The organism is Pseudomonas sp. N40(2020) (genome assembly GCF_014472415.1).
Classification (GTDB): Bacteria; Pseudomonadota; Gammaproteobacteria; order Pseudomonadales; family Pseudomonadaceae; genus Aquipseudomonas.
This window is the reverse complement of the sequence record NZ_JACSZV010000007.1, coordinates 57,672-173,014: the sequence shown is the minus strand read 5'-3', so window position 1 is coordinate 173,014 and position 115,343 is coordinate 57,672. Positions and strand designations below refer to the sequence as shown.

At 59.6% G+C, this 115,343-nt stretch carries 91 protein-coding genes, 2 tRNA genes and 1 riboswitch (2 of these 94 cut by a window edge); of the genes, 64 read left to right on the top strand and 29 right to left on the bottom strand.

Annotated features, from left to right (window positions below):
• On the top strand, positions 1-119 hold the 3' portion of the coding sequence (locus IAI51_RS07865; protein ID WP_187677944.1) for a hypothetical protein. Its footprint begins 202 nt before the window's first position; 119 of the gene's 321 nt are visible here — the last part of the coding sequence; its start codon lies beyond the left edge, outside the window; the stop codon is at positions 117-119.
• 107 nt (positions 120-226) lie between these two features.
• On the opposite strand, the gene IAI51_RS07860 is transcribed toward IAI51_RS07865, so the two are convergent.
• Positions 227-640, bottom strand: a complete 414-nt coding sequence (locus tag IAI51_RS07860; RefSeq protein WP_187677943.1) for a hypothetical protein — start codon at positions 638-640, stop codon at positions 227-229.
• A gap of 329 nt (positions 641-969) precedes the next feature.
• Here IAI51_RS07860 and IAI51_RS07855 point away from each other — a divergent pair, with 329 nt between their 5' ends.
• On the top strand, positions 970-1,809 hold the full coding sequence (locus IAI51_RS07855) for a 23S rRNA (adenine(2030)-N(6))-methyltransferase RlmJ (RefSeq protein WP_150593982.1): 840 nt from the start codon (positions 970-972) through the stop codon (positions 1,807-1,809).
• Between the two features lie 130 nt (positions 1,810-1,939).
• Here IAI51_RS07855 and msrA read toward each other — a convergent pair whose 3' ends face one another.
• From msrA to aceE, 5 genes are all read right to left on the bottom strand, one after another.
• Positions 1,940-2,605 (bottom strand): peptide-methionine (S)-S-oxide reductase MsrA, encoded by a 666-nt coding sequence (gene msrA, locus IAI51_RS07850; RefSeq protein WP_095187387.1) that lies wholly within the window; start codon positions 2,603-2,605, stop codon positions 1,940-1,942.
• Between the two features lie 109 nt (positions 2,606-2,714).
• Complete coding sequence (locus tag IAI51_RS07845; protein ID WP_187677942.1) at positions 2,715-5,411, bottom strand: GGDEF and EAL domain-containing protein; 2,697 nt, start codon at positions 5,409-5,411, stop codon at positions 2,715-2,717.
• A gap of 253 nt (positions 5,412-5,664) precedes the next feature.
• Positions 5,665-7,062, bottom strand: a complete 1,398-nt coding sequence (locus IAI51_RS07840) for an alkaline phosphatase D family protein (RefSeq protein ID WP_187677941.1) — start codon at positions 7,060-7,062, stop codon at positions 5,665-5,667.
• A gap of 279 nt (positions 7,063-7,341) precedes the next feature.
• The gene (gene aceF, locus IAI51_RS07835; protein WP_187677940.1) at positions 7,342-9,303 is read right to left on the bottom strand and encodes a dihydrolipoyllysine-residue acetyltransferase; all 1,962 of its coding nucleotides are present in this window, start codon (positions 9,301-9,303) and stop codon (positions 7,342-7,344) included.
• Between the two features lie 11 nt (positions 9,304-9,314).
• A complete protein-coding gene (aceE, locus tag IAI51_RS07830; protein WP_187677939.1) occupies positions 9,315-11,960 on the bottom strand; it encodes a pyruvate dehydrogenase (acetyl-transferring), homodimeric type in 2,646 nt (881 codons plus the stop codon).
• Between the two features lie 384 nt (positions 11,961-12,344).
• Here aceE and glnE point away from each other — a divergent pair, with 384 nt between their 5' ends.
• The 12 genes from glnE (at position 12,345) to IAI51_RS07770 (ending at position 27,237) form a co-directional block, all read left to right on the top strand.
• On the top strand, positions 12,345-15,284 hold the full coding sequence (gene glnE / locus IAI51_RS07825) for a bifunctional [glutamate--ammonia ligase]-adenylyl-L-tyrosine phosphorylase/[glutamate--ammonia-ligase] adenylyltransferase (RefSeq protein ID WP_187677938.1): 2,940 nt from the start codon (positions 12,345-12,347) through the stop codon (positions 15,282-15,284).
• 171 nt (positions 15,285-15,455) lie between these two features.
• Positions 15,456-16,490: a lipopolysaccharide heptosyltransferase II gene (gene waaF, locus IAI51_RS07820; RefSeq protein WP_187677937.1), complete on the top strand. Its 1,035-nt coding sequence runs from the start codon at positions 15,456-15,458 to the stop codon at positions 16,488-16,490.
• A 1-nt stretch (position 16,491) separates the two neighbouring features.
• A complete protein-coding gene (waaC, locus tag IAI51_RS07815) occupies positions 16,492-17,553 on the top strand; it encodes a lipopolysaccharide heptosyltransferase I (RefSeq protein ID WP_187677936.1) in 1,062 nt (353 codons plus the stop codon).
• Positions 17,553-18,674 carry a glycosyltransferase family 4 protein gene (locus IAI51_RS07810; protein WP_187677935.1) on the top strand — a complete coding sequence of 374 codons (1,122 nt, stop codon included), beginning with the start codon at positions 17,553-17,555 and terminating at the stop codon, positions 18,672-18,674. Before waaC ends, IAI51_RS07810 begins: the two co-directional genes overlap by 1 nt.
• Positions 18,675-19,481: a lipopolysaccharide core heptose(I) kinase RfaP gene (rfaP, locus tag IAI51_RS07805; protein WP_187677934.1), complete on the top strand. Its 807-nt coding sequence runs from the start codon at positions 18,675-18,677 to the stop codon at positions 19,479-19,481.
• Positions 19,481-20,215, top strand: coding sequence for a lipopolysaccharide kinase InaA family protein (locus IAI51_RS07800; protein WP_187677933.1), 735 nt, complete (start codon positions 19,481-19,483; stop codon positions 20,213-20,215). The genes rfaP and IAI51_RS07800 overlap by 1 nt, the downstream gene beginning before the upstream one ends.
• Positions 20,212-20,964 carry a lipopolysaccharide kinase InaA family protein gene (locus tag IAI51_RS07795; protein WP_187677932.1) on the top strand — a complete coding sequence of 251 codons (753 nt, stop codon included), beginning with the start codon at positions 20,212-20,214 and terminating at the stop codon, positions 20,962-20,964. Before IAI51_RS07800 ends, IAI51_RS07795 begins: the two co-directional genes overlap by 4 nt.
• Positions 20,964-22,415: a lipopolysaccharide kinase InaA family protein gene (locus tag IAI51_RS07790; RefSeq protein WP_187677931.1), complete on the top strand. Its 1,452-nt coding sequence runs from the start codon at positions 20,964-20,966 to the stop codon at positions 22,413-22,415. Before IAI51_RS07795 ends, IAI51_RS07790 begins: the two co-directional genes overlap by 1 nt.
• A gap of 143 nt (positions 22,416-22,558) precedes the next feature.
• On the top strand, positions 22,559-22,894 hold the full coding sequence (locus IAI51_RS07785) for a YceK/YidQ family lipoprotein (protein ID WP_187677930.1): 336 nt from the start codon (positions 22,559-22,561) through the stop codon (positions 22,892-22,894).
• A gap of 172 nt (positions 22,895-23,066) precedes the next feature.
• On the top strand, positions 23,067-24,821 hold the full coding sequence (locus IAI51_RS07780; RefSeq protein ID WP_187677929.1) for a carbamoyltransferase: 1,755 nt from the start codon (positions 23,067-23,069) through the stop codon (positions 24,819-24,821).
• Positions 24,814-25,722, top strand: coding sequence for a glycosyltransferase family 2 protein (locus IAI51_RS07775; protein ID WP_187677928.1), 909 nt, complete (start codon positions 24,814-24,816; stop codon positions 25,720-25,722). The genes IAI51_RS07780 and IAI51_RS07775 overlap by 8 nt, the downstream gene beginning before the upstream one ends.
• Before the next feature lie 54 nt (positions 25,723-25,776).
• The gene (locus IAI51_RS07770) at positions 25,777-27,237 is read left to right on the top strand and encodes a hypothetical protein (RefSeq protein ID WP_187677927.1); all 1,461 of its coding nucleotides are present in this window, start codon (positions 25,777-25,779) and stop codon (positions 27,235-27,237) included.
• Between the two features lie 3 nt (positions 27,238-27,240).
• Here IAI51_RS07770 and IAI51_RS07765 read toward each other — a convergent pair whose 3' ends face one another.
• The gene (locus tag IAI51_RS07765) at positions 27,241-27,894 is read right to left on the bottom strand and encodes a toluene tolerance protein (RefSeq protein WP_187677926.1); all 654 of its coding nucleotides are present in this window, start codon (positions 27,892-27,894) and stop codon (positions 27,241-27,243) included.
• A 125-nt stretch (positions 27,895-28,019) separates the two neighbouring features.
• On the opposite strand from IAI51_RS07765, the gene msbA reads away from it, so the two are divergent.
• From msbA to IAI51_RS07730, 7 genes are all read left to right on the top strand, one after another.
• The gene (msbA, locus tag IAI51_RS07760; RefSeq protein ID WP_187677925.1) at positions 28,020-29,840 is read left to right on the top strand and encodes a lipid A export permease/ATP-binding protein MsbA; all 1,821 of its coding nucleotides are present in this window, start codon (positions 28,020-28,022) and stop codon (positions 29,838-29,840) included.
• Positions 29,834-30,730: a GNAT family N-acetyltransferase gene (locus IAI51_RS07755; protein WP_187677924.1), complete on the top strand. Its 897-nt coding sequence runs from the start codon at positions 29,834-29,836 to the stop codon at positions 30,728-30,730. The genes msbA and IAI51_RS07755 overlap by 7 nt, the downstream gene beginning before the upstream one ends.
• Before the next feature lie 4 nt (positions 30,731-30,734).
• Positions 30,735-32,135, top strand: coding sequence for a PIG-L deacetylase family protein (locus IAI51_RS07750; RefSeq protein ID WP_187677923.1), 1,401 nt, complete (start codon positions 30,735-30,737; stop codon positions 32,133-32,135).
• 64 nt (positions 32,136-32,199) lie between these two features.
• Complete coding sequence (hldE, locus tag IAI51_RS07745; protein WP_187677922.1) at positions 32,200-33,621, top strand: bifunctional D-glycero-beta-D-manno-heptose-7-phosphate kinase/D-glycero-beta-D-manno-heptose 1-phosphate adenylyltransferase HldE; 1,422 nt, start codon at positions 32,200-32,202, stop codon at positions 33,619-33,621.
• A 130-nt stretch (positions 33,622-33,751) separates the two neighbouring features.
• Entirely contained in the window at positions 33,752-34,726 is a 975-nt protein-coding gene (locus IAI51_RS07740; RefSeq protein WP_187677921.1) for a glycosyltransferase, read from the top strand.
• A complete protein-coding gene (locus tag IAI51_RS07735) occupies positions 34,727-35,413 on the top strand; it encodes a hypothetical protein (RefSeq protein ID WP_187677920.1) in 687 nt (228 codons plus the stop codon).
• Positions 35,414-35,427: 14 nt separating this feature from the next.
• Positions 35,428-36,228, top strand: a complete 801-nt coding sequence (locus IAI51_RS07730) for a hypothetical protein (protein ID WP_187677919.1) — start codon at positions 35,428-35,430, stop codon at positions 36,226-36,228.
• Between the two features lie 4 nt (positions 36,229-36,232).
• On the opposite strand, the gene IAI51_RS07725 is transcribed toward IAI51_RS07730, so the two are convergent.
• The 4 genes from IAI51_RS07725 to IAI51_RS07710 form a co-directional block, all read right to left on the bottom strand.
• Positions 36,233-37,198 carry a metal ABC transporter ATPase gene (locus IAI51_RS07725; RefSeq protein ID WP_187677918.1) on the bottom strand — a complete coding sequence of 322 codons (966 nt, stop codon included), beginning with the start codon at positions 37,196-37,198 and terminating at the stop codon, positions 36,233-36,235.
• A gap of 31 nt (positions 37,199-37,229) precedes the next feature.
• Positions 37,230-38,042, bottom strand: coding sequence for an aldo/keto reductase (locus IAI51_RS07720; RefSeq protein WP_187677917.1), 813 nt, complete (start codon positions 38,040-38,042; stop codon positions 37,230-37,232).
• On the bottom strand, positions 38,039-39,214 hold the full coding sequence (locus tag IAI51_RS07715; protein ID WP_187677916.1) for an NAD(P)/FAD-dependent oxidoreductase: 1,176 nt from the start codon (positions 39,212-39,214) through the stop codon (positions 38,039-38,041). Before IAI51_RS07715 ends, IAI51_RS07720 begins: the two co-directional genes overlap by 4 nt.
• A 114-nt stretch (positions 39,215-39,328) precedes the next feature.
• On the bottom strand, positions 39,329-39,661 hold the full coding sequence (locus IAI51_RS07710) for a DMT family transporter (RefSeq protein ID WP_187677915.1): 333 nt from the start codon (positions 39,659-39,661) through the stop codon (positions 39,329-39,331).
• A gap of 109 nt (positions 39,662-39,770) precedes the next feature.
• On the opposite strand from IAI51_RS07710, the gene IAI51_RS07705 reads away from it, so the two are divergent.
• Together IAI51_RS07705 and waaA are read left to right on the top strand one after the other, a co-directional pair.
• Positions 39,771-40,667 carry a LysR family transcriptional regulator gene (locus tag IAI51_RS07705; RefSeq protein ID WP_187677914.1) on the top strand — a complete coding sequence of 299 codons (897 nt, stop codon included), beginning with the start codon at positions 39,771-39,773 and terminating at the stop codon, positions 40,665-40,667.
• An 11-nt stretch (positions 40,668-40,678) separates the two neighbouring features.
• Positions 40,679-41,953 (top strand): lipid IV(A) 3-deoxy-D-manno-octulosonic acid transferase, encoded by a 1,275-nt coding sequence (waaA, locus tag IAI51_RS07700; RefSeq protein ID WP_187677913.1) that lies wholly within the window; start codon positions 40,679-40,681, stop codon positions 41,951-41,953.
• 94 nt (positions 41,954-42,047) lie between these two features.
• Here the strand turns inward: waaA and IAI51_RS07695 are convergent, their stop codons facing one another.
• Positions 42,048-43,481 (bottom strand): TolC family outer membrane protein, encoded by a 1,434-nt coding sequence (locus tag IAI51_RS07695; protein WP_187677912.1) that lies wholly within the window; start codon positions 43,479-43,481, stop codon positions 42,048-42,050.
• 206 nt (positions 43,482-43,687) lie between these two features.
• Positions 43,688-43,793: riboswitch (TPP riboswitch) on the top strand.
• A gap of 146 nt (positions 43,794-43,939) precedes the next feature.
• On the opposite strand from IAI51_RS07695, the gene thiC reads away from it, so the two are divergent.
• Together thiC and cytX are read left to right on the top strand one after the other, a co-directional pair.
• Positions 43,940-45,829 carry a phosphomethylpyrimidine synthase ThiC gene (gene thiC, locus IAI51_RS07690; RefSeq protein ID WP_187677911.1) on the top strand — a complete coding sequence of 630 codons (1,890 nt, stop codon included), beginning with the start codon at positions 43,940-43,942 and terminating at the stop codon, positions 45,827-45,829.
• A 150-nt stretch (positions 45,830-45,979) separates the two neighbouring features.
• The gene (gene cytX / locus IAI51_RS07685; protein WP_187677910.1) at positions 45,980-47,272 is read left to right on the top strand and encodes a putative hydroxymethylpyrimidine transporter CytX; all 1,293 of its coding nucleotides are present in this window, start codon (positions 45,980-45,982) and stop codon (positions 47,270-47,272) included.
• On the opposite strand, the gene IAI51_RS07680 is transcribed toward cytX, so the two are convergent.
• A complete protein-coding gene (locus tag IAI51_RS07680) occupies positions 47,241-47,987 on the bottom strand; it encodes an RsiV family protein (RefSeq protein ID WP_187677909.1) in 747 nt (248 codons plus the stop codon). The two genes, cytX and IAI51_RS07680, sit on opposite strands and share 32 nt — an antisense overlap.
• Positions 47,988-48,214: 227 nt before the next feature.
• On the opposite strand from IAI51_RS07680, the gene IAI51_RS07675 reads away from it, so the two are divergent.
• The 9 genes from IAI51_RS07675 (at position 48,215) to IAI51_RS07635 (ending at position 57,669) form a co-directional block, all read left to right on the top strand.
• A complete protein-coding gene (locus IAI51_RS07675) occupies positions 48,215-48,832 on the top strand; it encodes an NUDIX domain-containing protein (RefSeq protein ID WP_187677908.1) in 618 nt (205 codons plus the stop codon).
• A complete protein-coding gene (locus IAI51_RS07670) occupies positions 48,823-49,275 on the top strand; it encodes a DUF1249 domain-containing protein (protein WP_187677907.1) in 453 nt (150 codons plus the stop codon). Before IAI51_RS07675 ends, IAI51_RS07670 begins: the two co-directional genes overlap by 10 nt.
• A gap of 99 nt (positions 49,276-49,374) precedes the next feature.
• Positions 49,375-50,190, top strand: coding sequence for a 3',5'-cyclic-AMP phosphodiesterase (cpdA, locus tag IAI51_RS07665; RefSeq protein ID WP_187677906.1), 816 nt, complete (start codon positions 49,375-49,377; stop codon positions 50,188-50,190).
• 242 nt (positions 50,191-50,432) lie between these two features.
• Complete coding sequence (locus IAI51_RS07660) at positions 50,433-51,041, top strand: YqiA/YcfP family alpha/beta fold hydrolase (protein WP_187677905.1); 609 nt, start codon at positions 50,433-50,435, stop codon at positions 51,039-51,041.
• A 41-nt stretch (positions 51,042-51,082) separates the two neighbouring features.
• Positions 51,083-52,990 carry a DNA topoisomerase IV subunit B gene (gene parE, locus IAI51_RS07655; protein ID WP_187677904.1) on the top strand — a complete coding sequence of 636 codons (1,908 nt, stop codon included), beginning with the start codon at positions 51,083-51,085 and terminating at the stop codon, positions 52,988-52,990.
• On the top strand, positions 52,990-53,979 hold the full coding sequence (locus IAI51_RS07650) for an esterase-like activity of phytase family protein (RefSeq protein ID WP_187677903.1): 990 nt from the start codon (positions 52,990-52,992) through the stop codon (positions 53,977-53,979). Before parE ends, IAI51_RS07650 begins: the two co-directional genes overlap by 1 nt.
• A complete protein-coding gene (locus tag IAI51_RS07645) occupies positions 53,976-54,500 on the top strand; it encodes a TIGR02281 family clan AA aspartic protease (RefSeq protein ID WP_103304644.1) in 525 nt (174 codons plus the stop codon). Before IAI51_RS07650 ends, IAI51_RS07645 begins: the two co-directional genes overlap by 4 nt.
• 7 nt (positions 54,501-54,507) lie before the next feature.
• Positions 54,508-56,772 carry a DNA topoisomerase IV subunit A gene (gene parC, locus IAI51_RS07640; protein WP_187677902.1) on the top strand — a complete coding sequence of 755 codons (2,265 nt, stop codon included), beginning with the start codon at positions 54,508-54,510 and terminating at the stop codon, positions 56,770-56,772.
• A 186-nt stretch (positions 56,773-56,958) separates the two neighbouring features.
• Complete coding sequence (locus tag IAI51_RS07635) at positions 56,959-57,669, top strand: membrane integrity-associated transporter subunit PqiC (protein ID WP_187677901.1); 711 nt, start codon at positions 56,959-56,961, stop codon at positions 57,667-57,669.
• Between the two features lie 233 nt (positions 57,670-57,902).
• Here the strand turns inward: IAI51_RS07635 and IAI51_RS07630 are convergent, their stop codons facing one another.
• Positions 57,903-59,408 carry an AhpA/YtjB family protein gene (locus tag IAI51_RS07630; protein WP_187677900.1) on the bottom strand — a complete coding sequence of 502 codons (1,506 nt, stop codon included), beginning with the start codon at positions 59,406-59,408 and terminating at the stop codon, positions 57,903-57,905.
• 134 nt (positions 59,409-59,542) lie between these two features.
• Here IAI51_RS07630 and serB point away from each other — a divergent pair, with 134 nt between their 5' ends.
• On the top strand, positions 59,543-60,757 hold the full coding sequence (gene serB, locus IAI51_RS07625) for a phosphoserine phosphatase SerB (RefSeq protein ID WP_007967407.1): 1,215 nt from the start codon (positions 59,543-59,545) through the stop codon (positions 60,755-60,757).
• A 104-nt stretch (positions 60,758-60,861) separates the two neighbouring features.
• Here serB and IAI51_RS07620 read toward each other — a convergent pair whose 3' ends face one another.
• From IAI51_RS07620 to IAI51_RS07605, 4 genes are all read right to left on the bottom strand, one after another.
• The gene (locus IAI51_RS07620) at positions 60,862-62,616 is read right to left on the bottom strand and encodes a molecular chaperone (RefSeq protein ID WP_187677899.1); all 1,755 of its coding nucleotides are present in this window, start codon (positions 62,614-62,616) and stop codon (positions 60,862-60,864) included.
• Between the two features lie 65 nt (positions 62,617-62,681).
• Positions 62,682-63,542 (bottom strand): archaetidylserine decarboxylase, encoded by an 861-nt coding sequence (asd, locus tag IAI51_RS07615; protein WP_187677898.1) that lies wholly within the window; start codon positions 63,540-63,542, stop codon positions 62,682-62,684.
• An 18-nt stretch (positions 63,543-63,560) separates the two neighbouring features.
• Positions 63,561-64,376: a thiosulfate sulfurtransferase gene (gene rhdA / locus IAI51_RS07610; RefSeq protein WP_187677897.1), complete on the bottom strand. Its 816-nt coding sequence runs from the start codon at positions 64,374-64,376 to the stop codon at positions 63,561-63,563.
• 42 nt (positions 64,377-64,418) lie between these two features.
• Positions 64,419-65,957, bottom strand: a complete 1,539-nt coding sequence (locus IAI51_RS07605; protein WP_187677896.1) for an HDOD domain-containing protein — start codon at positions 65,955-65,957, stop codon at positions 64,419-64,421.
• Between the two features lie 166 nt (positions 65,958-66,123).
• Between IAI51_RS07605 and motA the strand changes: the two genes are divergently transcribed.
• The 8 genes from motA (at position 66,124) to IAI51_RS07560 (ending at position 77,119) form a co-directional block, all read left to right on the top strand.
• Positions 66,124-66,975, top strand: a complete 852-nt coding sequence (gene motA, locus IAI51_RS07600; RefSeq protein ID WP_187677895.1) for a flagellar motor stator protein MotA — start codon at positions 66,124-66,126, stop codon at positions 66,973-66,975.
• Between the two features lie 3 nt (positions 66,976-66,978).
• Entirely contained in the window at positions 66,979-68,046 is a 1,068-nt protein-coding gene (gene motB, locus IAI51_RS07595; protein ID WP_187677894.1) for a flagellar motor protein MotB, read from the top strand.
• A 90-nt stretch (positions 68,047-68,136) separates the two neighbouring features.
• Positions 68,137-69,270: a sterol desaturase family protein gene (locus IAI51_RS07590; protein WP_187677893.1), complete on the top strand. Its 1,134-nt coding sequence runs from the start codon at positions 68,137-68,139 to the stop codon at positions 69,268-69,270.
• A gap of 213 nt (positions 69,271-69,483) precedes the next feature.
• Positions 69,484-71,505, top strand: coding sequence for a type VI secretion system tip protein TssI/VgrG (gene tssI / locus IAI51_RS07585; RefSeq protein ID WP_187677892.1), 2,022 nt, complete (start codon positions 69,484-69,486; stop codon positions 71,503-71,505).
• Positions 71,502-72,335, top strand: coding sequence for a DUF4123 domain-containing protein (locus IAI51_RS07580; protein ID WP_187677891.1), 834 nt, complete (start codon positions 71,502-71,504; stop codon positions 72,333-72,335). Before tssI ends, IAI51_RS07580 begins: the two co-directional genes overlap by 4 nt.
• Positions 72,332-75,604 (top strand): toxin VasX, encoded by a 3,273-nt coding sequence (locus tag IAI51_RS07575; RefSeq protein ID WP_262410312.1) that lies wholly within the window; start codon positions 72,332-72,334, stop codon positions 75,602-75,604. Before IAI51_RS07580 ends, IAI51_RS07575 begins: the two co-directional genes overlap by 4 nt.
• Positions 75,601-76,518 (top strand): hypothetical protein, encoded by a 918-nt coding sequence (locus IAI51_RS07565; protein WP_187677890.1) that lies wholly within the window; start codon positions 75,601-75,603, stop codon positions 76,516-76,518. Before IAI51_RS07575 ends, IAI51_RS07565 begins: the two co-directional genes overlap by 4 nt.
• A gap of 325 nt (positions 76,519-76,843) precedes the next feature.
• The gene (locus IAI51_RS07560; protein ID WP_187677889.1) at positions 76,844-77,119 is read left to right on the top strand and encodes a hypothetical protein; all 276 of its coding nucleotides are present in this window, start codon (positions 76,844-76,846) and stop codon (positions 77,117-77,119) included.
• A 41-nt stretch (positions 77,120-77,160) separates the two neighbouring features.
• On the opposite strand, the gene IAI51_RS07555 is transcribed toward IAI51_RS07560, so the two are convergent.
• The 4 genes from IAI51_RS07555 to rsgA all read right to left on the bottom strand — a co-directional run bounded on the left by IAI51_RS07555 (position 77,161) and on the right by rsgA (position 80,259).
• The gene (locus IAI51_RS07555) at positions 77,161-77,646 is read right to left on the bottom strand and encodes a toll/interleukin-1 receptor domain-containing protein (protein ID WP_187677888.1); all 486 of its coding nucleotides are present in this window, start codon (positions 77,644-77,646) and stop codon (positions 77,161-77,163) included.
• Positions 77,646-78,605 (bottom strand): caspase domain-containing protein, encoded by a 960-nt coding sequence (locus IAI51_RS07550; protein WP_187677887.1) that lies wholly within the window; start codon positions 78,603-78,605, stop codon positions 77,646-77,648. The genes IAI51_RS07555 and IAI51_RS07550 overlap by 1 nt, the downstream gene beginning before the upstream one ends.
• Before the next feature lie 2 nt (positions 78,606-78,607).
• Positions 78,608-79,015: a TIR domain-containing protein gene (locus IAI51_RS07545; RefSeq protein WP_187677886.1), complete on the bottom strand. Its 408-nt coding sequence runs from the start codon at positions 79,013-79,015 to the stop codon at positions 78,608-78,610.
• Between the two features lie 212 nt (positions 79,016-79,227).
• Positions 79,228-80,259: a small ribosomal subunit biogenesis GTPase RsgA gene (gene rsgA / locus IAI51_RS07540; RefSeq protein ID WP_187677885.1), complete on the bottom strand. Its 1,032-nt coding sequence runs from the start codon at positions 80,257-80,259 to the stop codon at positions 79,228-79,230.
• Between the two features lie 107 nt (positions 80,260-80,366).
• On the opposite strand from rsgA, the gene orn reads away from it, so the two are divergent.
• Both orn and IAI51_RS07530 read left to right on the top strand, forming a co-directional pair.
• Positions 80,367-80,909, top strand: a complete 543-nt coding sequence (gene orn / locus IAI51_RS07535; RefSeq protein ID WP_187677884.1) for an oligoribonuclease — start codon at positions 80,367-80,369, stop codon at positions 80,907-80,909.
• Between the two features lie 96 nt (positions 80,910-81,005).
• Positions 81,006-81,617 (top strand): trimeric intracellular cation channel family protein, encoded by a 612-nt coding sequence (locus IAI51_RS07530; protein ID WP_095120635.1) that lies wholly within the window; start codon positions 81,006-81,008, stop codon positions 81,615-81,617.
• Here IAI51_RS07530 and queG read toward each other — a convergent pair.
• A complete protein-coding gene (queG, locus tag IAI51_RS07525; RefSeq protein ID WP_187677883.1) occupies positions 81,599-82,678 on the bottom strand; it encodes a tRNA epoxyqueuosine(34) reductase QueG in 1,080 nt (359 codons plus the stop codon). The genes IAI51_RS07530 and queG overlap by 19 nt on opposite strands.
• 63 nt (positions 82,679-82,741) lie before the next feature.
• On the opposite strand from queG, the gene IAI51_RS07520 reads away from it, so the two are divergent.
• The 12 genes from IAI51_RS07520 to IAI51_RS07465 all read left to right on the top strand — a co-directional run bounded on the left by IAI51_RS07520 (position 82,742) and on the right by IAI51_RS07465 (position 97,742).
• On the top strand, positions 82,742-84,241 hold the full coding sequence (locus tag IAI51_RS07520) for an NAD(P)H-hydrate dehydratase (RefSeq protein WP_187677882.1): 1,500 nt from the start codon (positions 82,742-82,744) through the stop codon (positions 84,239-84,241).
• Positions 84,229-84,699, top strand: a complete 471-nt coding sequence (tsaE, locus tag IAI51_RS07515; protein ID WP_016985707.1) for a tRNA (adenosine(37)-N6)-threonylcarbamoyltransferase complex ATPase subunit type 1 TsaE — start codon at positions 84,229-84,231, stop codon at positions 84,697-84,699. Before IAI51_RS07520 ends, tsaE begins: the two co-directional genes overlap by 13 nt.
• Before the next feature lie 57 nt (positions 84,700-84,756).
• The gene (locus tag IAI51_RS07510; protein ID WP_401271274.1) at positions 84,757-86,130 is read left to right on the top strand and encodes an N-acetylmuramoyl-L-alanine amidase; all 1,374 of its coding nucleotides are present in this window, start codon (positions 84,757-84,759) and stop codon (positions 86,128-86,130) included.
• 5 nt (positions 86,131-86,135) lie between these two features.
• Entirely contained in the window at positions 86,136-88,037 is a 1,902-nt protein-coding gene (mutL, locus tag IAI51_RS07505) for a DNA mismatch repair endonuclease MutL (protein ID WP_187677953.1), read from the top strand.
• Positions 88,037-89,008: a tRNA (adenosine(37)-N6)-dimethylallyltransferase MiaA gene (miaA, locus tag IAI51_RS07500; protein WP_187677880.1), complete on the top strand. Its 972-nt coding sequence runs from the start codon at positions 88,037-88,039 to the stop codon at positions 89,006-89,008. The genes mutL and miaA overlap by 1 nt, the downstream gene beginning before the upstream one ends.
• A 95-nt stretch (positions 89,009-89,103) precedes the next feature.
• Positions 89,104-89,370, top strand: coding sequence for an RNA chaperone Hfq (gene hfq / locus IAI51_RS07495; RefSeq protein WP_095109354.1), 267 nt, complete (start codon positions 89,104-89,106; stop codon positions 89,368-89,370).
• A 12-nt stretch (positions 89,371-89,382) separates the two neighbouring features.
• Positions 89,383-90,684 carry a ribosome rescue GTPase HflX gene (hflX, locus tag IAI51_RS07490; RefSeq protein ID WP_095187332.1) on the top strand — a complete coding sequence of 434 codons (1,302 nt, stop codon included), beginning with the start codon at positions 89,383-89,385 and terminating at the stop codon, positions 90,682-90,684.
• A 96-nt stretch (positions 90,685-90,780) separates the two neighbouring features.
• Positions 90,781-91,953, top strand: a complete 1,173-nt coding sequence (hflK, locus tag IAI51_RS07485; protein ID WP_187677879.1) for an FtsH protease activity modulator HflK — start codon at positions 90,781-90,783, stop codon at positions 91,951-91,953.
• On the top strand, positions 91,953-92,822 hold the full coding sequence (hflC, locus tag IAI51_RS07480) for a protease modulator HflC (protein WP_123448397.1): 870 nt from the start codon (positions 91,953-91,955) through the stop codon (positions 92,820-92,822). The genes hflK and hflC overlap by 1 nt, the downstream gene beginning before the upstream one ends.
• A 314-nt stretch (positions 92,823-93,136) precedes the next feature.
• Positions 93,137-94,324, top strand: a complete 1,188-nt coding sequence (locus tag IAI51_RS07475; RefSeq protein ID WP_187677878.1) for an ATP phosphoribosyltransferase regulatory subunit — start codon at positions 93,137-93,139, stop codon at positions 94,322-94,324.
• Between the two features lie 54 nt (positions 94,325-94,378).
• The gene (locus IAI51_RS07470; protein WP_187677877.1) at positions 94,379-95,668 is read left to right on the top strand and encodes an adenylosuccinate synthase; all 1,290 of its coding nucleotides are present in this window, start codon (positions 94,379-94,381) and stop codon (positions 95,666-95,668) included.
• A 139-nt stretch (positions 95,669-95,807) separates the two neighbouring features.
• Positions 95,808-97,742 carry a methyl-accepting chemotaxis protein gene (locus IAI51_RS07465; protein ID WP_187677876.1) on the top strand — a complete coding sequence of 645 codons (1,935 nt, stop codon included), beginning with the start codon at positions 95,808-95,810 and terminating at the stop codon, positions 97,740-97,742.
• A gap of 88 nt (positions 97,743-97,830) precedes the next feature.
• Here IAI51_RS07465 and IAI51_RS07460 read toward each other — a convergent pair whose 3' ends face one another.
• The 4 genes from IAI51_RS07460 to IAI51_RS07445 all read right to left on the bottom strand — a co-directional run bounded on the left by IAI51_RS07460 (position 97,831) and on the right by IAI51_RS07445 (position 100,956).
• Positions 97,831-99,396 carry an ABC transporter permease gene (locus tag IAI51_RS07460; protein WP_187677875.1) on the bottom strand — a complete coding sequence of 522 codons (1,566 nt, stop codon included), beginning with the start codon at positions 99,394-99,396 and terminating at the stop codon, positions 97,831-97,833.
• Positions 99,396-100,406 (bottom strand): iron ABC transporter substrate-binding protein, encoded by a 1,011-nt coding sequence (locus IAI51_RS07455; RefSeq protein WP_187677874.1) that lies wholly within the window; start codon positions 100,404-100,406, stop codon positions 99,396-99,398. The genes IAI51_RS07460 and IAI51_RS07455 overlap by 1 nt, the downstream gene beginning before the upstream one ends.
• Before the next feature lie 195 nt (positions 100,407-100,601).
• Positions 100,602-100,688: transfer RNA gene (locus tag IAI51_RS07450), tRNA-Leu, on the bottom strand.
• Between the two features lie 181 nt (positions 100,689-100,869).
• Positions 100,870-100,956 (bottom strand) — tRNA-Leu (locus IAI51_RS07445).
• A gap of 225 nt (positions 100,957-101,181) precedes the next feature.
• On the opposite strand from IAI51_RS07445, the gene rnr reads away from it, so the two are divergent.
• The 7 genes from rnr (at position 101,182) to dnaB (ending at position 108,480) form a co-directional block, all read left to right on the top strand.
• Positions 101,182-103,812 (top strand): ribonuclease R, encoded by a 2,631-nt coding sequence (rnr, locus tag IAI51_RS07440; RefSeq protein ID WP_187677873.1) that lies wholly within the window; start codon positions 101,182-101,184, stop codon positions 103,810-103,812.
• On the top strand, positions 103,809-104,576 hold the full coding sequence (gene rlmB, locus IAI51_RS07435; protein ID WP_042557396.1) for a 23S rRNA (guanosine(2251)-2'-O)-methyltransferase RlmB: 768 nt from the start codon (positions 103,809-103,811) through the stop codon (positions 104,574-104,576). Before rnr ends, rlmB begins: the two co-directional genes overlap by 4 nt.
• Positions 104,577-104,883: 307 nt before the next feature.
• Entirely contained in the window at positions 104,884-105,306 is a 423-nt protein-coding gene (gene rpsF, locus IAI51_RS07430; RefSeq protein ID WP_095187325.1) for a 30S ribosomal protein S6, read from the top strand.
• Positions 105,307-105,334: 28 nt separating this feature from the next.
• On the top strand, positions 105,335-105,565 hold the full coding sequence (gene rpsR, locus IAI51_RS07425) for a 30S ribosomal protein S18 (protein ID WP_002551829.1): 231 nt from the start codon (positions 105,335-105,337) through the stop codon (positions 105,563-105,565).
• A 36-nt stretch (positions 105,566-105,601) separates the two neighbouring features.
• Positions 105,602-106,495, top strand: a complete 894-nt coding sequence (locus IAI51_RS07420) for a hypothetical protein (RefSeq protein ID WP_187677872.1) — start codon at positions 105,602-105,604, stop codon at positions 106,493-106,495.
• 19 nt (positions 106,496-106,514) lie between these two features.
• On the top strand, positions 106,515-106,961 hold the full coding sequence (rplI, locus tag IAI51_RS07415) for a 50S ribosomal protein L9 (protein WP_187677871.1): 447 nt from the start codon (positions 106,515-106,517) through the stop codon (positions 106,959-106,961).
• A 121-nt stretch (positions 106,962-107,082) separates the two neighbouring features.
• Positions 107,083-108,480, top strand: a complete 1,398-nt coding sequence (gene dnaB / locus IAI51_RS07410) for a replicative DNA helicase (protein ID WP_187677870.1) — start codon at positions 107,083-107,085, stop codon at positions 108,478-108,480.
• Positions 108,481-108,523: 43 nt separating this feature from the next.
• Here the strand turns inward: dnaB and IAI51_RS07405 are convergent, their stop codons facing one another.
• Entirely contained in the window at positions 108,524-112,570 is a 4,047-nt protein-coding gene (locus IAI51_RS07405) for an NEL-type E3 ubiquitin ligase domain-containing protein (RefSeq protein WP_262410311.1), read from the bottom strand.
• Positions 112,571-113,018: 448 nt separating this feature from the next.
• Positions 113,019-115,343, bottom strand: the 3' portion of a protein-coding gene (locus IAI51_RS07400) for a hypothetical protein (RefSeq protein WP_316249755.1). 93 nt of this gene lie beyond the right edge of the window; only the last 2,325 of its 2,418 coding nucleotides appear in the window; its start codon lies off the right edge, out of view; its stop codon occupies positions 113,019-113,021.

The following is a 115,343-nucleotide window of genomic DNA, read 5'->3' as shown; positions in this document are numbered from 1 at the left end:
CGATCGAGTGCGACTCGATGATCCTCAGCGACTTCGCCCAGCTCTGCGTGATTCCGTTACGTGATGGCTGTGATGTACTCGATGTCATCGGCAAGCGGTTGCGCGCGATGCCTTCCTGAGTTTCCAGAAGCAAAATCAAAAGATCGCAGCCTTCGGCAGCTCCTACACGGGATCACCTGTGAGAGCTGCCGAAGGCTGCGATCTTTTGACGTTGAGGGTGCGGCAGTCAGTCTGCAATGTACCGATCCTGAGTCTTGATAAAACTGTCGAAAGCCTCTGAGTTATAGACTTCCAGGCAAGCATAAAAAACTACATTGCTGTTCGAGTGCTTGCTGATCGACGGTGTCTGCTCATAGGCCGCATACACATAGTTTCTGGTTTCTTTATATGGATCGTGCAGCACTTGCAGCGTGTCTTCATTTTGCAGGACGGAGTGCATGCCTTTGCCCATGAACGAGTAAGCACCAGCGGACAGACCGATGTCTTTTTCCAATGCTGAATTTTCTTTGAATGGCTTCAGGATGCAGTGACTCAAACCGTAGTTCTTGAGCATTAGGCGAGCCTGGTCAGCATTTTTTTCGTCACTGAGGGCCAGGGATGAGGCAGTAAGAGACAGTAAAGAAATAATGAAATGACGCATGGTTTTTTGACGTCCTGTCGGTCATGTCGGGCAAGTGTAACTCCATCAATCCATGCCCTCACCCTAGCCCTCTCCCAAAGGGCGAGGGGACTGACCGAGGTGTCTGGGCGATATACGCCGACTTGCGACTGCTGCGGTGATCTTCGATTGGCCAAGCCTGAGATCACGTTGATCTTTCAGGTCGATGTAACCCGCAAGATCACCACCGTCAGTCCCCTCTCCCAGCGGGAGAGGGCTAGGGTGAGGGGAAGGCTTTTGCCCGCTCGGCCGCCAACCCCTGACTTGCCGCCCGGTAAAAGGTAAACTTCGCGGCCTTCGCAGGAGCAATCATGAATTATCGTCACGCCTTCCATGCCGGCAATCACGCCGATGTGTTCAAACACCTGACCTTGACCCGCCTCATCGCCCTGATGTCGCGCAAGGAGCAGCCGTTTGCCTATCTCGACAGCCACGCCGGCATCGGACTGTACGACTTGCAGGGCGATCAGGCCAACCGTACCGGCGAGTACCTGGAAGGCATCGCGCGCTTGTGGGATCAGCCGGACCTGCCGGCGCTGACCGCCGACTACATGAAGGTGCTGCACGAGATGAACCCGGATGGCCAGTTGCGCTATTACCCGGGCTCGCCGGAGCTGGCGCGGCGCCTGACCCGGCCGCAGGATCGGGTGATGCTCAACGAGAAGCACCCGGAAGACGGCGTGCTGCTCAAGGACAACATGGCCGGTGATCGTCGGGTGAAGGTTCATCTGGGCGAGGGCTGGCATGTGGCGCGGGCAATGCTGCCGGTGCAGGAGAAGCGTGCGGTGATGTTGATTGATCCGCCGTTCGAACAGCTCGATGAGATGCAGCGGTGTGCGGCGTCGATGAAAGAGGCCATTGGCCGGATGCGTCAAACCGTGGCGGCGATCTGGTATCCGGTGAAGGATCAGCGTGCGCTGCGTCGTTTCTATCAGGATCTGGCCGGTACCGGTGCGCCGAAGTTGTTGCGCGTGGAGTTGCTGGTGCATCCGCTGGATACGCCGAACAGCTTGAACGGCTCCGGGATGGCGATTGCCAATCCGCCGTGGGGGCTGGAGGAAGAATTGCGTGAGCTGCTGCCGTGGTTGTCCAAGAAGCTTGGGCAGACTCAGGGTGGGTGGCAGATGGATTGGTTGATTGCCGAGAGCTGATCAACGGCAAGATCAAAAGATCGCAGCCTGCGGCAGCTCCTACAGAGGTTCAGTGTCGTTCACAAATGCGTGGACGATAACGGAACCTCTCTAGGAACTGCCGAAGGCTGCGATCTTTTGCTTTCAGGCTTTAATTACCCGCCAGGCTCGGTGGCATGCACACGCCGGTGCCGCCGATTCCGCAGTAGCCTTCAGGGTTTTTCGCCAGGTATTGCTGGTGATACGCCTCGGCGAAGTACACGGTTGGCGCCTGTTCGATCTCGGTGCTGATTTCACCCAGACCCGCCTTCGACAGTTCAGCCTGATAGGTCGCCTTGCTCTTCAGCGCTGCGTCCAGATGTTCCGGGCTGGTCGCATAGATCACCGAGCGGTACTGCGTGCCGATATCGTTGCCCTGCCGCATGCCCTGCGTCGGGTTGTGCAGTTCCCAGAACATCGCCAGCAGCTCTTCGTAGCTGACCTTGTCCTTGTCATACACCACCAGCACCACTTCGGCGTGACCGGTCAGGCCCGAGCAGACTTCTTCGTAGGTCGGGTTCGGTGTGAAGCCGCCGGCGTAACCGACCACGGTGCTGACCACGCCTTCACGTTGCCAGAAGCGACGTTCTGCGCCCCAGAAGCAGCCCAGACCGAAAATCGCAAAATCGACGTCCTGGAAAAACGGGCCAAGCAGCGGTGTTTCTTCGAAGACGAAGTGCTTTTCAGGCAGGGTCATCGCGGTTTCGCGGCCGGGCAGAGCTTGTTCTTTAGTCGGGAGCACGTTTTTGTTCACCAGAATTTCCGAGCGCAGAACCATGATCGTTCCTCTCAGTCAGGATGGGATGTAAAAAGTCAGACCGCCAGTGTGCCCAATGATGCCCAGTTAATCACTAGTCAAAATGTGCGGGTTTCTCACGGGGGAGGGGTTACAGGCAGAGCGGGCCGCGCGGATAGCGCTTGAGTGCCTGGATCAGTTCGGCACCCGGGATCGGCCGGTCGAACAGGTAGCCCTGGCCGACGTCGCAGCGGTGGCGACGCAGGAACGCCAGTTGCTCGGCGGTCTCGATGCCTTCTGCCACAACTTTGAGTTTCAGGTTGTGGGCCATGGCGATCACGGCGGAGGTGATTTCCATGTCGTCCTGGTTGTCGGGGATTTCGTGGATGAAGCTGCGATCGATCTTGATGATGTCGATCGGGAATTTCTTCAGGTAGCTGAGCGACGAGTAACCGGTGCCGAAGTCGTCCATGGCCAGGGTCAGGCCCAGACGCTTGAGCTGGTCGAGTTGCAAGTGCGTGTCTTCGGTGGCTTCCAGCAGTAGGCCTTCGGTCAGCTCAAGCTCCAGCAGATTGGCCGGCAGCGCTTCTTCCTTGAGGATGTTGGCGATGGAGGCGACCAGATCCGGGTCGGAGAACTGCTTGGGCGAGAGGTTGATCGCCACTTGCAGGTTGCCCAGGCCGGCGGCGGTCAACGCCTTGCTCATGCGGCAAGCCTGTCGCGCGATCCACTTGCCGATCGGGATGATCAGGCCGGTCTCTTCAGCAACGCTGATGAACTGATCGGGGCGGATCATGCCGCGTTCCGGGTGGTTCCAGCGCAGCAACGCTTCCATGCCCAGCAGGCGACCGCTGCGCAGGCACAGCTTGGGCTGGTAGAACACGTCCAGCTCGTTCTGGGTCAGGGCGCGGCGCAGGTTGTTCTCGACGAACAGTTTGTAACTGGCCTCGGCGTTCAACGCTTCGGTGAAGACTTGCACCTGATGTTTGCCGTTGGCCTTGGCCTTGTGCAGCGCCAAACCGGCGTTACGCATCAGGGTCTGCGGATCGCGACCGTGCAGCGGCGCACAGGCCAGGCCTACGGAGCCGGTGACGCTGATCAACTGGTTGTCGACGAACATCGGCTTGTCGAGGGTCATCAGCAATTGGCTGGCGATCTGCTGGCCGGCTTCAAGGTCGGTGTTGTCGAGCAACACGGCGAATTCGTTACTGGCGAAGCGGGCGAGGCTGCCGCTCGGGCTCAGGCTGTTGCGCAAGCGCCGGGCGAGGCTGATCAGCAGTTTGTCGCCGGTCTGGTGGCCGAGACTGTCGTTGATCCGCTTGAAATTGTCGATGTCGACCAGCAACAGGCTGATCGGCGTATCGCTATCCCGGGCAAAGCGTTCGTCCAGATTGCGGATAAACGCCGGGCGGTTGCCGAGGTTGGTCAGGTTGTCGGTGTAGGCCAGACGCTCGATGCGCTGCTGCGCCAGTTTGGTCTGGGTGATGTCTTCGTAGATGCCGATGTAATGCGTCAGCTCGCGGTTGTCGCCGTAAACCTTGGAGATCGATAACTGGCCCCAGTACGGTTCGAGGTTCTTGCGGCGGCTCTTGAATTCGCCCTGCCAACTGTTGCTCTTGGCCAGCGCCGAGGGTGCGTCGAACAGCAGTTCGCTGAGGTTTTCCAGGGCCGGCAGTTCCGACAGGCGCTGGCCGTGGACTTCTTCGGTGGTGTACTGGGTAATCGCGGTGAAGCTTGGGTTGACGTATTCGACAACGCCATCGCAGTTGACCAGCAAAAAGGCGTTGGCGCTTTGCTCGACCGCCCGCTGGAACAGGTGCAGGGCGCTGGTGGCGGTGCGGCGGTTGTGGTTGTTGATGACCTGGGCGAACTGGTCGGCCAGCTCACCGGCAAAGGCGATTTCATCGGACTGCCAGGCGCGGGTCACACCGGTCTGTTCCAGGCACAACACGCCGACCACTTGGCCATCGACGCGAATACTGGCGTCGAGCATGGCATTGACGTCGCGCGGGCGCAGGGCTTCGGCCATCTCCCGGGTGCGCGGGTCACGCATCGCGTTGTGCGCGTCGATGGCGCGGCTGCTGTGCAGGGCTTCCATGTAATCGGGGAAGCTGCTGATGTCGATCACGTCCGGCAGGATGTATTCCTGAGTGGCGCGGTGGTAAGCCGAGATTGGCAGCAGTTGCTGACCTTCAAGGTTCCACAGGCTGGCGCAGTCGATTTCGTAGATATCGCAGGCGCAGCGGGTGATCAGTTCGGCGGCTTCTTGCAACGAGTTTTGGGTGCTGTAGCGCTGGCGGGCGAGCAGCAGAATCAGATCTTGCTGGGCGCGTACGCGTTCGAGGTGCTGCAGTTGTTCCTGCTGGGCGCGCTGGTTCAGTTCAAGGGCGATTTGCAGGCGGGAGTTCTGGGTTTCGAGGTCGACGGAGGGCAGCAGCGGCGCTTCGTCGAATACGTCATCGACCGCCAGCAGATAACCACGCAGCAGATGACGATTGTGCTGTTTATAGGCTTCGCCCAGTTCAAGGATGCTCAGCGCACCCGCAGCGGTGTGCAGGGTGTAGCGCACCAGGTAATGCGGACTTTTGGCGAGTTGCTGCTGGATCGCATCATGCTGCTGATAGCGTGCTTCCGGCTCCATCAGGCTGGCATAAGGTGAGCCGACCAGCGCACACAGCTCAACGGCGGGTTGGCCGAACTGGCGTTCGCAATTGGGATCAAGAAACAGCATTGCCCAACTGGCTTCATTCAAGCGCTCGAAACGCAGCATGCCGAGCCGCGAGGGCACAGGCAACTGCGTCACTACCTCGGCCACCATACGGCTGGCGGCATCGGGCTGGCTCTTCATGAAGGGAACTCGCTTGGAAATATGCTGAACGCGCCGGGCTCTCGCCCTCTTTACTGTTGCCTGCGGCAAGGTTGCATCATTGCGGCACTGACTGACAAGAGTGATGAAGGCCAAGTGCTATAAGAATGTGTCGGCTGCATCGGGTATTTCTCCAGCGCCTGATGGAAAAGAGCAAAAGATCGCAGCCTGCGGCAGCGCCTGGAGTGGAACGCGTTCCGTGTAAACGCTGCCGCAGGCTGCGATCTTTTAAGGTTTAACGTAGTTTTATGACGATCGACTGCAGCTTTTTGCCATTGCGATCATGGTAATTGACCAAAATCTGATCAGCCTCGACCACCACGTGGGCAAAATTGTCCTCACTCACCACTTGGCTGGTCAGCTCATGTCGGTAATCGCCCGCAGCCGTGTGCACCAGTGGCTGATCGAGAATGAACGTGGAGGCCTTGGCATACGGCAACAGTTTGCTGTTGCACAGCGGCGAAGAAACGATGGTGTGGACTTCGAAGTCCGGGTCTTCGCTGTGGGTCAGGCGCGCGGTCAGCGAGCCGTGCACGTCGCCGGAGATGAACACGACATTCTTGATCTGCCGAGCGCGGATGGTTTCCAGCAGGCGCAGCCGTTGTTCCGGGAAGGCTTTCCAGGCGTCATCGCCATGCAGTTTGCGATCCGGGTAGAACATCACGCTGGTGACCACGAACTTGACCCGCGCGGGGCTGTTGATCAGCCATTTGAGCAGCGCTTGTTCCTGAGCCTCATCGAGGATGCGTCGATCATCGGCCGACAAGTTACGGCGGGTGCGACTGTCGGTTACGAACCATTCGATATCGCCGTCGCTGAACTGATACCAGTAATGCTCAAGTACCGAGCGATCAATCTGACCGTTAGTTGTGAGTGGATGTACCGGGCTGTGACTGGCTTGATACAACTCATAGGCGGCCATGGCATTGCGGTATAGGTTGTCGTCGGACTTGCTGGCATTGGCAGGCCAGTTATCTTCGATTTCATGATCATCAAGAATCATGTAAGTAGAGGTGCCGGACATCAGTCGTTTAATGTTGGGCTGGGAGAAGGCTGCGCGATATTTTTCAAGTATGTCTTTATATTCGCGATCCGGTGCAATCAGGTTCATGTCATCGGCATAGATTTGATCGCCGGTCATTAACGTTGCACTGATCGGCGGTTGTGCACCTTCAATCAATTGATTGATGGAGGCGAAGATCCGGTCGCCGAGTTGCGGCAGCGAAGCAATGCCTGCGGTCATGCGCAAGTAGCGGCAAGAGCCGACGATGTAGGCCCGCGCCTGCAAGGCTTTGCTGGAGCGGGTGCGGAACCGGTAGATCTCCCTGGGCCACTGCAGCGGTAGCTCCGCGACACTGTCCTGGGTGTGAACCGGACTCATCGGGCTGAACCAGCCTGCCTGATACTCGTATTCGGTATCGCCGCTCAAGTTGTTGAGTGCGAAAACTTCTGACATATCACGAAGTTCGCTAAGTTTGGCAAAGAGTGCGGGTGACCATTGTTGTGCTCCGGAGGCGCGATAACGTATTGCGCCAAACACAGTGGCGTTGTTTTGTCGGTCGCCGCGAATGAATATGCGTGTGTGGTTAGTTGTGGTGTGGCCAATAATAGGGCCGATAGTAGGTCTTAACATGTCGAATCCATTCGAATGATTGCTGAATAAATATGAATGTGTGCAAGTTGCAGTTTTACAACTATTGCGTGCCAAGGTTAGTTGCGCGGGAGATAAAAAAAATCGGCGTGAAGCCGACTTGGGTTGTGGCTGATATCAGCAAAACCTGTAGGAAAAAAACAAGCGTGGTTTTTTTCAGGCAAAAAAAGCCCCGTCAATTGACGGGGTTGAGGTACGAGCGTGTGGCGCTCGAAAACGTGGAGCACAAGCGACCCTCCGTTACCGGAGGGCCGCTTGGGATTACAGCAGGATGGTGCGGATGTCCGCCAGCAGGCTGCCCAGACGCTGGGTGAAGCGTGCGGCAGCAGCGCCGTTGATCACACGGTGATCGTAGGACAGCGACAGCGGCAGCATCAGTTTCGGCTGGAAGGCTTTGCCGTCCCAGACTGGCTGGATGGTTGCCTTGGAAACACCAAGGATCGCCACTTCCGGCGCGTTGACGATCGGCGTGAAGCCGGTGCCGCCAATGTGGCCGAGGCTGGAAATGGTGAAGCAGGCGCCTTGCATGTCGTCAGCGGTGAGCTTCTTGTCGCGGGCTTTGGCAGCCAGCGCAGTGGCTTCGGCTGCCAGTTGCAACAGGCTCTTCTGGTCGACGTTCTTGATGACCGGTACCAGCAGGCCATCCGGAGTGTCGACGGCGAAGCCGATGTTCACGTATTTCTTGCGGATGATCGCTTTGCCGCTTGGCGCCAGCGAACTGTTGAAGTCCGGCAGCTCCTTGAGCATGTGTGCGCAAGATTTGAGCAGCAGCGGCAGGATGGTCAGCTTGACGCCGGCCTTCTCTGCAACGGCTTTCTGCGCAACACGGAACGCTTCCAGCTCGGTGATATCAGCCGAGTCGAACTGAGTCACGTGCGGGATGTTCAGCCAGCTGCGGTGCAGGCTCGACGCGCCGATCTGCATCAGGCGAGTCATCGGCACTTCTTCGATTTCGCCGAAACGGCTGAAGTCGACGACCGGAATCGGCGGGATGCCCGCGCCACCGGTTGCGCCAGCAGCAGCGGCCGGTGCTTCCTTGGCCTTCTGCATCATCGCTTTGACGTAAACCTGCACGTCTTCTTTCAGAATGCGACCGTGTGGACCGCTGGCGCCGACAGCGTTCAGCTCAACGCCGAACTCACGGGCCAGTTGACGCACGGCAGGGCCGGCGTGAACTTTCGCGCCAGGCTTGGCTGGAGCGGCGGCCGGAGCGGCAGCAGCAGGTGCAGCGGCAGCCGGAGCAGCAGCGGCTGGCGCTGGAGCACTTGGCGCAGCGGCAGCTGGAGCCGGGGCAGCAGCAGGGGCCGCGCCTTTGACTTTCAGCTTGAGGATCAGGTCGCCGGTGCCGACTTCATCGTCCAGCTTGATGGAAACGCTTTCCACCACGCCGGCGGCAGGCGATGGAATTTCCATGCTGGCCTTGTCGGATTCCAGGGTGATCAGCGACTGGTCGGCTTCGACGGTGTCGCCAGCCTTGACCAGCACTTCGATGATCTTGGCCTTGCCGGCCGAACCGATGTCCGGAACGTGAATGTCCTGAACGCTGTCAGCCACCGGTGCAGCCGGGGCTGCTGCAGGAGCAGGCGCAGCAGCAGCGGCTGGCGCAGCAGCCTGAGCCGGAGCGGCCGCAGCAGGGGCCGCAGCACCCGCTACTTCCAGATCCAGAATCAGGTCGCCAGTGCCGACTTCGTCGTTGAGCTTGACGCTGATGGCTTTGACCACGCCAGCGGCAGGCGACGGGATTTCCATGCTGGCCTTGTCGGATTCCAGGGTGATCAACGATTGATCAGCCTCGACGGTGTCGCCGACCTTGACCTGGATCTCGATGATCTGAGCCTTGCCCGACGAACCGATGTCCGGCACGTGCACTTGCTGAACCGAAGCGGCAGCAGGTGCAGCGGCAGGCGCTGCAGCAGCAGGAGCGGCAGCCGGTTTGGCCTCAGCTTTTGCAGCAGGTGCAGCGGCAGCCGCAGGGGCCGCTTCAGCAGCACCCTCGACTTCCAGTTCCAGCAGTTCGTCGCCTTCTTTCAGACGATCGCCCAGCTTCACTTTCAGGCTTTTGATGACGCCGGCTTTCGGGGCCGGCACTTCCATGCTGGCCTTGTCCGATTCCAGGGTCAGGATGCTCTGGTCGGCTTCGATACGGTCGCCGACCTTCACAAACAGTTCAATTACTTCACCTTCACCGCTGCCGATGTCAGGTACGCGAATGAGTTCGCTCACAGGGTTTCTCCTCAGCAGTCCAGTGGGTTGCGTTTTTCCGGGTCGATGCCGAACTTGGTGATGGCTTCAGCCACGACCTTAGGTTCGATATCACCACGGTCAGCCAGTGCTTCCAGGGCTGCCAACACCACGAAATGACGGTCGACTTCGAAGAAATGACGCAGTTTCTTGCGGCTGTCGCTACGGCCGAAACCGTCGGTACCCAGGACTTTGAATTCCTTGGACGGTACCCACTGGCGGATCTGCTCAGCGAACAGCTTCATGTAGTCGGTGGACGCGATGACCGGACCTTTACGGCCGCTCAGGCATTCTTCGACGTAGCTCTGCTTAGGCTTCTGGCCTGGTTTCAGGCGGTTGCTACGCTCTACGGCCAGGCCGTCGCGACGCAGTTCGTTGAAGCTGGTGACGCTCCACACGTCGGCGCCAACGTTGAACTCTTCACGCAGGATCTTCGCCGCTTCACGCACTTCGCGCAGGATGGTGCCGGAGCCCATCAGCTGTACGTGGTGGGCCGCATCGCGGGTGTCTTCTTCGAGCAGGTACATGCCTTTCTTGATGCCTTCTTCGGCACCGGCCGGCATGGCTGGCTGCTGGTACGACTCGTTCATCACGGTGATGTAGTAGAAGATGTCCTGTTGCTCTTCGGTCATCTTCTTCATGCCGTCCTGAATGATCACCGCCAGCTCGTAGCCGTAGGTTGGATCGTAGGTGCGGCAGTTCGGGATGGTGGCAGCCAACAGATGGCTGTGACCGTCTTCGTGCTGCAGGCCTTCACCGTTCAGGGTGGTACGGCCGGCGGTGCCGCCGATCAGGAAACCACGGGTGCGGCTGTCGCCAGCGGCCCAGGCCAGGTCGCCAATACGCTGGAAACCGAACATCGAGTAGAAGATGTAGAACGGCAGCATCGGCTGGTTGTGGCTGGAATACGCAGTACCGGCAGCGATGAAGGAGCTCATGGCGCCCGCTTCGTTGATGCCTTCTTCAAGGATCTGACCTTTCTGGTCTTCTTTGTAGAACATCACCTGGTCTTTATCGACTGGCTCGTAGAGTTGGCCGACGGACGAGTAGATGCCCAACTGACGGAACATGCCTTCCATACCGAAGGTACGGGCTTCGTCCGGGATGATCGGAACGATGCGCGGGCCGATTTCCTTGTCCTTAACCAGTTGCGCGAGGATCCGCACGAAGGCCATGGTGGTGGAAATTTCACGATCGCCCGAACCATCGAGGATGGCCTTGAGGGTGTCCAGATCCGGCGTCGGCACGCTGAAGCTCTGCGCGCGGCGCTGAGGTACGAAACCGCCCAGTGCAGTGCGGCGCTCGCTCAGGTAGCGGGCTTCGGCGCTGTTTGGCTCTGGCTTGAAGAACGGCAGGTTCTCCAGCTCTTCGTCTTTTACCGGAATGTCGAAGCGATCGCGGAACAGCTTCAGGCTTTCAACATCAACTTTCTTGGTGTTGTGCGCGGTGTTCTTCGCTTCGCCGGCACCAGTGCCATAACCCTTGATGGTCTTGGCCAGGATGACGGTAGGTTGTTCTTTGTGGTTGACCGCTTCGTGGTACGCCGCATAGACCTTGTACGGGTCGTGGCCGCCACGGTTGAGTTTCCAGATCTCGTCGTCGGACAGGTCTGCAACCATTGCCTTGAGTTCAGGCGTGTTGAAGAAGTGCTCGCGAACGAACGCGCCGTCTTTGGCTTTGTAGTTCTGGTACTCGCCGTCGATGACTTCGTCCATGCGACGTTGCAGGATGCCGTCGACGTCCTTGGCCAGCAGTGGGTCCCAGAAACGGCCCCAGATGACTTTGGTCACGTTCCACTGAGCGCCGCGGAACACGCCTTCGAGTTCCTGGATGATCTTGCCGTTACCGCGAACCGGGCCGTCGAGGCGCTGCAGGTTGCAGTTGATGACGAAGATCAGGTTGTCCAGCTTCTCGCGGCCGGCCAGGGAGATTGCGCCCAGGGATTCCGGCTCGTCGCACTCGCCGTCGCCCAGGAAGCACCAGACTTTCTGTTTGCCCGGCTGGATGAAACCGCGGTGTTCCAGGTACTTCATGAAGCGTGCCTGGTAGATCGCCTGGATCGGGCCCAGACCCATGGATACGGTCGGGAACTGCCAGAAGTCAGGCATCAGCCAAGGGTGCGGGTAGGACGACAGGCCCTGACCGTCGACTTCCTGGCGGAAGTTGTTCATCTGGTCTTCGGTGATGCGGCCTTCCATGAACGCACGGGCGTAAACGCCTGGCGAGGTGTGGCCCTGGAAGTAGATCAGGTCGCCGCCGTGTTCGTCGGTCGGGGCCTGGAAGAAGTAGTTGAAGCCGATGTCATACAGGGTCGCACTGGAAGCGAAGCTGGAGATGTGACCACCCAGGTCAGAATCTTTCAGGTTCGTACGCATTACCATGGCCATCGCGTTCCAGCGTACCAACGAGCGAATGCGGCGTTCCATGAACAGGTCGCCAGGCATGCTTGCTTCGTGGGTAACAGGGATGGTGTTGCGGTAAGGCGTGGTGATGGCGTAAGGGAGTTGCGAGCCGCTGCGGGTCGCGAGTTCACCCATACGGGTCATCAGATAGTGAGCACGGTCTTCGCCTTCTTTGTCGAGAACCGATTCCAGGGCGTCCAGCCATTCCTGGGTTTCGACGGGATCGAGGTCTTGCATGGCTTGCTCCAGGGCGGAAAGGCTTCCAGAATCGGTTGCCTGAGTTTGCGACTGGCCTTGTGGGCAGACGATTTAAAATTCTTGGATTGCCGACAGGTTGTTCCGGCGGCGTGTAGTTTTACTACAAATCTTCCGGCATTTCAGCCTTTCGAATGTATAGACGAGTAGTAAAACTACAGATGAAAGGCTTGTGGCCTCTGACTGCGTTGTGAGAATAATCGTTAAGGTTGGTCGATTGCCATCCGAAAAAGGTGAAAGTTTGATGCTGGGTGCCAAAGAAGAAGAAATTTCAGCTATTTATAACTTTTGTTCGACAGTCCATCGGGTAGCGGGTTTTCATCATTCACTACAAGCGGCCGTTTACACGCCGATCAAGGATAGACCATGACCCTGCCCGTGCTTGCCGAACTGCCTGCCATTCTCCTGCCGTTGGTCAGCCGATCCGAGCAGTCGTTCCGTACGGCCGTCGCCTCGCTTGATGACGATCACGGCTTCGCGACCTGGACACCTGAGCGCTGGGCGCAATTTGCCCGGGTCACCGCCGCCAGCGAGTTTGTCATTGAACAGAGCGTTCGTGACCCTTTGATGTTGCTGTCGCTGGTGCAGTCCGGCGAACTCGACCGCGCCTTTGCCCCCGGTGAACTGTGCGCACAAATTGCCGCCGCCGCGAATGCCGCGCAGACCGAAGATGAACTCGGTCGCGCGTTGCGCCGCCAACGCGCCCGCCATCAGGTGCGAATCATCTGGCGTGACCTGACTCGCCAGGCCGATCTGGTGCAGACCTGCCGCGACCTCTCGGATATGGCTGACGCCAGCATCGACCAGGCCTATCAGTGGTTGTACAGCCGCCACTGTCAGCAATTCGGCACGCCGACTGGCCGCCGCAGTGGGTTGCCGCAGCAAATGGTCATCCTCGGCATGGGCAAGCTCGGCGCGATCGAGCTGAACCTGTCCTCGGACATCGACCTGATTTTCGCTTACCCCGAAGGGGGCGAAACCGTTGGCGTGAAACGCGCGCTGGATAATCAGGAATTCTTCATCCGCCTCGGCCAGCGCCTGATCAAGGCGCTGGACCCGATGACCGTCGACGGTTTTGTCTTTCGCGTCGACATGCGCCTGCGTCCATACGGTTCTTCCGGCGCGCTGGTGCTGAGCTTCAATGCGCTGGAGCAGTATTACCAGGATCAGGGCAGAGACTGGGAACGCTACGCGATGATCAAGGCGCGGGTGGTGGCTGGCGATCAAGTGGCTGGCGCGCAGTTGCTCGACATGCTGCGGCCGTTTGTTTACCGGCGTTATCTGGACTTCTCGGCGATCGAAGCGCTGCGCACCATGAAGCAGTTGATCCAGCAGGAAGTGCGGCGCAAGGGTATGGCCGACAACATCAAGCTCGGCTCTGGCGGTATCCGCGAAGTCGAGTTCATCGCCCAGGCGTTTCAGTTGATTCACGGCGGGCGCGACCTGAGCCTGCAACAGCGTCCTCTATTAAAGGTGTTGAGCACGCTGGAAGGGCAGGGTTATCTGCCGCCAGCGGTGATCAGCGAGTTGCGCGAAGGCTACGAGTTTCTGCGTTACACCGAGCACGCGATTCAAGCTATTGCTGACCGCCAGACCCAGATGCTGCCGGATGGCGCGCAGGATCAGGCGCGCATTGCCTTCATGCTCGGTTTCGCCGACTGGGACGCCTTCCACGAAAAACTGATGTTCTGGCGCGGCCGCGTAGCCTGGCACTTCGCACAAGTGATCGCCGATCCCGATGAGGAAGAAGGCGCCGAAAGCGAAGTGGTTGTGGGCGGTGAATGGCTGCCGTTGTGGGAAGAAGCGCAGGACGAGGAGGCTGCGTGCCGTCAGTTAGAAGAGGGCGGTTTTGCCGATGCGACCAAAGCTTTAAAGGCATTGGCCGGTCTGCGCGGCAGTCCGCAACTGCGTGCGATGCAGCGTTTGGGGCGCGAGCGCCTCGATGCCTTTATTCCGCGTCTGATCGCCCAGGCTGTGGAGCATGACAACCCGGATCTGGTCCTTGAGCGAGTGCTGCCGCTGGTTGAAGCGGTTGCTCGGCGTTCGGCTTATTTAGTCTTGCTGACGGAGAATCCCGGTGCATTACGGCGTTTGCTGACGTTGTGTGCGGCGAGCCCTTGGATTGCCGAGCAGATCACCCGTTTCCCGCTGCTGCTTGATGAATTGCTCAACGAGGGCCGACTGTTCAAGCCGCCATTGGCGCCAGAACTGGCCGCCGAATTGCGCGAACGCCTTACGCGGATTCCTGAAGACGACCTCGAACAACAGATGGAAGCCCTGCGCCATTTCAAACTGGCGCATCGCTTGCGCGTCGCCGCCTCGGAAATCGCCGGTAGCCTGCCGCTGATGAAGGTCAGTGATTACCTGACGTGGCTGGCCGAGGCTATCCTCGAGCAAGTGTTGGCCCTGGCTTGGCGCCAGACCGTGGCCAAGTACGGCACGCCGCTGCGCACTGACGGCAGCTTGTGCGATCCCGGCTTCATCATTGTCGGTTACGGCAAGGTCGGTGGTATCGAGTTGGGGCACGGTTCGGATCTGGATCTGGTGTTCATCCACGACGGCGATCCGCAGGCGGAAACTGATGGACCTAAGCCGATTGATGGTGCGCAGTTCTTCACGCGTCTCGGGCAGCGGATCATTCACTTGCTGACGGCGCAGACCAACTCTGGCCAGCTCTATGAAGTGGATATGCGTCTGCGCCCGTCCGGCGCATCCGGGCTGTTGGTGAGTTCGCTGGGGGCTTTTGAGCGCTATCAGGAAAATGAAGCCTGGACCTGGGAGCATCAGGCTCTGGTGCGCGCGCGGGTGCTGGTTGGTAGTCAGGATGTCGGGCAGGCATTCGAGAAAGTCCGCGCGCAAGTGCTGGGCAAGGCGCGGGATCTGCCCAAGTTGCAACAGGAAGTCAGCGAGATGCGCGCGAAGATGCGCGACAACCTCGGCAGCAAGAGCACCGCGGCCGGTACGGCGGCGAATGCCTTCGAGGCCTCGGCGCCGTTCGACCTCAAGCAGGACGCCGGAGGTATCGTCGATATTGAATTTATGGTGCAATACGCGGCTCTGGCGTGGTCGCACAGCCACCCGCCACTGCTGCGCTGGACCGATAACATCCGCATTCTGGAAGAACTGGAACACGAAGGGCTGATGCCTGCCGAAGATGCCAGTCTGTTGCGCGAGGCCTATAAAGCCTACCGCTCCGCCGCCCACCGGCAGGCCTTGCAGAAGGATGCCGGAGTGATAACAGGTGACCAGTTTGTCGACGAACGTCGGCAGGTATTGCGGATCTGGCGTGAGTTGGGGCTAAGCTGAACACGGTTCGAGCAGCACCCGATACCCTGTGGGAGCGAGCCTGCTCGCGATAGCGGAGTGACAGTCGACAGTTATGTTGAAGGTAATGACCCATCGCAAGCTGCATGGCTCCCACAATGATTCTCGAGGCGGGGAGGCGTAAAGCCTCCCCGGTTCGTTTATGGAAACCACATGAATATTCTGATCGTTGGGCCCAGTTGGGTCGGTGACATGGTGATGGCGCAGACACTGTTTCAGTGCCTCAAGCAGCGCCACCCGCAGTGCGAAATCGACGTGCTGGCTCCCGAGTGGAGCCGGCCGATCCTTGAGCGCATGCCTGAAGTGCGCAAGGCCTTGAGCTTTCCGCTCGGCCACGGCGCGCTGGAGTTGGCGACGCGTCGGCGCATCGGCAAATCTCTGGCCGGCCAGTACGATCAGGCTATCCTTTTGCCCAACTCGCTAAAGTCGGCGCTGGTACCTTTTTTCGCCGGTATCAAGAAACGCACCGGTTGGCGCGGCGAGTTCCGCTACGGCCTGCTCAATGACGTGCGTACGCTCGATAAAGAACGCTATCCGCTGATGATCGAGCGCTTTATGGCGTTGGCCTATGAGCCGAATGCCGAGTTGCCGAAACCGTATCCGCGTCCAAGCCTGCAAATCGACCCGGTGACCCGCGAAGCGGCACTGACCAAATTTGGCCTGACCCTCGACCGCCCGGTTTTGGCCCTGTGCCCTGGCGCCGAGTTCGGCGAATCCAAGCGCTGGCCGTCCGAGCATTACGCCAAAGTCGCCGAAGCGCGGATTCGCGAAGGCTGGCAGGTGTGGCTGTTCGGTTCGAAAAATGATCATGCGGTGGGTGAGGACATCCGCGCACGATTGATCCCGGGCCTGCGAGAAGAATCGGTGAACCTCAGCGGCGACACTTCTTTGGCCGAGGCGATTGACCTGCTGTCCTGTGCTGATTCGGTGGTGTCCAACGACTCCGGCTTGATGCACGTTGCGGCAGCGCTGAACCGCCCGTTGGTGGCGGTTTACGGTTCGACCTCGCCGGGCTTCACCCCACCGCTGGCCGAGCACGTCGAAATCGTCCGCCTGGGCCTCGATTGCAGTCCGTGCTTCGACCGTACTTGCCGTTTCGGCCATTACAACTGCCTGCGCCAATTGATGCCGGAAGCGGTCAACGATGCCTTGCAGAAATTGCAGGGCTCTGTGGTCGAGGTTCATTAAGTTGCGGGTATTGCTGATCAAGACTTCATCGCTGGGCGACGTGATTCACGCGTTGCCGGCCCTGACCGACGCGGCTCGGGCGATTCCCGGGATCCAGTTCGATTGGGTTGTGGAAGAAGGCTTTGCCGAAATCCCGACCTGGCACCCGGCCGTAGGCAAAGTGATTCCGGTGGCGATTCGCCGCTGGCGCAAAAACCTCTGGCAGACCATCAAGAGTGGCGAGTGGAAGCGCTTCAAGCAAAGCGTTCGCGCGAGCAAATATGACTTGGTGATCGACGCGCAGGGCCTGCTGAAAAGCGCCTGGCTGACTCGCTATGTCAAAGCCCCGGTGGCCGGCCTCGATAAAGGCTCGGCACGCGAGCCGATGGCGTCGCGTTTCTATGACCGCAAATTGGCCGTGGCCCGTGGTCAGCACGCCGTCGAACGCGTGCGTCAGTTGTTCGCGATTGCCTTGGGTTACGACCTCCCCAAAGGTTTGGGCGATTACGGCCTGAACGTCGAGCGTCTGGTCGAACTGCCGCGCAAAAACGCTTTCGTGGTGTTCCTCCACGGCACCACTTGGGACACCAAGCACTGGCCGGAAGCCTACTGGCGCGAGCTGACCGAGCGTGTTGGTTACCTTGGCGTTGGCGTCAAACTGCCATGGGGCAACCCGCTGGAGAAGGCCCGCGCCGAGCGCATCGCCGCCGGTTTCAAACACGCTGAAGTGTTGCCGAAACTGAATCTGGCCGGCGTCGGCAAGGTGCTGGCCGGGGCTCAGGCCTGCGTGGCGGTGGATACCGGTCTCGGTCACCTTGCGGCAGCGCTGGATGTACCGACGATTTCGCTGTTCGGTCCGACCAACCCGGGCCTGACCGGCGCCTACGGCAAACTGCAGATTCACTTGGCCAGCGATTTCCCGTGTGCGCCGTGCCTGCAAAAGAAATGTACCTATCAACCGACCGCGCAGGATGCCCGTCAGTTTGACCTGAAACGCGAGCAGCCTCTGTGCTTCACGCGTCTGAATCCCGAGCGTGTCGCCAGCCGACTGAGCACGTTGTTAATGGCTGAGGAGCTGCGCTGATGCAATTGGCTTTTGTCCTGTACAAATATTTCCCGTTTGGTGGTTTGCAGCGCGACTTCATGCGCATCGCCCTCGAATGCCAGAAGCGCGGCCACCAGATCCGCGTCTACACGCTGATCTGGGAAGGCGACGTGCCGCCGGGTTTCGAAGTGCTGGTGGCGCCGGTCAAGGCGTTTTTCAATCACCGTCGCAACGAAAAACTCAGCGCATGGATGGAAGCGGATCTGGCCAAGCGTCCGGTGGATCGACTGATTGGCTTCAACAAGATGCCGGGTCTGGACGTCTACTACGCCGCCGACGGCTGCTTTGAAGACAAGGCGCAGAACCTGCGCAATTCGCTGTACCGCCGCTGGGGCCGCTATCGCCACTTCGCCGAGTACGAGCGTGCGGTATTCGCCAAAGACGCGAAAACCGAAGTACTGATGATTTCCGAAGTGCAGCAGCCGCTGTTCATCAAGCATTACGACACCCCGCTGGAGCGCTTCCATCTGCTGCCGCCGGGCATCGCTCAGGATCGTCGCCGCCCTGCGGATGCTGACGAAATTCGCGCCGGCTTCCGCGCCGAATTCAACCTCAAGGACGACGACCTGCTGCTGGTGCAGATCGGTTCCGGGTTCAAGACCAAGGGCGTAGATCGCAGCCTCAAGGCGCTGGCCGCATTGCCGGCCGAACTGAAGAAGCGCACCCGGCTGTTTGTAATCGGCCAGGATGACCCCAAATTGTTCCAGATGCAGAGTGCAACTTTGGGCCTGGGCGATAACGTGACGTTCCTCAAGGGTCGCAGCGATATCCCGCGTTTTCTGCTCGGCGCCGATTTGTTGATCCACCCGGCGTACAACGAAAACACCGGTACAGTGCTGCTCGAAGCGCTGGTCGCCGGTCTGCCGGTGCTGGTCAGCGCTGTCTGCGGTTACGCCCATTACATTGCCGAGGCGGATGCCGGGCGAGTGCTGGACGAGCCGTTCGATCAGGCGCAACTGACGCAGTATCTGACCGAAATGTTGAAAGACGACGCTGCACGCGCGGCCTGGAGCCGCAATGGTCTGGCCTTCGCCGAGACGGCCGACCTCTACAGCATGCCGCAGCACGCGGCCGATGTGATTCTGGCGGAGCACGCTTAAATGAAGTTGATGCTGGCTGAACCGTTCAAGAGCCTCTGGGCCGGACGCGACCCGTTCGCCGAAGTCGAGGGCTTGCAGGGCGAGGTTTATCGCGAGCTGGAAGCCCGCCGGACATTGCGCACGGAAGTCGATGGCAACGGATTTTTCGTCAAGATCCACCGTGGCATCGGCTGGGGCGAGATTTTCAAGAACCTGCTGACCGCCAAGCTTCCGGTGCTCGGCGCGGGTCAGGAGTGGCAGGCTATTCAGCGTTTGCAGGAAGTCGGCGTGCCGACCATGACTGCCGTCGCCTATGGCGAGAAGGGTAGTAACCCGGCGGATCAGCATTCGTTCATCGTCACTGAAGAGCTGGCGCCGACCATCAGCCTCGAAGACTTCAGTATCGACTGGGTCAAACAGCCGCCCGAGCCAAAACTCAAGCGTGCGCTGATCGCCGAAGTGGCGCGTATGACCGGCATGATGCATCGCGCCGGCGTCAACCACCGCGACTGCTACATCTGCCATTTCCTGCTGCACACCGACAAACCGGTGATGGCGGAGGATTTCAAGCTGTCGGTGATTGACCTGCACCGTGCCCAGACCCGTGCGAAGATTACCCAGCGCTGGCGCAACAAGGATCTGGCGGCGCTGTACTTTTCCGCGCTGGACATCGGCCTGACCCGTCGCGACAAACTGCGTTTCCTCAAAAGCTATTTCCAGCAGCCGCTGCGCCAGATCCTGGCTGAAGAAGCGCCGCTGCTGAACTGGCTGGAAGGCAAGGCCAACAAGCTCTATGCGCGTAAACAGCGATACGGGGATGCGCTCTGATGGCGGGTTGGACTCTTGAGCCGCAATACAGCGATCTCGCCGAAGACTTCGGCAGCCTCGACGCCGTATTTGCCCTGCAAGGCGAGCGCCTGACCCGTGACCCGTTGTCCGAGGTCATTCGTGTGCAACGCAATGGCGTCAACTATTACGTCAAGCGCTACGTCGGTGCCGGCAAAGGCCTGCGCCGTTACCTCGGCAAGCCACGGGTGAAAATGGAATGGCAGAACCTCAAACGCTTCGCCAAGTGGGGCATTCCCACCGCCGAAGTGGTGGCCTGGGGCCTGGAACGCCGTGGCGCGGCGTATGACCGTGGCGCGATGATCACCCGCGAACTGCCCAATACCGAAGACCTCTCGGCGCTCGCCGAGCGCAAGGACCCGAAGCTCAAGGATCGCGCCTGGGTCGACGGCGTCAGCCGGCAATTGGCCGGCTATACACGGACAATGCACGATCAGCGTTTTACCCATAACGATCTGAAATGGCGCAACCTGTTGATCGACGATCAGGCGCGCATATTTCTCATCGATTGCCCCAATGGCGAGTTCTGGCGCGGGTTCTGGCTCAAGTATCGGATCACCAAGGATCTGGCCTGTCTCGACAAACTCGCCAAATATCACCTGTCCAATACCCAACGCCTGCGCTTCTATATGCAATACCGCCAGTGCGATCGGCTGAATGTTGCCGACAAGAAACGGATTCGGCACGTGGTGAGATTTTTCGAGGGACGTGAATGACTGATTTTCTGGCCGAAGAAGACCGGGCGCTGCTTGAGCGCCACGGTCTAGGCACTTTTGACGCCCTGTGGGCCAAGCAGCTAGAAGCGGTGGACGAGCCTAATACCGCTCGTGGCGGCTGGAGCAGCGTGTTTCGTCTGGATCTGGAGGGCCAGGGTTACTACCTCAAGCGCCAGAGCAACTACCTGACCCGTACCTTGCATGCGCCTTTCGGCGAGCCAAGCTTTGCTCGTGAATTTCGCAACATCAGCCGTTATCGCAAGCTCGGCATTCCGGCGCTGCAAGCGGCTTTTTTCGGTGAGCGCAAAGTCGATGGCGAAGTTCGCGCAATCCTTCTGACGCGCGCGCTGGACGGCTGGAGCGATCTCGAATCGCTGCTGGCGCGTTGGTCACAGCTCAGCGTTGCGCAGCAATCGGCCATCCTCAAGGCTTGCGGGTTGCTGGCTCGGCATCTGCACGGTGTACGTCAGGTGCATGGTTGTTTCTACCCCAAACACATTTTTTTGCGAGCGAGCGGTGACGGGTATCAGGCGCAACTGATCGACCTGGAAAAAACCCGACCGTTATTGTTCGGCATGCGTGACCGGATCAAGGATCTGGAGCCGCTGCAACGTCGTGCGCCGGAGTGGAGCGAGGCGCAATTGCGTGAATTGCTCGCGGCTTATCTCGATCAGTCGACCGACAGTTCGCTGCTCGACAACTGGCTTGCCCGGCTGACGGCGCGACGTAGTCACAAGGAGACCCGCTGATGCAATTGTCCGCGCTGGCCGCTGTCGGGCGAGCCCCAGAACTGCCGCTGACAGTGACCCTTTCCGATGCGGCCGGTGCTGCGGATCTGCAGTTGTTGAGTCTGCTGCGGGTGTTGCCGGGGCAACGCTACGTCGGTGCCGGCGTCTGGCGCGGCCGGCCGGTGCTGGCCAAGTTGCTGGTCGGCAGCAAGGCTGCCCGGCACTTTCAGCGTGAGCTGGAAGGCGTGCGCTTGCTGGCTGCTCAAGGTCTGACGACTCCGCTGCTGCTGGCCGATGGTCTGGTGAACGGTGAGGGTGGCTGGCTGCTGTTCGATTTCCTTGAGGGAGCCGAAAGCCTTGGTGATGCGTGGAGCAAAGTCGAGGCGCTGCCGGTGCTGGCAGATGAGCAATCCGCCGTGTTGGCCGAGGCGCTCGGCGCCATCGGTCTGTTGCACGGCAAGGGGCTTTGGCAGGAAGACCTGCATCTGGACAACCTGCTGCGACATGGCGGTCAGTTGTACTTGATCGACGGTGCCGGCATTTGTGTGGAAACCGCCGGTCAACCGCTGTCACGACAGAAGGTTCTGGAAAACCTCGGTGTGTTTTTTGCTCAGTTGCCCAAGGCGCTCGAGCAGTACACCGAAGAGTTGCTGGTTTATTACCTGCTGAGCAACAGCGAGCACGCGTTGCCGCTGGAAGCTTTGCAGAAACAGATCGACAAGGTGCGCCGCTGGCGTTTGAAGGATTACCTGATAAAGGTCGGCCGCGAATGCACGCTGTTCAGCGTCCAGCGTGGGGCCTTTGGTTTGCGGGCGATCCGGCGCGAAGAAGAAACGGCCATGGTGCCGGTGCTTGAGCAGGCCGATGCGCTGCTTGATCAGGGCCATCTCTATAAAACCGGCGGGGCCGCGAGCGTCGGCAAGGTCGAAGTGGGCGCACGCACACTGGTGATCAAGCGCTATAACATCAAGGGCTTTGCCCATTGGCTCAAGCGTTTCTGGCGTCCGAGTCGTGCCTGGCACTCATGGCGCGAGGGCAATCGTCTGGCGTTTCTTGGTATTGCCACGCCCAAGCCGCTGGCAGTGCTGGAAAAGCGTTTTTTGTGGTTGCGCAGTCGCGCGTATCTGGTGACCGAGTTCCTGCCGGGGCCAGACATCATCGAGCGCTTCGCGCCTTACGTTGAAAATGGCGAGGCGCCGGAATCGGAATTGCAGGCGCTGGATGTGCTGTTTGCGCAATTGATTGCCGAACGCATCAGTCATGGTGATTTCAAAGGCCATAATCTGTTCTGGCAGGACGATCGCTGGGCTCTGATCGATCTGGATTCGATGTGCCAGCATGGCTCGATGGGCTCCTTCGTGGGGGCCTATGCGCGGGATCGCGCGCGGTTCATGCGTAACTGGCCGGAGAGTAGCGCGCTCTATCAGGTGATTGATCAGCGTTTGCCCAAAGATATCTCCAGCGCGACCTGAGAGGTTTGTTGAGCGCAGCCAATCGCGCGCTCGGCAATGGGGGACAAGATCCAGCGACTTGTCCTACAGCCTCATCAGAAGCGATGAACTGTGCCCGCTGCAGCCTCGATGCTAGTTTGCCTGACGACTTCGGAGGGCAACTCTTGACGATCAAAAAGGCTGTGACGCTGGGCGCTTTTTCATGGGTTTTGTCAGGCTGCGGCAGCGCCCTGACGGTATTGCAAGACGATGCCGACGTTGCTCGCGACATGCGCAAGCAAAAAACCTACTGCCAATCCATTTCGCGCATTTACAGCGGCCTGGCCTATGACTTCTGCGTATTGAACGCACCGCCAGATCCAAGCGGCTACCTCGTACCTTTCGTGTTGCTGGATTTGCCGCTATCCGGTGCATTCGACACGGTTGTGCTGCCCTATACGATTTATCGGCAGGTCACAGAGGGCCACCTCAGCATTTATTGGCGCAAGGGCGATTATTGAGCCAAACGACAAGGTATATCGGAACCATTCACTCCGGGGCAATTCGCACAGGGTAATTCCCGTCGCGTTTACGCTATAATCCCGCCCTTTAGCTGTCTCTCGCCTCGCGCGAGGGCACATCAATTTTCAAGGCGCATCGCGCCTGCATGCAGACTAAAGAGGCTAGACCCCTGTGGCATTGACGATTCTTGGCCTGTCCGGCGCCCTTAGCCATGACCCTTCAGCAGCCTTGTACATCGACGGCAAGCTGGTGGCGGCGGCTGAAGAAGAGCGCTTCGTACGCGATAAGCATGCAAAGAACCGCATGCCCTACGAATCGGCGAAGTTCTGTCTTGAACAGGCCGGCATCAAGCCGTCCGACGTTGACGTGGTTGCGATCCCGTTCGCCCCGATCAGCCTGTTCGGCAAGGCCCGCTGGCACTATGCCAAGCGGTACTGGTACGCCCCGGACCGTGCCCTCGACGCGATCCTGATGGGCAACCGTCGCTACAAGCGCTATCGCAACAAGATTGTCTGGTGCCTCGAGCAACTGGGCTTTGATCCGAAAAAAATCAAGATCGAGCCCGTCGAGCATCATTTGGCTCACGCTTCCAGCGCATACCACTGCTCCGGTTTCAAAGAGAAAACCGCGATCCTGGGTATCGATGGCAAGGGCGAGTACGCCACGACCTTCTTCGGTTACGGCGAAAACGGCAAGATCCACAAGATCAAGGAATTCTTCGATCCGGACTCCCTCGGCGGCCTGTACGGTGCGATCACCGAATTCCTCGGTTTCGAGATGCTCGACGGCGAGTTCAAGGTCATGGGCATGGCGCCATACGGTGACGCCAGCAAATACGACTTCTCGCGTCTGGCTTCGTTTGAGAACGGCGAACTGGTGATCAACACCGACTACGCCAACGTGATCGGCCTGCGTCGTTACAAAGAGAAGGGCAAGGGTTTCTACTTCTCGCCGAAGCTGATCGAATGGCTGGGCCCGAAACGCGAAGGCGATATCGCTGACGAACCTTACATCCACTACGCCGCGAGCATGCAAGCGCTGTTCGAGAAACTGGCGTTGCAGATGATCGACTACTACCTGGGCGATGTGCTCAAGGAAACCGGCAAGCTGGCGTTCGCGGGCGGCTGTGCGTTGAACGTCAAGCTCAACCAGAAAATTATCGCCCGTGACGACATCAAGGAACTGTTCGTTCAACCAGCGTCCGGCGATGCCGGCACCGCAGTTGGCGCAGCAGCCTATGTGTCCCACGCCCGTGGCGTACCGGTCGAGAAGATGGAGCACGTCTACCTCGGCCCGTCCTACAGCAACGAAGACGTGATCGCCGCGTGCGCCCGTCACGAGAGCAAGCCGGCCTGGCGCAAACTCGACAACATGCCGGAGCAGATCGCCAAAATCATGGTCGAGGGCAATCCGGTGGCCTGGTTCCAGGGTCGCATGGAGTTCGGTCCGCGTGCGCTGGGTGGTCGTTCGATCATCGGTTGCCCGAGCGTGGCTGGCGTGGCTGACCGCATCAACCACCAGATCAAGTTCCGCGAGCGCTGGAGGCCTTTCTGCCCGTCGATGCTCGACACCGTCGCCCCACAGATGATCAAGATTGATCACCCGGCGCCGTTCATGACCTTCACCTTTGAAGTGGCTGAAGAGTGGAAGACCCGCGTGCCGGAAGTCGTCCACGAAGATGGTACGTCCCGTGCCCAGGTGCTCAAGCGCGAGTACAATCCGCGCTACTACGACATGATGAAGGCGCTGGAAAATCTGACCGGCAATGGCGTGTCGCTGAACACCTCGCTCAACCGTCGAGGTGAGCCGATGATCTGCTCACCGACCGACGCGCTGAACATGTTTTTCGGCTCGGATCTGGAATACCTGATCATGGAAGATATTCTGGTCGTTAAAGAGGGTGTGAAAGGATACGGTCTTGACTGAGACACTGATCAGCGTTGTGATTCCCGTTTACAACTACGCGAGAACCCTACCCCGTGCAGTGGAATCGGTGTTGGCGCAACTGGATGAAGCGACGGCAGATCTGTTGATCATCGACGATGGGTCGACGGACGAGACGCCTGAGGTAGTGGAAAGACTTCTGCTCAAGCATGGCGGGCGTTTTCGCGCGCTGCGCAAAAGCAATGGCGGCTTGTCGACAGTGCGCAATCGGGGTCTCGAAGAGACGACCGGGCAGTATCTGGTCTTCCTTGATTCCGACGACGAAATGGCGCCCGGCGCACTGGCTGCGCTTTCAGAACATATCGCCAGCAACCCTGAAAGTCGGATGGTCATTGGCGCGCACTGGTCGGTGTTTGCTGACGGCAGGCGCAGCTTGCAGCCAGCCAAACCCTTGCCTTTGACACCCCGGCAGCGATTGCAGGGCTACTTGCTGGACAAGACCGTGTCGATTTCCAACGGCGCCTGTGCAATGCATCGTGATGTATTCGTTCCGGGTAATTACCCGGAGCATTTGCGCAACGTCGAGGACCTGCCAGTGTTTGCTCAAGTGCTGGCGCGTTTTCCTTGCAGCGTTCTGGACAAGCCTCTGGCACTTATCTATAAGCACGCCGACAGCATGCGCCATGATTTGCGCCAAAGTCTTGCAGCCGGTACCGAGCAGGTTGTCAGCGAAGTGTTCTCCAAGCGACGGATGCCGGAAGGGATGCACGACCTGCGGCAGGCATTTCTGGCGCAGCGTTGCCTGTCGCTGTTCCGCGATTGTTATTCCCATGGCAAGTACGACTTGGCCAAGTCCTTCTATTTTCAGGCGTTGCGTGCAGACTGGCGTACGGTTTCGCGTTGGTCATACACTCGCAAGGCTTTGCGGCTGCTGTTTCGGTAATGGTTCGCGCAGTGCATGCGCGTACCTGGTAATGGGTGTCGATGAGGTGGCTGGGTGAAAGGTACGGGCAGCAAGTTGGGAGTTAAAGTCTCCAGGATCGTCGACGAATACCCGGTATGGCTGGCATTTTGTGGCAGTTTGCTGCTCTCGCTGATTGCGGTCATGGGCACCGCGACAGTAGGGCGAGATGCCGCGCTGTACATTGATATTGCGCAACAGGTGACTGAACACGGCCCCAATGTAGCCTGGGCAACTTTCGACTGGCCCTGGTTTTCCTTTCTGCTGGCTGGCACGCATATCGTCCTGCGTTTACCGCTGGAACTGAGCGCCTATCTCTGGTGCGGGCTTTTCTTTGCCGGTACCAGTGCGTTGATGGTGGACTGCATACGTCAGCGTTCACCTGACATCACCCGCTGGGCTTGCCTGGTGGTGCTGGCGATGCCGGCAGTCAATGCCTTTCGAAATGACATCATTCGTGAATGCGGTTTCTGGTTTTTCTGTACGCTGACGCTCTGGCTTGCGTTGCGCTGGCAGGCCCGTGGTGGCTGGTTTCGTGCGGCATTCATCCATCTGGCCATATTCGCGGCCGCCTTGTTCCGGCTGGAAGCCTTGTTGCTGATTCCGGCGTTGGCGCTGTGGCAGTTGCCCAGTCTGTGGTCGTCGACTCGACGCCTGCAATTTCTTCAGTTCTCGCTGCTGCCGGTTTTGGGGTTGCTGGTCATCTCGGTATCGGGCGTGCTCCTGTCGGCGCGTGTGATGCTTTATCTGGACATGATTGCCCCCCACGGCGTGCTGTCATCGTTTCAGATGCTATGCGATCAATTTGCCAACTCGCTGATCAACAAGTACTCCCAGGATGAAGCTGGCCGAATCATTTTCTTCGGCATCCTGGCGACAATGACCATCAGTTTCGTGAAATTGATGGGGCCTTTCGCCGTTCCGTTCATTTTGCGTCGCAACTGGGGTGCGCTAAGCGTCTACTGGCGTGAATATCGCCCCTTCGCATGGACGGCGTTGCTGTACCTGGTGGTGCTGGTACTGTTTTTCATCAAGCAGCAGTTCATGAATACGCGCTACCTGAGTTTTCTGAATCTGCTGTTCGTGCCGGTACTGGCGATGGGGTTGGCGGCGTTTGTGCGCGAGTTCCCGCGTTGGGGCAAGTGGTTGGTTGTTTTGGCGCTGTTGGTGATGCTGTCGAACGTCATTTCCACCGGTGCCGGCAAAACTCACTATGTCGACGCGGGCCGCTGGGTGTCGTCCCACGTTGAACCGGGTGCGCCGATCTGGTTCGAGGATGGGCGGATCAGTTACTACGCCGGTCGCGGCTATGTGCTGCCAGCTCTGACCCAGGAAGAGGCACTGTCGCCAGCGCATGCCGGCGACTATCGGTATTTTGTGATCGAGGCCAAGGGTGACGAGCCTTGGCTGAAGGAGTGGCTGCATGCGCACAAGCTGCGCATCATCGAGCACTTCGCCAATCGAAAAGGTGCCACGGTCGTAGTCATTGGCCGCTAAGGTTTAACTCAGCAGCGGCCGCAGGCGCGAGATCAGTGGCGCCTGCCGGTTGCTCGGCAGGGCTTGCCGGTAACCTTCAATAAAACTGTTGCCGGCGTCCTGCCCCAGCAGCCATTGCCGGTCTTCCTTGTAACGCAGCAAGTGGGCGAAATTGCGTAGGCGTTTGCTGTCGCTGAGTGCGCGCTTCTGGCAGCGCAGGTCGGCGATATCGATCAGGCCCAGGTGGTTGTCGGGAGTCAGTACGACGTTGCCAAAGTGCAGCGATCGAAAGTACACACCTTTCTCGTGCAATTGCGCAAAGAACCCGCCCAGTTGGAATCTCAGAGAATCATTGCCTTCGCGGGTGCCTTGTAACTGGCGCACCGTGTCGCCCGCGAGCGGGGTGTAATACACGCAGTCACGTTCGATGCTCGGGATGCGATAGACCGCGATGACTTTCGGGCAGAGGATGCCGCGCTGCTCAAGTGCCCGGGTGTTGTCGGCAAAGCGTTGCGCGTATGGATAGAGCAGCGCCGAACTGAGCAGCCGTTTGCGGCGGAACAGCTTGAGCATGCGTCCATCGGCCAATCTGAGCACTTTGTCGCCGGAACCGTCGGCTTCCAGTACGTGTGCACCTTCGCGCAGTGCCTCGTAAGTGCTGTGATCAATCGATTGCATGTCCGGCTCCCCATCATTAGCGGCGTATCTTAACCGACTTGGTCAAGGGCTGGCGTGAAGTCATGTTTATCGAGGGAAAAACGCGTGTGATATCATCCCCGCCTCACTGAATTGTGCGGATCACCATGAGCAGTCCTGAACCGAAAGCCCAGTCAACGCTGGCGATCTACTTCCGCCTATTGGCTTACGTGCGGCCTTATGCCGGTCTCTTCCTTCTCAGCATCGTCGGGTTTCTGATCTTCGCATCGACTCAGCCGATGCTCGCTTACATCCTTAAGTACTTTGTCGATGGTCTGGCCAATCCTGAAGCCAGTCTGTTTCCGGGCAACCCCTATCTGGGCAAATTGCAGTTGCTCCAAACCGTGCCGCTGATGATCGTCTTCATCGCTCTGTTGCAGGGTGTGGGGTCGTATCTGGGCAACTTCTTCCTGGCGCGGGTTTCACTGGGCCTGGTGCATGACCTGCGGGTCGTGCTGTTCAACAAATTGCTGGAGTTGCCTAACCGCTTCTTCGACAAGAACAACTCCGGCCATCTGATTTCCCGGATCACCTTTAACGTGACGATGGTCACCGGCGCGGCGACGGATGCGATCAAAGTGGTCATCCGTGAAGGCATGACCGTGATTTTCCTGTTCTGCACCCTGTTGTGGATGAACTGGAAACTCACCCTGGTGATGGTGGCCATCCTGCCGGTGATCGGCATCATGGTGAACAGCACCAGCAAGAAATTCCGCAAGCAAAGCAAAAAGATCCAGGTGTCGATGGGCAACGTTACGCACGTCGCTTCCGAGACGATCCATGGTTATCGCGTCGTGCGCAGCTTCGGCGGTGAAGTCTACGAGAAAAATCGCTTTCGCGACGCCAGCCAGAGCAACACCGACAAGCAACTGACGATGACCAAGACCGGCGCGGTTTACACGCCGATGCTGCAACTGGTGACTTACAGCGCCATGGCCGTGGTCATGTTCCTTGTGCTGTACCTTCGTGGTGACGCATCACCGGGTGATCTGGTGGCTTACATCACCATGGCCGGTCTGCTGCCCAAGCCTATCCGTCAGTTGTCCGAAGTCAGCTCGACCATCCAGAAAGGTGTGGCCGGTGCCGAGAGTATCTTCGAGCAGTTGGATGAGCCGGCTGAAGTGGATCAGGGCACGGTCGAGCGCGATCGTCTTGAAGGTCGACTGGAAGTGCGCAATCTCAGCTTCCAGTACCCGGACACCGACAAGCAGGTGCTCAACGACATCAGCTTTGTCGTGGAGCCAGGGCAAATGGTCGCATTGGTTGGCCGTTCGGGCAGCGGCAAGTCCACCCTTGCCGGGCTGATTCCGCGTTTTTATCAGCACGAACAGGGGCAGATTCTGCTCGATGGCGTCCAAGTGCAGGATTTCACCTTGCGCAGTCTTCGTCGTCAGATCGCTCTGGTAACCCAGGCGGTCACGCTGTTCAACGATACGGTGACCAACAACATCGCGTACGGCGATCTGGCGGGCGCGCCTTTCGAAGGGGTCAAGCGTGCCGCTTCCGAGGCCTATGCCGACGAGTTCATTGTCAAGATGCCGCAGGGCTACGAAACCATGGTTGGCGAGAACGGCGTGCTGCTTTCCGGCGGCCAGCGTCAGCGTATCGCCATCGCTCGTGCGCTTCTCAAGGACGCGCCGCTGTTGATACTCGATGAAGCCACTTCAGCCCTCGATACCGAGTCGGAGCGGCATATTCAGGCTGCGCTGGATCATGTGGTGCAGAACCGCACGACCCTGGTGATTGCGCACCGCCTGAGCACCATCGAGAAGGCTGACCTGATTCTGGTCATGGATGAAGGCCGGATCGTTGAACGCGGCACCCACGCACAACTGCTGGAGCAGAACGGCTATTACTCCCGTCTGCACGCCAAAGAGTTTGAAGAGGGTGATGAAATTCAGCCGGCCCACGCGACCAACGTATGTTGACGATGTTTCGCAGCTTTCGTGAACGTGGCTGGACGGAGATCGACCGGGACGCCTACGCCCGGGCATGGCAGCTTTTCGGTGGCAGCTTCGCGACGCATCCCGAGGTGGTCGAGCGTCTGTCGACGTTCGTGGGTATCGAACTGCGCTATCTGGGCTGGATCGTTGGCGGCGATGTTGTCGCCGCCATTCCCTGCTGGGGTCGGCATGTAGCTTTGTCCAAGGAAGTGCTCAAGCGCGAAGGCAAGCGCGGGTTGCTGGACATGGGCAATGCCGAAATCATTCTGCCGATCGCGCCCGATGTCGTCGTGCCGGTTCGCCAGCGCATGGCTTATGTCTCCCAGCTCAATGCCGAGCAGATCAGTACCTTGAAAGTGCAGCCGGAGGGCCTGGCCCTGGCCCGATTGCCGGAAGAGTATTCGAAGAAGTTCCGCTACAACCAGCGTCGCGAGCAGCGCTTGCTTGAAGAGGCGGGTGGTTCGCTGGTGCCGATGTCCGAGTTTTCTGCCCAAGAGCAGGCGCAGGCATACGCTGATCTGTTTCAGCGTCGCTGGGGCTTTGAAGTGCCGGGCAAGGCCGGGCTCGTAGAAGTCTTTACACTGTTGCGCGAATTCATGACGGGTTCCGTCGCCATGCTCGAATCGGCGCCGGTGGCCATTCAGGTGCTGTACCGCGTCGAGGCGCCGCAATGGGTTTCGCTGGAATACATCAATGGTGGCGTCGACCCGCAGAGTCGTGAGTTCAGCCCCGGTAGCGTACTGAGTTTCGTCAACACCCAGCAGGCCTGGGCAGACGCGCAGGCGCTGGGCAAGCCTTTGCGCTATTCATTCGGTCGTGCCGACCGTGAGTACAAGGATCGCTGGTGCCACACGGTGCCGGTCTACAAGGTCTGAATTGATGAGCGCTCGCAAGCAACAGCTACTCAAGGCCCACCGACGCAACAAGCGGATGTTCCTTGTCGCGTTCCTGGTTGCGCTGCTGGTGATCGGATTCCTGATCGGCTGGTGGCTGGTGCCGCTGTTGCTGGTGCTGGCCTGGGTTGCCCACGAGGCATGGTTTGCCGATCACTTGTTTTACCGGCCATCCGACGATTATCGATACGACTTTCCAGCGAATGCTGCGCGTCAGCAGGTAAGCCTGGACGGCGGCGTGGTGCGCCTGAACGGCCCGTTGGCGCAGGGCGAAACGCTCATTCTCGAGCTTGAATTGAAGTCCGGCTGGCTGGGGCGCTGGCTCGATCCTTACGTTCAGGTGGGTGATGATCGCCAGGACTTCGAACGTGGGGTCAAGGGGCGGCGTTTCCTGAATCTTTCCGGGCAGGCGGATACGCTAAGTCAAGGCGCGCTGACGCTGCGCGGCCGATATTGCGCGCTGGGTGCCACGGGCACGCTGTGGGTCATGGCCAATCCCGACTACACCCGTCAGCGCGTGATGGTCATTGCGCCCCATGCCGATGATGCGGAACTGGCTGCCTTCGGCCTCTACAGCCGCAGCGAAGACGTTAGCATCGTCACCCTGACCCAAGGCGAAATCGAGGCTGAAAACTTCCAGTCACTGGGCCTTGATCAAGCCGCGGCTGCCCGGCTGAAGGGGCGTTTACGCAGTTGGGACAGTCTCGTTATTCCTTTATGGGGCGGCGTACCGGCCGAGCGTTGCGTGCAATTGGGTTATTACTGCCTGCAATTGCCAGCGATGGCCGCAGAACCGGCCACGGCGTTCGGTTCCCGTGAGTCGCAGGAAAGCGATGTACGCAGTGTGCGCCGGCACAATCCGCTGACCTTGCCTGCCGACGCCGATGGGCAGCCGACCTGGCAGAATCTGGTCGCAGACGTGACCGCGCTGCTGGAACACTATCGTCCAGAGGTAGTGGTGACGCCGCATCCTGAGCTGGATCCGCATAGCGACCACGTTGCCTCCACCCAGGCACTGCTTGCGGCGATTGCCCTGAGCGACTGGAAACCCAAAACTTTGCTCATGTACGCCAACCACCTGCATGACAACGACCGCTGGCCGATGGGGCCTGCCGGTGCCGGTGTCGCGTTGCCGCCGGCCATCGAACCATTGCCGGCCGACCGCTTGTGGAGCCCGCTGCTTTCAGCGGACGTGCAACTGGACAAGGCCATGGCGTTGGCCATGGAGCACGACTTGCAGGGTGGGCAAGTGTTCAAGCGCCAACTGCGACGCTGGATCCAGCACGCTTTGGCGGGTCGTCGCTGGCCTGTCACGGGCAGTAACGAGTTTTTCCGCAAGGCTGTCCGGCGTCATGAGTTGTTCTGGGTGCGCGACCTTTCAGATTGAGGCGGACGGCGCTTTACCCTGTGTTAATATCGCGCCCCTGTTCATTTTGTATGTGGGTTGCTCCATGAAGTTGTCCATGCCGCGTTTCGATCAAGCCCCGGTCTTGGTAGTCGGCGATGTCATGCTCGACCGTTACTGGCATGGCGGAACCTCACGGATTTCCCCTGAGGCCCCGGTGCCGGTCGTTAAAGTCGAGCAAATCGAAGATCGTCCGGGCGGTGCCGCGAACGTTGCCTTGAACATTGCCGCGCTGGGTGCGCCGGCGTCCCTGGTCGGTGTGACCGGTGACGACGAAGCCGCCGACAGCCTGAGCAACAGCCTCAAGGGCGCGGGCGTACGAGCTTTGTTCCAGCGCATTGCGCATCAGCCAACCATCGTCAAGCTGCGGGTCATGAGCCGGCACCAGCAATTGCTGCGTATCGACTTCGAAGAACCGTTCGCCACCGACGCCCTGGCCCTTGGCTCGCAGGTCGATGACTTGCTCGAAGGCATCAAGGTGCTGGTGTTGTCCGATTACGGCAAAGGCGCGCTGAAAAACCACCAGGCATTGATCCAGGCGGCACGCGCGAAGAATATTCCGGTGCTGGCCGACCCGAAAGGCAAGGATTTCTCGATCTACCGTGGCGCGAGCCTGATCACCCCGAACCTCAGCGAATTCGAAGCCATCGTCGGTGGTTGTGTCGATGAGCACGAACTCGTCAGCAAGGGTGCGACGCTGATGCACGACCTCGAGCTCGGCGCTTTGCTGGTGACTCGCGGCGAGCATGGCATGACCCTGCTGCGTCCTGACCAGCCTGCGCTGCACCTGCCGGCCCGGGCCCGTGAAGTGTTCGACGTGACCGGTGCCGGTGACACAGTGATTTCCACCCTGGCGGCGGCCATTGCGGCGGGCGAGGATCTGCCTCATGCGGTGGCGTTGGCCAATCTGGCGGCAGGCATCGTGGTCGGCAAGCTCGGTACGGCGGCCATCAGCGCCCCGGAACTGCGTCGCGCCATTCAGCGTGAAGAAGGTTCCGAGCGTGGTGTATTGGGCCTGGAGCAGTTGCTGCTTGCGGTGGCCGATGCCCGCGCGCACAACGAAAAAATCGTGTTCACCAATGGCTGCTTCGACATCCTGCATGCCGGCCATGTGACCTATCTGGAACAGGCGCGGGCCCAGGGCGATCGCCTGATTGTCGCAGTCAACGACGATGCTTCGGTCAGCCGTCTGAAAGGGCCGGGGCGCCCGATCAACAGCGTCGACCGGCGCATGGCGGTTCTGGCCGGGCTTGGGGCGGTGGACTGGGTCATCAGCTTCCCTGAAGGCACCCCGGAAAATCTGTTGCGCGAGGTCAAACCGGACGTACTGGTCAAGGGCGGCGATTACGGGATCGAGCAAGTGGTCGGCGCTGACATCGTGACCGCTTATGGCGGCACCGTGAAAGTGCTGGGGCTGGTGGAAAACAGCTCGACAACTGCGATTGTCGAAAAAATCCGCAGTCGCTGATCAGATGGATTTTTACCGTTGTGTACTGCGTGTGAACGGATTTTGCCTTGGGGATCTAACCGTTTCCGTTGATGTTGGCAGGGTTGAATCCGATGCGCTTGCCTGCTTACGTCGCGTGGTCATTTAATTTATGAAAGTCATGCTCTTGGTGATGGACGAGCAGCGGGTCATTCTTGATCGGCTATACGACATCGTGCAGCAGAACTGTGATGAATGTGTCATCTACCGCTTGAGCAAGCAGCAACAGATGAACCTGGGGCCGTTTCTGGCGTCGGTCGATTACCAGGCTTTCGACCGTGTGGTGATCTTCTCCCGGGTCAAGCGCCTGGCCCCGCAACTGCGGGTGCTCAAGTGTATTCCCGGGCTGGTTTTTCTCGAACACGATGCCTACCAGAACTACATGCCGGCGAGTAAATACCGTGGCGTGTATTCGCGTCTCTACAGTCGTCTTCCGAGCTGTCGGGCGCTGGTTTCTGGAGCAGTAGTCGCGCGCAAGATGCTGGCTGAGGGCATCGACACGGTGTTCGTCTCCAAGGGTTACGACGAGCAGATGCTGCGCAACACCGGTGCCGAGCGCGACATTCCCATCGGTTTTCTCGGCAGCCTGAAAAGTACCGAGTACGCCCAGCGCAAGGCACTGCTCGAATCGCTCGCGCAGCGCACCGGTATGCTGGTGACGCGCACCAAATCGGGCGCGGAATATCTGGAAACGCTCAATCGCATCAAGATCTTCGTCAGTGCCGACATCGGCATGAACGAGTTCATGATCAAGAACTACGAAGCCATGGCCTGCGGTTGCGTGCTGCTGGCCTGGAGCCAGGGCGAAGAAGACCAGTTGCTCGGTTTCGAAGACATGCACAACACCGTGTTTTATCGCAGCGAAGACGAGGCAGTGGAAAAGATCAAACTGCTGCAGGGCGATCCGGAGCTGTCGCAGCGTATCGCCAGCAACGGTCAGGCGTTCGCGCAAAGTCGCTATTCCTTCGCCCGTGTCGGTCAGGCCCTCGCTACTGAAATCCAGCGCGAGATGCGCCCCTGGCAGTCGCCTTCGGCCTTCACACGGCTCTGGGTGAAACTGCGTTACGGCATGAAGGTGCCGGTCTGAATGATCGACGAACACATGGCGCTGGATGCGCTACCCGGCGGTGACCAGTCCGTTCTGGACGCGTTGCCAGAGCCATTGCGCGATTGCCTGAGCCGAGCGGCCCGGGTCGTACTGATTGCCAACAATCCGGCCATCACGGCGGCAGATTTTCAGGCGCTGAATATCAACGCCAACGACGTTGTCGTCAGCTTCAATACCTGCATCAAGGCGCCGCTGCTCAACTCGCGATGCGTGAATGTCTTCGTGCATGGCTATAACGCACCGGACGCCTATTTTTTTGGTCTGCCTTACGGCCCGGACGTGCAACGGTTGTTCGAGCGCGCGGGTGAGCGTTGTTTCACCATGCTGGTCGGCTGCGCCGCACCGATGTGTCCGTTGCCACGAGTGGCCATGTATTGGGATCGCATCCCGTTGCCGCCGCTGTGGAACTACCCGGTCGATCGGCCGGGCGGCAAGCGATACGTCGGGCCGTCCACCGGTTTCAACACGCTGGTGTTGTTTGACTGGTTGCGCGGACACGCCGGTTATACCTATCAGCTCATGACCCTGGGATTTTCCAACGAAGCGGGAAAACTGTGGGGTGGTCACGCGTGGGATTATGAGCGGGACTGGCTGCAGAAGTCCGACGTCATTGTGGTGCCTTTGCAACCCCGACGCTGGTGGCAAAAGCTGTTTCGCCAAAAATAAAAAGGTGCCGTTGAGTGTTGAAAATCGCCGTAGCTTTTTTCGGGATCCCGAGAAACTCGCAGATCTGCTTCCCCTCCATCGAACAGAACGTACTGGCGCAGTTGCCTGCGGGCAGCGACGTTAAGTGCTTCTATCACCTGTATAAAATCGATGAAGTGCAGAATGTGCGATCGGGAGAGAAGGGCGAGCTGGCGGCTGACAACTATCAGCCGTTCGAGTCGATGACCGGCGCGCTGACTTCGACCGAAGGCGTGCTGGATCGCTGGGACTTCGAACAGGTCAAAGCACAGGGCGATACCTGGGCCGATGACTATGCGTCGCTGCGCAACCTGATCTATCAGCTCAACTCATTGCACACCGTCACCACCATGATCGAAACCTTCAATCCGGATTTCGTCGTGTTCGTGCGCCCGGACAATTTCTTCCATAACCCGCTTCCCGGCTATGTGTTCAATCATGCAGAGGCCCGGCGGCACAATGCCTACATTCCGGACTGGCAGTGGTGGGGCGGCTTGAATGATCGCTTTGCCATTTGTGGGCGCGATACCTATCTCGCGTACGGCAAGCGGATCGAGCGCATCTTTGATTTTTGCAAGGCAACTGGACGCAAGCTGCATTCCGAGCGTTTGCTCAAGTACGCATTACTGGAGGCGGGCGCAAAAGTCTGCACGCTGCCGACCCAAGCCTCTCGGGTGCGAATCACCGGCGTTTTTGCCGAAGAATCGTTTTCGCCCAAGCGCGGCATGGGCAAGCGCGAAAACCGCTATTTCCATTTCTTCGCCACGTTGCGTACCTGGATGGATCGTCGGCGCTAATCGGCTATTTGCTCGCGCGTTTCTTGCCAATGCCAACCAGACTCAGCGCCTTCAGACTCAATTGCTTGAGTCCCGCGCGAGGGGGCTTCGCCGGTTGCAGGCCCTGTTGCACGAGCCAGTCCTTCCAGCGAATCCGCTCGTCGCGCACGACCCAGCCTTGCTGGGTCGCAAAGCTCTCGGCCAGGTAAAGTCCACGGGTGCTGGCCGGCAGGAGTTTGTCGCGTTTGAGGGTGTACAGCTCGGCCAGTGGCGCGCCGTCCTTGAGCGGCATCAAGTACAGGTCGGGGCGTTTGCGGTCGAGCCGCGCCACCAGTTGATCACCTTCCAGACGCTCATCGACGTGGAACAGGCTCAGGGATTTGGCTTCTTTGGGCACGTCCAGACGCAGGTCGTAGATCAATTGCAATGAAGCGGTCGGTAAATGGACATAGGCCTGCGGCCGCTCCTGCAATTGCAGATTGGCGCACCGCACCGGTCGTGCTGCGCCGGACAGTGGCGTCAGGCGAAACGGCAAGGCCTCGCGATAATGCAGCGCGGCCGAGTAGGGCGCCGGCAGCCAGGTGTCGTTGAAGCGCCCGCCGAGCCAGCCCTCCGGGGTTTCCAGCAAACACTCTTCGGCGATCTCTTGAATGGCCGTGTGCAGCGGAATATTCAGTTCGTGGGCCGGCACGTAACCGGAAATCAGCTTGAGCACCACATCGCCGCGATCCTGCCGCCGCTGACGCACCAACACCCAGTAATCGCGATTTTGCCAATGCAGGGTCAGGCGCACCGAAACCCCGAGATTGGCCAGCTCCAGCGAGAAGCGCTCGGCGTCCGCCACGCTGACCGGTTTACGTCGTTGCAAGGTCTGCGCGAAGTTCAGCGGCATGCCGACGCTCTGATAGGTCAGGCCTTCGGGCGTAGCTTCTACGTACAGGGGCAGGGTCTTGAAGTTGCTCGGGTTCTTTCTGATGAGCGTGCGCGGCATATCGGCTCCTGCTTAAGGCCGCGGGGCGGCGTCAGTGACCACGAAGGACCTGGGCAACGGTCGCAACGTTGTGGGCGAGGTGCAGCGGATTGATCGTTCCGACAATAGCACTGGCCACGCCAGGCTGGGCAAACAGCAACTCGAAGCTGGCGCGCACCGGGTCGACGCCTGGGCTCAGGCAAACGTGACCACTGGCCAGGGCTTTTTTCACCAGAATGGCTTTGCCGTGGGCAGCAGCATAGTCAATGACAGCTTTCTCGTTTTGTTCGTTCAGATTGTAGGTGACCATCGCACAGTCGCCTTGCTCCAGTGCTTTTAATCCGCCTTCGACGGTTTTGCCGGAAAAGCCGAAGCCGCGAATCTTGCCCTCAGCCTTGAGCGTCGCAAGTGTGGCGTAAACCTCCTCGTGCTCAAGGATGGCCATATCGTTGCCGTCGGAATGCACCAGCACCAGATCGATGAAATCCGTTTCCAGACGTTGCAGGCTGCGCTCCACCGACATCCGCGTGTGCGCTGCGCTGAAGTCATGGCGCGACAGGCCGTCGGCAAACTCTTCACCGACCTTGCTGACGATCACCCAGTCATTGCGCTGGCCGCGCAACAGCGGGCCGAGGCGCTCTTCGCTGCGACCGTAGGCCGGCGCGGTGTCGATCAGGTTGATGCCCATATCGCGGCTGAGCTTGAGTAGCCGGCGCGCTTCATCGTCATCGGGAATCTGAAAGCCGTTGGGGTATTTCACACCTTGGTCGCGGCCAAGTTTGACCGTGCCCAGGCCCAGTGGCGAAACCAACAGCCCGGTGCTGCCCAGCGGTCGGTGCAAGTCGTGCAGGGTCGCTATCGTCATGGCAGCAGTTGCTCCCAGGCAGGCACGCCCATCGGCGGTTTTGGCAGAGGTGGCAGTGGTGCAATGGCTTGCGGCTGGATGCCGTCGCGTTGCAAGGAGGCGATCACCCGATCAGCGAAGTCTGGTGCCAGTGCCAGTTTGGTTGGCCAGCCAACCAGCAAGCGCCCCTCTTCAGCGAGGAAGGCGTTGTCCGGGCGCGTCAGGCCGGTTTGCAGCGGCTCGGCACGGTCGACACGCAGGGTTGCCCATTGCGTGGTGCTGAGGTCGATCCATGGCAGCAACTGCGAGATTTCTTTTTGCGCGGTGGCGATCTGTTCGGCTGGCTCGCGGTTCACGCCTTCGCTTTCGGCAATGTCGCCGCCCATGTACCAGACCCACTGGCCATCAGCGGCCGGGTGGGTGGTGACGGTGATGCGCGGCTTGGTGCCGCCGCCCAGGCAGTGGGCGTAAAGCGGTTTCAGGCCCGGGCCCTTGGCGATGATCATGTGCAATGGGCGGCGTTGCATGGCCGGGTGACTCAGGCCCAGAGCGGTGAGCAGATCGGCAGTGCCGGCGCCGGCGCTGAGGACGATGCGCTGGGCGCGGATCTCGCGACCGTCGACTTTCAGGCCGACCAGCACGCCCGCTTCCAGCAGCGGCTCGATGGTTTGCCCGGCGAGCAATCCATCACCGGCCAGATCGGCCAGACGCTGGATCAGGCTCGGAACGTCGATCACCAGTTCGGCAAGACGATAGACCTTGCCCTTGAAGCGCTTGTCTTGCAGCGCCGGCGGCAATTGCTCGCCCTTGACCTGATCGACACGGCCACGCACGGCTTTACTGGCGAAGAAACTGGTGAGGTTGCCGGCGAGGGTGCCCGGCGACCACAGGTAATGCGCTTCGGAGAGCAGACGAACGCCGGAAAGATCCAGTTCGCCGTCGCCGGCAAGCGCTTCACGCCAGCGACGCGGCATGTCGGCGATGGCTTCCGAGGCGCCGGTCAGCGCACCGTGCAACGCGTACTTGGCGCCGCCGTGGATGATGCCTTGTGATTTCACACTCTGCCCGCCGCCGAGGCTGGCGCTTTCCACCAGCACGGTCGAAAAACCCTGGCGGCGCAGGCGCGCGTTCAGCCAGAGGCCGGCAACACCAGCGCCGACAATCAGAACGTCGGTGGAAATAACGGATGGCATGCAACGACCTCAGTGTTCAAGACGAGGGCGCAGTATACAGACTCGGGAAAGAGGCGGATTTGTCGATGATCAACAGAGCTGACGCAAAACCAAATGTGGGAGCGAGCTTGCCCGTTAGTGCCCGGCGGTTTTCGAGAACAGCTGGATAACTACAACACCCAGAACAATCAACGCCATCCCCAGCATCGCCGGGATATCCAGTTTCTGCCCATATATAAACAGCGCCGCAACGCTGACCATCACGATGCCCATCCCGGCCCACACCGCGTAAGCGACGCCCACCGGCACCGTGCGCACCACCAGCGTCAGCATCCAGAAGGCGATCCCGTAGCCGACGATCACCAGCAGCAGTGGCAGCGGTGTGCTGAAACCTTTGACGGCTTTCATCGAAACGGTGGCGATCACTTCGGCGCAAATGGCGATAGCCAGGTAGGCGTAGGCGTTCATGGTTCAAATCCTCATGTAAAACGTTGCTTTCTGAGCCGGCATTTTAGAGACTCACCAGATGGGGTAAAGTCATTACCTATCTGTTTTGAAGATGGGTTGGTAAGCCAGCATGCAGTGGAATCTTGATCAGCTACGGGTATTTGTCGATGTCGCCGAACAGCGTTCGTTCTCCGCCGTCGCACGCCAGCAACGCAAGGCGCAGTCGGCGATCAGCAGCGCCATCGCCATGCTCGAAGACGATCTGGGTGTGAGCCTTTTCGAGCGTAGCAGCGGCCGCCAGCCGAGCCTCACCGAAGCGGGTGATGCGTTGCTGGAAGAGGCACGCGAAGTCTTGCGCCAATGCGAGCGCCTGAACGGTCGGGCGATGGCGATGATGCGCGGCCAGGAAGCGCAATTGCGTGTGGCGCAGGATGAAGCCATGCCCTATCAGGCGCTGGTGGAAAGTTTTGGCGCGCTGGCCGAGCAATTTCCCAGTCTGGAGTTGCAACTGACCAGCGCTGCCCAAGGTGAAGTTTCACGCAAACTGGTCGAACGTCGCGCCGATCTCGGGCTGCTGTTCTATCACGATGAAATCCCCGAGGCGCTGGAGCGGCGGGTGCTGGGCAGCGTGGAAATGGTCACCGTCTGCGGCATCAATCATCCGTTGGCGACTCAGCCCTACGTCACCTGCCAGCAACTAGCACAACACCGGCAATTGCTGATGTCCACGCAAACCAGCGTTTATCCTGGCAACGAGCCGGCCAGCCCGCAGGTGTGGCGCGCCGACAGTTTCTACGTGATGGCCGAATGGCTGGTGCGGGATCTTGGCTGGGCGTGGCTGCCTCGGCATGTGGTGCAGTATTCGGCGTATCAGGGCTTGATGGTCGAGCTCGACAGCGAATGGACGCCGCCGGCGCTGGTGGTGGAACTGGTCTGGCGCCGCGACGAGCCGCTCGGCCCGGCCGCCCGCTGGCTGGCAGAACGTTTTGCCGTGCACTTGCAGGCGATCGGCGACAAAAGTCGATAAACTCCGGCGCCATGAATAGAACTCTCTACACCGCGCTGTTTTACCTGGGGCTGCCATTGGTGGCGATTCGGCTGTGGCTGCGGGCGCGCAAGGCGCCGGCGTATGCCAAACGGATTGGCGAACGTTTCACTTATGGCATGCCGACACTGCAACCCGGCGGCATCTGGGTACATGCGGTATCGGTGGGCGAAAGCATTGCCGCGGCGCCGATGATTCGCGCCTTGCTGCAACGTTATCCACAGCTGCCGATCACCGTGACCTGCATGACCCCAACCGGCTCGGAGCGGATTCACGCACTGTTCGCCGACGAGCCGCGCATCCAGCATTGCTACCTGCCGTACGACTTGCCGTGCGCGGCGGCGCGGTTTCTTGATCGCGTGCAGCCGAAGCTCGCGGTGATCATGGAAACCGAGCTCTGGCCCAACCACATTCACCAATGTGCCAAGCGCGGCATTCCGGTGGCGCTGGCCAACGGTCGATTGTCCGAACGCTCAGCCAAGGGCTACGGCCGCTTCAGCAAACTGACCGCGCCGATGCTTGCCGAGATGAGTTTTTTCGCCGTGCAGACCGAAACCGAAGCGCAGCGTTTCCGCGATCTCGGCGCACGTTCTGAGACTGTCGAAGTCACCGGCTCGATCAAGTTCGACCTGACCATCGACCCGCAACTGCTGCAACGCGCCGCTGAACTGCGTGGCCAATGGCAGGCGCAGGAGCGTCCGGTATGGATCGCCGCGAGCACCCACGAAGGTGAGGACGAAGTGGTGCTGAATGCCCATCGTCGACTGCTGACCAACTACCCGAATGCGCTGTTGATTCTGGTGCCGCGTCATCCGGAGCGCTTCAACTCGGTGTTCGAACTGTGCCAACGTGAAGGTTTTGCCACCGTGCGCCGTTCGACCGGCGCTAACGTTGCGGCTGAAACATCTGTTCTGCTCGGCGACACCATGGGCGAATTGCTGTTTCTGTATGCCTTGGCGGACAGCGCTTTTGTCGGCGGCAGCCTGGTGCCGAACGGCGGGCACAACCTGCTGGAGCCGGCAGCCCTGGCGAAACCGGTGCTCAGCGGCCCGCACCTGTTCAACTTCCTCGACATCGCCGCGCAATTGCGCGAAGCCGGGGCATTGGTCGAGGTGGATGATGCTGAAGGGCTGGCGGTGGAAGTGCAGCGCTTGTTCGAACTGCCACGTGATGCGCAGCGCATGGCTGAGGCTGGGCTGGCGGTGATGCGCCGCAATCAGGGCGCTTTGCAGCGATTGCTGGATGGGTTGGGCAGGTTGATCAAGTAGTCAGTAGCAAAGCAAAAAGATCGCAGCCTTCGGCGGCTCCTACAGAGAATTTATGTAGGAACCGCCGAAGGCTGCGATCTTTTGCTTTTAAGGCTTAAGGCCGCGCCCTGAGCTGCGCCTCGGCAGCCTTGGCCAGATCCGGCGGCAGGAAGTCTTTGTCCGGGTTGTAGTCGGCTTTCAGATAACGCGCCAGATCCTGCAAGTCGCCCGGGTTCAACGTGCCGGCGGCTTGCTTCAAGCGCAGGTTGTCGAGGATGTAGTCGTAGCGGGTATTGTTGTAATTGCGCACCGAAGAGTACAGCTGACGCTGCGCATCGAGCACGTCGACGATGTTGCGGGTACCCACCTGATAGCCGATTTCCGTGGCTTCCACCGCGCTCTGGTTGGAGATGATCGACTGGCGGCGCGCCTGCACCTGTTCGACGTCGGTGTTCACCGCGCGGTGCAGGTTGCGGGTGTTTTCCACCACTTGCCGACGCAGGCCTTCGCGCTGCTGTTCGGTTTGATCGAGGCGCGAGTAGGACTCGCGCACCTGCGAGCTGGTCAGCCCGCCGCTGTAGATCGGGATGTTCAGTTGCAGTCCCAGCGTGCTCTGTTCGACGTTGCCACGGTAGGGCGTGCCGAAGGCGTTCGGGTTGGCGAAACCGAGGGCGTCGTTGTCACCCTTTTCGTATTTGGCCACGGCGTCGAGGGTCGGCAAATGGCCGGCCTTGCGCTGCTTCAAGGTCTGTTCGGCCGAGCTGACGGCATAGTTGCTAGCCAGCAGATTGAGGTTCTGTTTTGCTGCGGTGTCGACCCAGGCCTTGGCGTCGTTCGGTGCGGGCGGCAGGATCGGCAGCGTGTGCACGATGCCCTGAATCGCGTTGTACTGACGGTTGGTCAGGGTGATCAGCGCTTCGAACGCATCATCAACCTGACGCTGCGCGACGATCCGGTTGGCCCGCGCGGTGTCGTAACTGGCTTGCGATTGCAGCACATCGGTCTTGTCCGACAGGCCGACATCAAAGCGCTCGTTGGACTGGTCGAGCTGACGCTTGAACGCCGCTTCTTCAGCCTTGGTCGAGGCTAGATTGTCCTGGCTGCGCAGCACGTTGAAGTAGCTTTCGGCCGATTGCAGGATCAGGTTCTGCTCGGTAGCCGACAGTTGCAACGCGGCTTGCTCATTGACGTCTTTGGCGGCCTGGAACTGGAACCAGCGATCGGCGCGGAACAGCGGTTGGGCAAGGGTTGCCTGATAGGAATGCGCACTGCGGTTGGCAATGGCCGAAGGCTGGTCGATCGAGGTGCGTACGTCGGCGACTTCGGCGCCGCCGGACAGGTTCGGCAGCAAGCCGGCGCGGGCCTGCGGCACCACTTCTTTCTGCGCGCCATACTGGGCGCGGGCGGCGGCCAGATCGGCGTTGTTGTCGACCGCTTCCTGATAGACGCTGACCAGATCGGTTTTGCTCGACAAGGGCGCTTCTGCTGCCCAGGCCATTGCGTTGGACGCACAAGACACGGCAAGAGCCAGTGAAAGTTTGCGCAGCATGAGGCGATCCCTAGCATGAATATTATGGAAATAATGTGCGCGCCAAGGCTACGGCGCAGCCCCTGCAGCGTCAAGGCGCAGCGGGGCAAGGCGAGTGTAGTTGCGCATTGAAGCGGCAACAATCCTGCAAGTCCTGCCAATTGCGCCATTCATCATGGTGTTTGCCGCGGTGTTGGCGTTCTTTGCCGGTTGTGTCTAGACTGGCCGGGTTCTTGTCGGGGTGCCTTGCTATGAGGCTGAGATCGAATAATTTCGGATCCCGTTGAACCTGATCAGGTTAGCGCCTGCGTAGGGAACAAGATTTCTCGTCACCCGGCGAGTCCTCTTGTGCTTCGTCCGGGAAATTGTTCGACAATCGAACGCTCGGCGACGATGCACAGCACCAGTCCTGGTGCGTCCGTGCCTTTCAGGTTCTGCTCCGACAATCCACTGCCTGGATGCTGTCTGGAGAGCCCGTGATGACTACAAAATCTAAAAACGCGATCAACCTGAGCGATTCGGCCAAGGTCGACGAACAATCGGTCAAGCCGTTCACCCGTTCGCAAAAAGTCTACGTTCAGGGTTCTCGCCCGGACATCCTCGTGCCGATGCGCGAAATCAGCCTCGACGTGACCCCGACCGACTTCGGCGGCGAGATCAACGCGCCGGTCGTCGTGTACGACACCTCAGGCCCGTACACCGATCCCAACGTCATCATCGACGTGCGCAAAGGCTTGGGCGATGTGCGCTCGGCGTGGATCGAATCCCGTGGTGATACCGAGCGCCTGCCTGGCTTGAGTTCCAATTTTGGCCAGGAACGCCTGGCTGACGCCGAGCTGACCAAGCTGCGTTTCGCCCACGTCAACAACCCGCGCCGCGCCAAGGCAGGGGCCAACGTCAGCCAAATGCACTATGCACGCAAGGGCATCATTACCGCCGAGATGGAATACGTCGCCATCCGCGAAAACATGAAGCTCGAAGTGGCTCGCGCCGCCGGGCTGCTGGACCAGCAACACGCCGGGCACAGCTTCGGCGCCAGCGTGCCGAAAATCATCACCCCTGAATTCGTCCGTGAAGAAATTGCCCGTGGCCGCGCCATCATTCCGGCCAACATCAACCACACCGAACTGGAACCGATGATCATCGGCCGTAACTTCCTGGTGAAGATCAACGGCAACATCGGCAACAGCGCACTGGGTTCGTCCATCGAAGAAGAAGTGGCGAAACTGACTTGGGGCATTCGCTGGGGTTCGGACACGGTCATGGACTTGTCCACCGGCAAACACATTCACGAAACCCGCGAGTGGATCATCCGCAACTCGCCAGTGCCGATCGGTACCGTGCCGATTTACCAGGCTCTGGAAAAAGTCGGCGGCGCTGCTGAAGACCTGACCTGGGAGCTGTTCCGCGACACGCTGATCGAGCAGGCGGAGCAGGGCGTCGACTACTTCACCATCCACGCTGGCGTGTTGTTGCGCTACGTGCCGCTGACCGCCAAACGCGTGACCGGCATTGTTTCCCGTGGCGGCTCGATCATGGCCAAGTGGTGCCTGGCACACCACAAAGAGAACTTCCTCTACACCCACTTCGATGAAATCTGCGAAATCATGAAGGCCTACGACGTCAGCTTCTCGCTGGGCGATGGTCTGCGTCCGGGGTCGATTGCCGACGCCAACGACGAAGCGCAGTTCGGCGAACTGGAAACCCTCGGCGAGCTGACCAAAATCGCCTGGAAGCACGACGTGCAGTGCATGATCGAAGGCCCGGGCCACGTGCCGATGCAGTTGATCAAAGAGAACATGGACAAGCAGCTGGAGTGCTGCGACGAGGCGCCGTTCTACACCCTCGGCCCGCTGACCACTGACATCGCGCCGGGCTATGACCACATCACTTCCGGCATCGGTGCGGCGATGATCGGCTGGTTCGGTTGCGCCATGCTCTGCTACGTGACGCCGAAGGAACACTTGGGTCTGCCGAACAAGGATGACGTGAAGACCGGGATCATCACCTACAAGATCGCCGCTCACGCAGCGGATTTGGCCAAAGGTCACCCGGGCGCGCAGATCCGCGACAACGCCTTGAGCAAGGCGCGTTTTGAGTTCCGCTGGGAAGACCAGTTCAACCTCGGTCTGGACCCGGACACCGCCCGTTCGTATCACGATGAAACCCTGCCCAAGGACTCGGCCAAGGTCGCGCATTTCTGTTCGATGTGCGGGCCTAAATTCTGCTCGATGAAGATCACTCAGGAAGTCCGCGAATACGCGGCCAACCAGCGGATCGACGCAGTCGACGTGGACGTCGCCCAAGGCCTGGCGGAACAGGCCGAGCGGTTCAAGAAGGAAGGCAGTCAGCTGTACAAAAAAGTCTGATCTGGTTTTCACTGATCGTTCCCACGCTCTGCGTGGGAATGCAGCCCGTGACGCTCCGCGTCACTGGACGCAGAGCGTCCCTAGAGGCATTCCCACGCGGAGCGTGGGAACGATCACAATGACAAAAAATATTCCTCTGAGATAACACCCTTGAGCATTCAACCCGGCACGTATTCCCCCGACCTCGCCATACCCGCCGACAGGCGTGTGTTCGGCGGTCGTGATCTGTTTTCCCTGTGGTTCTCTCTCGGTATCGGCCTGATGGTGCTACAGACCGGTGCGCTGCTGGCGCCGGGTCTGGGCCTGTCCGGTTCGCTGCTGGCGATTTTCCTCGGCACGCTGGTCGGCGTTTTACTGCTGGCCGCCGTCGGCGTGATCGGCAGCGACACCGGCCTGTCGTCGATGGCCGCGCTCAAACTCAGCCTCGGCAGCAAAGGCGCAAGCCTGCCGGCGCTGCTCAATCTGCTGCAACTGATCGGTTGGGGTTCGTTCGAAATCATCGTCATGCGCGATGCCGCCAGCCTGCTTGGCACTCGCGCATTCAGTGAAGGTTCGCTGTGGTCGAACCCGGTGTTGTGGACGCTGTTCTTCGGCGCGCTGGCCACTTTGCTCGCTGTTAGCGGCCCGCTGACGTTCGTCCGCCAGATCCTGCGCAAATGGGGCATCTGGCTGCTGTTGGCGGCGTGCCTCTGGCTCACTTGGAACCTGTTCGCCAAGGCTGATCTGGCTGCTCTGTGGGCACGCGCCGGTGATGGTTCGATGCCGTTCGCCGTGGGCTTCGACATTGCTATCGCGATGCCGCTGTCGTGGCTGCCGCTGATCGCCGACTATTCGCGATTCGGCAAACGGGCGAAGAATGTGTTCGGTGGCACAGCGATCGGTTTCTATATCGGCAACTTCTGGCTGATGAGCCTTGGCGTGGCGTACACCCTCGCGTTTGCGCCGAGCGGTGAAGTCAATGCGCTGCTGCTGGCCCTGGCCGGTGCCGGTCTGGGCATTCCGCTGCTGCTGATTCTGCTCGACGAGTCGGAAAACGCTTTTGCCGATATTCACTCGGCGGCGGTGTCCAGCGGGATTCTGTTGCGCTTGAAAGTCGAGCATCTGGCCTTGGCCATCGGCGTGATCTGCACGCTGATCGCACTGCTGGCGCCGTTGGCGCAGTACCAGAATTTCCTGCTGCTGATCGGTTCGGTGTTTGCGCCGCTGTTCGGCGTGGTGCTGGTGGATCACTTCATTCTGCGTAAACGCAGCGGTCAGGTCGCATCAGCCGCGTTGCGCTGGCCGGCGTTGTTGGCGTGGCTGGGTGGAGTCAGCACCTACCATTTGCTGGCGAATCTGTATCCGGATGTCGGCGCAACCCTGCCGGCGCTGGTGCTGGCAGGGCTGCTGCAGTTCGTGCTCGGTCGTGCCTTCAGTTACGGCCGGGGAACAGCTCAGGCTTGAGAATGCCGTTCAGGCGCGGGTAAGGAATCTTCAGTTCGACGTGGCCCAGCGCGTAAGGCGCGATGGTGCTCACTTCGTACTTGAGGACCACCGCGCCGTAGGTCAGTGCCACGTTCGGGGTTTTCTTGAACGGCCAGCTCGAAACGAACTCCGCTTCCTGATCGAGCTTGGTGCTGATCAACCAGCTGTTATGCGCAACCTGCGCTGCCTTCCAGAATGCGTCTTCCTGACCCGGCATCAACATGTCGGACAGGTTCAGCACTTTGTGCTGCTGGCGCGAATAGTTGATGAAGCCACGACCCGGTGTGCCGTGGGCGCCGCCGGTGTCGAGGTAGCTCGACAATTCGATGATCACCAAGCCGTCATGCTGCTCGCGTACTTTCGCTTGCAGGTAGCTGCTGTTGCGCGGGCCGGCGTTCGCCAGAAACTGCTCGCGATAGGCCGCCAGCGTCGGCGCCACCGGTGCGTTCGCCTCGGTGCGGGTCATTTGCAGCAGGCGTTTTTCGATGATGCCATCCAGAGCAGGTTCTGCCGGGAAGCGCAGGGTGTCGATATTCACCAGTGGGCAGTCAGGGTTGGAGCAGCCGGTTTTCAGCTGCTCCGACGCATCGCGGGTGGTTTCCAGCGGCGTACGGTAGTTGGGCTGGAACAGGCTCGCACACGCGCCCAGGGTCAGGGCGATGGCGGCCACGGAGGCAATTTTGAAAAGCGACATGGGCGTCCTTTCTGAAACAGGGGAAGGCAAAAAGTTACCGCTTCGACTCTCAACGAAGCAGTCAGTTCGCCACTAAGCTAATTAGAGTGGGTTTCGCCTCCACCGTCCATCCCGCTGACGGTAAAGGGGCTGCATCAATCGGTGCGGGCGCGTTAGGATGGCGCGAAGTCGAGGTTGCAAGTAACAAACAGGAACCTCGTAACGGATTTGCAGTAAAGAGGATGCTCATGACTGACTTTGCCAACGCCATTCCGACCGCCGTCGATATCGTGCGGCGTGAAAAATGCTACGAGGGTTTTTACAAACTCGACCGCGTGCACCTGCGCCATGAGTTGTTTGCTGGCGGCATGAGCCGCGAAATCAACCGCGAAGTGTTCGTGCGCCACGATGCCGTGTGCATGTTGCCTTACGATCCGCAGCGTGACGAAGTGGTACTGATCGAGCAGTTTCGCGTCGGCGCCATGGGCAAGGCTGACAATCCCTGGCTGGTCGAACTGGTCGCCGGTCTGATCGATAAGGACGAAGAGCCGGAAGAAGTTGCTCACCGCGAGGCGCAGGAGGAAGCTGGGCTGGACATCAAGGCCCTGTGGCCGATGACCAAATATTTCCCGTCGCCGGGCGGCAGCAACGAGTTCGTGCATTTGTATCTGGGGCGTTGCAGCACTGATGGCGTCGGCGGCCTGCATGGGCTAGAGGAAGAGGCCGAAGACATCCGCGTCACGGTCTGGGCGTTCGAAGATGCCCTGCAAGCCGTACGTGACGGACGTATTGCCAACGCGGCGAGCATCATCGCTTTGCAGTGGCTGGCGCTGAACCGCGCCGAAGTGAGGGGGTTATGGTCGTAAACAAGCTGCGCGATCGTTATCGAGTCGACCTCGCGGGGCTGCAAGCCGCCTGCGAGGCCAACTACGCGCGCCTGATGCGACTGTTGCCGGACATGCGCAACGAACCCGAGGCGCGGCGCATCGCCGTGACCCAGGGCGAGCAGATGCTTGGCGTGCTGGCCCTCGAAGTGCTGCAAACCTGCCCGTACACCACCACGCTGCAAGTGCGTCAGGAACACAGCCTGCCTTGGCTGCCGGTGCCGCAGCTGGAAGTGCAGGTTTATCACGACGCGCGGATGGCCGAGGTGATCAGCGCCGAACATGCACGACGCTTTCGCGGCATCTATCCTTACCCGAACGCCGCGATGCATCAGCCCGATGAAAAAGCTCAGCTCAATCTGTTCCTGGGGGAATGGCTGAGTCATTGTCTGGCGTTGGGGCACGAGTACGAAGTCGTACGCTAGTTGTGAACTGCGTCCGGTTCCTCGGTTTCCCCTTTCAGTGATCCCCCAGCATAATTGCGGCACTTGACCGATTCCGTGCTTTTGCCTTGGGAGAACGCCTTGCCGAGCGTATCCACGTTGACCACCGCCGATCCGGCGCTGCTGGTGCAGTTGTCCGACAGCCATCTGTTCGCTGAAGCGGACGGCACCTTGCTGGGTATGAATACTCGGGAGAGCCTGCAGAAGGTCATTGAGTTGGTGCTGGCGCAGCAGCCGCAGATTGATCTGATGCTGGCCACCGGCGATATCTCGCAGGACGGCACCCTCGAGTCGTATCAGCAGTTTCGTGAAATGAGCGGGCAGATCGATGCGCCGGCGCGCTGGATTCCCGGCAATCACGATGAGCCGCAGATCATGGCGGTGGCGGCAGTGCAGAGTGCGCTGCTGGAGTCGGTGGTCGATGTCGGCAACTGGCGCGTGACCTTGCTCGACTCGGCTGTGCCGGGTTCAGTGCCGGGATATCTTCAAGACGATCAATTGCAGTTGCTGGCCCGCTCGTTGAGCGAAGCGCCCGAGCGCCATCATCTGGTGTGCTTCCATCATCATCCGGTGTCGATTGGTTGCCCGTGGATGGAGCCGATTGGCCTGCGCAATCCCGAGGCGTTTTTCGAAGTGCTGGATCGTTTTCCACAGGCGCGGGCGGTGTTGTGGGGGCATGTGCATCAGGAGATCGACCGCGAGCGCAATGGCGTGCGCTTGATGGCATCGCCGTCGACCTGCATTCAGTTCGAACCGGGCAGTGAAGACTTCATGGTCGGCGAACAGGCGCCGGGGTATCGCTGGTTACGGCTTTTGCCGGATGGGCGGCTGGAAACCGGTGTTGAGCGCGTGACCGGTTTTGCTTTTACCGTTGATTACGGGTCTGACGGTTACTGATTGCCAATCAAAAGCCCCTCACCCCAGCCCTCTCCCGGAGGGAGAGGGGGCCGACCGAGGTGTCTGGCGTTATCCATCGACCTGAGCGATTGTGTCGATTGTGGATTCGGCGAAGCTCTTTCAGGTCGGCGTACTTCTGAAATATCCCCCATTCGGTCCCCTCTCCCTCCGGGAGAGGGCTAGGGTGAGGGGCTTTCTCCCTGTAAACTCCGCTATCTTTCGCCGACACTCAGGGAGCTCAAATGTCTGGTTCGATCCTCTATATCCACGGTTTCAACAGCGCCCCGGCCTCGAAAAAGGCCTGTCAGCTGGTCGCGGTGATGGAGCGGCTGGGCTTGAGCGATCAACTGCGTGTTCCCGCCCTGCATCACCATCCGCGCGAAGCCATCGGTCAGTTGGAGCAAGCGATTGCCGAACTGGGCCGGCCGCTGCTGGTGGGAAGCTCACTCGGCGGCTACTATGCGACTCACTTGGCCGAGCGCCATGGCCTCAAAGCCCTGCTGGTCAACCCGGCCGTCAGTCCGCACCGGATGTTCGACGGTTATCTGGGGACGCAGAAAAACCTGTACACCGATGAAGCCTGGGAATTGACCCTCGACCACGTAACGGCCCTGGCCGAACTGGAAGTGCCGGCGCCCCAGGATGCGCTGCGCTATCAGGTATGGTTGCAGACCGGCGATGAAACACTGGATTATCGCCTCGCCCAGCAGTATTACCGCGCCTGTGCCTTGCGCATTCAGGCTGGCGGTGATCACAGTTTTCAAGGTTTTGCCGGGCAATTGCCGGCGTTGCTGAGTTTTGCCGGCATTGGCGCCGATGTGTATCAGGCAATCGATTTCACCGCACTGTGATGTCTTGCCCCTATTTCATGAATGACTGACGACGAGACCCTATGGCCACTCCCAGCGCTAGCTCTTATAACGCCGACGCCATCGAAGTCCTCTCGGGCCTCGACCCGGTGCGTAAACGCCCCGGCATGTACACCGACACCAGTCGGCCGAACCACCTCGCTCAGGAAGTCATCGACAACAGCGTCGACGAAGCCCTGGCCGGCCACGCCACATCGGTGCAGGTCATCCTGCACGCCGACCACTCGCTGGAAGTCAGCGACGACGGCCGTGGCATGCCGGTCGACATCCACCCGGAAGAGGGCGTGTCGGGCGTCGAACTGATCCTCACCAAGCTCCATGCGGGTGGCAAGTTTTCCAACAAGAACTACCAGTTCTCCGGCGGTCTGCACGGGGTAGGTATTTCCGTGGTCAACGCCTTGTCGACTGAAGTCCGGGTGCGTGTAAAACGTGACGGCAACGAATACCAGATGACCTTCAACGACGGCTTCAAGGCCTCGGAGCTGGAAATCGTCGGCACGGTCGGCAAGCGCAACACCGGCACCAGCGTGTACTTCGCGCCGGATCCGAAGTATTTCGATTCACCGAAATTCTCCATCAGCCGCCTCAAGCACGTGCTCAAGGCCAAGGCTGTGCTGTGCCCGGGGCTGCTGGTCAGCTTCGAAGACAAAGGCACTGGCGAGAAAGTCGAGTGGCATTACGAAGACGGCCTGCGTTCCTATCTGGTCGACGCAGTCAGTGAGTTCGAACGTCTGCCAGATGAACCGTTCTGCGGCGCTTTCGCCGGCAATAAAGAAGCCGTCGACTGGGCGCTGCTGTGGCTGCCGGAAGGTGGCGACGCGGTGCAGGAAAGCTACGTCAACCTGATTCCGACGGCTCAGGGTGGTACCCACGTCAACGGCTTGCGTCAGGGCCTGCTCGATGCGATGCGCGAGTTCTGCGAATTCCGCAGCCTGCTGCCGCGCGGCGTGAAGCTGGCGCCGGAAGACATCTGGGAACGCATCGCCTTCGTCCTGTCGATGAAGATGCAGGAGCCGCAATTCTCCGGCCAGACCAAAGAGCGCTTGTCGTCCCGCGAAGCGGCGGCGTTCGTTTCCGGCGTGGTCAAGGACGCGTTCAGCCTGTGGCTCAACGCCAACCCGGAAACCGGTCTGGCGCTGGCGGAACTGGCGATCAATAACGCCGGCCGTCGTCTCAAGGCGAGCAAGAAAGTCGAGCGCAAGCGTGTCACCCAGGGGCCGGCACTGCCGGGCAAACTGGCCGACTGCGCCGGGCAGGACCCGATGCGCTCCGAGCTGTTCCTGGTCGAAGGTGATTCCGCCGGCGGTTCCGCCAAGCAAGCGCGGGACAAAGAGTTCCAGGCGATCCTGCCGTTGCGCGGCAAGATCCTCAATACCTGGGAAGTCGACGGCAGCGAAGTGCTCGCCAGCCAGGAAGTGCACAACATTGCCGTGGCCATCGGTGTCGATCCGGGCGCGGCCGACATGAGCCAGCTGCGCTACGGCAAGATCTGCATCCTCGCCGACGCCGACTCCGACGGTCTGCACATCGCGACACTGCTCTGCGCGCTGTTCGTCCAGCATTTCCGCCCGCTGGTGGATGCCGGCCACGTCTATGTCGCAATGCCGCCGCTGTACCGCATCGACCTTGGCAAAGAGATCTACTACGCCCTCGACGAAGCCGAACGCGACGGGATTCTTGACCGTCTGGTGGCCGAGAAGAAGCGCGGCAAGCCGCAGGTCACCCGATTCAAAGGTCTGGGTGAAATGAACCCACCGCAGTTGCGTGAAACCACCATGGACCCGAACACCCGGCGTCTGGTGCAACTGACGCTGGGCGAAGATTTCGCCGAAACCTCGGAAATGATGGACATGCTGCTGGCGAAGAAACGCGCCGGTGACCGCAAGACCTGGCTCGAATCCAAAGGCAACCTCGCCGAGGTGCTGGCCTGATGCGGTTTGGCTGGGCCTTGGCGGGTGTGTTGCTGCTGAGTTCGATGACCGTGTTGGCAGAGCCAGCGCCGGAACTGCGGGTGCTGTCCGAGCATCCGGTCGACGGCATGCGCGGCGGCAACCTGTCGGGGCTGGCCTTGTGCGGCACCGAACTGTGGACGGTGTCGGATCGCGATGACGATCAGATCTACCGGCTCAACACTGCTGATCAGGTCTGGCAGGCCGAAACCGTGCACATTGATGTGCCGAAAGTACCCGACAGCGGCTTGCCCTGGGGCCTGAGTTCGCGCACATGGGCGGCATCGTTCATCCGTGGCGGCGATCTGGATTTCGAAGGCATCAGCTGCGACAGCGCTGGCAATCGCTATATCGTCAGCGAAGCCCATGCAGCCGTTTTGCAGGTGCCGGTCAGCGGCCCGGCCAACTGGCTGAAGATCTCGCCGATGTTGGTTCGCGAAGCGCGGGCCAGCGGCATGCTCCTGCATTTCAACGCGATTTTGGAAGGCCTGGCGATCAACCCGGCAGGCGATCAGATGTGGCTGGCCGCCGAACGGCAAAGCCGTGGCCTGCTGAAGATCAAGCGCCAGCAGACGGTGTGGGATTGCGACGGTCGCTGCGTGCTGCTCAGTGAGGGCGGCAAGGAGATGCAGCCGTCGCAGTTCCCCAAGGCCAAAGCGGTTCATCGGGACTTTTCCGACCTTTCGTTGTTCAACGGCAAACTGTTTACCCTGGAACGCAACGCTTTCCAGATTTGTCGCCGTGATGCGCAGACAGCCAAGGTCGAGCGTTGCTGGTCGTATGCCGCCGAACTGTTGCAGGCAAACCGCCGTTACGCGCAGAACTACGGGCTGGAAGAGGCACTGATCGTTGATGCTGAAGGTGCGTGGATCGGCGTCGACAACAATTTTGGTCCGCGTGCCGACGGTGAAGTCCGGCCGGTTATCTGGCGCTTCGCTGCCCCTGAAGGTGGCTGGAGCGCCAAACCATGAGCCAGCAACCACCGGGTAAACGCGCCGGTCGGGTGCTGATGATTCTGGCGTGGTGTGCTGCACTTTTTCTGGCCACACGGTTTTTCGGCCAGTGGGAACAACGCCAGCAGAATCCGAACGTCGTCGTGAGTTCGGAGCAGGGCGAAGGCTTTATTGAAGTGAAGCTGGCGAGCAATGCCCAAGGGCATTTTGTCGCCAGCGGCCAGATCAACGGTGAGCCGGTGGAGTTCATGCTCGACACCGGCGCGACCGATGTGGCGATCCCGGCGGATCTGGCCAAACGCTTGAAACTGGAAGAAGGTTTCGGTGTGACCCTGAGCACGGCCAATGGCCTGAGCCAGGGCTATCGGACAAAAATTGCCCGCCTGCAACTGGGCGACATCGTGCTGCGGGATGTTCGCGCACTGGTGGCGCCGGGGCTGCATGGTGATCAGGTGCTGCTCGGCATGAGCGCCCTGAACAAACTTGAATTTACTCAGCGCGGTGGCACCATGCTGCTGCGCCAGACAACGAACCGATGAGGCCTGCATGAGCAACCCCCTTGATCTCAGCCTGGACGGTGTAGAACGCCGATCGTTGGCCGACTTCACCGAAAGTGCCTACCTCAACTACTCCATGTACGTGATCATGGACCGTGCTCTGCCGCATATCGGCGACGGCCTGAAACCGGTACAGCGGCGTATCGTCTACGCCATGAGCGAGCTGGGGCTGGACGCCGATTCCAAGCACAAGAAATCGGCGCGTACCGTCGGTGACGTGCTCGGTAAGTTCCACCCGCACGGCGACTCGGCGTGCTATGAAGCGATGGTGCTGATGGCCCAGCCATTCAGCTATCGCTACACGCTGGTCGACGGCCAGGGTAACTGGGGTGCGCCGGATGATCCCAAGTCCTTCGCCGCCATGCGTTACACCGAAGCGCGGCTGTCGCGTTATTCCGAAGTGCTGCTCAGCGAACTGGGCCAAGGCACTGCAGATTGGGGCCCTAACTTCGACGGCACCCTGCAGGAGCCGCTGGTATTGCCGGCGCGCTTGCCGAACATCCTGCTCAACGGCACCACCGGTATCGCCGTGGGCATGGCCACCGATGTACCGCCACACAACCTGCGCGAAGTCGCGACTGCGTGCGTGCGCCTGCTCGATGAGCCGAAAGCCACGGTCGAGCAACTCTGCGAACACATTCAGGGCCCGGACTACCCGACCGAAGCGGAAATCATCACGCCGCGCGCCGACCTGCTGAAAATGTACGAAACCGGCAAGGGCTCGGTGCGCATGCGCGCCGTGTACCACGTCGAGGACGGCGACATCATCGTCACCGCGCTGCCGCATCAGGTCTCCGGAGCCAAAGTGCTGGAGCAGATTGCCGCGCTGATGCAGGCAAAACCGTCGAAAGCCCCGCAGATCGCTGACCTGCGTGACGAGTCCGACCACGAAAACCCGTGCCGCATCGTTATCATCCCGGTCAACAGCCGCGTCGATCACGAAGCGCTGATGCAGCACCTGTTCGCCAGTACCGAGCTGGAGTCGACCTACCGGGTCAACGTCAACATCATCGGGCTGGACGGCAAACCACAGCTGAAAAACCTGCGCGCGTTGCTCGTCGAATGGCTGGAATTCCGGGTGCTGACCGTGCGTCGCCGCCTGCAATTCCGCCTCGACAAGGTTGAGCGTCGCCTGCACCTGTTGGACGGTTTGTTGATCGCCTACCTCAACCTGGATGAAGTGATCCACATCATCCGTACCGAGGAACACCCGAAAGCCAAACTGATCGAGCGTTTCGCTCTCAGCGAGATCCAGGCCGACTACATTCTCGACACCCGTCTGCGTCAATTGGCGCGACTGGAAGAAATGAAGCTGCGCGACGAGCAGGACGAACTGCTCAAGGAACAAGCCAAGCTGCAAGCCCTGCTGGGCAGCGAAGCCAAGCTGAAGAAACTGGTGCGCACCGAGCTGATCAAGGACGCCGAAACCTATGGCGACGACCGTCGCTCGCCAATCGTCGAGCGCGCCGAAGCCAAAGCGTTGACCGAGCACGATCTGCTGCCAAACGAGAAAGTGACTGTCGTACTGTCGGAAAAAGGCTGGATCCGTTCGGCCAAGGGCCACGATATCGACGCCACCGGCCTGTCGTACAAGGCCGGCGACGGCTTCAAAACCTCGGCAGCGGGGCGCTCGAACCAGTTTGCGGTGTTTATCGACTCCACCGGCCGCAGCTATTCGGTGGCCGCGCACACCTTGCCATCGGCCCGTGGCCAAGGTGAACCGTTGACTGGCCGTCTGACGCCGCCACCGGGCGCATCGTTCGAATGCGTGCTGATGCCGGAAGACGACGCGCTTTACGTGATCGCCTCTGACGCCGGTTACGGTTTCGTGGTCAAGGGTGAGGACCTGCAAGCCAAGAACAAGGCCGGTAAAGCCCTGTTGAGCCTGCCAAACAACGCCAAGGTGATCGCGCCGCGTCCGGTGGCCGATCGTGAGCAGAACTGGTTGGCCTCGGTCACGACCGAAGGTCGCCTGCTGATCTTCAAAATCAGCGATCTGCCACAATTAGGTAAGGGCAAAGGCAACAAGATCATCGGTATTTCCGGTGAACGTGTGGCCAGTCGCGAAGAATATGTCACGGACATCGCTGTGCTTCCGGAAGGCGCGACCTTGGTGTTGCAGGCCGGAAAACGGACTCTGTCGCTGAAAGCCGACGACCTCGAACACTACAAAGGTGAGCGTGGACGTCGCGGCAATAAACTGCCAAGGGGCTTCCAGCGAGTGGATGCGCTGCTCGTCGAAAACCTCAATTAGGTGATAACACGCCCCCTAGAGCGCTCGATCTACGATTTAACGCGTAGATCGACGCTTTGGCGCTGGAGTCGGAACGCATATTCACGGATGATATGGCCTTTCAAGCGCCGGCGTGGCTGAGCGTTCTTCATATTTATTGAGTATTTTCACTGTGGTCAGCCTTGTGGCGGCCACCTGGACGGGATGATGACTGCTCTGCGCCCCCTTATTTTCCTGCTCGCCGGCGTTTTGGGCCTGGCGGGTTGCAGCGTTCACCAGCCGGTGTCGCTGTATCAACTGGACAGCGGAAGTCCGGTTCAGCCTGCGCAAAGCGCGGGCATGGCGGTTTTGTTGGGCCCGGTTGTGCTGGCCGATTACCTGCAACGTGAAACTCTGCTGCAACGTCAACCGGATGGCAGCCTGCAGGCGGCGACCGATGGTCGTTGGGCTGGCAGCCTTTCGTCGGATATCGATCAGTTGTTGCTGCGTCAGGTTGCCGGTCATCTGGATAGCCAGCGTGTCGTGCTGGCACCGGCCACTCAGGGCTTCACCCCTGACGTGCAGGTATTGATGACCATCACGCGTCTGGACTCCGGCGAGAAGCAACCGGCTATTCTCGATGCGCAATGGCGCCTGATCGACCGTCGTGGCCAGGTGCGAGATAACCGCATCATCCACCTGCAAGAGCTGCACGCCGGCAGTACGGCATCGCAGGTGCAGGCGCAGGGGATTCTGTTGCAGCGTCTGTCCGAGCAGCTGTCGGTGGCGCTCAAGCCGTTGGCTAATCAGCCACCAGTGGCTGAAGCTCCGCGCAAAGCAGCGCCGAAACCGGCAGCGCCGGCGGCGGAAGCCGAGAAGCAGCCGAAGATTCCGATGGCATCGCCGATTCGGACTGATATGGAAGTGTTCCGCTTCTGAGTCTGGTTTGAGTCAAATTAAAGCCCGCCTTGTGCGGGCTTTGTTATGTCTGGTGGCTGGAGATCTTTAAAGCCAGTGCTGGCCTCTTCGCGAGCAGGCTCGCTCCCACATTTGATCAGCAGCGTACAGATACCCTGTGGGAGCGAGCTTGCTCGCCAAAGGGCCGTTACAGGCAACAAAAAAGCCCGCAGACAATCGCTTGTCTGCGGGCTTCTGTGCATCTGGGCTAAGGCTTACGCCCGACGCTCATGCATCCGCGCCAGTTGCCGTTCCAGCATCGACGGATAAGGCTCCATCAACCGCTCCACGCAGCACGCCCCCTCAGGGCTGGCAATCGGCCGGATACGCGCACGCTGACGGATCAGCGCATCATCGCTGATCTTGCGCTCCACCAGCAGCAGGTTGCGACTGTGCTGCGACAGGGCCAGTGCATCCTGGGCCGAATCGGTCAGCAGCAGATCAATCTGGCTCAGACCGAACAACTCATCGCCAAGGGTCAGGCCCAGTTGCAATTGCAGGGTGATGCCGCTGTCGGCGACTTCGATCTGCAACTGATGGCCCAGCGCCCGCAACAACTCGCCGCAGCAAATCGCGTTGGTCAGGTAGTCGTCGCCACTGTCTTCGGTGTGGAACAGCATCAGCGTGCTGCCATCGTTCAGGGTTTCGATTTCGCCCTGATACAGCGAGGCGGCCTGATCGAGGCAGTCGCGATAGCGCTCCTGCAATTCTTCCAGACGCGCACGTGGCAGACGACGCAGTTGCTCCTGAGAACCCAGTTGAACCGCCAGCACCGCCGTGTGTTGCGGCACGCTCGGGGTGGCTTTGCGAATCTGCGGTTGTGCGGCACCGTTCAAGGACTCGTCGCGCAGATCGGCGAACGCGTCATCGTCATCATCGTCTTCGACGGTGCTGACCAAGTGGCGTGGTGCAGGCTTCTGCGCGGCCATCGGACGGGTTTCGTCAAAGCTCGGGTCACGCAGATTGCGCACCTCGAACTCGGTCTCGTCTTCCTCGTCTTCGAACTGGGGTTCCGGCTCAGGCGCGGGCTCCGGCGCATAGTTGGCGTGCAACTGACGGGCGAGATCGCCGATTTCGTCCTGACGCTCCATGCCCGGCGTGTGCTCGTCAATCCGGCGCAGCCATACACGCAATTGCAGCAGCGGGGTCGACAGGTAGCGGCCCATGCGCAAGCTCAAGGCCAGCGACAGCGCCAACAGAATCGCACTCAAAATGCCCATGCTTTGCAGGCTGATGGTCATCGGCTGCTGGAACTGATCCATGTCCAGGCTGATGCGCAGTTGCCCGGCGGTCACGTCCTGGAACGTGATCTTGCTCTCGTACATGCCCTCGGCTTCGCCCAACAGGCTGTGCTTGGGGCGCTGACCGGATTCGGCGAGGATGCGGTTATCCACGCTATAGATTGCCGCGTGGGCCACCAGTTTGTTCTTGGTCAGGTTATTGAGCAGCACGTTGAGGCTGAGGATGTCGTTGGACACCAACAGCTCCGTGGCGGAAGTGGCCGTTTGCGTGGTCAGGCTTTCGCCCAGCGCATCGGCCTGCTCGTGCATGGCCTGCTTGAACTGCAAGCCCATCACGCAGGCATAAATCACCAGCGCCAGAGCGACGAGGATCACGTTATGGCTGGCAATGCGCAATGCAATCGGTACACGGCGGTGGCGCAGTGCACGGAAGATCAGCAGAAAGAAGTTATCGGTTTTAACTGGCGTGGGCCGGTTCACTGAGCTCGGCTCTTTTGTCCGTGAAGTTGACGCGCAGTATAGCGACAGGCCCTAGACCGGCAAAGCGCTCGCGGTGCCCGATGGTCACTGAAAGTGGGTAGAATGCGGTTTTTTTCCAGTTGCGGGGGTGCGCGTTGCGCGAAATCGTCCTGATTAACATCACGGGAGTCGACCGTCCGGGTCTGACTGCGGCCATTACCGGCGTTCTGGCACAAGGTGGTGTGAACATTCTCGACATCGGGCAAGCGGTGATCCACGACACCCTGTCGTTTGGCATCCTTGTTGAAATTCCCGATTCCGAGCAAGGCAAAGCCGTGCTCAAGGACATCCTGTTCAAGGGCTACGAGCTCGACCAACAGGTGCGCTTCACCCCGGTCTCCGAAGAGGATTACCAGCAATGGGTGGGCAATCAGGGCAAGAAGCGCCATATCGTAACCCTGTTGACTCGCAAAGTGACCGCCGGGCAATTGCAGGCTGTCAGTTCGATTACTGCCAAATATGGTCTGAACATCGACCATATCGACCGTCTGTCGGGTCGTATGCCGCTGGACACCCCGGCGGACAAGGGCAAGGGCTGTATCGAGTTCTCCGTGCGTGGCGAAGCGGCTGATCCACAGGCGCTGCGTGCAGAATTCCTGAGCGTGGCGCAGGAGCTGAACGTCGACATCGCCTTCCAGGAAGATTCACTTTTCCGCCGCAACCGTCGTCTGGCGGTGTTTGACATGGACTCGACGCTGATCGAAGCCGAAGTCATCGACGAACTGGCGAAGGCTGCCGGTGTTGGCGAGCAAGTGTCGGCGATCACCGAGCGGGCGATGGCCGGCGAACTGGATTTTCGCGCCAGCTTCAAAGAGCGTCTGGCGTTGCTTAAAGGCCTGGACGTCAGCGTGCTGGACTCGATCGGCGCTTCGCTGCGCCTGACGGAGGGTGCAGAAACCCTGTTCGCCGAACTCAAGCGTCTGGGCTACAAGACCGCGATCCTGTCCGGCGGCTTCACCTATTTCGCCAAGCAATTGCAGGCCAAACTCGGCATTGACTACGTGTTCGCCAACGAGCTGGAAGTCGTCGACGGCAAGTGCACCGGCGTGGCGATCGAGCCGATCGTCGATGCGCAGCGCAAGGCTGACCTGTTGAAAGAGTTGGCACACAAGGAAGGTTTGCGTCTGGAGCAGACCATCGCGGTCGGCGACGGTGCGAATGACCTGCCGATGCTGGCGATTGCCGGGTTGGGTGTGGCGTTCCGCGCCAAGCCATTGGTCAAGCAGTCGGCGAAGCAGGCGATCTCGACTTTGGGTCTGGATGGTGTCCTGTATCTGCTGGGTTTCCGCGATCGCGACGGGCAGCTCTAAGATCTCGATAAGCTGATCTGACCTCTGCGCGAGCAAGCTCGCTCCCACGTTTGAAATGCATTCCAATGTGGGAGCGAGCTTGCTCGCGAAGGGCGCAACTGGGTCTAAAGCGACTTCCACAACGAATCAAAATCCTCCTCGCTCCCGCCATTCTGCGCGGCCTCCAGCGAGCGATAGGCAAACTGATTGAAACTATGTGTACTCGCCACCCGCCGATCCAGTCCGGCGCGGTGCTCGTCTCCATGGGTATTGATCAGTACTTTACTGCCTTCCTGAAAAGGCAATCGTGGCGCCAGCAAGGTTGCCGGCAAGTCGATCGCGCTGATCTGCGGCAACAGTAATCCGCGCAGATAGTGACTGTGATCGTCCCGCGAGCGCACCAGTTGCAGGCCGCACGGCTGCGCATGCGGTGCCACCAGCTCAATGCCCATCTGTGTGCCACCGCCACGCACCTGACGAATCCAGCGAATCACCGCAATGCTCCAGCCCAGACTTTCGCTGTCCTGAATCCCGAGCATTTCCCCGGCCTGTAATTCGGCGGGCACCTCTGCAGGCCAGCCCAGGCAATAACCGCCGGGGCTGTGATTGATCACCGGCAGCGCGTAAGTGGGGTAGTGCGGTGTGTTGTCGGTGCTGCTTTCGTCTTCGATCAGATGGTCGTACTGGATTTCTTCGTACGGCAGAAACTCATCCGCCTTGCTTTGCGGCGCGGCGTCGAATGCCTGGCTCCAACTGTCTTTTTCGCCCTTGGCGACGACGCTGCTGAAGTTCGCCGCGCGGGCGCCGGGGTGCTTGAGCAGTTCGCTGAAACTGCGTTCGCCACCGAGGTAAAAGTGCAGGGCGCTCATTCCCACGCACACGGTCAGGCTGCCTTGGCCAACGGTGCGCTGAAAGCTGCGTTCGGCGGCCTGACCCCAGGTCGCGTGCAAGTGTTGCAGAGTGTCGAAGCTGAGCCCCGTCGGGACAGGCAGGGGTGTCGAAGTGTCCTGACGCTGCAGATGCGCTTCGATGGCATTGACCAGTGGCTGCGGATCGAAACCGAGTAATCCGGCTTTTTGCTCGCTGCGAAACATGTTGCGATAACGCGGGCCAGCGTCGATTTCGGCGCTGATCGCAAACAAGCCATCGTCCGGACTGCCGGGATGCAGTTTGAGCAAGGTACTCCACGGTTCCAGGACTTCCGCGAGTCGAGCGATCTGGTTCTGCCGCAGTTGATTGCAACGGGCGCAGCCCAATAACAGGGTGGCGATGTACGTCTGTTCCAGGCTCAGCTCGGTAGTCAGGCTGGCGAGATCGTCACGTACCCGACGTTGTTGCAGCTGCAATTCACAGCCGATGCGATACAGCTGATGCAGTTCGAACCACAGGTGTTCCGGCGGTGAACTGTACAACTGCGTGGCGCGCAGCAACTGGCCCTTGAGTGCGTGTGCCGCCCGTTGCAGGGCCTGGCTGACCAGCGCCGCGCGATCCTTGCTGTACTTGGGTGCGATACGCAACACGATCTGTTTGTAGCCGATGGCCAGATGACTTTGCAGCGCCTGGCACAGGTTGCTGACCTTGCGCGAACGCTCGTCGAGCATGATCGCCTGATGCAGAAAGTGCCGCTCCAGATGCTGGCAGACGAAATACACCTCTGGCCGCATCAACTCCAAGAGTTGCAGGCGATTATCGCTGGGGGTGAGCAACTGGTTGAGTTCGCCCAGGCCTTGGTACAACTGGCGGGCGGTTTCGCCGATGTTCGCCTTGGGCAGGCCGGCGATCCAGCGTTTGAGGTCACGCGGGGTGGCTTCGCAGAACGACAGACGCGTTTGCGTTGGAGTGGGAGCACGTAGCTGCGGAGGGGCGATGGTCTGGCTCATGCCAAAAACCATAGCAGCAAATGCTGCAATCTGCGGGAGCCGAAGTGGCTCCCGCAGCACGGACATCAGACTTTTGGCAGTGCCAGACCCTGGCCCATCTGCACTGGCGAACCCGCCACCAGTTCTTCAGCCCACTTCACTTGATCCGGGCCAAACAGCACGATCGCGGTGGAACCCAGCTTGAAGCGGCCCAGTTCGGCGCCTTTTTCGAGATGGATCGGCGCGCGAGCGGCTTCGTCGTAGCGGAAGGTTTTCAGCTCACGCTTCGGCGGCGTGACCAGCCCAGCCCACACGGTTTCGATCGAAGCGACGATCATTGCGCCCACGAGAACAACGGCCATCGGCCCACGCTCGGTGTCGAAGATGCATGCCACACGCTCGTTGCGGGCGAACAGTTCCGGAACGTTTTCGGCAGTGGTCTGGTTGACCGAGAAGATCCGGCCCGGGATGTAGACCATTTCACGCAGGGTGCCGGCCAGTGGCATGTGGACGCGGTGGTAGTCCTTCGGCGACAGGTAAATAGTCGCAAAGTCGCCGCCCATGAACGGCGCAGCATTGGCTGCGTCACCGCCAAGCAGTTCCAGCACGCTGAAGCTGTGACCCTTGGCCTGGAACACGCGACCGTGTTCGATCGGGCCGAGTTGGCTGACCGCGCCGTCGGCCGGGCTGAGGATCGCGCCCGGGGTCTCGTCCAGCGGGCGCGCGCCATCTTTCAGGGCGCGAGTGAAGAAGGCGTTGAAGTGCTCGTAAGCGGTCACGTCTTCAACCAGCGCTTGCGACATGTCGACTTGATAGCGCTTGGCGAACCAGGTGGTGAAAGCATTCTTGAACCAGCGCACGCGGCACTCGGCAATGCAGCCGGCCAGGCGCGACAGCAGGTGGTGAGGCAGCAGGTACTGGCTGAGGATAAACAGACGCTCTTTCATGGGTTGTCCTTAAAAACCTTAAATCTCGACGGGCGTGTCAGGGTGGTTGCCCCATTCGCCCCAGGAACCGGCGTAGCCCTTGACCCGCGGATAACCGAGGGATTTGGCCACCAGATAAGTGAAGCCCGACCGGTGATGGGTCTGGCAATGGGTAATGATTTCTTTGTCCTTGGTGATCCCCAGGTCTTCGAGGATCTGTGGCATGTCCGTGCGGATGCGCAGGTTACGCGCCTTGTCCATGCCCGCGGTCCATTCGAAATTGACCGCGCCGGGAATATGGCCGCCCTTGGCCGCCAGCACTTTCTCGCCGGAATACTCCAGCGGCCCGCGCGCATCCCAGATCGCTAGATCGGCGGCGCCGAGACGGCTTTGCAGGTATTCGCGCGTAGCGGTCGGTTCATCATGCAGGGTCAGCGATACCGGGCCACCAACAGCCCGTGGCACCTGGATCGACATCGGCATGCCATCCGCCAGCCACGCCGGAAGACCGCCATCGACGTAGTGATACTTGTCGTGACCGATCACGTCGAGCAACCAGATGAACCGCCCGGCCCAGCCACCGCCCTCGTCGTCATAGACAACGTAGACCGCGTCTTTGCGATGGCCGAGTTCACCGAACAACGCTTCCAGATCGGCTTTGGCCGGCAGCAGTCCCGGTGCCGGCGGTTGGCCGAGCTGGGTGCGTTTGGGGTCGACAAACCGCGCGCCGGGAAGATGACCTTCGGCATAGCGGGCGGGGCTGGTCAGGTCTACCAGAATCAGTTCGCTGGACTCGAGCCGAGGGAGCAGGTCGCTCGGTTCGATGACGAGCGGCAAGCCAGAGAAGTCAGACATGTGAGGTCTCCAGAGCACAAAGGGGGGGATTGTAGCGCAGCCTCATCGGCCACGGCTGCTAAAGCTGTGCAGGGCTTTTTCGATGCACTGCGCGGTTTTGCCGAAGGCTTGCACGGTGATGTCGGCGAATGGCCCGCCGCCCTGATCAGCCACAACGATCATGATCACCCGGCCATTGTTGACCAGTGATCGCAGGAACAGATGCTCGCCACGGAACAGCGTGCGCAGGCTCGGCGGCAGCAGCGCGGAGAATTGCGTGTTGTTCTCCGGGTTGATCCGCACCTGAGCTTGTTGTGCGAGCAGCCGTTGCAGAACTTTGCTCTGGCTGACAACAAAGTTCAGCGCAGAGGCTTCTTTGGGCAGGCCGAAAATTTGATGCACGCGCAGATTGGATTGCGTGCGATCGGCCATCAGGATCATCACCCGGCGCATGCCACTGGCGACCAGCGCGTCGCGGGCGGCGACGGTCAGGCTCATGGCATTGGTGAAACGGCTCGGCTCGGCCAGCAGTTCGGCGCACTGCCGGCGCCATTGAGTCAGATCCTCGGCATTCGGTGCGGCAGCAGGCAACATCCCGGCCGGCAGGCGAAGGGTGCCCCACGGCCACAGCAGCGAAACCGCCGGGTGCCACAAGTCAGGCATCGCATGCTGGCGCGCACTGTTGGCGGCTTGCTGGTGCAACTGTTGCTGCACCTCGTCCATCGAAATCTGTAGATAAAGGCTGGTCAGATACTGCCAGCGCTCACTGTGCGGACTGTCCCATGCCTGTTGCGCCGACAGCGCCAGACCGTTGGCCAGCAGTACGGTGTTGGCGGGTTGATTGAGCCAGCGCCGCAGTGTTGGGTCGTCATCGAGACGATTTTGCTGACGCAACGGATGTTCGCTGTCACGGGCAATGCGCAACACTTTGACCAATTCGCGTTGCTCGCTGAGCAGCAACTTATAGCCCTGCTGCACCCAGATCGGCAGGTGCCAGGCTTGCACCAGCGCCTCGGCGATTTTAAGCAGGCGCACGCCAAACAATTGCTGCTCGACGGCGCGCGCCGATTCGCCCTTGTGGATAACCCGCAGTTCCCACTCTTCAAGCAGTTGTGGATAGGTCAGTGCCAGCGGCCACAGCGGCGACAGAAACAGCAGGCTGCCCCAATGAATGTCCTGCCACAGCCGCGCCAGGCGACTGGCAAAAAAACCGTTGGCCTGTTGCGTGGCGTGCTGGCTGATCATTTGCAGTTGGCGCAAGGCCTTGGGGATTTGCATCTGCGGTTGAGCAGGCAGGCGCGCCAGCAGTTCTTCGGTGCGGGCCAGACCCAGACGGTTGATCGCAACTTCAAGATTTTCGGCCGGTGTGGCCATGGTGCCGTGGGTGTGACGATTCGCCTCACGGATGATGCTCAAGGCCAGCGCAGGGCTGTCCTGCATCAGGTCGGCGATGTCGCGCAGCGAGCTGCGATTGTCACGGATCGCCCGGCAAACCTTGTCGTGAGCCTCTTGCGGCACGGGCAGGCGCACGCTATCGAGCAGCTTGACCCAGCCGTCGAGGGTGGTCGGTTTTGCGTGTGGGACGTTCGTTTCATTAGCCATGTCTGGACGAGATCTTCACTGACTGTAGACGCGCCCGGCATGGGCTAAATTGGCTTTTCGCCTGAACTGGCTATAGTCTGGCGCAGTTTTGCCGATAAGTAGAAGAAGAGATTTTTTAACTTCCGAATATGACCTTGAACCCGACTTAAATAAGTACTTTCTACCTATGGCTAAAATTATCGGCATCATCGTCGTATTCGCGAGCGTGCTCGGCGGATACGTGCTCTCCCACGGCAAGATTGCCGCCCTGGTCCAGCCCTTCGAGGTGTTGATCATCGGTGGTGCGGCGCTGGGTGCATTCCTCCAGGCCAACCCCAGCTACATGACGATGCACGTGCTCAAGAAATCCCTGAGCATGTTCAGTTCGCGTTTCAGCCACACTTTCTATCTGGAAGTGTTGGGCCTGATCTACGAGATCCTCAACAAGAGCCGCCGCGAAGGCATGATGGCCATCGAAGGCGACATCGAAGACGCCGCCGCGAGTCCGATCTTCGCCAAGTACCCGGCAGTGCTCAAAGACGAACGCATGACCGCGTTCATCTGCGATTACCTGCGCATCATGTCCTCCGGCAACATGGCTCCGCACGAGCTGGAAGGCCTGTTCGACATGGAGCTTTACAGCCTTAAAGAAGACCTTGAGCACCCATCCCACGCGGTGAACGGCATTGCCGACGCCATGCCGGGTTTCGGTATCGTCGCGGCGGTACTGGGTATCGTGGTGACCATGGCGTCCTTGGGCGAAGGCGATCAGAAGTCGATTGGTCTGCACGTGGGTGCGGCACTGGTGGGTACCTTCTTCGGTATTCTCGCGGCCTACGGTTTCTTCGGCCCGTTGGCGCACTCGTTGGCTCACGATGCCAAGGAAGAGCTGAATGTCTACGAAGCCATCAAAGCCTCGCTCGTAGCTTCGGCATCCGGCATGCCGCCATCGCTGGCGGTGGAGTTCGGTCGCAAGGTTCTGTACCCGGCTCACCGTCCAAGCTTTGCCGAGCTGGAACAAGCCGTTCGCGGTCGCTAAGTCATGGAAAATAATCAGCCGATTATCATCAAGCGCGTCAAGCGCATAGCCGGCGGGCATCACGGCGGGGCTTGGAAAATCGCCTTCGCCGACTTCGCCACGGCGATGATGGCGTTCTTCCTGGTGTTGTGGCTGCTGTCCACCGCAACGCCTGAGCAGAAGATCGCCATCGCCGGCTATTTCAAAGACCCGGTCGGCTTCTCCGAAAGCGGCACGCCGTACATCATCGATCTGGGCGGCACGCCGACCCTGGCGCCGGAAAACACTCTTAACCCTGAAGTGAAATCCCAGCCGCAACCGGACAAAGTCACGGTCGATGCCGAGCAAGTCGAAGGCATGGCCGAGATGGTCGAGAAGGAACGCCTGGAATTGCTCCTGCAAGAACTGCAGAACAAGGTCGACGAGAACCCGCAACTGCAGAAATTCAAGGATCAGATCCTCTTCGAGATTACGCCGAACGGCTTGCGCATCCAGATCATGGACGCTGAGAACCGGCCGATGTTCGACTCGGGTTCTGCACGTTTGAAGCCGTACTTCGAAGACATCCTGCTGGCCATGGCCGACACCATCAAAGCGGTGCCGAACAAGATCAGCATCAGCGGTCACACCGATGCCAAGCCTTATATCGGCAGCGGCGATTACGGCAACTGGGAGCTTTCGGCCAACCGTGCCAACGCCGCCCGCCGTGCATTGATTGCCGGTAGCTATCCGGATGCGCAAGTGGCGCGGGTTGTGGGTTACGCCTCGTCGGCACTGTTCGACCGGGAAAACCCGTTCAACCCGGTCAACCGTCGCATCGACATCGTGGTGCTGACCAAGAAGGCCCAGGCCGCCATCGAAGGCGCGCAGGGCGCCGATCCGGCGAAACCGGCTGAGCAAGGACCGAGCGGTGCTGCTCCGGCAACACCGGTCGATCCGAATGCGCTGCCGGCAGATCAGCAACCGGTGCCTGCGCACGAGTTGCGCGAGCGGTTGAACCTGTTCGACGACGCGGCACCCAAACCGGCCCAGCCGGGAAGTGCTCCGACAGCGCCACCGGCCACTGCACCGGCCCCCGCGCCGAAGCAGTGACCTACAAAAAGCCACGGTTACCGTGGCTTTTTTGTATCTGCCTGCGTCGCATTGACCAGTCGCAGTTTTCGCAATCACGGAAGATCAGTTATGGAAAGACTCAAAGCCTATTTTCAGCGGCACGGCAACGCACCTTTCAAGTTTGGTGAAGGGCGGGTCAGTGGCTATATCTCGGCCACGCTCGGGCTGTTGAGCCTGCTGGCGGTGTTCTGCTTCCTGTTCCCTGAATGGCTGACCACCGCTGAACTGCGCAAGGTCTACGACGAGCAATTCGCCCGCACCACACTGTTGCTCGGGCTGGTGCTGTCGTTCAGCCTCGGCACCCTGAATATCCTGCTCAACAAACGCAAACGTCTGGGGATCACCGGGCTGGTCGCTTCAGGCCTGGCGGTATTTCTCGGTGGCACCAATGTGCAAGTCAGCGAAATCGGGCAGACCCCATACTCACTGGGGCTGGACTGGTTTGTCCTGGCGCTGCTGGTGTCGGCCATCGTGTTTATTCCGCTGGAAAAGCTCTATTCCAAAGACCCCGAGCAAAACATCCTGCGGCCTCACTGGCGCACCGACCTGACCTACTTTTTCGTCAGCCACATGCTGGTGCAGTTCATCCTGATCTTCATCACCGCCTCGTCGAGTTACATCGCCGGTTGGGCCGTGTCGCCGGGCTTTCAGGCCAGCGTGCAAAGCCTGCCGTTGGTGGTGCAGTTCCTGCTCGCGGTGCTGGTGGCGGATCTCGGTCAGTATTGGCTGCATCGGCTGTACCACGTGGTGCCTTTTCTCTGGCGCCTTCACGCCGTGCATCACTCCAGCACACACATGGACTGGCTCGCCGGTTCGCGCGTGCACTTCATCGAAATCCTGCTGACCCGCACCGGCGTACTGGTGCCGCTGATGCTGCTGGGCTTCGCGCCGCAGGCGTTGAATGCCTATGTGATTCTGGTCGGCGTCCAGGCCGTGCTGGCTCACGCCAACGTGCGAATCAATGGCGGCTGGCTGAATTACCTGATCGTCCTGCCGCGTTACCACCACTGGCACCACGCGCGGCACAAGGACTATATCTACAAGAACTACGCGATTCACACGCCGTTGGTGGACATGCTGTTCGGCACCTTCAAGCTGCCGCCGAAAGAGTGGCCAGTACGTTATGGCGTGTTTGGCAAGGAATTGCCGGGCGGGATTGTGCAGCAGCATCTTTATGCGTTTAAGAAGCCTGAGCCGAAGTAAGGCCTGGCAAAAATGAAAAGCCCCGAATCGTCGGGGCTTTTTTGTGCTCGTTGAACAGTCATTCTTTGCAAAGGAATCTTCCCGCCGGCTTTAAAGATTCCTCCTACATCTATCCATTTTCGATCTTGTTAGCGTGCCCGCCAGTTTTCGCGAGCACAAACCAGGGACGGTTTCGACATCGCGCTCTTTTCCTATTTGCTTAAGGATAAGCGTATGTTCCGGTCGGCCAATGCGGCGCATTTTGCGTTGCAGATTCCTGCTATCCGTCACGACTTCAAAGTTTTGGCCTTCAGCGGCACTGAAGCGATCAGCACGCTCTACGGCATCCACGTTGAACTGATCAGCGAGCACCCGGATTTTGATCTGGAGAGCTTGCTCAGCCAACCGGCGTTTCTGCAATTTGGCCACAACGGCGAAGGCATTCACGGGCGCATCGAAGACGTGCTGATTGGCGAGGCCGGCAAACGCCTGACCCGCTATCACCTGACGCTGGTGCCGGCGTTGTATTACTTGCAGTTCAGCCGCGATCAGCGGGTTTTCCAGCAGCGCACAGTGCCGCAGATCATTACGCAGGTGCTCAAGGGGCATGGCATTCAAGGTGATGCATTTACCTTTCACGTCACGGCGAACCCGCCTCGTGACTACTGCACTCAATACGCCGAGTCTGACTTCGACTTCATCCAAAGGTTGTGCGCCGAGGACGGCATTGCCTGGCATCACCAGCATTCGGCGGACGGGCATTTGCTGGTGTTCACCGACGATCAGGTGTTCTTGGCCAAACTTGGCGCCACGCCGTATCAGCAGGATGCCGGCATGGTCGCAGAACACCCGGTGGTCAGCCGCTTCAGCGTACGCACCAGCACCCGCACCAGCACGGTCACCCGCCGCGACTATGACCACGAACGCCCAAGCCTCCTGCTCGAAAGCCACTTCACCGCCGAGTTCACCCCGGTGCTGGAAGACTATCGCTATCCGCTGTTGATCGAGAGCGAAAAGTACGGCAAGCAATTGGCCCGTCAGGCGCTGGAGCGGCATCGCAGCGACTATGAATTGGGCGAAGGTCATAGCGATCAGGCGAACCTGCGCTGCGGCCATTTATTCGAACTGACAGAACACCCGCGCAAAAGCTGCAATGACCTGTGGCTGTTGCTCAGCGTGTCCCATACCGGCCGACAGCCACAAGTGCTTGAGGAATCGGTTACCAGCGACGCCAAAGCTGCCGATGGCTTTACTCAGGGTTATCGCAACACCTTCAGCGTGATTCCTGCCGAGGTGGTGTTTCGCCCACCGTTGCCCGCACTTCGCCGCCCGCTGGTAAGCCAGACCGCACGCGTTACAGGGCCCGCCCATGAAGAAGTCCATTGCGATGAATACGGCCGCGTGAAGTGTGAGTTCAACTGGGACCGCGCCGAACTCAACAGCGAGCGTAGCAGCTGCTGGATCAGGGTTTCATCGAGTTGGGCCGGGGAAGGTTTCGGTTCGGTGACCATCCCGCGCATCGGCATGGAAGTGCTGGTGACCTTTTTGGAGGGGGATCCGGACAAACCGTTGATCACCGGTTGCGTGGCCAACAAGGTCACATCGGTGCCGTACATCCTGCCCGAACACAAGACCAGAACCGTGCTGCGCAGCCACAGCTCACCGCACACCGGCGGCTACAACGAATTGATGATCGAAGACCGCGCCGGCCAGGAAAAAATCTACCTGCGCGCCGAGCGTGACTTCGAACAACTGATCCTCAACGACAGCCATAGCCTGATCCGTAACGACCGCTTCGAACAGGTCGACAACCACAGCGCCAACCTGATCAAGGCTGACGAACGCCACACCACCGACGGTACGCGCAACACGGTGATTGGCACTGACGACCTGCTCAGCATCAGCGGTAACAGCAGCACCACGGCGGAAGGCACGCTAGTCATCCAGGCCGGCCCGCATGCACGGGTTACCGCGAGCCAAGTGGTGATTGATGCCGGGACAAGCCTGACGCTGAGTGCTGGCGGCCATCACATCGTGATCAATGCGGGCGGGATCTTCAGTAGTGTGGCCATCGTCGAGGGCGGCGCGCCGACGGCGGGTGTCACGGCGCAGACAGCGTTGGCGGCAGCGCCCGAAGCTCCGCAGGCACTGATCGCGCTGTCTGTCACCGCACAAGTGGCTGCGCTGGCTCAGGCGGCAGAACAGGCTTCCTCAGTCTGTGCCGTGTGCGAACAACTGTCACAGGTGAGCGCATGAGCCGGGCGTATTTGTTGCTGGATCGAGTCCAGATCGAAAACCTTCCCGATCGCCTGTTCGAGCTGACGGACGGCACGCCTGTTCACTCGCTTTATCAACGTACCGCCTACAGCGCTTTGGACAAGGCCGGTCCCGTGCTGATCGGTGTGATCCCCGATAGCCCGTTGGCAACGTTTTTTTGGCAGGAGTGGAGTGCAACGACGGGCATCTGGCTGGAGTCTGAGGCCGACGAAGATCAAGTGCTGGCGCATGTGCGCAGCCTGATTCACGCGCGTGTCGACGGGGCTGCGACGGTTTTCTTTCGTTTCTATGACCCGCGTATTACCGCGTTGTGGCTGAAGGATTTGCCCTCGCCTGAGCGTGATCGATTGATGGGGCCGATACGGCTGATTCGTCTGCCGGATTCACAGATCAATCAGCAAACCGAGCACCCCGCGATCCCGTATGCGCAGAAGCCCTGGCTGTTGCTGACGGCGGAACAACTCGATCACCTGAACGCGGCCAAGCGTCACTCTTTCACCACACAGTTGATCGAGCACGGTCAGCGCTATTTCGCCAAATACCTCAACACAATGGATTCGACTGCTTTGCAGCAATGGGCCATGGAGTGTCAGGCCAGTGCTGCACGTCGGGGCTTCAGTGCCGTCGATGAAGTCCTGCGCTGGGCGCGTTTCTTCACGGTGCTGGGCACTGATTTTCCCGATGGTGTCGAGCACGGAGCCTACCGACAATTGCTGGCCGAACCCGGAGTTATGCCGCACCAGCGTCTGGACAACCTCAACAGCGCATTGACGCACCAATTGCTGACCGACAAGGACTTCGCCCGATGAACGCCGAAAAACTGGCCATGGTCGACGAGGCCGCTCAGGCCGAACGCGAGGCCAAAGCCCAGCCGCATGTGGATATCAACTGCACGGTGCATCCGTGCCCGGCCAGTCAGCCCGAACTGTTTGTGGTGCCGGTGCGCTATGCGCTGGCGCACGAAAAGGCTGAACACGCTTGTTGCGTTCCCGGTATTACGCCGCAAAGCCGCCCGATGGCAGCACGTCGTTTGCGCGCAGGGTTTGTGTACCTCTGGCAGCATCAGGGGCCGCTCAAGCGTTTTGCTGTTTCGCCGCAGGGCTTGTTGCAGGAACAGGCGCTGGACGCGGCGGCCACTCCGGTAGCCGACGCCACACTCACCGGCCTGGCGCTGCAAAAAATCCACGACGCGTGGATGCTTTACAGTGAATTCCCGTTGAACGCCGAGCACTGCCGAATCCTGAGCGAGAGCAGCGCCAAACGCAGCCAGCACATGCGCCACATTGCCCTGCGCACGGTGGCCGATGAGTTACAAGCTCCGCACTGTCCGCCGTTGGACAAGTGCGATGAGGTCTTGGCCGAACTGATCCCCGGCACCTACGCCCGGTCGATGAAAGCCGATCAGCAAAAAAACGCCGATGACACCGACGCCCTCGGCGCAACGCTGTTAGACGACCCAACTCCATCCAACATCAAAGCCTACACAGACGCCAAGCACCGCATCCGCGAGCGCCACAAGGTGCTCGATCAACATCCTGATGCCAGCGACGAGCCGCCGGGCGAATGGAGCGCCGAGTCATGGGACGGGCAGGGCACGCGGGATTGGCTGGAAAACGCCAAAGCGCAAAGAGAGGGATTGTTCGCCGTCTTCGCCTGTCTGGACGATGACTTGGGTGTGTTGCGCGACATCAACCACGAACAGGAATGGCTGGAAGCCGGTCACGAAAAATGGTTGGGCGAAAACAATCTGCGCCTTAGCATCGGCGGCTTTGTGCGCAGCTTGATCACCGAGGATGGCGCCGAACTGGCGGGCAATCTCAGCTATCGCTACAAGGATCGCGACATCAGCCTCACGCCCGAACAGGGCCAGATTATGCTCGACACCCAGGATCGGCTGAATGAGGAACTCAGGGTTGAAACCCGGGATCGTCAATACGGCGGTCGGCCGACCCAGGCCGAAGCTGCCGCCCGTGATGCGCGTATCGCAGCCATTGTCGGACCGGTACGGGCGTTTATTCCGGCCGATCTGTACTACGAAGCGGAGGAAGTGGTCCGGCAATACCGCGCGGAAAAACAAGCGAATCTCAACAATCATGCGTTCAGCGCCAAGGTCGGCAACTACATCGACCTCGACGCCATGAACACATGGTTCACCGACACCGCTGCCGGCCACTTCCAACAACTCGAACAACGCCACACTGCGTTGTTCGCCGATCGTGGCAAGTACCTGAAACGCTCGGTCAGCGGCACCTGGTTTGTCGATTATGACGACCTGCCGACGCGCCAATGGCTGACTGAACTCGCCACCGGTTGCCTGACCGCCCAATGCATTCGCGCCCTAGGCGCCGAGCAATACGCCGACTACGTGCGCGCCGCCGACGGGGGCGCACTCCGGCAACTGTTCAACGCCTGGACACCGTCGCTTGAGGCCGCAGTCAACAACGCCTCGCGCCTTGGCGAGTTGATGGCCGCACTGTCCGCCGACAACATCAGCGCCACCCATCAGGTTCTGGCGCCGTTGAGTGTGGTGGTGCTGGATGACATCGCGACCATGGCCCGCGAGGCCGACAGTCAATGGAATGTGCTGGTCAATCGACTGGGTGCGGCGTTGCTGTTGCTCAAGGGTGACAAGGGTTTCAGCGCGTCGTGGATGAGCATTTTTCTTGCCGCGAGGTTGGGCGGGGAAAGCCGTTTGCAATTCGTGACTGAGGGCGCGCGGCAAGTGTGGAAGTTGTTCGGGCAACGGGCCGAGGCGTTGGGTGAATGGGTGAACAAGACGGGGAAAGCCATTGGGGTTGGGCGGGTGGAGCGGATTGTGAATTCGCCAGTGGTGGTCAACAGCGGGGGAGTGGTGCCGTTGGCGGCGTTGTTGGTGAACGTGGTGAATGTGCAGAACTATTTGAGCGAGGCCGGGGTGCTGGAGGGGATGGATGCCCGGCGGGTGAATGACACGGTGTCGGCGAGTTTGTATGGGTCGGCGGCGTTGGTGGCGGTGGTGGATAGTCAGGTGCGGATGGGGTTGGGGAGGGATCGGTTTTTTATTCGTTCATCTGCGGCGCCGATGCTTACGTTGTTTGGTGGGGTGGTTGGTGGGTTGTCATTTGCAGCCTCTGTGAATGAATACAGGTCTCTGCAAGTTCAGTTAGAGAGAGCAAATACACATGTTGATCCTTGGTTGGAAATGCGCCACGCCGTGGTCGCTGGTCAAGTAGGTGCTTTTGGCGCTCAGGCATTGTTGGGAATGGCGCAAACTGGTAGAGCCTTGGCAGGCTTGGTGGAAGTCGAAATAGCCATCTTGCGTTACACGCTGTACATGGGGCCGCTGAACTGGATTATTGCCGGGTTAGGCTTGCTGTATCTGACTGCCTGGATTTTCGAGAAAACGCCGCTGCAAAACTTCATGAATAACTGCTGTTGGTCTAAGGCCCGAGCTAACGATTTGGAGCCTATTGCGCCCAAAGCCCAACAGGACGAACTCGACCGTTTGTACCTCATCCTCTATACGCCTCGGGTCACCATGCAAAGCAGTTCCAAGCCTGCGCCTGATAATGGCCGTTCCGGCCTGGCTTTCGTCAGCGCTATTGATTCACTAACCATCGACTTGCCGGGCGCCGAGCCAGGCAGTGTCTACCTGGAACTGAGCATGGTCGGTGATCCGGTAGATACTCTCGAAAACCGACATTTGATCAAAAACAGTCGAACCGGCAATTTCAAACCCCCCCGTCCGTGGCGTGACATGACGCCCGTCTGGTTGTCCGACAGTAGTTGCCAGTGGATACCGTTCGAGGAGGGTCAGGGCCTGCGTATAAGCGGTTCTTTCAAAGAGGTGAAAGACTTGCTGAACACACCACCCAGCACGTTGTCGCTAAGGTTGCGTTATCGCACCCCACTGACCGCGATACTCGGCGCTCGAAGTTTTATCGGCGGGGAGCGAGGTTTGGCTTTTACCTTGAACAACTCCACGGGTGTCATAGCGCTGCGAGCCGACCCAACGCCTGAGCTTGATCGTGTGCCGAACTACCCGCTAGGGGAGGATCACCCCGGCGCCCTTTACCTGCAACCGAAGGACAAGCGATGAGTACGCCACCGGCAGGCACCACGAAAAAATGGATGTTTTCGCGCAGTGACTACTTGGCGCCATTGCCCGTTCCTACGGGTAGAAAACCCTCTGATGTGCTTAATATCATCTGGCGCAAAAACGATGTGTTTCTCGATATTGGTAACTACAGCATCGGTTCGGCGGTGATGGTCTTGTGGCCAATGGTGTTGCTTTTTGCATTTTTGAATTACCTCTCCCCCGATCCGCTGATATGGGGTGGAGGATTAATAATTGTGGGAATTCCTATTTTGTTTGTTGTGTTCGGCCTCTTCCGAGAAGTCCCCTTACCCATACGCTTCAACCGCCAACGCCGCGAAGTCTGCGTCCCCCGCGACAACGGTGAGTACTGGATTGTCCCGTGGGAAACGGTAACAGCCGCCGCCACCCAGTATTCATCAGTCAGTCAGGCCGGCAAAGCCACGATGGGTCTACTGGTCATCGGTTTCGAAAACTCCGACCCGCACGCCAAAGACGACAACAAACACTTTTCATTAGGCTTCAACTGTGGCGGCGGCACGACGGCGATGGCGTTGTGGGAATGCATGCGCAGTTATATGGAGATCGGGCCAGAGGCTGTCGAGGATCAAACCGCCCGTTTCGACAGGTCCAAAGGAATCTGGGCTACTTACCTGGACGATCTGAACAAGGCTGCGAAGTTAAGAGGCTGGTTCATAACTGCTCTCTGGGAAGGGTTTTGCGGGATTTTCATATTCAACACTTTGCTGATAGATGTGCTTGAGCGTTGGAAGTTGAACCCACCACCCGATTTGACTTATCCCGACATCATTGAATGGTCAAAACCACTCCCTCCTGGACAATGGGCCAAACGCTCTCCAGAGCTGGAAGCCGCCATCGCCCAACGCGAGGGTGAACTGGCCGCGCAGACAGAGTGAGAGTTGGCTTGAGGGCAAATACCTCAAGGCTGCGAACTTAGACGTCCACCCATAACGTTGCCAATACGCTTTTCGCACAGATTGGCCAGAAGCTGTCGTGGAGCGCTAGAAGACTTCCAGTCCCCCATGCGACCTATGAAGCACAAACTCTCAAGTAACCAGTAAGGCAACTTCTCGGACTCATGTAGGACGGCTCCGAGACGTATAAAACGGGTTTCATTTCACCCAAGGGCTCACTTATAGTTCGCCCGTCACCGAAGATTCGATGACCGATCTTAGCCGGTCGAAACAAGATGGAATGTCCATAAACCATTGGAGTTTGACCATGGCTGATTTCCGTCCGCTGCAAGGCAACATAAGCACCACCCCCACGCTCTACATCGACACCGAAGCCAAGGCCTCGGCGCTTCTCGAAACCGCAAAGCATCGCTTGAACATCCTGCGCAATATGCTCAACAGCGTGAGTTGCCTTTGCGTCAAAGATGCCGAAGGTCATGATCTTGAACATTTCGCCAGCGCCGCGCATATCCTGCTTCAGGATGGCTGTGATGCGCTGGATGCGTTGGGCTGGAAGCTGGATAGAGTCGCGCCCGGACTTTGAAAGTAAAAAGCCGCGATTGTGTCGCGGCTTTTTTACGTCTGTCAGAACCCGCGCCGAATCCGGTTTTTCAGTTGTTCGTGGAAAATCTCGGCGTTGCGTTTATAGGTGCCGCTAAAGGATTCATTGCTCGAGTCCAGCGTCATCGAGCGCTTGCTCGACACTTCCTCACGATACGCGTCGATGAAGAAATTCAGATCACTGTCCGTGCTCAGCTTCGGCCACTTATCCAGATACAACGGCAACTCTGCCGGCCCGGTCTTGAACGAACAGATCCGCCGGTTACTGATCGTCGCCTCACCGATTTCAAACGGCACCCACCACGACAAGGCTGTCCTCTCTGAAACCACTGCCAGCAGGTGCGTGCATTCAGTGATGTTGCGGGTGATGACCCCGGTGATGTCGTCGGTGGTCTGGGACTCCGGGTCCAGCACGTCGAGGTAGGTTTTGATGTTGGCCTGGATCAGGCGGCTGTTGATGGCGATGGCGTGGGCGCGATCCATGTGGCGGTAGCTGATGAAGACTGGCATCAGAAGTGTCCTTTGAGGGCGAGTTCGCGGTAGTAGGCTCCGAGGGCGGTGAGGCGGCAGCCGGTGGAATTGATGGCCGCGTAATACATGTGTTCGGCGTCCACCGGTTCGATCAGGCTGTGGCGGTTGCACGTTTGCAGTTGTTTGAAGATGTCGCCGTGATCGGCATCGAACGAGGGTTCGGTGGGTTCGTAGCTTGGGTCGAGCCTGAAGACGAAACTCGGCTCGGGGAACCAGTCCTTGAGTTTGCGCAGGGTTTCCTCGGCGATCAGCGGTGCCACTTCGCGCAGTGGCACGAACTGCGACACGTTGGTCTTGAACACCGGGCGCTGTTCCCAGGCCCCCAGCGCGTTGTCGACAAACGAGTAAACGCTACCCGGTGTGACCTTGCCGAGCACGTTGGCGGCGCCACCGTGCAGGGCCTGTAACAGCAGGTCGGTGAATACGCCGTGGCCGCGACTTTCGAGGGCTGACTGTTCTTTTTTGCAGGCAGTGAGAATGGTCATGCCTTCGCCGATCACGCTGCTGCCGCCACGCAGATTGCGCATGGCACCTGCTGCGCCGGCCTGGCAGCAATCGAGAATGATGATTTTGTTTTTGATCTGCGACGCCTGATCAGCCCACAGCAGAATGTCGCTGATGCGAATGCCTTCCCCGCCGTGTTTGAAGTCCTGCGGAATCAGCAGCCCTTCGTCGATGCTGGTGTCGAACTGCCCGTGGCCGGCGAAGTACAGCAGCGCTACATCGCAGTCGCCGGAAAACAGGCTCTGAATCTGTTGCTTCATGGTGTTGAGCGTCAGGTTCTCCTCAGATGAAGTCAGCACTTTGCTGCTGAAGTTCGGGCGCCCGCTGGCGTGGCGCTCCAGAACCGACGCCATGGCCATTGCATCATTGTTGCAGCCGCTCAAAGGAGCGACATGGGCGTAATGGTTGATGCCGATAAACAATCCTTTGCGCATGGTTACACCGCCGTATGCAAGCGAATGGCGCTGACGATGCTATTGGTGTTCCACGCGCATTCGGCGTGAGCTGCATCGCTGACCACCACGGCGGTGCGTTCGGCGCCGTGGGGGCGGATCGCGATGATGACCTTGCCCAGCCGTTTGGCGATATCAATCTCCTTTTGAATCCATTTGCTGTAGGCCGAGTACATGCCGGCCATCACCAGTACGGCGGAGCAGGGACGAATCTTGTTTTCGATGGCTTCTTCGAGCTCTTTATCGGTGTGGGCACCGACAATCGGATTTTGCGGTGGTACCGAAAAATTCTTGAACGTGAAGGTGGGGTGGTCGCCTAGCAGGCGAATCAGATTGTCGTGGGAGCCTGAGTAGTTCCACGACTGGCTGATGAACAAATGATAGGTTTGCATGGGGTTCCTCGGAGGTCGCAACAGTGCGAAGGAGGAACTGAATGTAGGCATCTGCGTGAGGCCTACAAGGTGCGGGCGGCAAAAGAGAAATGTCCTGCAAGCAGGCGTGCTAAAGCCCTACAGAAAGGTCTGACGTTTAAGCGTTTGGGGGATTTGTCGGGCGTGATCCTACAGCCGGCAGCCCTGTGTTTCAGGGCTGCCGGTGCGCCTGTTTAATAGCCGTTTTCAGGCAGACTGGCGATGATCGAGCGGTAGCTGTTCATCCGTTGCTGCTGCACGCGGCCATCTTCAAGGGCCTTGAGCAGTGCGCAACCCGGTTCGCGATCATGCTTGCAGTCGCGGAAGCGGCAGGTGCCGAGCAGGTCGTTGAACTCGATGAAACCGGCTTCTACGTCGGCGCGGCTGACGTGGCCGAGGCCGAATTCGCGGATGCCAGGGGAGTCGATCAGTTCGCCGCCGCCCGGGAAGTGGAACAGCCGTGCGGTGGTCGTCGTGTGCGTGCCCTGACCGGACAGTTCGGACAACGGCCCGACGCGGGTTTCCACCTCAGGCAACAAGCTGTTGACCAGCGACGACTTGCCGACACCGGACTGGCCAACGAACACGCTGATGCGTCCGTCGAGCTGCTGTTGCAGCTGTTCCATGCCATTGCCGTGGTGCGCCGAGACTTCCAGCACCGGATAACCCAGCGTGCGGTAAACGGCCAGCAGGGCGTTGAGTGCCGGGGCGTTCTGCTCGTCGATCAGATCGAATTTGTTCAGCAGCAACAGCGGACGGATGCCAGCGTGTTCGGCGGCTACGAGGTAGCGGTCGATCAGGTTGGCGTGCGGCTCTGGCAGCGGGGCGAAGACGATGACGATCATGTCGACGTTGGCGGCCACTGGCTTGAGCTGACCACGGCTGTCCGGGCGGCACAGTTCGGTGGTGCGCGGCAATTGCGCGACGATCACACCGATACCCTGGTTGCCGGCACGCCAGACCACCTGGTCGCCGGTCACCAGCGCTGGCAGGTTGGCGCGCAAGTGGCAACGGAACACTTGGCCGGCGAGTTCGCCGTCCTTGGCCTCGACCTCGACCTGCACACCGAAGTGGGCAATCACCAGGCCGTGTTGCTCAGGGCCAAGGTCGCCGCCCTCCAATGCTTCGACAGCAGAGGACTCGCGTTTGGCGGCGCGTGCGGCGCGCTCGCCTTGAATCTTTTCGATGCGCCAGTTTTGACGACGATTGAGTTGGCGTTTGGCCATGGGTGTTCCGTCTGAAGAATGCAGCGATTAGGTAAAACGGCCGCGAGTTTAGCACGCCCGGCCACCGGCCTAGGCTAAACTGCGCAGCATTGCCTAGGAGCCGAAATATGCAAAACCCGCAGAACTTGATCTGGATCGACCTGGAAATGACCGGTCTTGATCCGGATAACGACGTCATCATCGAAATGGCCACCATTGTCACCGACAGTGATCTCAATACCCTGGCCGAAGGCCCGGTGATCGCCATTCATCACAGCGACGAAGTGCTTGCGCGCATGGATGAGTGGAACACTCGCACCCACGGCAACTCCGGCCTGACCCAACGCGTGCGCGACAGCCGCATCACAATGGCCGAAGCCGAAGCCGAAACCATCGCGTTTCTGGAAAAGTGGGTGCCGAAGGGCAAGTCGCCGATCTGTGGCAACAGCATCTGCCAGGATCGCCGCTTCCTCTATACCCATATGAAGGCGCTGGAAAGCTACTTCCACTACCGCAACCTCGATGTGTCGACGCTTAAAGAGCTGGCCGCACGCTGGGCACCGGACGTACGCGACAGCTTCAAGAAGGGCAGCACGCATCTGGCACTGGACGACATTCGCGAATCGATTGCCGAACTGCAGCACTACCGTAAGCACTTCATCAAGTTCTGATTTCGCTTGGCGGGTTTTTGTAGCGCGTTTTCTCGCCCTCTTTTGGTGCCGTACCGAAATGGCTAGACTGCGCGCCTTCCTGCCAGGATCGCCACCATGCTGCTGATGCTCTATCTGATCGCCATTACCGCTGAAGCCATGACTGGCGCCCTGTCCGCAGGTCGGCGCGGCATGGACTGGTTCGGTGTGGTGCTGATTGCCTGCGTCACGGCACTTGGCGGCGGCTCGGTGCGTGACGTGCTGCTCGGGCATTACCCGCTGACCTGGGTCAAACACCCGGAATATCTGGTGCTGACTTCAGTCGCAGCGATGTTCACCGTGTTTACCGCCCGCTGGATGCGCCATCTGCGTTCGCTGTTTCTGGTGCTCGATGCCGTCGGCCTGGTTGCCTTTACCCTGATCGGCTGCATGACCGCTCTGGAAATGGGCCACGGCATGCTGGTGGCTTCGGTCAGCGGCGTGATCACCGGCGTGTTCGGCGGCATCCTGCGCGATATCTTCTGCAACGACATCCCGCTGATCTTTCGCCGTGAACTCTACGCCAGCGTGTCTTTCGCGGCGGCGTGGTGCTACATGCTGTGCCTTTATCTGAACGTGCCGAGTGAACAGGCGATCTTGATCACACTGTTCGGCGGCTTTCTATTGCGCCTGCTGGCGATCCGGTTCCACTGGGAAATGCCCAAGTTCGTTTATAACGACGCGCCTTGACGCTCGGCATGTTGTTTCAGCGCCCACTCGACATGCTCTTGCACCAGCTCTGACGGATAGTCACGGCGCGCCTTCAGTGCCTCCAGCACCGGAATGCTCGACGGCGCATTCCCCAGCCCCACCGCCAGGTTGCGCAGCCAGCGCTCGTAACCGGCCCGCCGCAACGGCGAGCCTTCAGTGCTGCTGAGAAACTTGTCTTCATCCCACATGAACAGCTCTGCCAGTTCGGCATTGTCGAGGTTGTGCCGTGGCTTGAAATCGCTTTCCCCGGACGGCCGCGCGAAACGGTTCCACGGGCAGACTATCTGGCAGTCATCACAGCCGAATACGCGATTGCCGATCAGCGGACGCAGGTCTTCAGGGATGGCGTTTTTGAGCTCGATGGTCAGATAGGAAATGCAACGCCGGGCGTCGAGCACATACGGGCCGACGAAGGCTTTGGTCGGGCAGATATCCAGGCACGCCGTACAGCGACCGCAATGTTCGGTACTGTGCGGTTCATCCACCGGCAGCGGCAGGTCGACGAACAGTTCGCTCAGAAAGAAGTAACTGCCGGCTTTGCGGTTCAACACCAGGGTGTTTTTGCCGATCCAGCCCAGCCCGGCCTGCTCGGCGATGGCTTTTTCCAGCACCGGAGCGCTGTCGACGAAGGCGCGGAAGCCAAACGGGCCAATCTCGGCTTGAATCTTGTCCGCTAATTGTTGAACGCGTTTACGGATCAATTTGTGGTAATCGCGGCCCAAGGCATAACGCGACACGTACGCTTTTTCCGGTTGGGCCAGCCGTTTGGCCATCTCGGTGTCGCCCGGCAGGTAGTCCATGCGCAGGGAAACCACGCGCAAAGTACCGGGCACCAGCTCTTCCGGATGCGAACGTTTGCTGCCGTGGGCGCCCATGTAGTCCATTTCGCCGTGGTAGCCAGCTTCGAGCCAGCGCGCCAAGTGCTGCTCATGCTCGGCCAGATCCAGGCCACTGATGCCGACTTGCTGAAAGCCCAGCTCGCGGCCCCAATCCTTGATCGATTGGGCGAGGGCGGGCAGGTCTGTAGTGATGGCGGACATGAGGCGAGAGAAACCGGAGCTGAGGTGCGTATAATTCTGCCAGACATCGGAGCCCGAAGACGCATGCCGCACACGAAAGATGAATTACCCGACGCGCTGTACTGCGCCGCTCAGGTGCGCGAACTCGACGCACGGCTGATTGCTGCCGGCACGCCGGGCTTCGAATTGATGCAGCGCGCCGCACATGCGACCTGGCGGGCGCTGGTCCGACAATGGCCATCTGCGACCGAACTGACGGTGCTCGCCGGCCATGGCAACAATGCCGGTGACGGTTATCTGATAGCGGTTCTCGCTCAGCGCGCAGGCTGGCAGGTTCAGGTGTTGGCTGTCGGTGATCCGCTGCGCTTGCAGGGCGACGCAGCATTGGCCCATGCCGAGGCGGTGACCGAAGGCGTGGCAATACAGGGCTGGAACCCCCTGAGCCCATTACGCGGCATCATCGTCGATGCCTTGCTTGGCACCGGCCTCACCGGTGAGGTGCGCGAGCCATATGCCAGTGCCGTCAGGGCGATCAATGCCAGCGGTTTGCCGGTAACGGCGGTGGATATTCCTTCCGGACTGTCCGCTGATACCGGGCATGTGCTCGGTGCCGCGGTTCGCGCCGACCTCACCGTCACCTTCATTGGGCTGAAAATCGGTCTGTTCACCGGCGATGCTGCGGATCACATCGGCTATCTGGCATTTAATGATTTGCAGGCCACGACCGAAATCTATCGTGACATTCCTGTCAGCGCTCGACGCCTCAATGCGGCTAATCTGCCGCGTCTGGCCGCACGTGCGCAGGCCGCGCACAAAGGGCGATTCGGGCATTTGTTGTTGATCGGTGGCGATCACGGTTTCGGCGGGGCGATTCTGCTCAGCACCGAAAGCGCACTGCGCAGCGGGGCGGGCATGGTTTCGCTGGCAACGCGACCGGAGCACGTGTCGGCGGCGCTGACGCGGGTTCCGGAAGTGATGGCGCTAGGGGTTTCATCGGCCAATCAATTGATGAGTCTGCTGGAAAAAGTGTCAGTGCTGGTCGTCGGGCCGGGGCTTGGACAGGCGAGTTGGGGGCGGGTGCTGTTGTCTGCCGCCGTCAACGCGCCGTTGCCACAAGTGTGGGACGCCGATGCATTGAATCTGCTGGCCAGCGGATTCATCAGCCTGCCCAAGGATTGCGTGATCACTCCGCATCCGGGCGAAGCCGCGCGTTTGCTGGGGATCAGTACTGCTGAAGTACAGGTGGATCGCCCGGCGGCCGCTTTGGCTTTGAGCAAAAAACATACAGCAGTGGTGGTGCTGAAAGGCGCCGGCACTTTGATCGCGCATCCCGATGGGCGTCTGGCGTTGTGTCACCAGGGCCATCCGGCCATGGCCACCGCTGGGCTCGGCGATGTACTGGCAGGCTTGACCGGCGCACTGTTGGCGCAAGGCATGGACGGTTTCGATGCCGCCTGTCTGGCGGTCTGGCTGCACGCCAATGCCGGGATGCAACAAGGGAAATTCGGCCGTGGGCTGGCGGCCAGTGATTTGATTCCAGTCATTCGTCAGTTGTTGGAGGAGTATGCACCGTGTCTGAAGTAACCCTGTACCTGGCCGATGAACAGGCCATGAGCGACTTTGGCGCACGGATCGCCCGGGTGACCCAGGGCCACGGCCTTATTTTCCTCGAGGGCAACCTGGGGATGGGCAAAACCACGCTGTCCCGAGGGATCATTCGTGGGTTGGGGCACGTCGGGGCGGTGAAAAGTCCGACCTTCACCTTGGTCGAACCCTACGAGATTGGCGATATCCGCGCCTTCCACTTTGACCTGTATCGCCTGGTCGATCCGGAAGAGCTGGAGTTTCTCGGCATCCGCGACTATTTCGAAGACGACGCACTGTGCCTGATCGAATGGCCCGATAAAGGTGCAGGCTTTTTGCCAAAGCCGGACCTGACCATTACCATTAGCCCGCAAGACAGCGGGCGTTCGCTGAAAATTTTATCCCAGGGCTCGCGTGGCGAGGCCTGGTGTGCCGCTTTGGCGTTGGAATCCAATTAGATGATGGGGTTAGGTATGCGCTTTCGCGCGTTGGTGGCTGCCGCTGGACTGATATTGATGGCAGTAACCGTCAACGCTGTGGCCGACTCAAAGGTCAACAGCGTGCGCCTGTGGCGGGCGCCGGACAACACGCGACTGGTCTTCGACCTGAGCGGCCCGGTGCAGCACAGTGTTTTCACCCTGACCTCACCGGATCGGCTGGTGATCGACATCAACGGCGCCACCCTTGGCGCGCCGCTGAATGTGCAGACCGCGAACACGCCGATCACCGCGATGCGCTCGGCCCAGCGCACGCCGACCGACCTGCGGGTGGTCATCGATCTGAAAAAAGCCGTCACCCCGAAAAGCTTCTCGCTGGCGCCTAACGCGCAGTACGGCAATCGCCTGGTGGTCGATCTGTTCGATAACGCGGCCGACGCGGCGCCGCCGCCTGCGCCAACGCCGCGGGTTGCGACTGTACCGGCCGTGCCGGTCACCCCGACCGAGCCGACAATCAAGCTGCCGCCGGCCCCGGCCGGCAAGCGCGACATTATTGTGGTGATTGACGCCGGCCACGGTGGCGAAGACCCGGGTGCGTCCGGTTCGCGTGGTCAGCGTGAAAAAGACGTGGTGCTGCAGATCGCTCGCGAACTGCAACGTCAAGTCAACGGCATGAAAGGCTTCCGCGCCGAATTGACCCGCACCGGCGACTACTTCATTCCGTTGCGCGGGCGTACCGAAATTGCCCGCAAAAAGGGCGCCGACCTGTTCGTGTCGATCCACGCCGACGCTGCGCCGTCTGCGGCAGCTTTCGGTGCATCGGTGTTCGCCCTGTCTGATCGCGGCGCGACGTCGGAGACCGCCCGTTGGCTGGCCGACAGCGAAAACCGTTCCGACCTGATCGGCGGTGCCGGCAATGTCAGCCTCGACGACAAGGACCGTATGCTCGCCGGCGTGTTGCTCGACCTGTCGATGACGGCTTCGCTGACCTCCAGCCTCAACGTCGGTCAGAAAGTTCTGACCAACATCGGCCGCGTCACACCGCTGCACAAACAGCGCGTGGAGCAGGCCGGGTTCATGGTACTGAAGTCGCCGGATATCCCGTCGATCCTGGTTGAAACCGGCTTCATCTCCAATGCCAACGAAGCGAACAAACTCTCGGCGTCGAGCCACCAGCAAGCGCTGGCACGTTCGATCAGCAGCGGCGTGCGCCAGTTCTTCCAGCAGAATCCGCCACCGGGCACCTACATTGCCTGGCTGCGTGATTCCGGCAAGATCGCCCAGGGCCCGCGTGACCACCGTGTCGGCCCGGGTGAAACGCTGGCAATGATCGGCGTGCGCTATCAGGTATCGCCGGCCACATTGCGCAGCGCGAACAACCTGAAAAGCGATGAGCTGAAAGTCGGCCAACACCTGACCATTCCTGGCACCGAATTGGCGTCCAAAGAATGAACGAAGTGCTGAACGCAGCCCGCATCGAACTGCTCAGCCCCCGGCTGGCGAACCAGATCGCCGCCGGTGAGGTGGTCGAGCGCCCGGCGTCGGTGATCAAGGAGCTGCTGGAAAACAGCCTCGACTCCGGCGCCAAGCGCATCGATGTCGATGTCGAGCAGGGCGGCGTCAAGCTGCTGCGAGTCCGCGACGACGGCAGCGGCATCTCCGCCGACGACTTGCCGCTGGCGCTGGCCCGTCACGCCACCAGCAAGATTCGTAATCTGGAAGACCTCGAACAGGTGATGAGCCTGGGCTTTCGCGGTGAGGCACTGGCGTCGATCAGTTCCGTCGCGCGCCTGACCCTGACCTCGCGCACCCGTGACGCCGATCAGGCCTGGCAGGTCGAAACCGAAGGTCGCGACATGGCGCCTCGCGTGCAACCGGCCGCGCACCCGGTCGGCACCTCGGTTGAAGTCCGCGACCTGTTCTTCAACACCCCGGCGCGGCGCAAATTCCTCAAGACCGAAAAAACCGAATTCGATCACCTGCAAGAAGTGATCAAGCGTCTTGCACTGGCGCGTTTCGACGTGGCGTTTCATCTGCGCCACAACGGCAAGACCATTCTCAGCCTGCACGAAGCCCACGATGACGCGGCGCGTGCGCGGCGTGTGGCGGCGATCTGTGGTTCGGGTTTCCTGGAGCAAGCCTTGCCTATCGAGATCGAGCGTAACGGCTTGCACCTGTGGGGCTGGGTCGGTTTGCCGACCTTCAACCGCAGCCAGGCGGACTTGCAGTACTTCTTTGTCAATGGCCGGGCGGTGCGCGACAAGCTCGTGGCCCACGCGGTGCGTCAGGCCTACCGCGACGTCTTGTTCAACGGTCGGCACCCGACGTTTGCGCTGTTTTTCGAGGTCGACCCGGCGGCGGTGGACGTCAACGTGCACCCGACCAAGCACGAAGTGCGCTTTCGCGATGGGCGCATGGTGCATGACTTCCTTTACGGCACGCTGCACCGCGCGCTGGGCGATGTGCGTCCGGAAGATCAGCTTGCCGGTTCAGTCACCACCGCCGTCGTCCGGCCAACCGGCCTTGATGCCGGTGAGTTCGGCCCGCAGGGTGAAATGCGTCTGGCGGCCAATGCGTTGCTTGAGCAACCGCAGGCGCAACCGGCGTTCAATACGTCGGCGGGCGCCAGCGCTGGTGGCGCTTATCAGTATCAATACACGCCGCGTCCGCAATCGGCGATGCCGCCTGCCGCTGAGGCTCAGGCTGCGTATCGCGAGTTTTTCGCGCCGTTGCCTGAAGCCAACGCCAATGCGCTGCCGGCCGGTCAGGAAGATATTCCACCCCTCGGGTACGCGCTGGCGCAGCTCAAGGGCATCTACATTCTGTCCGAGAATGCCCAAGGGCTGGTTTTGGTGGACATGCACGCCGCCCACGAGCGGATCATGTACGAACGCCTGAAGATTGCCATGGCCAGCGAAGGTCTTAGCGGCCAGCCGTTGCTGGTGCCTGAGTCTCTGGCGGTGAGTCAGCGCGAGGCCGATTGCGCCGAAGAGCATGCGGCGTGGTTTCAGCGTCTTGGCTTCGAGTTGCAACGCCTTGGCCCGGAAACATTGGCTATTCGACAGATTCCGGCTTTGCTCAAGCAGGCTGAGGCTAATCGTCTGGTGGGTGATGTGCTGTCGGATTTGATGGAATACGGCACTAGCGACCGGATTCAGGCGCACCTCAACGAACTGCTGGGCACCATGGCCTGCCACGGCGCGATCCGCGCCAACCGGCGCCTGGCCCTGCCGGAAATGAACGGCCTGCTGCGTGACATGGAAAACACCGAGCGCAGCGGTCAATGCAATCATGGCCGACCGACCTGGACCCAACTGGGCCTGGACGATCTGGACAAACTGTTCTTGCGCGGTCGTTGATGAGCCAGCTTCCTCCAGCGATTTTTCTGATGGGCCCGACCGCTGCGGGCAAGACCGACCTGGCCATCGAGCTGTCCAAGGTATTGCCGTGCGAGTTGATCAGCGTCGATTCTGCGCTGGTTTATCGCGGCATGGACATCGGCACCGCCAAGCCTTCAAAAGAACTGTTGGCTGAGCATCCGCACCGTTTGATCGACATTCTTGATCCGGCTGAAGCGTATTCGGCTGCTGATTTTCGGCGTGATGCCCTGCAAGCAATGGCCGAAATCACTTCGCGCGGAAAAATTCCGCTGCTGGTCGGCGGCACGATGCTCTATTACAAGGCTTTGGTCGACGGCCTGGCAGACATGCCGGCAGCCGACCCCGGGGTGCGCGCGCAGATCGAAGAAGAGGCTGCACGCCTTGGCTGGCAAGCCTTGCACGAGCAATTGGCAGCCATCGACCCGGAGTCAGCGGCGCGGATACATCCGAACGATCCACAGCGTCTGAGTCGGGCGCTGGAGGTTTATCGGGTCAGCGGTCAGAGCATGACTGCCCTGCGCCAGCAACAATCTGCGCAAAGTACTGAAGCAGCCGCTTCGGGACTGCAACAATTGCCCTATACTGTCGCGAACTTGGCCATTGCCCCGGCGAATCGTCAGGTACTGCACGAGCGTATTAAACAAAGATTCACAAATATGTTGGAACAGGGATTCATCGACGAGGTCGTAGCCCTGCGTAAAAGAAGTGACCTGCATGCCGGGTTGCCGTCTATACGTGCAGTAGGTTACCGCCAAGTCTGGGATTACCTGGATGGCAAACTGAGCTTGGCCGAAATGCAGGAGCGCGGAATCATCGCCACGCGCCAATTGGCCAAACGCCAGTTCACCTGGCTGCGCAGCTGGGAAGATTTACACTGGCTGGACAGTCTTGATTGCGACAATCTGCCACGCGCCTTGAAATACCTTGGGACCATCTCCATATTGAGCTGAGTCCTTGCAATTGCCGTCTATCCTTGGGGGTGTGGCGGCCAAAGCCATCTGAATTACCTATTTTTTATTATTGAATCCTTAAAGGAGTGCGGCACATGTCAAAAGGGCATTCGCTACAAGACCCTTACTTGAATACTTTACGTAAAGAGAAAGTTGGGGTTTCAATCTACCTGGTCAACGGTATCAAACTGCAAGGCACGATCGAGTCCTTCGACCAGTTCGTGATCCTGCTGAAAAACACCGTCAGCCAGATGGTTTATAAACACGCTATCTCTACCGTCGTGCCAGTTCGTCCAATTCGTCTGCCTAGCGCAACCGAAAATGAACAGGGCGACGCAGATCCAGCTCCGGGTAACGCCTGATAGGAGTCTCCTTTGTTCTTTGAGCGCCACGGTGGTGGTGAACGGGTCATCCTCGTTCACTTGGATGGACAGGACCCTGAGGCGCGCGAAGATCCGCAGGAGTTTCAGGAGCTGGCTAATTCGGCGGGCGCCGAGACCGTTGCGTTTTTTAACGTGCCGCGTCATCGGCCAACCGCCAAATTCCTGATTGGCAGTGGCAAGGTCGAGGAACTACGCGACCTGGTTCATGCCGAAAAGGCCGATCTGGTTATCTTCAATCACATCCTCACGCCCAGTCAGGAACGTAACCTCGAACGTGTTTTCGAGTGTCGCGTGATCGACCGCACCGGTCTGATTCTCGATATTTTCGCCCAGCGCGCCCGCACCCATGAAGGCAAGCTCCAGGTCGAACTGGCCCAGCTTGACCACATGAGCACCCGGCTGGTTCGTGGCTGGACTCACCTTGAGCGTCAAGGTGGTGGCATCGGCATGCGTGGTCCGGGTGAAACACAACTGGAAACCGACCGTCGTCTGTTGCGGGTTCGCCTGCGCCAGATCAAGGGCCGGCTGGAAAAAGTGCGCAGCCAGCGCGAACAGTCGCGACGCGGCCGCTCGCGTGCGGATATTCCTACCGTGTCTCTGGTGGGGTATACCAACGCCGGTAAATCCACACTCTTCAATAACGTGACGAAATCCGACGTGTACGCGGCGGATCAGTTGTTCGCCACGCTGGACCCGACCCTGCGCCGTCTCGAACTGGACGACCTCGGGCCGATTGTTTTGGCCGACACCGTGGGGTTCATCCGTCACTTGCCCCACAAGCTGGTCGAAGCATTTCGGTCTACGCTCGAAGAGTCGAGCAACTCCGATCTGCTGTTGCACGTGATCGATGCGGCCGAGCCGGATCGCATGTTGCAGATCGAGCAGGTGATGGTGGTGCTGGGTGAGATTGGAGCCCAGGACTTGCCGATCCTCGAGGTATACAACAAACTCGATTTGCTTGAAGGCGTTGAGCCACAAATCCAGCGCGATGCCGATGGCAAGCCGCAACGGGTCTGGCTGTCCGCGCGTGATGGCAGTGGTCTGGAATTGCTTGAGCAAGCCATTGCCGAGTTGCTGGGCAGCGATTTGTTTGTGGGCACATTGCGTTTGCCGCAACGATTCGCTCGACTGCGTGCGCAGTTCTTCGAACTCGGTGCGGTGCAGAAAGAAGAACACGACGAAGAAGGCATCAGCTTGCTGGCCGTTCGTTTGCCCCGGGTCGAGTTGAATCGACTGGTAAGCCGCGAAGGATTGCAGCCGATGGAATTCATCGAGCAACACACTTTGCAATAAAAGCCTGACAAAGCGGTTGTGCCGCAACGGCAGGCATTCTGTAGCATTGGTCGGCGCGCCGTGGGTGCGTCTTTGCTTTATCAGATGGAGAGCGCTATGGCTTGGAATGAGCCGGGTGGCAACTCGAACAATCAGGATCCTTGGGGTGGCAAGCGCCGCAATAACGGCGACCGCAAGGGGCCACCGGATCTCGACGAGGCCTTCCGAAAGCTGCAGGAAAGCCTGAACGGGTTGTTCGGTGGTGGTAAGAAACGCGGTGGTGATGACGGCGGTGGTTCGGGCAGGAGTAGTGGCGGCTTCGGCGCTCTGCTCGGTATCGGCCTCGTTGTGCTGGCGGCCGTCTGGCTGTACAGCGCGGTCTATGTGGTCGACGAGCAGGAGCAAGCCGTGGTGCTGCGCTTCGGCAAGTACTACGAAACCGTCGGCCCCGGCCTGAACATCTACTTCCCGCCGATCGATAAAAAGTACATGGAAAACGTCACGCGTGAGCGTGCCTACACCAAGCAGGGCCAGATGCTGACCGAAGACGAGAACATCGTCGAAGTGCCGCTGACCGTGCAGTACAAGATCAGCAACCTGCAGGATTTCGTGCTGAACGTCGATCAGCCGGAAATCAGCCTGCAGCATGCGACCGACAGCGCCTTGCGCCACGTGGTGGGTTCGACTGCCATGGACCAGGTGCTGACCGAAGGTCGTGAATTGATGGCCAGCGAAATCAAGGAGCGTCTGCAACGCTTCCTCGATACCTATCGCACCGGCATCACCGTCACTCAGGTCAACGTACAGAGCGCAGCCGCACCGCGTGAAGTGCAGGAAGCCTTTGATGACGTGATCCGCGCCCGTGAAGACGAGCAGCGTTCGCGCAACCAGGCTGAAACCTACGCCAACGGCGTGGTGCCGGAAGCCCGTGGTCAGGCCCAGCGCATCCTTGAAGATGCCAACGGTTATCGCGACGAAACGGTTTCGCGCGCCAAGGGTGAGGCAGATCGCTTTACCAAACTGGTCGCCGAGTATCGCAAGGCCCCTGAAGTCACCCGCCAGCGTCTGTATCTGGACACCATGCAGGAAGTCTTCAGCAATACCAGCAAGGTACTCGTGACCGGTAATAAAGACGGCCAGAGCAACCTGCTTTACTTGCCGTTGGACAAAATGATTCAGAACAGTTCGGGCAGCAATGCACCGGTCACCGGTTCGGCTGCCGCCAGCAACACGGATGTCACGCCGCATGTCACTGACGTGCCGCAGTCGCGTACAAGGGAGACCCGCTGATGAGCAATAAATCGCTGATCGCCCTGATCGTTGGCGTTGTCGTGGTACTGGTTGGCTGGAACTGCTTCTACATCGTCGCTCAGACCGAGCGCGCGGTGTTGCTGCAATTCGGTCGTGTGGTGCAGGCGGATGTTCAGCCGGGTCTGCATGTGAAAGTGCCTTACGTTAACCAGGTGCGTAAATTCGACGCACGTCTGATGACGCTGGATGCACCGACGCAGCGTTTCCTGACCCTGGAAAAGAAAGCCGTGATGGTCGATGCCTACGCCAAGTGGCGCGTGAAAGATGCCGAGCGCTTCTACACCGCAACTTCCGGCCTCAAGCAAATCGCCGACGAGCGCCTGTCCCGTCGTCTGGAATCCGGTCTGCGTGACCAGTTCGGTAAGCGCACCCTGCACGAAGTTGTGTCTGGTGAGCGTGATGCGCTGATGGCTGACATCACTGCTTCGCTGAACAAGATGGCGGAAAAGGAGCTGGGTATCGAAGTTGTCGATGTCCGGGTCAAGACCATCGATCTGCCGAAAGAAGTGAACCGCAGTGTGTTTGAACGTATGAGCACCGAGCGTGAGCGTGAAGCTCGCGAGCACCGCGCCAAGGGTAACGAGCTGGCAGAAGGCATCCGTGCCGACGCTGATCGCCAACGCCGTGTGCTGCTGGCTGAAGCCTATCGTGAATCCGAAGAGATTCGCGGTGACGGTGACGCCCAGGCCGCTGCGATCTACTCCAAGGCCTACGGCCAGGATCAGGAATTCTACGGTTTCTACCGTAGCCTGCGCGCCTACCGTGAAAGCTTCGCGAACAAATCCGACGTCCTGGTCCTCGACCCAAGCAGCGACTTCTTCCGCTATCTGGAAAAGTCCAAGCCTTGATACGACGTTGACCTGAATCGTTCCGCCCGGCGGCTAAAACCTCGGGCGGGGTGATCCTTTGGGAAAACGTGTGTATGATGCGGCAGCCGGGAAATTCCCGGCTTTTTTGCGTCTGCATGTTTGATTGCTGTTTTTGCTGCAGAACATCGGGTTGAACAGCCCGAACAGTTTTTCGAGGAAAGTGATGGGCGAGGCCGGTATCAGGCCTTTCGCTGCGTCGTTCATGCGCGTGCGTTTTGAACGGACCGGTCATTTTCTGCTTCACTCAAGGCTCGCCCTAGTGCTGGCCGCCCGGATCAAAGGGGAATGGCGTAATGGCAACGGTAGACCGCTGGCTGCTGCCAGATGGCATCGAAGAAGTACTGCCACCGGAAGCGGCGCGCATTGAAGTTGCGCGTCGTCAGGTGTTGGATCTGTTCCAGAGCTGGGGTTACGAGTTTGTCGTGACCCCCCATATCGAGTACCTGGAATCCCTGCTGACCGGCGCGGGCCAGGACCTGGATCTGCGTACCTTCAAGGTCATCGACCCGCAGTCGGGCCGGCAGATGGGTTTCCGCGCTGACATCACGCCGCAAGTGGCACGCATCGATGCGCACACCCTGCGTCGCGAGGGCCCGAGCCGTCTGTGCTACGCCGGCAGCGTACTGCACGCCCAACCGCGTGCACTGTCGTCCTCGCGCAGCCCGATTCAATTGGGCGCCGAGTTGTACGGCGATGCCAGCCCGAGCAGCGACGTCGAAGTCATCAGCCTGATGCTGGCCATGCTGCAACTGGCCGATGTGCCGGATGTGCACATGGATCTCGGTCACGTCGGCATCTACCGTGGCCTGGCGCGCGCCGCCGGTCTGTCCGGTGAAGTCGAGCAGCAGTTGTTCGATGCGTTGCAACGCAAGGCCATCGACGAGGTCATTACCTTGACCGAAGGCCTGCCGGCCGATCTGTCCGGCATGCTGCGCGCGCTGGTCGATCTGTGTGGCGGCCGTGAAGTGCTGGCTGCTGCCCGCGAGCGTCTGGCCGATGCGCCGGCGCCGGTGCTGGCAGCACTGGAAGATTTGCTGGCGATCGCCGAGCGTCTGTCGGCGCGCTTCCCGGAGCTGCCGCTGTATTTTGATCTGGGCGAGTTGCGCGGCTACCACTACCACACCGGTGTGGTGTTCGCGGTGTTCGTGCCGGGCGTTGGCCAGTCCATCGCTCAGGGCGGTCGCTACGACGACATCGGCGCCGACTTCGGTCGCGCCCGTCCGGCAACCGGCTTCTCCACTGATTTGAAAACCCTGGTGACCCTGGGGCGTGCTGAGATCGAGTTACCGTCTGGCGGTATCTGGATGCCTGACAGTACGGATGCGGCACTCTGGCAGCAGGTTTGCCAGTTGCGCAGTGAGGGTCAGCGTGTCGTTCAGGCATTGCCTGGACAACCTTTGGCCGCCGCCCGTGATGCGGACTGCGACCGGCAATTGATTCAGCAGAACGGGCTTTGGCAAGTATCGCCACTGGCTTCTTGAGTTTTCCTGCCGGCTATCGCCGGCACCAAGTTTGCGCGAATGAGGACAAGTGTTATGGGTAAGAATGTCGTAGTCCTGGGCACCCAGTGGGGTGATGAGGGCAAAGGCAAGATCGTTGATCTGCTGACCGAACATGCTGCCGCCGTAGTGCGCTACCAAGGTGGCCACAACGCTGGTCACACCCTGGTGATCGACGGCGAGAAAACCGTCTTGCACCTGATTCCGTCGGGCGTACTGCGCGAAGGCGTGCAGTGCCTGATCGGCAACGGCGTGGTGGTTGCACCTGACGCCCTGCTGCGCGAGATCATCAAGCTGGAAGAGAAAGGCGTACCGGTGCGCGAGCGCCTGCGCATCAGCCCGTCCTGCCCGCTGATCCTGTCCTTCCACGTGGCGCTGGACCAGGCCCGTGAAAAGGCCCGTGGCGAGCTGAAGATCGGTACTACCGGTCGCGGTATCGGCCCGGCTTACGAAGACAAGGTTGCACGTCGTGGCCTGCGTGTTGGCGATCTGCTCAACATGCCGCGCTTTGAAGACAAGCTGCGTGAACTGGTGGACTACCACAACTTCATGCTGGTGGGTTACTACAAAGAGCCTGCCATCGACTACGACAAGACCCTTGCCGAGTGCAAAGAGTACGCTGAGCTGCTCAAGCCGCTGATGCTGGACGTGACGGCCGAGTTGCACGACCTGCGTCGCGCCGGCAAAGACATCATGTTCGAAGGCGCCCAGGGTTCGTTGCTCGACATCGACCACGGCACCTATCCGTACGTGACCAGCTCCAACACCACCGCGGGTGGCGTAGCGACCGGTTCGGGTGTTGGCCCGATGTTCCTGGACTACATCCTGGGCATCACCAAGGCTTACACCACTCGCGTAGGTTCGGGCCCATTCCCGACTGAGCTGTTCGACGAAGTGGGTGCGCACCTGGCCAAACAAGGTCACGAGTTCGGCGCTACCACCGGCCGTGCCCGTCGTTGCGGCTGGTTCGACGCCGTTATCCTGCGTCGCGCTATCGACGTGAACAGCATCTCGGGTATCTGCCTGACCAAGCTGGACGTACTCGACGGCCTGGAAACCATCAACATCTGCGTCGGTTACAAAGATGCGCAAGGCAACGCCGTTGCCCCAACTGACGCTGACAGCTACGTGGGCCTTCAGCCTGTGTACGAAGAAGTGCCGGGCTGGACCGAATCGACCGTGGGTGCCAAAACCCTGGAAGAGCTGCCAGCTAACGCTCGTGCCTACATCAAGCGCGTTGAAGAGTTGATCGGCGCGCCGATCGACATTATTTCGACGGGCCCGGATCGCAACGAAACCATCGTTCTGCGTCATCCGTTTGCTTGATAAGTCGTTGATGTAAAAAACAAAGGCCCCTTAATCGGGGCCTTTGTTGTTTATGCCTGTTGGACGGCATGACCTTTGCTGTGAATCTGTCTACAAGAGTGCCATCAAATTAATGGCGTCAGAAGTAGAGGGATTCATAGTGTCAGCCGTTCTCTCACTGTTACAAAGCCGTTTGTTGCGGCCCGTGTTCGTTACCCTTGGTATCGCCCTTTTGGTGCAGGTGCTGGTGGCCGTTGCCCTGACGCGGAGCACGGTCACGGCTCTGGAAGCCGATTTGGCGGTGCGCCTCGGTGCCGATAGCCAGAAGCTCTCCGGTGAACTGGAGCAGGCCGGGCGTGAAGTCACGTCGAGCCTCGACGCCTTGTCCGCCAGTACCCGCCAGCGTCTGACGGCCGGTTTGTCCACGCGACTGAAGGACGAACAGGCACAGTTGCGCGCGACATTGGAAAAGGATCTGAAGGACTCGGCCAACGACATGGCCCAGTTGCTCGCCTCCGTTGCGCCCCGCGCCATGTGGGACAGCGATGTGCCAACCCTGTCGGAATTTGCCCGTCGCGCCCAGCGCAATCCCAACGTGTTGTTCGTGGTCTACGACGACGCCACCGGCCAGCACCTGACCCGCTACCTCAACCGCGAAAACCCGATTAACAAGGCCTTGCTGGAAAAGGGCCAGGGCGAGCGTGCGCTGGATAAAGTGCTGGATGCGGCGAAGAACGATCCGTCGGTCTACTACCTCGAGGCTTCGATCAATCCGAATGGCGTGGAAATCGGCAAGGTGCTGATGGGGGTTTCCACGGCTTCGGTGGAAACCGATCTGGCCGCCCTCGACAAGCGTTTCACCGCGCTGATTGCCAGCAGCGATCAATTGGTCGGTGACAGCCTAAAAGGCGCCGCAGCCGATAGCGCGACGGCGATGCGTGCGCGATTGCAATCAGCGCAATCCACCGCCACCGAGATGAAAGCTAACACCGCCAGCACCGTGCAGGATGCCGCAGCGACTTTGCGCTGGCGGATCGGCATGGGCCTGGCGCTGGTCGGCTGCGGCGTGCTGCTGTTGCTGGCCGTGGTGCTCGGCCATCGCGTGGTCAATCGCTTGAAGATGCTCAATGCCGCCATGGACGATCTGGCGGCGGGCGAAGGCGACCTGACCAAGCGGGTGCAGATCAACAGCAAGGACGAGATCGGCGACATGGCCTCGGCGGTCAATCGCTTTGTCGATAAGTTGCAGCCGATCGTGCGCGAGGCGGGCGATGTGGCGCAGCGTACCGGCGTGGAAATCGGTGCCATGACCCTGCGCAATGCCGGTGCCGATGCGGCGGCCGGGATGCAGCGTGACGAAGTGGCGGAAAGTCTGCGGGCACTGTCGCAAATGGCCGACGAGGCGCAGTCGGAAAGCCATGCCATGCAGGCTGCGTTGAAGCAGGTTGTGGATATTCGTCAGGCGACTGATGAGAACACTCGCACCTCGGCCAAGGTCGGCAGCTTGATCGAGGCGCTGGCCGGGCAGGTCGATACCGGGGCGAAAGTTATTGAGCGTCTGGCGCAGCAGAGTGAACAGATTGAAGTTGTTTTGACGGTGATTCACGGCATTGCTGAGCAGACCAACCTGCTGGCATTGAACGCGGCGATTGAAGCGGCGCGGGCCGGCGAGACCGGGCGCGGGTTCGCCGTAGTGGCGGATGAGGTCCGGGCGTTGGCGAGCAAGACGCAAAGCTCGACCGGTGACATTCAGGCGCATATCGTCGCCTTGCAGCAGGGCGCGCGTGAGGCGGTGGAGGCGATTGGTCAGGCTGGGCGTCAGGCCAGCGAAGGTTTGCTGGTGCTGCGTGACAGTGCGCGGTTGCAGCAGTCGGTTCAGGCTTCGGTTGAGCAGGTGCATGCGGCGATTGGCCTGGCGACTCAGGCGGCGGCGCATCAGGCGCAAGGTGCGCAGGCGGTGCGTGGGCGGGTCGAGACGATACATGCTCAGGCCGAGAAAGCGGCGCAGGCGGTGGTGGAAACCACGGCCAGTGGCAAGGTGCTGGATGGTCTGGCGGCGCAGTTGAAGGCAAGCCTGGGGCAGTTCCGGGCCTAAGATTAAAAGATCGCAGCCTGCGGCAGCTCCTACAGGGAAACGCAAATTCTTCTGTAGGAGCCGCCGCAGGCTGCGATCTTTTGCTTTATCAGCGGCTCAAATACATCCGCGTCGTCAGCAGATACACAGGCAATCCAGAAACCAGAATCAACAACGCCGCATAAGGTGCCGCTGCTGCAAACTCGACATTCGCGGTATGCGCCCAGACCTCGGTCGCCAAGGTGTTCAGTCCAGTCGGACTCAGCAGCAAAGTCGCCGTCAGCTCCTTCATCGCATCCAGGAACACCAGTGCAAACGCTGCGCCCAATGCCGGGAAGATGATCGGCAGCGTCACCCGGCAAAACGCCGTGAACGACGATGCACCCAGCGTGCGTGCCGCCTCTTCCAGCTGCGGTGCCGCTTTGTTCAGTGCGGTGCGAATCGGCGCCTGAGCTAGCGGCAGAAACAGCAACGCATAAGCGATCAGCAACAGCGCAGACGTTTGATACAGCACTGGTACGTAATGCAGGGCGAAATACACCAGCGTCAACGCAATCACCAGTCCTGGCAACGCATGCAGCAGATACGGCAGGCGCTCGGCCCAGATCGCCAGTTGGCCTTTGTAACGCACGACCAACAGGCCGACCGGTATCGCCAGCAGTAGGCACAGCGCTGCGCCACCCAGCGAGAGTGCCAGCGAGGACAGCAGTGCTTCGGTAATCGCCGCGACCGGGAAGGCTGCCGAAGAGCCCACCGCCAGCCAGTACGCCAGCATGCCCAGTGGAATCCCGCTGCCGATGATCGCCAGCATCAGGCAATACAACTGACCGACAGTGGCCCACGGTCCGAGCCGAACCTGTTCAGCCTGACGCGCCGCACCTTGCCCGGTGCGCACATGACGGCCTTTGCCGCGCACTCGCAGTTCCAGCCACAGCAGAACCAGGCACAGCGCCAGCAACACCGCAGATAGCATCGCCGCATTCGCGTTACTGAATTCCAGTTCGAACTGTTGATAGATCGCAGTGGTGAAGGTTTGCAGGCCGATGATCGACAGCGCGCCGAACTCCACCAGCATATGCAGGGCAATCAGCAGCGAGCCGGCCAGCAGCGACGGCCAGAGTAGCGGTAGCGTGACGCGAAAGAACACGCCCCAGCGGTTCTGGCCGAGGGTGCGCGCAGATTCTTCAAGAGAGGGGTCGAGGTTGCGCAAAGTGGCTGCAACCGGCAGAAAGATCAGCGGGTATTTCGACAGGCTCATCACCAGAATCGCCCCGCCGAGGCCTTCGAACTGTGCGCTCAGCGACACCCAGGTGAAGCTGCTGACAAATGCCGGCACCGCGAAGGGCAGGCACAAAATCACGCCCCATAGACGTCGCCCGGGCAGATTGGTGCGCTCTAGCAGCCAGGCCAGCGACAAACCAATCACGCCGCAGGTGATGGTCACGCCGACCATCAGCGCCAGCGTATTGCGCAGCAGGCCGAACACATAAGGGCGCCACAACAAATGCAGCGCCTCGGCCCAGCCGGCCTGCCAGGCCTTCAGCCCGACATAGGCCAGCGGCAACAGGCTCATGACCACCAACAGCAATACCGGCAGCACCAGCCAGATCGACGGCCGCTTGCGCCGTGGCACGTAACCCCCGCGCGTGGCGGGGGCGGTTAACGATGCGGCCATCAGTTCAAGCCAACTTCGCGTTCCAGATCCAGCGCTTCTTCAGCATTGCCCAGATCGGCCGGAGTGACATTCGGTGCTTTCAGCTCGCTGAACGGCTTGAGGCCGCGATCCGATTCCATACCTTTGTGCAGCGGGTATTCGGCGGTTGTCTGGGTGATCACGCGCTGACCTTCTTCGCTCGCCATGTAGGCGAGGAATTGCTGGGCTTCTTTTGGGTGCTTGCTGGATTTCAACACGGCCGCGCTGGATACGGTGATCAAGCCACCAGCGTCGCCACCGGTGAAGTAGTGCAGTTTCGAATCCAGTTTGCCTTTCTCGCGTTGCAGGGCGAACCAGTAGTAGTTGTTCACCAGGACGGTGGCGACTTCGCCGTTTTCAACCGCTTTGAGTGCGACCATGTTGTTGCTGTAGGTCTTGCCGAACGCGCGCAGGCCGGTCAGCCATTCTTCGGCGGCGTCACGACCGTGCATCTTGATGATGGCCACGGCCTGTTCCTGGAAGGCGCCGCTGGTTGGAACGAAACCGACTTTGCCTTGCCATTGCGGGTCGGAAAATTCCATCACCGATTTCGGCAGGTCTTTTTCATCGATCAGCTTCGGGTTGAACGCAACCACGCGAACGCGAGCGGTGACGCCGATCCACGTGCCGTTGCCGGCGACATATTTTTCTGGCAGTACAGCCAAAGTAGCGTCGTCGGCCTTGGCCAGCAGGCCTTGCTCGCCGAGATTGTTCAGTGGTGGAGATTCTTCGGTGTAGATCACGTCGGCGGGGGAGCGTTCGCCTTCCTCGATGATCTGGCTGGCGAGCTGGTTACTGCTGCCCTTGCGAACATTGACGTGAATGCCGGTCTTGGCTTCGAAGGCTTTGGCGATCGCATCGCCGACTTCCTTGTGCTGGCCGTTGTAGAGAGTCAGGGAAACCGCATCGGCAGCCTGGGCGAGGGGAGTGGCGAGTGCCAGGCCGAGAAGGGTGAAGGTAAAGCCTCGGCGCAGGGTATTTCGAAACGTCATTCGCAGGGTTCCTCACTGTCGCATTGCAAAAACTTGAAACAATGATAAACGATATTGTTTCTCAAGTGCGCCTTGCGGGGATCTGGATGGTTTGCTAGGGAGGAGAGGGGGCGGAGGTTTTTCAAACCCCGGAAACGCAAAAACCCGCTTTCGCGGGTTTTTGTGAAATCCAAGGTCGTAACCTTGGATTTGAATTGGTGCCCAGAAGAAGACTCGAACTTCCACGACCGTAAGGTCACCAGCACCTGAAGCTGGCGTGTCTACCAATTTCACCATCTGGGCAATCATCGCAAGCGTTGCCGCTGTTGATGTGGCGCACTATACGGAGCGCTTTTTGATCTGTAAACCCCTGATTTAATTTTAATAAATCGGTTTTAACAAATGCGTTCCTTAGAATGCAAAAAACCCGCTTTCGCGGGTTTTTGTGTGAGCCTTGAAACTGATCTAGTCTCAATCTCGAAATTGGTGCCCAGAAGAAGACTCGAACTTCCACGACCGTAAGGTCACCAGCACCTGAAGCTGGCGTGTCTACCAATTTCACCATCTGGGCAGTATCGGAAACGCTTGTGCGTCGTCGATGGCGCGCACTATACGGAGCGTCTTTTTAACTGTAAACCCCTGCTTCGATTTTTTTTGATTTTTTTTACCGACGGTGTTTAAAACGACTTCAAAGCGTCGATACAGGGCTTTAGAAGGGCCTTTATAGTCTGAAATTTCCCGTTTGATGACGCCTATGCCAAACTAACCCGTATATAGACAAGGTGAAAACTCTCTAATGGCCGATTGGCAGTCCCTCGATCCCGAGGCCGCTCGTGAAGCGGAAAAATATGAAAACCCTATTCCTAGCCGCGAACTGATCCTGGCGCATCTCGCCGATCGGGGTTCGCCTGCTGCCCGCGAGCAACTGGTCGAAGAGTTTGGTCTGACCACAGAAGACCAGATCGAAGCCCTGCGCCGCCGCCTGCGCGCCATGGAGCGCGACGCTCAGCTGATATACACCCGTCGGGGCACGTATGCGCCAGTGGACAAGCTCGACCTGATCCTCGGCCGCATCAGCGGTCACCGTGACGGTTTCGGCTTCCTGGTGCCGGACGACGGCAGCGATGACCTGTTCATGAGCCCGGCGCAAATGCGTCTGGTGTTCGACGGTGACCGCGCGCTTGCCCGTGTTTCCGGACTCGACCGTCGCGGTCGCCGCGAAGGCGTGATCGTTGAAGTGGTGTCCCGCGCTCACGAAAGCATCGTCGGTCGCTACTTCGAAGAAGGCGGTATCGGCTTCGTCGTTGCGGATAATCCGAAGATCCAGCAAGAAGTGCTGGTCACTCCGGGCCGCAATGCCAGCGCCCAGATCGGTCAGTTCGTCGAGGTGAAAATCACCCACTGGCCAACGCCGCGTTTCCAGCCGCAAGGCGATGTGGTCGAAGTGGTCGGCAACTACATGGCGCCGGGCATGGAAATCGATGTCGCGCTGCGTACCTATGACATCCCGCACGTCTGGCCTGAAGCCGTTCTGAAAGAGGCGGCCAAGCTCAAGCCGGAAGTCGAAGATAAAGACAAAGAGAAGCGCGTCGACCTGCGCCATCTGCCGTTCGTCACCATCGACGGCGAAGATGCCCGGGACTTCGACGATGCGGTCTATTGCGAAGCCAAGCCGGGCAAGCTGCGCTTGTTCTCCGGTGGCTGGAAGTTGTACGTGGCGATTGCCGACGTTTCCAGTTACGTGAAAATCGGCTCGGCGCTGGACAACGAAGCCCAAGTGCGTGGCAACTCGGTGTACTTCCCCGAGCGCGTGGTGCCGATGCTGCCTGAGCAGTTGTCCAACGGCCTGTGCTCGCTGAATCCGCAGGTCGATCGTCTGGCCATGGTTTGCGAGATGACCATCTCCAAGTCTGGCGAAATGACCGACTACTGCTTCTATGAAGCGGTGATCCACTCCCACGCTCGTTTGACCTACAACAAGGTCAGCGCGATGCTGGAAACGCCGAAAGCGACCGAAGCGCGCAAACTGCGTGGCGAATACACCGACGTCGTGCCACACCTTAAACAGCTTTATGCGCTGTACAAGGTGTTGCTGGCAGCCCGTCACGTGCGTGGCGCGATCGATTTCGAAACGCAGGAAACCCGGATCATCTTCGGTTCCGAGCGCAAGATTGCCGAAATCCGTCCGACCATCCGTAACGATGCGCACAAGCTGATCGAGGAATGCATGCTGGCGGCCAACGTGGCTACCGCCGAATTCCTGAAAAAGCACGAAATCCCTGCGCTGTACCGCGTTCACGCGGGGCCTCCACCGGAGCGTCTGGAAAAACTGCGCGCCTTCCTCGGCGAGCTAGGTCTGTCCCTGCATAAAGGCAAGGATGGTCCATCGCCGAAGGACTATCAGGCTTTGCTGGCGAGCATCAAGGATCGTCCGGATTTCCATCTGATCCAGACCGTGATGCTGCGTTCGTTGAGTCAGGCGGTGTACAGCGCCGAAAACGACGGTCACTTCGGCCTGAATTACGAAGCCTATACCCACTTCACTTCGCCGATCCGTCGTTACCCGGACCTGCTCACGCACCGCGCGATCCGCAGCGTGATCCATTCGAAGCAGGACACCCCGCACGTTCGCCGTGCCGGTGCGATGACCATTCCGAAGGCACGCATCTATCCGTACGACGAAGCGGCACTTGAGCAACTCGGCGAGCAGTGCTCGATGAGCGAGCGCCGTGCTGACGAAGCGACTCGCGACGTGGTGAACTGGCTCAAGTGCGAGTTCATGAAGGATCGCGTGGGCGAATCGTTCCCGGGCGTGATCACTGCCGTGACCGGTTTTGGCCTGTTCGTCGAACTGACCGATATCTACGTCGAAGGCCTGGTGCACGTCACCGCGCTGCCGGGCGATTACTACCATTTCGATCCTGTGCATCACCGCCTCGCGGGTGAGCGCACCGGTCGTAGCTTCCGTCTCGGTGACACCGTTGAAGTGCGTGTCATGCGCGTCGACCTAGACGAGCGCAAGATCGACTTCGAGATGGCGGAAAAAACCATCAGTGCGCCGATCGGTCGCAAAAAACGTGGCGCCGAAACCGCTGCTCCAGCGTCCAAGGCTTCGGAAGAAAAGGCTCCGGCAAAAAACGCCGGTCGTCGTCCGGCCAAAGAGAAGGCTGCCGAAGCCTATCGCCCGAGCGACGCCGTGGCGAAAAACGCCGAGCTGCGCAAAAGCCGTGAAATGAAGAAAGCGCTGCTTTCCGATGCCAAAAACGGTGGTAAAGCGGCGTCCGGGGGAAAGACCGGACGGTCGGCGCCTGAGAATGCGACCGGCGGCAAGCCAGCCAAACCGAGCAAACACCGTAAAGGCCCGCCGAAAGCGGGTTCTGCTCCAGCCAAAAGTGGCGGGGCACGTAAACCGAAGGCGAAGTCATGAGTCAGTTGGAAAAAATCTACGGCGTTCACGCGGTAGAAGCGTTGCTGCGTCACCACCCCAAGCGCGTCAAACAGATCTGGCTGGCCGAAAGCCGAAACGATCCGCGCGTGCAGACCCTGATCGAACTGGCCAACGAGAATCGTGTTCAGGTAGGTCAGGCCGAGCGTCGTGAAATGGACGCCTGGGTTGAGGGCGTGCATCAGGGCGTGGTCGCGGACGTGAGTCCGAGCCAGGTCTGGGGCGAGGCGATGCTCGACGAGCTGCTCGACCGTACCGACGGCGCGCCGCTGCTGCTGGTACTCGACGGCGTGACCGATCCGCACAACCTCGGCGCTTGCCTGCGTTCGGCGGATGCTGCCGGTGCGCTGGCGGTAATCGTGCCGAAAGACAAGTCGGCGACCCTGACACCAGTGGTCCGTAAAGTGGCTTGCGGCGCGGCGGAAGTGATTCCGTTGGTGGCAGTGACCAACCTTGCGCGCACCCTGGAAAAGCTCCAGCAGCGCGGTCTGTGGGTTGTCGGCACGGCGGGTGAGGCCGAGGTCAGCATTTATGACCAGGACCTGACCGGCCCGACCATCCTGATCATGGGTGCTGAAGGCAAAGGCATGCGTCGCCTGACCCGCGAGCACTGCGACTATCTGGTGAACCTGCCGATGGCCGGTAGCGTCAGCAGCCTGAACGTCTCCGTTGCGACAGGTGTGTGCCTGTTCGAAGCGCAGCGTCAGCGCGGTGCGAAAGCCAAGGCTTCCGCGAAGAAGTCCTGAGTCGAACACGGTACAAATGTGGGAGCGAGCCTGCTCGCGAAAGGGGAGTGTCAGTCGACGTAAATGTTGCCTGACAGACCGCATTCGCGAGCAGGCTCGCTCCCACAGTGTTTTGTGGTGTGGCATGAATCGGGGATTGTTCAAATAATCACCAATTGCCTTGCACCTCTTCAGTCCCTTCTCTACAATTGCGCCCCTTGCTGTGACGGCAGGCACGCATGTGCCCCGCGCCGGCAAGTCCATAAGTGTCATTCACTCCTTGTCTGACCGTTTTTGAGCGGCAGGCTACAACCCGTAAGGAGCATTCATGCGTCATTACGAAATCATCTTTTTGGTCCACCCGGATCAAAGCGAGCAAGTCGGCGGCATGGTTGAGCGTTACACCAAGCTGATCGAAGAAGACGGCGGCAAAATCCACCGTCTGGAAGATTGGGGCCGTCGTCAACTGGCCTACGCAATCAACAATGTTCACAAGGCTCACTACGTGATGCTGAACGTTGAGTGCACTGGCAAGGCTCTGGCCGAGCTGGAAGACAACTTCCGCTACAACGATGCAGTGATCCGTAACCTGGTCATCCGTCGCGAAGAAGCCGTTACCGGCCAATCCGAGATGCTCAAGGCTGAAGAAAACCGCAGTGAGCGCCGTGAGCGTCGCGACCGTCCTGAGCACGAAGGCGCTGAAGGCGCTGATAGTGATGACAGCGACAACAGCGATAACGCTGACGAGTAATCCACGGACCTTTTAAGGAGCCTATCAAATGGCACGTTTCTTCCGTCGTCGTAAATTCTGCCGCTTCACCGCTGAAGACGTGAAGGAGATCGATTACAAAGATCTCAACACTCTGAAAGCCTACGTATCCGAGACCGGCAAAATCGTTCCAAGCCGCATCACCGGTACAAAAGCTCGTTATCAGCGTCAGCTGGCCACCGCTATCAAGCGCGCCCGCTTCCTGGCCCTGCTGGCCTACACCGACAGCCACGGCCGCTGAGACCGGGCAGTCGACAAGTAGCAAAGGATTGAATGCATGCGTGCCTTAGCTGAGTTCATCATGCGAGGCCGTATGCAGGCCACTCTCGTGGTGGCCGGATGTGCAACATTGCCGTTGTTGTATTGGTTGGGTGCTGCCGCCGGGAGCCTTGTGCTTCTGCGGCGCGGATTGACGGACGCCCTTGGCGTTCTGTCCCTGGGGTTGCTGCCGGCATTGATCTGGTGGCTGTATGCCGATGATCCACGGGCACTTCTGGTGCTGCTGGGATCTTCGGGGCTTGCGTTGGTTTTGCGCGCAAGTGAATCCTGGGTTCGCACGCTGCTGGTCAGCGTAGTGGTTGGAGTGGTGTTTTCAGTGGTGCTCGGGGCAGCGTTTGCGGCCCAGATCGAGATGCTCGCGCAGGCCTTGATAAAGGTCATGCCGGCGCTTCTCGGTGAGACCTACAAGCAATTGTCGGTCGATGAGCAAGCGCGTTTCGCGTCCCTGATTGCACCAGTCCTGACCGGACTGATTGCGGCTCTGTTGCAGATCGTCAGCGTGCTGAGCCTGATTGTCGGGCGTCATTGGCAGGCGTTGTTGTACAACCCGGGTGGTTTTGGTCGCGAGTTTCGCGCCATCCGGATCCCGCTGGGGCCGGCGATGTTACTGCTGGCGTTGATGCTTCTGGGCCCGAATCTCGGTGCACAGATGGCCATGTTGACGCCGTTGTGCAGTGTACCGCTGGTGTTCGCCGGACTGGCCCTGATTCATGGGCTGGTCGGGCAGAAGCGACTGGCCGGTTTCTGGCTGGTGGGGTTGTACGTAACGCTGTTGCTGTTCATGCAGCTGATCTATCCGTTGCTCGTGGTTTTGGCCATTGTCGACAGCCTGATTGATTTTCGCGGTCGTCACGTGTCGAAAGACATCGATAGCGCGAACGGTGAAGGTTAAAAGTTAAGAGGATTTTCACATGCAACTGATCCTTCTGGAAAAAGTCACCAATCTGGGCAACCTGGGTGACAAAGTGAACGTTAAGGCCGGTTACGGTCGTAACTATCTGCTGCCTTACGGCAAAGCTACCGCTGCGACCCCGGCCAACCTGGCTGCGTTCGAAGAGCGTCGTGCTGAGCTGGAAAAAGCTGCTGAAGACCGTAAAGCATCGGCTGAAAGCCGTGCTGCCCAACTGGCCGAGCTGGAAGTGACCATCACTGCCACCGCTGGCGACGAAGGCAAGCTGTTCGGTTCGATCGGTACTCACGACATCGCTGACGCACTGACCGCCTCCGGCGTTGAAGTGCAGAAGAGCGAAGTTCGTCTGCCGAACGGCACCATCCGCAACGTAGGCGAATTCGACGTAGCCGTGCACCTGCACGCCGAAGTTGAAGCCACCGTACGCGTTGTCGTGGTAGCAGCTTAAGCAACACCTGATCGGCTGGCGGCTTGTCCGTCAGACGGTTAACATCGGGCACGATCCTGTTCACAGGTCGTGCCCTTTGTCTTTCTGGTACTCCCGTTTTCAACCCTGACTCCAAGTGGCCATGAACGAAATCTCCGCACCCGAGCAATATGATCTGCAAACCGCCGCCCTGAAGGTGCCGCCGCATTCCATCGAAGCCGAACAGGCTGTACTCGGTGGTCTGATGCTGGACAACAACGCCTGGGAACGCGTGCTCGATCAAGTCTCCGACGGCGACTTCTATCGTCATGACCACCGCCTGATCTTCCGTGCGATCGCCAAACTGGCCGATCAGAACTCCCCGATCGACGTTGTGACCCTTGCCGAGCAATTGGACAAGGAAGGTCAGACTTCGCAAGTCGGTGGCCTCGGTTACCTCGGCGAACTGGCGAAAAACACGCCGTCCGTCGCCAACATCAAGGCCTATGCGCAGATCGTCCGCCAGCGAGCGACGTTGCGCCAACTGATCGGTATCAGTAGTGAGATCGCTGACAGCGCTTTCAACCCGGAAGGGCGTACCGCCGAGGAAATCCTCGACGAAGCCGAGCGCCAGATCTTCGCGATTGCCGAGGCCCGCCCGAAAACCGGCGGCCCGGTAGGTGTGAACGATCTGCTGACCAAGGCCATCGACCGCATCGACACCTTGTTCAACACCGACAACGCCATTACCGGCCTGTCCACCGGTTACACCGACCTCGACGAGAAAACCAGCGGGCTGCAACCGGCCGACTTGATCATCGTCGCTGGCCGTCCATCGATGGGTAAAACCACCTTCGCCATGAACCTGGTGGAGAACGCCGTACTGCGCAGCGACAAAGCGGTGCTGGTGTACTCCCTCGAGATGCCCGGTGAGTCGCTGGTCATGCGTATGCTTTCCTCGTTGGGCCGCATCGACCAGACCAAGGTGCGTTCTGGCCAATTGGAAGATGATGACTGGCCTCGCCTGACCTCAGCGGTCAACCTGCTCAACGATCGCAAACTGTTCATCGACGATACCGCCGGCATCAGCCCGTCGGAAATGCGTGCGCGTACCCGACGTCTGGCGCGGGAACACGGTGACATCGGCCTGATCATGATCGACTACCTGCAACTGATGCAGATTCCAGGATCGGGCGGCGACAACCGGACGAATGAGATCTCCGAAATCTCGCGTTCCTTGAAAGCCTTGGCCAAGGAGTTCAACTGCCCGGTGGTTGCACTGTCCCAGCTCAACCGCTCTCTGGAGCAACGACCGAACAAGCGGCCAATCAACTCCGACCTCCGGGAATCCGGAGCGATCGAGCAGGACGCCGACGTCATCATGTTCGTGTACCGGGACGAGGTGTACCACCCGGAAACCGAGCACAAAGGCATTGCCGAAATCATCATCGGCAAACAGCGGAACGGCCCGATCGGCTTTATTCGCTTGGCGTTCATCGGCAAGTACACCCGTTTCGAGAACCTTGCGCCGGGCAGCTACAACTTCGACGACGACGAGTGACCGCTGGCCGAAATCATTCAGCCAGCAGTTCTTTTGCAACGGTTTATTCAGTTCCGCCAGCCGCCTCCTCACCCTTGTCGCGGGCTGAATACTCGCTCAGTTCCTGTCGGGTCAGCGTTTCAATCAGCGCCTCTTCCACTTTGGCAAGCGGTGCTTGCAGCGCTTTGGATTGCGCGTCGTAATCGGCAAACGAGAGTTCTTCGGCTGCATACGAGTCATCGAGAGTGGCCTGCCGATCCTGAAAAGGCTGGCGCTGTGCTTCGAATTGCGGCTGGTACTTGTTGATGACAAATTCCTGCCAGAACTCCCTCGACACCAGCGCCTGAAACTCTTCAGGCGAATGATCCATTGCGATAACTTTTTCGTACGCAGCATCCAATTGCGCCTGTGACACTTGGACCAAATGATCAAACCCCATTTTTTCAGGCTGTCCCGGCAGTTCTAGTCGGTCTTTCAGGCGGTGGCGATAGAAAAGCCTGATCTCGACTTCCTCACGTACATGAGGGGCTGGAAGGATCACGGCTCCTTGAGGCCCTCTTGATTGGACGATGGCTGCCTCACGCTGAGCAATGTCTGCCGAGGCGATTTTGTCGACCTCATGCAAGCGGAACAATGCTTTGGAAAACGCAGACAGCTGCGGACCCCGGGCTTTATCCCGGGCCTGGGTGCGCGCTTCGTGCATCATCGCCCGGGTTTCCAGGTTGGCGAAGGTGAACGCCGCCCGATCACAACAGGTCGCTTCGCCCGCCCGATCAAACACTTCACTACGCAGGCGCTCGGACTCGGGATTGTTTTCGGTAATGCTGTCGATCAGCTTCCAGACCCGTCGTTGAAGATCGTGGTGGCCGGTGGGAGTCTCGATCAAGAGTTCAAGCGTATTGAACAGACCGTCCGAGAGTTCCTGATCACGCAGTGTTTGCCATTGGATTCTTTTGGCTGGCAGCTCTTGCGCCGATAGTCCAGTTGTCCAGCGCGTCATTGGATCATCTGCCGCTCTGCGGATTGCCACTGGGACTTGGCCGCGCGCCGTATCGAACAGGTTATGCCGGCCGGTCAACGGTGTCTCGGCCTGTATCAGACGATCATTGTAATGAGTCAGCCGGTTGTGGGTCTCCGCAGACAACGGGTTGTTGGTGACGTTGGTCACGTTGTTGACGCGGACAGTATGCGCGAGTCTTTCGTCCGAAGGCGCTATGACGGCGTCGGGGATTTCCTCGATACGGTTGTTGCTCAGATCAACGGTATCCAGTAATGGCTGATCGGCAAGACCGGTAGGGAAGGTGTCGATGCCAGTGTTGGCCATGTTGATCGAGCGCATGTCGATAATCTGGCTGAAGTCGGGGGTGATGCGCAATTGCGGATTTTTATGCAGCCACAGTGCTCGCAGTGTTGTGCGCTCTGACAGAACACGGGCGGTGTCGGCCGACAGGGAAATCTGGTTGTTCTGCAGAAACAGTCGGGTCAACCCGTTCATTTCTCCCACGGCTGGTGGCAGTTCGCGCAGTTGATTACGCGAAAGGTTCAGCCAGCGTACATGGCGAAAGCGGGTCAGAAAGCCTTCCGGCGATGTGCTCAGCTCCATGTTGCTCAGGTTGAGCGAGCCGACGTGACTGAAGTCCGCATCGAGGTCCGGCAGGCTTGGCAGTTTCAGGCCACTGAGATCGAGTTCCAGGCCAATGGGTGTCCTGTCATTGGCCAGCCTCTGCGGTGTTTCAAGTCTCCAGCAACTGATGATCCGGTCGCTTGCCGCGGTTCGGTCGAAACGGTTGACAGCGTTGACCACCAACTGAGTTGCGCGAATATAACCCTGAAGGTTGCCTCCTCCGGAAAAAACCCAGGCGTCCAGCTGAGTTTTCAGTACGTTGAGCTCCGACTCGAGGCTCTTCAGCCTGGTTCCTGCGGTGCCTTCCGGCAGGTTCCAGAGGTATTCACGGCACTCCTTGATGCCTTTACGCGGATAGAGGCGCCGATACCGCTGCGCTCGTGAGTTGTCACTATCAAATGCAGCAGGATGCGCTGGTGTCATCAGCTCAGGGTGCGCGGTATTCACACGTCGCCAGTAGGCATCGAACTTCCTCCAGTAGCCGGAAGGAAACTCGTTGCCTTCAAGCAGCGTGGCACCATTGATCCGGGCGCTTGACGCCAACTGCTCGGGGGCGGGGTTGATGTTTGCCTGGGGCACTTCTCTCAGCTGGTTGTTGCGCAAATCAAGGCCTGTCAAAGCCGTTTTGTCCAGCAGGCCTGTCGGCCACTCAGCGATTCCCGTGGCATTCAAATCGAGGGTTGTCAGCTCGGACATGGCGCTGAAGTCCGGAACTGTTTTCAGTGGGTTTTGGGACAGGTTGACTATCTTCAGCCCGCTCAATTTGCTCAGTTTTGCAGCACTTTGTTCATCCAGCTCAATGCTGTTGGAGCTCAGATCAAGGGTGTGCAGTTTGTCCATTTCACCGACGCTGGCGGGTAACTTGCGAAGGTTGGAACGGCTAATGGACAGGATTTCCAGATTGGGAAAGTTGGCGAGGAATGTGTCGCCAGTATCCGACCAGTTCATTTCTTGCACATCAAGCATCCGAACATGACTGAAATCCGCGGTCAGGGCAGGCAGCGGCCCGCTTCCGGACGGTAGCCTGAGTATTTCCCCCGACTCCCGAAGCCAGCAGGCCTTGATAATTCTTGCTACACGTTGTGGCGCCCATGACCTGGCAATGCCAGCAGAAACGGATGCGTTGTATTGATTGCGGGCCACGTAATCGCCCAACTGCGTTTCCAGCAAATCGAACTCTAGCAGGCGCCGACTCAGCTCCCCATCATCTAACTGCAGAATGTAATCCTTGGCCGCCTGGATGTCCTTGTCCGGGTACATCCGTTGGACCATGGCCGCCCCGGGAATATCGAATTCAAGCCGCAGTCCCTGCGGTTGAGCCGTCTTGCTCAGCTCGGGATGATCAACTGCCAGACGGCGCCAATACAATTCCAGCGTCTTCCAATAGCCGGGAGCAAAGGCGTTGCCTTCAATGAGGGTCACGCCATTAATTCTGACGGTGGCGTTGAGTTGCTCGGCTGGCGGGTTGAGGGTTGTCTGTGGCACTTCGCGCAATCGGTTGTTGCGCAAATCGACGACTTCCAGCCCGAGCTGATTGTGCAAACCTGACGGCCACTGAGTGAGTTGCGTGTTGCTCAGTTTCAGTACTTTCAAGCCGGTCATGCTGCTGAAGTCGGGTGTCATTCCCAACGGATTGCCCGACAGGTTGATGTTTTCGAGTTTGCTCAGTGCGCCGAGCTGACCAGCGGATGGTGTGTCCAGCTGAATCAGGTTGGCACTCAGATTCAAGACCCTCAATTCGGACATCTGCGCAACGGCAGCAGGCAACTTTCTCAGTCCGGAGCGGGTCAGGCTCAAATGTTCCAGGTGCGAGAAGCCGGCGAGGAAGGTGTCGGCTGAGAGCGACCAGGTGACAGTGGTCAAGGTGAGCTCCCGCACATGGCTGAAATCTGCGCTCAGTGATGGGAGGCTTCCGTTTCGCAGCTCAAGTTCCAGCGATGTTCCGGTCTCTTTGCGCCAGCAGCGCTTGATCTCGCTGGCGACGCGTTCGACCCGGCCTTGTGCCGTTCCGGGAGCGGTCGAAGTGGGGTGCTGGCTGACCCAGTTCGTCAGCTCTTGCTTGAGCGTTTTGTATTCGGCTTCACGACGGATCAACCCGCTTTCGACGTCGCTGCCCAGCGAACGGATATACGCGGCAATCTGCTCGTCACCCAAGGACGGGAACAACCTCTTCGCGCGGGCTTGCGGACTGCGCAGTCGATTGATTATCGCGGCCAGCCGGTCTTTCAGTCGCCGATGAGCAGGGTGCACCTGTTCACTGCCAGGTCGGGGCAGAGCATCGTTGCCGGTTTCGTTCGTCGCGGGAGGGGGCGGTTGACGGCTCTCCAGTTCATCCCAGCGTCCGCTGTTGGCGTCACGCCGCAGCACCGGGCCGGTGGCGTTCAGTTCGCTGGGGAATCTGGCTCGGAACTCTCCGCTATCCGGATCAACGCCGACAAGCACGATCCCGCCATCGGGCACGTCGGCGTATCGACGCCCTTTGTACATTCTGAAACCATCGGCATTGGCGGCCGGCAGCGCGGGTGGGGCCTTTAGCCAATAGTGCTGCAGTGTTTGTTGTTCTGGCCTTGGGATAACGACAGTGGAGGGAACCTCGCTTACGGTAACCGTTGGGGTGCGCGCGACGGCATCAGGGGCAGCGTCCCCTGCGGAGCTGCCAGCTCCCGTCGGGTTTCGTGTTGCATGTGACGTCGAGGGACCGAAGTCGATCCGGGGCGGAGTATCGGGGCGCGCTGCATTTCCCGGCGCCGGTCGCGTATGGGAGTCGACGGTGCCTTTGAAAGGCAATTTTGGTGACATTGTTTCATCCTTGAATATTTTGCCTGTCAGCCTCCGCAAAGGAGGGCGATCAGGCGTTCGGCGTCATTGCCTTATGGATTGTCGTGGAGCCGCAAAAATTGCTGCTCGGATGGGGTTACTGCGTCCTGCAGTAATCCTAAAGCGCCAGTTTGAATATTTTTTTCGCTGTTTTGCCGTCAAAGGATTCACGCCAGATAGCGACGTGGGGCAGCCCGGCTTGTGCATCCCGGCGCTGGGATTCGATGCCTCGCGCGCCCTGCTCGAGCGTTTTGAGATGAGCGCCTTTGACCTTGAAGTTCAGTGCAGCGCTATCGTACCGGTCATATTTGAAATGAGCCTCCCACAACGGAGCTTCGCTTGAACGGTCGCTGATCAAATAAACGTCCAGATGATATTTTTCATCGCCCCTGCCCAGTAGTTTGCGATCAACGACCTTGGTCACAGTGAGCTCTGCGTGATCAAGCAAGTAATTCAGGCGCAAGATGTCCAGCACGTCCGGGTTCTTGTACATCCGAACCACAACTTTCTCGCCTTCGACGGTTAATGAGTCGCCAGCGGTTTTCAGCTGTGCCACCAGGTCGGTGATCTCGCTATCCTCGGCAGCGCCTGCATGTTGGTTCAGCTGTCTGGCCTGGTCGTGAAGCAGGTCGGCCTCGTCATCCAGAAATTCGAGAATTTCCGTAGGGTTGTCCTTTCTGGCTTCTTTGGTTTTTGCTTCGACAAGCAGGTCTTCAACCCTGGCCAGTAATCGCTTGGTGTCGTCGATCAGTTGTGGTTTGGGAGGGCCAGAAGCAAGCGAGCGAACGGGCCTCCACTCGCCTTGCCTTTTTTCGTAGTGCTGGGGTGGGGCGTTGGGCCTGAAAAGGTCCGTTACCTTGATCGTGACGTCGCCTTCCGGTGTGGTTTCCTTTTCCCCCACCAAGACCCGTTCGGTACCGTGTTGACGAGTACGGAATACTTTCCTGGGAGCAGAGGGGCGGGTTGCTCCGGCATTGATGGGTTGCTCCGGAATAAAATCGAAGTCGACATCCTGATCGAGACTGGGCAAGTCATTGTGGCGGCCGAAGGGGTCAAAAATCTCGGTCAGCCTGCTGTCGATTTTCTTCTCGAAGGGGGCGATCAGCGCAATGATTTCCTTGATGTACTCTGCCTTTTGCGTCTGCGTGGAGTTCAGCAGCCATTCAAACTGGCTCCTTTCTTCGCGTATTTGATCAACGGCCAATAGCAACGCCAGCGGATTGTCTCGTGCGGGAGAACGGCCCTGATCCTCCGTAAACATGTCGATTGCCCGCAGTGATTGCATACCTGTATCGGGTGGATTCTCGGGATTGTCCGAGAGCAGACGCAGATAGACGGTCAGCTTGTTGTAGTTGATGCGATCGGCACCGGGAACATTGTTGCTGATTTGCTCCAGTTCATATGCCGCGCCAGGGGATGCTTTCTGGATCTGATCGATCACCGCCTGACGGTCTTCGAGAAACTTGAGTTTCTTGTTCAGGTGAGCAATGGTTTTTTTGCAGTTCTCAACGGTAGCCCCGGTTGCTGTAGGCATGACCCTGAAGTCCATGATCGCCATGAGTTTATTGAGGTAGTCCACTCTCTCCATTTGGAAGGTGTGCAGTTCCGTCTTGTATTGCCCGCCAGCTTTCAAATGGATCAGCCAGTCCTTGTTGTCGATGAGGGACTTGACGAAGTCAGTCTGCATTTTGATGTGCTTGAGCGCATGCACTTCAAGTTTGACCAATGCCGCAGTCTTCGCCGCACTGCCTTCCGGCAGAGGGCGGATCTCCTCCCAGAGAGTTCCATACCGATCGTTTGACTGGGTCAGGACACTGTGGGCATTGGCGATGGGCGCGTACCTTTGCAGCAGGATGGCTTTGGATATTTGCGCCGACTCGTTGCGCCGCATGCCTCCTCTCAAACCCACGAAGATCGAAACCCAAGTGTTCTCTCCGTTTCGAACAATGGCCCGGCTTTCGCCGCGACGACTGGCACGGTAGATGTTCGCATCGTCAGTAGCCACGGGATCCCGGGATTTAACAATGCGCCACACCTTTTGTTCCGGGGACGACGCATCCAGATCCTGCATGGCCTGATACGCTTGGTTCTCGATGACCACGTAGCGTTTGCCATCGTGCCGAAACAAACCGTCGCTATCGGGTTCGACATCACTGAAATGCAGATCTGTGCGGAAGGATTCCAGGCTGGCGTCGGTCAACGGGAATGCGCTGGAGTCAACGTCGTTAATGGGATGCCATCGTCCGCTGTCAGAGTCGTGCAACAGTACCGGTCCCGAGGGGATCAATTCACTCGGCCGGGTGGCCCGGTAGAATCCTGTGCCCGGATCCATGCCGACCATCGCGATCTGTCCATCCGACAAATCGACATACCGTCGGCCCTTATGAATCCTGAAACCTTCAATGCCGGCATTCGGTAACGCCACTTTGGGGCTGATCCAGTA

Excerpts from the sequence above, each read along its gene's own strand:
- dnaB (WP_187677870.1), top strand. The coding sequence starts at position 107,083 with ATGAACGAAATCTCCGCACCCGAGCAATATGATCTGCAAACCGCCGCC.
- IAI51_RS07695 (WP_187677912.1), bottom strand. The coding sequence starts at position 43,481 with ATGCTGCGCAAACTTTCACTGGCTCTTGCCGTGTCTTGTGCGTCCAAC.
- IAI51_RS07475 (WP_187677878.1), top strand. The coding sequence starts at position 93,137 with ATGGCAACGGTAGACCGCTGGCTGCTGCCAGATGGCATCGAAGAAGTA.
- hflC (WP_123448397.1), top strand. The coding sequence starts at position 91,953 with ATGAGCAATAAATCGCTGATCGCCCTGATCGTTGGCGTTGTCGTGGTA.
- IAI51_RS07565 (WP_187677890.1), top strand. The coding sequence starts at position 75,601 with ATGAGTACGCCACCGGCAGGCACCACGAAAAAATGGATGTTTTCGCGC.
- IAI51_RS07645 (WP_103304644.1), top strand. The coding sequence starts at position 53,976 with ATGAGCCAGCAACCACCGGGTAAACGCGCCGGTCGGGTGCTGATGATT.
- IAI51_RS07720 (WP_187677917.1), bottom strand. The coding sequence starts at position 38,042 with ATGACGATAGCGACCCTGCACGACTTGCACCGACCGCTGGGCAGCACC.
- IAI51_RS07460 (WP_187677875.1), bottom strand. The coding sequence starts at position 99,396 with ATGGCCGCATCGTTAACCGCCCCCGCCACGCGCGGGGGTTACGTGCCA.
- miaA (WP_187677880.1), top strand. The coding sequence starts at position 88,037 with ATGAGCCAGCTTCCTCCAGCGATTTTTCTGATGGGCCCGACCGCTGCG.
- glnE (WP_187677938.1), top strand. The coding sequence starts at position 12,345 with ATGACCCTGCCCGTGCTTGCCGAACTGCCTGCCATTCTCCTGCCGTTG.
- IAI51_RS07455 (WP_187677874.1), bottom strand. The coding sequence starts at position 100,406 with ATGACGTTTCGAAATACCCTGCGCCGAGGCTTTACCTTCACCCTTCTC.
- IAI51_RS07845 (WP_187677942.1), bottom strand. The coding sequence starts at position 5,411 with ATGAAGAGCCAGCCCGATGCCGCCAGCCGTATGGTGGCCGAGGTAGTG.
- rhdA (WP_187677897.1), bottom strand. The coding sequence starts at position 64,376 with ATGTCTGACTTCTCTGGCTTGCCGCTCGTCATCGAACCGAGCGACCTG.
- hldE (WP_187677922.1), top strand. The coding sequence starts at position 32,200 with ATGAAGTTGTCCATGCCGCGTTTCGATCAAGCCCCGGTCTTGGTAGTC.
- IAI51_RS07590 (WP_187677893.1), top strand. The coding sequence starts at position 68,137 with ATGGAAAGACTCAAAGCCTATTTTCAGCGGCACGGCAACGCACCTTTC.
- IAI51_RS07725 (WP_187677918.1), bottom strand. The coding sequence starts at position 37,198 with ATGCCGCGCACGCTCATCAGAAAGAACCCGAGCAACTTCAAGACCCTG.
- IAI51_RS07580 (WP_187677891.1), top strand. The coding sequence starts at position 71,502 with ATGAGCCGGGCGTATTTGTTGCTGGATCGAGTCCAGATCGAAAACCTT.
- IAI51_RS07680 (WP_187677909.1), bottom strand. The coding sequence starts at position 47,987 with ATGTCGCTTTTCAAAATTGCCTCCGTGGCCGCCATCGCCCTGACCCTG.
- aceE (WP_187677939.1), bottom strand. The coding sequence starts at position 11,960 with ATGCAAGACCTCGATCCCGTCGAAACCCAGGAATGGCTGGACGCCCTG.
- IAI51_RS07660 (WP_187677905.1), top strand. The coding sequence starts at position 50,433 with ATGTCTGGTTCGATCCTCTATATCCACGGTTTCAACAGCGCCCCGGCC.
- queG (WP_187677883.1), bottom strand. The coding sequence starts at position 82,678 with ATGTCCGCCATCACTACAGACCTGCCCGCCCTCGCCCAATCGATCAAG.
- rpsF (WP_095187325.1), top strand. The coding sequence starts at position 104,884 with ATGCGTCATTACGAAATCATCTTTTTGGTCCACCCGGATCAAAGCGAG.
- IAI51_RS07755 (WP_187677924.1), top strand. The coding sequence starts at position 29,834 with ATGTTGACGATGTTTCGCAGCTTTCGTGAACGTGGCTGGACGGAGATC.
- rplI (WP_187677871.1), top strand. The coding sequence starts at position 106,515 with ATGCAACTGATCCTTCTGGAAAAAGTCACCAATCTGGGCAACCTGGGT.
- IAI51_RS07520 (WP_187677882.1), top strand. The coding sequence starts at position 82,742 with ATGCCGCACACGAAAGATGAATTACCCGACGCGCTGTACTGCGCCGCT.
- waaF (WP_187677937.1), top strand. The coding sequence starts at position 15,456 with ATGAATATTCTGATCGTTGGGCCCAGTTGGGTCGGTGACATGGTGATG.
- asd (WP_187677898.1), bottom strand. The coding sequence starts at position 63,542 with ATGAAAGAGCGTCTGTTTATCCTCAGCCAGTACCTGCTGCCTCACCAC.
- IAI51_RS07555 (WP_187677888.1), bottom strand. The coding sequence starts at position 77,646 with ATGCCAGTCTTCATCAGCTACCGCCACATGGATCGCGCCCACGCCATC.
- rnr (WP_187677873.1), top strand. The coding sequence starts at position 101,182 with ATGGCCGATTGGCAGTCCCTCGATCCCGAGGCCGCTCGTGAAGCGGAA.
- rsgA (WP_187677885.1), bottom strand. The coding sequence starts at position 80,259 with ATGGCCAAACGCCAACTCAATCGTCGTCAAAACTGGCGCATCGAAAAG.
- IAI51_RS07705 (WP_187677914.1), top strand. The coding sequence starts at position 39,771 with ATGCAGTGGAATCTTGATCAGCTACGGGTATTTGTCGATGTCGCCGAA.
- IAI51_RS07550 (WP_187677887.1), bottom strand. The coding sequence starts at position 78,605 with ATGCGCAAAGGATTGTTTATCGGCATCAACCATTACGCCCATGTCGCT.
- IAI51_RS07715 (WP_187677916.1), bottom strand. The coding sequence starts at position 39,214 with ATGCCATCCGTTATTTCCACCGACGTTCTGATTGTCGGCGCTGGTGTT.
- rpsR (WP_002551829.1), top strand. The coding sequence starts at position 105,335 with ATGGCACGTTTCTTCCGTCGTCGTAAATTCTGCCGCTTCACCGCTGAA.
- IAI51_RS07575 (WP_262410312.1), top strand. The coding sequence starts at position 72,332 with ATGAACGCCGAAAAACTGGCCATGGTCGACGAGGCCGCTCAGGCCGAA.
- hflK (WP_187677879.1), top strand. The coding sequence starts at position 90,781 with ATGGCTTGGAATGAGCCGGGTGGCAACTCGAACAATCAGGATCCTTGG.
- rfaP (WP_187677934.1), top strand. The coding sequence starts at position 18,675 with ATGAAGTTGATGCTGGCTGAACCGTTCAAGAGCCTCTGGGCCGGACGC.
- parC (WP_187677902.1), top strand. The coding sequence starts at position 54,508 with ATGAGCAACCCCCTTGATCTCAGCCTGGACGGTGTAGAACGCCGATCG.
- IAI51_RS07635 (WP_187677901.1), top strand. The coding sequence starts at position 56,959 with ATGACTGCTCTGCGCCCCCTTATTTTCCTGCTCGCCGGCGTTTTGGGC.
- IAI51_RS07670 (WP_187677907.1), top strand. The coding sequence starts at position 48,823 with ATGGTCGTAAACAAGCTGCGCGATCGTTATCGAGTCGACCTCGCGGGG.
- IAI51_RS07510 (WP_401271274.1), top strand. The coding sequence starts at position 84,757 with ATGGCAGTAACCGTCAACGCTGTGGCCGACTCAAAGGTCAACAGCGTG.
- IAI51_RS07650 (WP_187677903.1), top strand. The coding sequence starts at position 52,990 with ATGCGGTTTGGCTGGGCCTTGGCGGGTGTGTTGCTGCTGAGTTCGATG.
- IAI51_RS07420 (WP_187677872.1), top strand. The coding sequence starts at position 105,602 with ATGCGTGCCTTAGCTGAGTTCATCATGCGAGGCCGTATGCAGGCCACT.
- thiC (WP_187677911.1), top strand. The coding sequence starts at position 43,940 with ATGACTACAAAATCTAAAAACGCGATCAACCTGAGCGATTCGGCCAAG.
- orn (WP_187677884.1), top strand. The coding sequence starts at position 80,367 with ATGCAAAACCCGCAGAACTTGATCTGGATCGACCTGGAAATGACCGGT.
- IAI51_RS07710 (WP_187677915.1), bottom strand. The coding sequence starts at position 39,661 with ATGAACGCCTACGCCTACCTGGCTATCGCCATTTGCGCCGAAGTGATC.
- motB (WP_187677894.1), top strand. The coding sequence starts at position 66,979 with ATGGAAAATAATCAGCCGATTATCATCAAGCGCGTCAAGCGCATAGCC.
- tssI (WP_187677892.1), top strand. The coding sequence starts at position 69,484 with ATGTTCCGGTCGGCCAATGCGGCGCATTTTGCGTTGCAGATTCCTGCT.
- IAI51_RS07790 (WP_187677931.1), top strand. The coding sequence starts at position 20,964 with ATGCAATTGTCCGCGCTGGCCGCTGTCGGGCGAGCCCCAGAACTGCCG.
- parE (WP_187677904.1), top strand. The coding sequence starts at position 51,083 with ATGGCCACTCCCAGCGCTAGCTCTTATAACGCCGACGCCATCGAAGTC.
- motA (WP_187677895.1), top strand. The coding sequence starts at position 66,124 with ATGGCTAAAATTATCGGCATCATCGTCGTATTCGCGAGCGTGCTCGGC.
- IAI51_RS07470 (WP_187677877.1), top strand. The coding sequence starts at position 94,379 with ATGGGTAAGAATGTCGTAGTCCTGGGCACCCAGTGGGGTGATGAGGGC.
- hfq (WP_095109354.1), top strand. The coding sequence starts at position 89,104 with ATGTCAAAAGGGCATTCGCTACAAGACCCTTACTTGAATACTTTACGT.
- IAI51_RS07740 (WP_187677921.1), top strand. The coding sequence starts at position 33,752 with ATGAAAGTCATGCTCTTGGTGATGGACGAGCAGCGGGTCATTCTTGAT.
- IAI51_RS07405 (WP_262410311.1), bottom strand. The coding sequence starts at position 112,570 with ATGTACAAAGGGCGTCGATACGCCGACGTGCCCGATGGCGGGATCGTG.
- IAI51_RS07840 (WP_187677941.1), bottom strand. The coding sequence starts at position 7,062 with ATGTTAAGACCTACTATCGGCCCTATTATTGGCCACACCACAACTAAC.
- IAI51_RS07795 (WP_187677932.1), top strand. The coding sequence starts at position 20,212 with ATGACTGATTTTCTGGCCGAAGAAGACCGGGCGCTGCTTGAGCGCCAC.
- IAI51_RS07620 (WP_187677899.1), bottom strand. The coding sequence starts at position 62,616 with ATGAGCCAGACCATCGCCCCTCCGCAGCTACGTGCTCCCACTCCAACG.
- IAI51_RS07855 (WP_150593982.1), top strand. The coding sequence starts at position 970 with ATGAATTATCGTCACGCCTTCCATGCCGGCAATCACGCCGATGTGTTC.
- IAI51_RS07750 (WP_187677923.1), top strand. The coding sequence starts at position 30,735 with ATGAGCGCTCGCAAGCAACAGCTACTCAAGGCCCACCGACGCAACAAG.
- IAI51_RS07810 (WP_187677935.1), top strand. The coding sequence starts at position 17,553 with ATGCAATTGGCTTTTGTCCTGTACAAATATTTCCCGTTTGGTGGTTTG.
- IAI51_RS07800 (WP_187677933.1), top strand. The coding sequence starts at position 19,481 with ATGGCGGGTTGGACTCTTGAGCCGCAATACAGCGATCTCGCCGAAGAC.
- rlmB (WP_042557396.1), top strand. The coding sequence starts at position 103,809 with ATGAGTCAGTTGGAAAAAATCTACGGCGTTCACGCGGTAGAAGCGTTG.
- IAI51_RS07735 (WP_187677920.1), top strand. The coding sequence starts at position 34,727 with ATGATCGACGAACACATGGCGCTGGATGCGCTACCCGGCGGTGACCAG.
- IAI51_RS07545 (WP_187677886.1), bottom strand. The coding sequence starts at position 79,015 with ATGCAAACCTATCATTTGTTCATCAGCCAGTCGTGGAACTACTCAGGC.
- IAI51_RS07675 (WP_187677908.1), top strand. The coding sequence starts at position 48,215 with ATGACTGACTTTGCCAACGCCATTCCGACCGCCGTCGATATCGTGCGG.
- msbA (WP_187677925.1), top strand. The coding sequence starts at position 28,020 with ATGAGCAGTCCTGAACCGAAAGCCCAGTCAACGCTGGCGATCTACTTC.
- IAI51_RS07860 (WP_187677943.1), bottom strand. The coding sequence starts at position 640 with ATGCGTCATTTCATTATTTCTTTACTGTCTCTTACTGCCTCATCCCTG.
- msrA (WP_095187387.1), bottom strand. The coding sequence starts at position 2,605 with ATGGTTCTGCGCTCGGAAATTCTGGTGAACAAAAACGTGCTCCCGACT.
- IAI51_RS07560 (WP_187677889.1), top strand. The coding sequence starts at position 76,844 with ATGGCTGATTTCCGTCCGCTGCAAGGCAACATAAGCACCACCCCCACG.
- IAI51_RS07765 (WP_187677926.1), bottom strand. The coding sequence starts at position 27,894 with ATGCAATCGATTGATCACAGCACTTACGAGGCACTGCGCGAAGGTGCA.
- IAI51_RS07530 (WP_095120635.1), top strand. The coding sequence starts at position 81,006 with ATGCTGCTGATGCTCTATCTGATCGCCATTACCGCTGAAGCCATGACT.
- waaA (WP_187677913.1), top strand. The coding sequence starts at position 40,679 with ATGAATAGAACTCTCTACACCGCGCTGTTTTACCTGGGGCTGCCATTG.
- IAI51_RS07605 (WP_187677896.1), bottom strand. The coding sequence starts at position 65,957 with ATGGCTAATGAAACGAACGTCCCACACGCAAAACCGACCACCCTCGAC.